103 protein-coding genes and 1 tRNA gene are annotated in these 115,343 nt (G+C 70.3%); 34 read left to right on the forward strand and 70 right to left on the reverse strand.

The window, feature by feature from the left end; translation table 11 throughout:
- Nucleotides 1-379: 379 nt before the first annotated feature.
- The 20 genes from tyrS to infC form a co-directional block, all read right to left on the reverse strand.
- Entirely contained in the window at nt 380-1,660 is a 1,281-nt protein-coding gene (gene tyrS, locus R4P08_RS10705; RefSeq protein ID WP_317813830.1) for a tyrosine--tRNA ligase, read from the reverse strand.
- A gap of 10 nt (nt 1,661-1,670) precedes the next feature.
- Nucleotides 1,671-2,351, reverse strand: a complete 681-nt coding sequence (locus tag R4P08_RS10710) for a DNA-3-methyladenine glycosylase (protein WP_411741192.1) — start codon at nt 2,349-2,351, stop codon at nt 1,671-1,673.
- The gene (locus R4P08_RS10715; RefSeq protein ID WP_317813831.1) at nt 2,348-2,569 is read right to left on the reverse strand and encodes a Trm112 family protein; all 222 of its coding nucleotides are present in this window, start codon (nt 2,567-2,569) and stop codon (nt 2,348-2,350) included. The genes R4P08_RS10710 and R4P08_RS10715 overlap by 4 nt, the downstream gene beginning before the upstream one ends.
- 5 nt (nt 2,570-2,574) lie before the next feature.
- On the reverse strand, nt 2,575-4,014 hold the full coding sequence (gene argH / locus R4P08_RS10720; RefSeq protein ID WP_317813832.1) for an argininosuccinate lyase: 1,440 nt from the start codon (nt 4,012-4,014) through the stop codon (nt 2,575-2,577).
- Entirely contained in the window at nt 4,011-5,210 is a 1,200-nt protein-coding gene (locus R4P08_RS10725; protein WP_317813833.1) for an argininosuccinate synthase, read from the reverse strand. Before R4P08_RS10725 ends, argH begins: the two co-directional genes overlap by 4 nt.
- A gap of 163 nt (nt 5,211-5,373) precedes the next feature.
- Nucleotides 5,374-5,871: an arginine repressor gene (locus R4P08_RS10730; RefSeq protein ID WP_317813834.1), complete on the reverse strand. Its 498-nt coding sequence runs from the start codon at nt 5,869-5,871 to the stop codon at nt 5,374-5,376.
- On the reverse strand, nt 5,868-6,821 hold the full coding sequence (argF, locus tag R4P08_RS10735) for an ornithine carbamoyltransferase (RefSeq protein WP_317813835.1): 954 nt from the start codon (nt 6,819-6,821) through the stop codon (nt 5,868-5,870). Before argF ends, R4P08_RS10730 begins: the two co-directional genes overlap by 4 nt.
- Nucleotides 6,818-8,032, reverse strand: coding sequence for an acetylornithine transaminase (locus R4P08_RS10740; RefSeq protein WP_317813836.1), 1,215 nt, complete (start codon nt 8,030-8,032; stop codon nt 6,818-6,820). Before R4P08_RS10740 ends, argF begins: the two co-directional genes overlap by 4 nt.
- Nucleotides 8,029-8,964: an acetylglutamate kinase gene (gene argB / locus R4P08_RS10745; protein ID WP_317813837.1), complete on the reverse strand. Its 936-nt coding sequence runs from the start codon at nt 8,962-8,964 to the stop codon at nt 8,029-8,031. Before argB ends, R4P08_RS10740 begins: the two co-directional genes overlap by 4 nt.
- A 1-nt stretch (nt 8,965) precedes the next feature.
- Nucleotides 8,966-9,478 carry a hypothetical protein gene (locus R4P08_RS10750; RefSeq protein ID WP_317813838.1) on the reverse strand — a complete coding sequence of 171 codons (513 nt, stop codon included), beginning with the start codon at nt 9,476-9,478 and terminating at the stop codon, nt 8,966-8,968.
- Nucleotides 9,475-10,512, reverse strand: a complete 1,038-nt coding sequence (argC, locus tag R4P08_RS10755; protein WP_317813839.1) for an N-acetyl-gamma-glutamyl-phosphate reductase — start codon at nt 10,510-10,512, stop codon at nt 9,475-9,477. Before argC ends, R4P08_RS10750 begins: the two co-directional genes overlap by 4 nt.
- A 58-nt stretch (nt 10,513-10,570) precedes the next feature.
- On the reverse strand, nt 10,571-11,305 hold the full coding sequence (locus R4P08_RS10760) for a DUF2786 domain-containing protein (RefSeq protein WP_317813840.1): 735 nt from the start codon (nt 11,303-11,305) through the stop codon (nt 10,571-10,573).
- A gap of 96 nt (nt 11,306-11,401) precedes the next feature.
- Nucleotides 11,402-12,232: a bifunctional hydroxymethylpyrimidine kinase/phosphomethylpyrimidine kinase gene (gene thiD, locus R4P08_RS10765; RefSeq protein ID WP_317813841.1), complete on the reverse strand. Its 831-nt coding sequence runs from the start codon at nt 12,230-12,232 to the stop codon at nt 11,402-11,404.
- Between the two features lie 28 nt (nt 12,233-12,260).
- The gene (gene pheT / locus R4P08_RS10770; protein WP_317813842.1) at nt 12,261-14,750 is read right to left on the reverse strand and encodes a phenylalanine--tRNA ligase subunit beta; all 2,490 of its coding nucleotides are present in this window, start codon (nt 14,748-14,750) and stop codon (nt 12,261-12,263) included.
- Between the two features lie 86 nt (nt 14,751-14,836).
- Nucleotides 14,837-15,943 carry a phenylalanine--tRNA ligase subunit alpha gene (gene pheS, locus R4P08_RS10775; protein WP_411741193.1) on the reverse strand — a complete coding sequence of 369 codons (1,107 nt, stop codon included), beginning with the start codon at nt 15,941-15,943 and terminating at the stop codon, nt 14,837-14,839.
- 80 nt (nt 15,944-16,023) lie between these two features.
- The gene (locus tag R4P08_RS10780) at nt 16,024-17,685 is read right to left on the reverse strand and encodes an ABC-F family ATP-binding cassette domain-containing protein (RefSeq protein ID WP_317813844.1); all 1,662 of its coding nucleotides are present in this window, start codon (nt 17,683-17,685) and stop codon (nt 16,024-16,026) included.
- Nucleotides 17,682-18,524, reverse strand: coding sequence for an RNA methyltransferase (locus R4P08_RS10785; RefSeq protein WP_317813845.1), 843 nt, complete (start codon nt 18,522-18,524; stop codon nt 17,682-17,684). Before R4P08_RS10785 ends, R4P08_RS10780 begins: the two co-directional genes overlap by 4 nt.
- An 11-nt stretch (nt 18,525-18,535) precedes the next feature.
- Entirely contained in the window at nt 18,536-18,916 is a 381-nt protein-coding gene (gene rplT, locus R4P08_RS10790) for a 50S ribosomal protein L20 (RefSeq protein ID WP_317813846.1), read from the reverse strand.
- Between the two features lie 68 nt (nt 18,917-18,984).
- Complete coding sequence (gene rpmI, locus R4P08_RS10795) at nt 18,985-19,179, reverse strand: 50S ribosomal protein L35 (RefSeq protein WP_317813847.1); 195 nt, start codon at nt 19,177-19,179, stop codon at nt 18,985-18,987.
- A 93-nt stretch (nt 19,180-19,272) separates the two neighbouring features.
- Nucleotides 19,273-19,857, reverse strand: a complete 585-nt coding sequence (gene infC, locus R4P08_RS10800; protein ID WP_317814079.1) for a translation initiation factor IF-3 — start codon at nt 19,855-19,857, stop codon at nt 19,273-19,275.
- Nucleotides 19,858-20,227: 370 nt separating this feature from the next.
- On the opposite strand from infC, the gene R4P08_RS10805 reads away from it, so the two are divergent.
- Nucleotides 20,228-20,638, forward strand: coding sequence for a DUF1844 domain-containing protein (locus R4P08_RS10805; protein WP_317813848.1), 411 nt, complete (start codon nt 20,228-20,230; stop codon nt 20,636-20,638).
- Nucleotides 20,639-20,682: 44 nt separating this feature from the next.
- Here R4P08_RS10805 and uvrA read toward each other — a convergent pair whose 3' ends face one another.
- Entirely contained in the window at nt 20,683-23,781 is a 3,099-nt protein-coding gene (gene uvrA, locus R4P08_RS10810; RefSeq protein WP_317813849.1) for an excinuclease ABC subunit UvrA, read from the reverse strand.
- A 139-nt stretch (nt 23,782-23,920) separates the two neighbouring features.
- Here uvrA and R4P08_RS10815 point away from each other — a divergent pair, with 139 nt between their 5' ends.
- The 4 genes from R4P08_RS10815 to R4P08_RS10830 all read left to right on the forward strand — a co-directional run bounded on the left by R4P08_RS10815 (nt 23,921) and on the right by R4P08_RS10830 (nt 28,722).
- Entirely contained in the window at nt 23,921-24,622 is a 702-nt protein-coding gene (locus tag R4P08_RS10815) for an MBL fold metallo-hydrolase (protein WP_317813850.1), read from the forward strand.
- A gap of 181 nt (nt 24,623-24,803) precedes the next feature.
- Nucleotides 24,804-25,754: a DoxX family protein gene (locus tag R4P08_RS10820; protein WP_317813851.1), complete on the forward strand. Its 951-nt coding sequence runs from the start codon at nt 24,804-24,806 to the stop codon at nt 25,752-25,754.
- A 149-nt stretch (nt 25,755-25,903) separates the two neighbouring features.
- Complete coding sequence (locus R4P08_RS10825; protein ID WP_317813853.1) at nt 25,904-28,273, forward strand: HelD family protein; 2,370 nt, start codon at nt 25,904-25,906, stop codon at nt 28,271-28,273.
- Nucleotides 28,270-28,722, forward strand: coding sequence for a DUF732 domain-containing protein (locus R4P08_RS10830; RefSeq protein WP_317813854.1), 453 nt, complete (start codon nt 28,270-28,272; stop codon nt 28,720-28,722). Before R4P08_RS10825 ends, R4P08_RS10830 begins: the two co-directional genes overlap by 4 nt.
- Before the next feature lie 19 nt (nt 28,723-28,741).
- Here the strand turns inward: R4P08_RS10830 and R4P08_RS10835 are convergent, their stop codons facing one another.
- The gene (locus R4P08_RS10835; RefSeq protein WP_317813855.1) at nt 28,742-29,191 is read right to left on the reverse strand and encodes a universal stress protein; all 450 of its coding nucleotides are present in this window, start codon (nt 29,189-29,191) and stop codon (nt 28,742-28,744) included.
- Nucleotides 29,192-29,293: 102 nt separating this feature from the next.
- The gene (uvrB, locus tag R4P08_RS10840) at nt 29,294-31,423 is read right to left on the reverse strand and encodes an excinuclease ABC subunit UvrB (RefSeq protein ID WP_317813856.1); all 2,130 of its coding nucleotides are present in this window, start codon (nt 31,421-31,423) and stop codon (nt 29,294-29,296) included.
- Between the two features lie 185 nt (nt 31,424-31,608).
- Here uvrB and R4P08_RS10845 point away from each other — a divergent pair, with 185 nt between their 5' ends.
- Nucleotides 31,609-33,042 carry a DUF4185 domain-containing protein gene (locus tag R4P08_RS10845; RefSeq protein WP_317813857.1) on the forward strand — a complete coding sequence of 478 codons (1,434 nt, stop codon included), beginning with the start codon at nt 31,609-31,611 and terminating at the stop codon, nt 33,040-33,042.
- A 49-nt stretch (nt 33,043-33,091) separates the two neighbouring features.
- The gene (locus R4P08_RS10850) at nt 33,092-34,552 is read left to right on the forward strand and encodes a DUF4185 domain-containing protein (protein ID WP_317813858.1); all 1,461 of its coding nucleotides are present in this window, start codon (nt 33,092-33,094) and stop codon (nt 34,550-34,552) included.
- A gap of 2 nt (nt 34,553-34,554) precedes the next feature.
- Here R4P08_RS10850 and coaE read toward each other — a convergent pair whose 3' ends face one another.
- From coaE to rpsA, 3 genes are all read right to left on the reverse strand, one after another.
- Complete coding sequence (gene coaE / locus R4P08_RS10855) at nt 34,555-35,640, reverse strand: dephospho-CoA kinase (protein ID WP_317813859.1); 1,086 nt, start codon at nt 35,638-35,640, stop codon at nt 34,555-34,557.
- Nucleotides 35,641-35,702: 62 nt separating this feature from the next.
- Nucleotides 35,703-36,992 (reverse strand): zinc metallochaperone AztD, encoded by a 1,290-nt coding sequence (aztD, locus tag R4P08_RS10860; RefSeq protein WP_317813860.1) that lies wholly within the window; start codon nt 36,990-36,992, stop codon nt 35,703-35,705.
- Nucleotides 36,993-37,247: 255 nt separating this feature from the next.
- The gene (gene rpsA, locus R4P08_RS10865; RefSeq protein ID WP_317813861.1) at nt 37,248-38,723 is read right to left on the reverse strand and encodes a 30S ribosomal protein S1; all 1,476 of its coding nucleotides are present in this window, start codon (nt 38,721-38,723) and stop codon (nt 37,248-37,250) included.
- Nucleotides 38,724-38,814: 91 nt separating this feature from the next.
- On the opposite strand from rpsA, the gene R4P08_RS10870 reads away from it, so the two are divergent.
- The gene (locus R4P08_RS10870) at nt 38,815-39,621 is read left to right on the forward strand and encodes a class I SAM-dependent methyltransferase (protein WP_411741194.1); all 807 of its coding nucleotides are present in this window, start codon (nt 38,815-38,817) and stop codon (nt 39,619-39,621) included.
- Between the two features lie 75 nt (nt 39,622-39,696).
- Here R4P08_RS10870 and R4P08_RS10875 read toward each other — a convergent pair whose 3' ends face one another.
- From R4P08_RS10875 to polA, 4 genes are all read right to left on the reverse strand, one after another.
- Nucleotides 39,697-40,458, reverse strand: a complete 762-nt coding sequence (locus tag R4P08_RS10875) for an amino acid ABC transporter ATP-binding protein (protein ID WP_317813862.1) — start codon at nt 40,456-40,458, stop codon at nt 39,697-39,699.
- Nucleotides 40,455-41,438 (reverse strand): amino acid ABC transporter permease, encoded by a 984-nt coding sequence (locus tag R4P08_RS10880; RefSeq protein WP_317813863.1) that lies wholly within the window; start codon nt 41,436-41,438, stop codon nt 40,455-40,457. The genes R4P08_RS10875 and R4P08_RS10880 overlap by 4 nt, the downstream gene beginning before the upstream one ends.
- Before the next feature lie 11 nt (nt 41,439-41,449).
- Nucleotides 41,450-42,352, reverse strand: a complete 903-nt coding sequence (locus R4P08_RS10885; protein WP_317813865.1) for an ABC transporter substrate-binding protein — start codon at nt 42,350-42,352, stop codon at nt 41,450-41,452.
- A gap of 124 nt (nt 42,353-42,476) precedes the next feature.
- The gene (polA, locus tag R4P08_RS10890; RefSeq protein ID WP_317813866.1) at nt 42,477-45,248 is read right to left on the reverse strand and encodes a DNA polymerase I; all 2,772 of its coding nucleotides are present in this window, start codon (nt 45,246-45,248) and stop codon (nt 42,477-42,479) included.
- Nucleotides 45,249-45,326: 78 nt separating this feature from the next.
- Between polA and R4P08_RS10895 the strand changes: the two genes are divergently transcribed.
- Nucleotides 45,327-45,403: transfer RNA gene (locus tag R4P08_RS10895), tRNA-Leu, on the forward strand.
- 523 nt (nt 45,404-45,926) lie between these two features.
- Here the strand turns inward: R4P08_RS10895 and R4P08_RS10900 are convergent.
- Nucleotides 45,927-46,412: a hypothetical protein gene (locus R4P08_RS10900; protein WP_317813867.1), complete on the reverse strand. Its 486-nt coding sequence runs from the start codon at nt 46,410-46,412 to the stop codon at nt 45,927-45,929.
- Between the two features lie 881 nt (nt 46,413-47,293).
- Here R4P08_RS10900 and R4P08_RS10905 point away from each other — a divergent pair.
- Nucleotides 47,294-47,764, forward strand: coding sequence for a MarR family winged helix-turn-helix transcriptional regulator (locus R4P08_RS10905; protein WP_317813868.1), 471 nt, complete (start codon nt 47,294-47,296; stop codon nt 47,762-47,764).
- Nucleotides 47,761-49,605 (forward strand): MDR family MFS transporter, encoded by a 1,845-nt coding sequence (locus tag R4P08_RS10910; protein WP_317813869.1) that lies wholly within the window; start codon nt 47,761-47,763, stop codon nt 49,603-49,605. The genes R4P08_RS10905 and R4P08_RS10910 overlap by 4 nt, the downstream gene beginning before the upstream one ends.
- A gap of 9 nt (nt 49,606-49,614) precedes the next feature.
- On the opposite strand, the gene R4P08_RS10915 is transcribed toward R4P08_RS10910, so the two are convergent.
- The 25 genes from R4P08_RS10915 to R4P08_RS11035 form a co-directional block, all read right to left on the reverse strand.
- Nucleotides 49,615-50,064, reverse strand: a complete 450-nt coding sequence (locus R4P08_RS10915; protein ID WP_317813870.1) for an SRPBCC family protein — start codon at nt 50,062-50,064, stop codon at nt 49,615-49,617.
- A gap of 77 nt (nt 50,065-50,141) precedes the next feature.
- Entirely contained in the window at nt 50,142-52,910 is a 2,769-nt protein-coding gene (locus R4P08_RS10920; protein ID WP_317813871.1) for a cation-translocating P-type ATPase, read from the reverse strand.
- 111 nt (nt 52,911-53,021) lie between these two features.
- Nucleotides 53,022-53,681, reverse strand: a complete 660-nt coding sequence (locus tag R4P08_RS10925; RefSeq protein ID WP_317813872.1) for an MBL fold metallo-hydrolase — start codon at nt 53,679-53,681, stop codon at nt 53,022-53,024.
- Nucleotides 53,678-54,763 (reverse strand): S-(hydroxymethyl)mycothiol dehydrogenase, encoded by a 1,086-nt coding sequence (locus tag R4P08_RS10930; protein ID WP_317813873.1) that lies wholly within the window; start codon nt 54,761-54,763, stop codon nt 53,678-53,680. The genes R4P08_RS10925 and R4P08_RS10930 overlap by 4 nt, the downstream gene beginning before the upstream one ends.
- Before the next feature lie 166 nt (nt 54,764-54,929).
- Nucleotides 54,930-55,652 (reverse strand): M23 family metallopeptidase, encoded by a 723-nt coding sequence (locus tag R4P08_RS10935; RefSeq protein ID WP_317813874.1) that lies wholly within the window; start codon nt 55,650-55,652, stop codon nt 54,930-54,932.
- A gap of 178 nt (nt 55,653-55,830) precedes the next feature.
- The gene (gene pyk / locus R4P08_RS10940) at nt 55,831-57,249 is read right to left on the reverse strand and encodes a pyruvate kinase (RefSeq protein WP_317813875.1); all 1,419 of its coding nucleotides are present in this window, start codon (nt 57,247-57,249) and stop codon (nt 55,831-55,833) included.
- 46 nt (nt 57,250-57,295) lie between these two features.
- Nucleotides 57,296-58,276 carry a prolipoprotein diacylglyceryl transferase gene (gene lgt, locus R4P08_RS10945; protein ID WP_317813876.1) on the reverse strand — a complete coding sequence of 327 codons (981 nt, stop codon included), beginning with the start codon at nt 58,274-58,276 and terminating at the stop codon, nt 57,296-57,298.
- Nucleotides 58,273-59,064 carry a tryptophan synthase subunit alpha gene (trpA, locus tag R4P08_RS10950; protein ID WP_317813877.1) on the reverse strand — a complete coding sequence of 264 codons (792 nt, stop codon included), beginning with the start codon at nt 59,062-59,064 and terminating at the stop codon, nt 58,273-58,275. Before trpA ends, lgt begins: the two co-directional genes overlap by 4 nt.
- Complete coding sequence (trpB, locus tag R4P08_RS10955; protein ID WP_317814083.1) at nt 59,061-60,356, reverse strand: tryptophan synthase subunit beta; 1,296 nt, start codon at nt 60,354-60,356, stop codon at nt 59,061-59,063. The genes trpA and trpB overlap by 4 nt, the downstream gene beginning before the upstream one ends.
- Before the next feature lie 67 nt (nt 60,357-60,423).
- Nucleotides 60,424-61,236 (reverse strand): indole-3-glycerol phosphate synthase TrpC, encoded by an 813-nt coding sequence (gene trpC, locus R4P08_RS10960; protein WP_317813878.1) that lies wholly within the window; start codon nt 61,234-61,236, stop codon nt 60,424-60,426.
- Between the two features lie 98 nt (nt 61,237-61,334).
- Complete coding sequence (locus tag R4P08_RS10965; RefSeq protein ID WP_317813879.1) at nt 61,335-62,006, reverse strand: TIGR02234 family membrane protein; 672 nt, start codon at nt 62,004-62,006, stop codon at nt 61,335-61,337.
- The gene (locus R4P08_RS10970) at nt 62,003-63,607 is read right to left on the reverse strand and encodes an anthranilate synthase component I (RefSeq protein WP_317813880.1); all 1,605 of its coding nucleotides are present in this window, start codon (nt 63,605-63,607) and stop codon (nt 62,003-62,005) included. The genes R4P08_RS10965 and R4P08_RS10970 overlap by 4 nt, the downstream gene beginning before the upstream one ends.
- The gene (locus R4P08_RS10975) at nt 63,604-63,783 is read right to left on the reverse strand and encodes a tautomerase family protein (RefSeq protein ID WP_317813881.1); all 180 of its coding nucleotides are present in this window, start codon (nt 63,781-63,783) and stop codon (nt 63,604-63,606) included. The genes R4P08_RS10970 and R4P08_RS10975 overlap by 4 nt, the downstream gene beginning before the upstream one ends.
- Before the next feature lie 4 nt (nt 63,784-63,787).
- Nucleotides 63,788-64,156 (reverse strand): phosphoribosyl-AMP cyclohydrolase, encoded by a 369-nt coding sequence (hisI, locus tag R4P08_RS10980; protein WP_317813882.1) that lies wholly within the window; start codon nt 64,154-64,156, stop codon nt 63,788-63,790.
- Entirely contained in the window at nt 64,153-64,926 is a 774-nt protein-coding gene (hisF, locus tag R4P08_RS10985; protein WP_317813883.1) for an imidazole glycerol phosphate synthase subunit HisF, read from the reverse strand. Before hisF ends, hisI begins: the two co-directional genes overlap by 4 nt.
- A gap of 7 nt (nt 64,927-64,933) precedes the next feature.
- Nucleotides 64,934-65,848, reverse strand: coding sequence for an inositol monophosphatase family protein (locus R4P08_RS10990; protein ID WP_317813884.1), 915 nt, complete (start codon nt 65,846-65,848; stop codon nt 64,934-64,936).
- Between the two features lie 98 nt (nt 65,849-65,946).
- A complete protein-coding gene (gene priA / locus R4P08_RS10995) occupies nt 65,947-66,696 on the reverse strand; it encodes a bifunctional 1-(5-phosphoribosyl)-5-((5-phosphoribosylamino)methylideneamino)imidazole-4-carboxamide isomerase/phosphoribosylanthranilate isomerase PriA (RefSeq protein ID WP_317813885.1) in 750 nt (249 codons plus the stop codon).
- Between the two features lie 5 nt (nt 66,697-66,701).
- A complete protein-coding gene (locus R4P08_RS11000; RefSeq protein ID WP_317813886.1) occupies nt 66,702-67,067 on the reverse strand; it encodes a hypothetical protein in 366 nt (121 codons plus the stop codon).
- Nucleotides 67,060-67,725, reverse strand: a complete 666-nt coding sequence (gene hisH / locus R4P08_RS11005) for an imidazole glycerol phosphate synthase subunit HisH (RefSeq protein WP_317813888.1) — start codon at nt 67,723-67,725, stop codon at nt 67,060-67,062. Before hisH ends, R4P08_RS11000 begins: the two co-directional genes overlap by 8 nt.
- A gap of 14 nt (nt 67,726-67,739) precedes the next feature.
- Complete coding sequence (locus tag R4P08_RS11010; protein WP_317813889.1) at nt 67,740-68,978, reverse strand: MFS transporter; 1,239 nt, start codon at nt 68,976-68,978, stop codon at nt 67,740-67,742.
- A gap of 7 nt (nt 68,979-68,985) precedes the next feature.
- Nucleotides 68,986-69,609, reverse strand: a complete 624-nt coding sequence (gene hisB / locus R4P08_RS11015; RefSeq protein ID WP_317813890.1) for an imidazoleglycerol-phosphate dehydratase HisB — start codon at nt 69,607-69,609, stop codon at nt 68,986-68,988.
- Complete coding sequence (locus tag R4P08_RS11020; protein ID WP_317813891.1) at nt 69,606-70,763, reverse strand: histidinol-phosphate transaminase; 1,158 nt, start codon at nt 70,761-70,763, stop codon at nt 69,606-69,608. The genes hisB and R4P08_RS11020 overlap by 4 nt, the downstream gene beginning before the upstream one ends.
- On the reverse strand, nt 70,760-72,100 hold the full coding sequence (hisD, locus tag R4P08_RS11025) for a histidinol dehydrogenase (RefSeq protein WP_317814084.1): 1,341 nt from the start codon (nt 72,098-72,100) through the stop codon (nt 70,760-70,762). The genes R4P08_RS11020 and hisD overlap by 4 nt, the downstream gene beginning before the upstream one ends.
- A gap of 156 nt (nt 72,101-72,256) precedes the next feature.
- Nucleotides 72,257-73,090, reverse strand: a complete 834-nt coding sequence (locus R4P08_RS11030; protein ID WP_317813893.1) for a hypothetical protein — start codon at nt 73,088-73,090, stop codon at nt 72,257-72,259.
- A gap of 140 nt (nt 73,091-73,230) precedes the next feature.
- Nucleotides 73,231-73,692: a serine/threonine protein kinase gene (locus R4P08_RS11035; RefSeq protein WP_317813894.1), complete on the reverse strand. Its 462-nt coding sequence runs from the start codon at nt 73,690-73,692 to the stop codon at nt 73,231-73,233.
- A gap of 262 nt (nt 73,693-73,954) precedes the next feature.
- Here R4P08_RS11035 and R4P08_RS11040 point away from each other — a divergent pair, with 262 nt between their 5' ends.
- The 3 genes from R4P08_RS11040 (at nt 73,955) to R4P08_RS11050 (ending at nt 76,921) form a co-directional block, all read left to right on the forward strand.
- Nucleotides 73,955-74,641, forward strand: coding sequence for a YceI family protein (locus R4P08_RS11040; RefSeq protein WP_317813895.1), 687 nt, complete (start codon nt 73,955-73,957; stop codon nt 74,639-74,641).
- 125 nt (nt 74,642-74,766) lie between these two features.
- The gene (locus R4P08_RS11045; RefSeq protein ID WP_317813896.1) at nt 74,767-76,329 is read left to right on the forward strand and encodes a lamin tail domain-containing protein; all 1,563 of its coding nucleotides are present in this window, start codon (nt 74,767-74,769) and stop codon (nt 76,327-76,329) included.
- Between the two features lie 124 nt (nt 76,330-76,453).
- A complete protein-coding gene (locus R4P08_RS11050) occupies nt 76,454-76,921 on the forward strand; it encodes an Hsp20/alpha crystallin family protein (protein WP_317813897.1) in 468 nt (155 codons plus the stop codon).
- Nucleotides 76,922-76,999: 78 nt separating this feature from the next.
- Here the strand turns inward: R4P08_RS11050 and R4P08_RS11055 are convergent, their stop codons facing one another.
- A complete protein-coding gene (locus tag R4P08_RS11055) occupies nt 77,000-78,610 on the reverse strand; it encodes an NERD domain-containing protein (protein WP_317813898.1) in 1,611 nt (536 codons plus the stop codon).
- 171 nt (nt 78,611-78,781) lie between these two features.
- On the opposite strand from R4P08_RS11055, the gene R4P08_RS11060 reads away from it, so the two are divergent.
- The 3 genes from R4P08_RS11060 to R4P08_RS11070 are packed head-to-tail and all read left to right on the forward strand — an operon-like array spanning nt 78,782 to nt 81,213.
- The gene (locus tag R4P08_RS11060; protein WP_317813899.1) at nt 78,782-79,909 is read left to right on the forward strand and encodes an ABC transporter permease; all 1,128 of its coding nucleotides are present in this window, start codon (nt 78,782-78,784) and stop codon (nt 79,907-79,909) included.
- Nucleotides 79,906-80,607 carry an ABC transporter ATP-binding protein gene (locus tag R4P08_RS11065; protein WP_317813900.1) on the forward strand — a complete coding sequence of 234 codons (702 nt, stop codon included), beginning with the start codon at nt 79,906-79,908 and terminating at the stop codon, nt 80,605-80,607. Before R4P08_RS11060 ends, R4P08_RS11065 begins: the two co-directional genes overlap by 4 nt.
- A gap of 60 nt (nt 80,608-80,667) precedes the next feature.
- Entirely contained in the window at nt 80,668-81,213 is a 546-nt protein-coding gene (locus tag R4P08_RS11070) for a TetR/AcrR family transcriptional regulator (RefSeq protein ID WP_317813901.1), read from the forward strand.
- Nucleotides 81,214-81,263: 50 nt separating this feature from the next.
- On the opposite strand, the gene R4P08_RS11075 is transcribed toward R4P08_RS11070, so the two are convergent.
- Nucleotides 81,264-82,541, reverse strand: a complete 1,278-nt coding sequence (locus R4P08_RS11075; protein ID WP_317813902.1) for a hypothetical protein — start codon at nt 82,539-82,541, stop codon at nt 81,264-81,266.
- Between the two features lie 176 nt (nt 82,542-82,717).
- Between R4P08_RS11075 and R4P08_RS11080 the strand changes: the two genes are divergently transcribed.
- From R4P08_RS11080 to R4P08_RS11095, 4 genes are all read left to right on the forward strand, one after another.
- Nucleotides 82,718-83,320, forward strand: coding sequence for a biotin transporter BioY (locus R4P08_RS11080; protein WP_317813904.1), 603 nt, complete (start codon nt 82,718-82,720; stop codon nt 83,318-83,320).
- An 86-nt stretch (nt 83,321-83,406) separates the two neighbouring features.
- Entirely contained in the window at nt 83,407-84,159 is a 753-nt protein-coding gene (locus tag R4P08_RS11085; protein WP_317813905.1) for an ABC transporter ATP-binding protein, read from the forward strand.
- Nucleotides 84,160-84,759 (forward strand): energy-coupling factor transporter transmembrane protein EcfT, encoded by a 600-nt coding sequence (locus R4P08_RS11090; protein ID WP_317813906.1) that lies wholly within the window; start codon nt 84,160-84,162, stop codon nt 84,757-84,759. It abuts the gene before it with no gap.
- Nucleotides 84,760-85,028: 269 nt separating this feature from the next.
- On the forward strand, nt 85,029-87,872 hold the full coding sequence (locus R4P08_RS11095; protein ID WP_317813907.1) for an aconitate hydratase: 2,844 nt from the start codon (nt 85,029-85,031) through the stop codon (nt 87,870-87,872).
- 18 nt (nt 87,873-87,890) lie between these two features.
- On the opposite strand, the gene R4P08_RS11100 is transcribed toward R4P08_RS11095, so the two are convergent.
- Nucleotides 87,891-88,937, reverse strand: coding sequence for an oxygenase MpaB family protein (locus R4P08_RS11100; RefSeq protein WP_317813908.1), 1,047 nt, complete (start codon nt 88,935-88,937; stop codon nt 87,891-87,893).
- A gap of 85 nt (nt 88,938-89,022) precedes the next feature.
- On the opposite strand from R4P08_RS11100, the gene R4P08_RS11105 reads away from it, so the two are divergent.
- On the forward strand, nt 89,023-89,814 hold the full coding sequence (locus R4P08_RS11105) for a phosphodiesterase (protein ID WP_317813910.1): 792 nt from the start codon (nt 89,023-89,025) through the stop codon (nt 89,812-89,814).
- A gap of 50 nt (nt 89,815-89,864) precedes the next feature.
- On the opposite strand, the gene R4P08_RS11110 is transcribed toward R4P08_RS11105, so the two are convergent.
- The 5 genes from R4P08_RS11110 to R4P08_RS11130 are packed head-to-tail and all read right to left on the reverse strand — an operon-like array spanning nt 89,865 to nt 94,982.
- Complete coding sequence (locus R4P08_RS11110) at nt 89,865-90,788, reverse strand: siderophore-interacting protein (protein ID WP_317813912.1); 924 nt, start codon at nt 90,786-90,788, stop codon at nt 89,865-89,867.
- Entirely contained in the window at nt 90,785-91,699 is a 915-nt protein-coding gene (locus R4P08_RS11115; RefSeq protein WP_317813913.1) for an ABC transporter ATP-binding protein, read from the reverse strand. Before R4P08_RS11115 ends, R4P08_RS11110 begins: the two co-directional genes overlap by 4 nt.
- Nucleotides 91,699-92,784 (reverse strand): iron ABC transporter permease, encoded by a 1,086-nt coding sequence (locus R4P08_RS11120; protein ID WP_317813914.1) that lies wholly within the window; start codon nt 92,782-92,784, stop codon nt 91,699-91,701. Before R4P08_RS11120 ends, R4P08_RS11115 begins: the two co-directional genes overlap by 1 nt.
- A complete protein-coding gene (locus R4P08_RS11125; RefSeq protein WP_317813915.1) occupies nt 92,781-93,869 on the reverse strand; it encodes an iron ABC transporter permease in 1,089 nt (362 codons plus the stop codon). The genes R4P08_RS11120 and R4P08_RS11125 overlap by 4 nt, the downstream gene beginning before the upstream one ends.
- A gap of 6 nt (nt 93,870-93,875) precedes the next feature.
- Complete coding sequence (locus R4P08_RS11130; RefSeq protein WP_317813916.1) at nt 93,876-94,982, reverse strand: iron-siderophore ABC transporter substrate-binding protein; 1,107 nt, start codon at nt 94,980-94,982, stop codon at nt 93,876-93,878.
- 213 nt (nt 94,983-95,195) lie between these two features.
- Here R4P08_RS11130 and R4P08_RS11135 point away from each other — a divergent pair, with 213 nt between their 5' ends.
- The 4 genes from R4P08_RS11135 to R4P08_RS11150 are packed head-to-tail and all read left to right on the forward strand — an operon-like array spanning nt 95,196 to nt 101,086.
- Entirely contained in the window at nt 95,196-96,719 is a 1,524-nt protein-coding gene (locus R4P08_RS11135; protein WP_317813917.1) for a pyridoxal phosphate-dependent decarboxylase family protein, read from the forward strand.
- Complete coding sequence (locus tag R4P08_RS11140; protein WP_317813918.1) at nt 96,716-98,137, forward strand: lysine N(6)-hydroxylase/L-ornithine N(5)-oxygenase family protein; 1,422 nt, start codon at nt 96,716-96,718, stop codon at nt 98,135-98,137. Before R4P08_RS11135 ends, R4P08_RS11140 begins: the two co-directional genes overlap by 4 nt.
- Nucleotides 98,134-100,689 carry a GNAT family N-acetyltransferase gene (locus R4P08_RS11145; RefSeq protein ID WP_317813919.1) on the forward strand — a complete coding sequence of 852 codons (2,556 nt, stop codon included), beginning with the start codon at nt 98,134-98,136 and terminating at the stop codon, nt 100,687-100,689. Before R4P08_RS11140 ends, R4P08_RS11145 begins: the two co-directional genes overlap by 4 nt.
- A 10-nt stretch (nt 100,690-100,699) precedes the next feature.
- Nucleotides 100,700-101,086, forward strand: a complete 387-nt coding sequence (locus tag R4P08_RS11150; protein ID WP_317813920.1) for an MmcQ/YjbR family DNA-binding protein — start codon at nt 100,700-100,702, stop codon at nt 101,084-101,086.
- A gap of 37 nt (nt 101,087-101,123) precedes the next feature.
- On the opposite strand, the gene R4P08_RS11155 is transcribed toward R4P08_RS11150, so the two are convergent.
- Nucleotides 101,124-101,687, reverse strand: coding sequence for a hypothetical protein (locus R4P08_RS11155; RefSeq protein ID WP_317813921.1), 564 nt, complete (start codon nt 101,685-101,687; stop codon nt 101,124-101,126).
- Between the two features lie 219 nt (nt 101,688-101,906).
- Between R4P08_RS11155 and R4P08_RS11160 the strand changes: the two genes are divergently transcribed.
- Together R4P08_RS11160 and R4P08_RS11165 are read left to right on the forward strand one after the other, a co-directional pair.
- A complete protein-coding gene (locus R4P08_RS11160; protein ID WP_317813922.1) occupies nt 101,907-103,739 on the forward strand; it encodes an HNH endonuclease signature motif containing protein in 1,833 nt (610 codons plus the stop codon).
- Nucleotides 103,740-103,842: 103 nt separating this feature from the next.
- Nucleotides 103,843-104,985: an alkaline phosphatase family protein gene (locus R4P08_RS11165; protein ID WP_317813923.1), complete on the forward strand. Its 1,143-nt coding sequence runs from the start codon at nt 103,843-103,845 to the stop codon at nt 104,983-104,985.
- Nucleotides 104,986-105,025: 40 nt separating this feature from the next.
- Here the strand turns inward: R4P08_RS11165 and R4P08_RS11170 are convergent, their stop codons facing one another.
- Nucleotides 105,026-106,498, reverse strand: a complete 1,473-nt coding sequence (locus tag R4P08_RS11170; RefSeq protein ID WP_317813924.1) for an NAD(P)/FAD-dependent oxidoreductase — start codon at nt 106,496-106,498, stop codon at nt 105,026-105,028.
- A 116-nt stretch (nt 106,499-106,614) separates the two neighbouring features.
- Here R4P08_RS11170 and R4P08_RS11175 point away from each other — a divergent pair, with 116 nt between their 5' ends.
- The 4 genes from R4P08_RS11175 (at nt 106,615) to R4P08_RS11190 (ending at nt 110,110) form a co-directional block, all read left to right on the forward strand.
- Nucleotides 106,615-107,796 (forward strand): zinc-dependent alcohol dehydrogenase, encoded by a 1,182-nt coding sequence (locus tag R4P08_RS11175; protein WP_317813925.1) that lies wholly within the window; start codon nt 106,615-106,617, stop codon nt 107,794-107,796.
- Between the two features lie 58 nt (nt 107,797-107,854).
- Nucleotides 107,855-108,607, forward strand: a complete 753-nt coding sequence (locus R4P08_RS11180; protein ID WP_317813926.1) for a histidine phosphatase family protein — start codon at nt 107,855-107,857, stop codon at nt 108,605-108,607.
- Entirely contained in the window at nt 108,604-109,485 is an 882-nt protein-coding gene (locus tag R4P08_RS11185) for an NAD(P)H-hydrate dehydratase (protein WP_317813927.1), read from the forward strand. The genes R4P08_RS11180 and R4P08_RS11185 overlap by 4 nt, the downstream gene beginning before the upstream one ends.
- A 112-nt stretch (nt 109,486-109,597) precedes the next feature.
- Entirely contained in the window at nt 109,598-110,110 is a 513-nt protein-coding gene (locus R4P08_RS11190) for a hypothetical protein (RefSeq protein WP_317813928.1), read from the forward strand.
- A gap of 10 nt (nt 110,111-110,120) precedes the next feature.
- On the opposite strand, the gene R4P08_RS11195 is transcribed toward R4P08_RS11190, so the two are convergent.
- From R4P08_RS11195 to nadA, 3 genes are all read right to left on the reverse strand, one after another.
- Nucleotides 110,121-110,666 (reverse strand): hypothetical protein, encoded by a 546-nt coding sequence (locus tag R4P08_RS11195; RefSeq protein ID WP_317813929.1) that lies wholly within the window; start codon nt 110,664-110,666, stop codon nt 110,121-110,123.
- Nucleotides 110,667-110,731: 65 nt separating this feature from the next.
- Complete coding sequence (nadC, locus tag R4P08_RS11200) at nt 110,732-111,583, reverse strand: carboxylating nicotinate-nucleotide diphosphorylase (protein ID WP_317814085.1); 852 nt, start codon at nt 111,581-111,583, stop codon at nt 110,732-110,734.
- Between the two features lie 74 nt (nt 111,584-111,657).
- Complete coding sequence (gene nadA, locus R4P08_RS11205) at nt 111,658-112,743, reverse strand: quinolinate synthase NadA (protein WP_317814086.1); 1,086 nt, start codon at nt 112,741-112,743, stop codon at nt 111,658-111,660.
- Between the two features lie 137 nt (nt 112,744-112,880).
- Here nadA and R4P08_RS11210 point away from each other — a divergent pair, with 137 nt between their 5' ends.
- Entirely contained in the window at nt 112,881-113,588 is a 708-nt protein-coding gene (locus R4P08_RS11210; RefSeq protein WP_317813930.1) for an NUDIX hydrolase, read from the forward strand.
- Between the two features lie 109 nt (nt 113,589-113,697).
- Entirely contained in the window at nt 113,698-114,753 is a 1,056-nt protein-coding gene (locus tag R4P08_RS11215) for a hypothetical protein (protein WP_317813931.1), read from the forward strand.
- Here R4P08_RS11215 and R4P08_RS11220 read toward each other — a convergent pair.
- Complete coding sequence (locus R4P08_RS11220) at nt 114,675-115,277, reverse strand: hypothetical protein (RefSeq protein ID WP_317813932.1); 603 nt, start codon at nt 115,275-115,277, stop codon at nt 114,675-114,677. The two genes, R4P08_RS11215 and R4P08_RS11220, sit on opposite strands and share 79 nt — an antisense overlap.
- Between the last annotated feature and the right edge of the window lie 66 nt (nt 115,278-115,343).

A 115,343-nucleotide genomic window follows, 5' to 3' on the forward strand; every position in this document is an offset into this window, starting at 1 on the left:
GGAGTGTGAAGGTCGCAAACCAAAAAAATTTGGCACTATCACAAACAAAACACACTGTTGAGTTCTCAAACAACACCTTCACATCGATCCCCGGAAAGTCTCCTGACCACCGGTTCTCGAGGAACAACCTCACTCCGCCGCCTCTTTCGGGGCAACTTCTCCAGCCTAGCGACTCTCCCCGTCCCGGTCAAACCGGCGGTTCCTGCCTCTTCGGTGGAGCCCGTCACTCCCCTCGGCTCGGGCCTCTCGGTCCGGGCCGCTGTCGGCGACTTCCAATAAGTTACGCAGACATGAACCGGAACGCAAATCGCCTGGTCAATACCTCAAAATGCGCGAAGGCGCCGGGGTTTCCGGCGCCTTCGTGTGATCCGACCGCGGGTCAGCGGACCCGGACCCCGGCGAAGCTCTTCTTCCCCCGCCGCAGCACCAGCCACGTCCCGTGCAGCAGATCGCCCGGCGCCGGCTGCCACTCCGGATCGGAGATGCGTTCGTTGTTGACGTACGCACCGCCCTCCCCGACTGCGCGGCGCGCTGCACCCTTGCTCTCGCTCAGTCCCGACGCGGCGAGCAGGTCGACGATCGTCCTGGGTGCATCGGGCTCCACGTCGACCGCGCCGGCGTCCTCGAGTGCGGCCGCGAGCGTCGCCTCGTCCAGGCCGCCAAGCTCTCCGCGGCCGAACAGTGCCAGCGACGCCGCCAGCACCGACTCGGTGGCGGCGACCCCGTGCACCATGGTCGTCATCTCCTCGGCGAGACGCTTCTGGGCGGCCCGCATGTGGGGCTTGTCCTGGGTGAGCTGCTCCAGCTCGTCGATCTCTTCTCGACCGAGGAAGGAGAACCACCGTAGGTAGCGGATCACGTCGGCGTCCGCGGTGTTGAGGAAGTACTGGTACCAGGTGTACGGGCTGGTCATCGCGGGATCGAGCCACAGGCTGCCGCCGCCGGTGGACTTGCCGAACTTCTTGCCGTCGGACGAGGTGACCAGGGGAACCGTCATGGCGTGCACGGATTCACCGTCCACCCGCCGGTTCAGGTCCACGCCCCCGATGATGTTGCCCCACTGGTCGGAACCACCGAGCTGCAGCGTGCACCCCATGCTCCGGCGCAGCTGGAGGAAGTCGTTGGCCTGGAGCAGCATGTAGGAGAACTCGGTGAACGAGATCCCCTCACCATCCAGCCGTCGCTTGACGGTCTCTCGCCCGAGCATGGTGTTGAGCGAGAAGTGCTTACCGACATCGCGGAGGAACGCGATGGCGGTGAGGTGCCCCGTCCACTGCATGTTGTTGACCACGCGGGCTCCCGCGGGTCCCTCGTTCAGGTCGACGAACCGCTCCAGCTGGCCCTCGATCCGTTCCGTCCATTCCGCGACCGTGTCCGGGGTGTGCATGGACCGCTCCCCCACCTCGCGGGGATCGCCGATCATCCCTGTGGCCCCACCGGCCAGCACGATCGGGCGGTGCCCGGCCAACTGGAACCGGCGCAGGGTGAGCAGCGGGATCAGGTGACCGGCGTGCAGGCTCGGACCGGTGGGGTCGAAACCGCAGTAGAGCGACACCGTCCCCTCGTCGAGATGGGCACGCAGCGCGTCAATGTCGGTCGACTGCGCGATGAGCCCCCGCCATTGCAGGTCATCGAGGATGTTGTGGGTCACGGCCGCCATTCTTCCCCATCTACGGCGCGGGCGGCCACGGGGCGGGGTGGGTGACGCGCGGCGCCCGGGGACTGCGGCGGTACGGCGAGACCTCTCGCGCCCCGGCCACCCAGAACCGCCAGGGACGGTCCGCGTCGCGGGAGACCCCCACGCGGGGACCGATCCGGATCTGGTCGTCGGGGAGCGGATCGGGACGGAAGGTGACCGACGACGACGAGTCGAGGACATCCGTGCCACGGAACGAGAGGTCGATACCCAGGGTCCGGCCGAGGTTGCCCGGGCCGCGGGCCAGGCGCTCGGCGGCGATTCCGGGCCGGCGGGTGTCCACGACCTCGTGGCCGCTCTCCACCCGGGCCGCCCGGAGCAGGATGCCGCCCCCCTCGCCCGGCGGTCGGCAGGTGATGTTGACGCACTGGTGGATGCCGTGGCTGAGGTAGACGTAGAGATGGCCCGCGTCGCCGAACATGATCTCGTTCCGCGGGGTCGGGCCGGGCCAGGTGTGGGCAGCGGAATCCGGGTGGGCCGAGTCGGCCGGGCCGCCGTAGGCCTCCACCTCCACCACCCGCACCGAGACCGGACCGTGGGTCAGGACGCCGCCGAGCACGGCGCGCGCGGCCTCAGCGGGTGAGGCCGCGCGCAGCAGAGCCCGGAACCCCTCCGGCTCGGAGAGAGTCCCGGGCGTCGAGTGGAGCCCCGTCACTCCTGCAGGTCGCCGCCCGACCGGGCGAGCAGCTCCGCGTGCTCGGTGTCGCTGACCTGCCGGGCTTCGTCGACCAGCAGGACGGGGATACCGTCGTCGATCCGGTAGGCGCGCCTGAGTCGGGGGTTGTAGAGCGTGTCCTCCCCCGCCAGCAGGAGCGGGCCCTTGTCCTCCGGGCAGGCGAGGATCTTGAGCAGACGGTCGTCGATGGCGGACATGGCGCTCACCCTACCCAGTCGGCGAGCGCGTCACGGATCTCTCCCAGACGACGGCGCTGCGCGGCCACGGCCGTACCGGCGGTGCCCCCGCGGGCGCTGCGGGACGCTATCGACCCCGTCACGGTGAGCACCTTCCGTACCTCCGGCGTGAGGGTGGGATCGACGGCGGCCAACTCGTCGTCGGTCAGCTCGTCCAGGCCGACACCGCGGCCCTCGGCCACGCGGACGCACTCCCCCGCCGCCTCGTGGGCGACGCGGAACGGCACACCCTGACGGACCATCCACTCCGCGATGTCGGTGGCCAGCGTGTAGCCGGCCGGGGCGAGCTCGGCGAGCCGTGCGGGATGGAACTCCAGGGTGGCGACCATGCCGGCCATCGCCGGGAGCAGCAGGTCGAGTTGGGCGACCGAATCGAAGACGGGCTCCTTGTCCTCCTGCAGGTCCCGGTTGTAGGCCAGGGGCAGGGCCTTGAGGGTGGAGAGCAGACCGGTCAGGTTGCCGATCAGACGACCCGTCTTCCCGCGCATGAGTTCGGCGACGTCCGGGTTCTTCTTCTGCGGCATGATCGAGCTCCCGGTGGACCACTCGTCGGCCAGCGTCACGTAACCGAACTCCGGGGTGGACCAGGCGATCACCTCTTCGGCGAGACGGGACAGATCCACCGCGATCTGCGCGAGGACATAGGCCGCCTCGGCGGCGAAGTCCCGCGAGCTGGTGGCGTCGATCGAGTTGTCCGCAGCCCGGTCGAAGCCGAGCTCCGCGGCGATCGCATCCGGGTCGAGCCCGAGCGACGAGCCGGCCAGGGCGCCCGAGCCGTACGGCGAGACCGCGAGCCGCCGATCCAGGTCCCGGATCCGGTCGATGTCCCGCAGGAGCGGCTGCGCGTGGGCCAGGAGCTGATGGGAGAGCAGGACCGGCTGGGCCGCCTGGAAGTGGGTCTTGCCCGGCATCGCCGTGTCGGTGTGCGCGTCGGCCTGGGCGACCAGCGCGTCGACCACGCCGATCACGCCCTCGGCCACGGCGCGAACCGCGTCGCGCAGCCACATGCGGAACAGCGTGGCCACCTGGTCGTTGCGGGACCTCCCGGCCCGCAGGCGTCCCCCGACCTCGACCCCGACGCGGTCGATCAGACCGCGTTCCAGGGCCCCGTGCACGTCCTCGTCCGACTCCGACGGGACGAACGCCCCGGAGTCGACGTCGGCAGCCAGACGGTCCAGCCCGTCGAGCATCGCATCGAGGTCCGCGCCGGAGAGCAGATCCGCGCGGTGCAGCACCCTCGCGTGGGCCTTGGACGCCCGGATGTCGTACGGCGCCAGCTCCCAGTCGAAGTGCGTGGACTTGCTCAGCGCGGCCATGGCCTCGGCGGGGCCACCGGCAAAGCGGCCTCCCCACAACGCACCGGCGTTGGTGCCGTGCCGGTCCTGCTGCCGTCCGGCGTCGGTCACAGTCCGAGGTCCCGCTTGGCGGCGATCTTGGAGCTCAGGCCGTGGAGGTTGACGAAGCCCTTGGCGTAGCTCTGGTCGAACGTGTCGCCCTCGTCGTAGGTCGCGAGGTTGAAGTCGTACAGCGACGAGTCGGAACGACGGCCGTTGACGACGATCGAGCCACCGTGCAGCGCCATCCGGATGTCGCCGGAGACGTGCTCCTGGGTGTTTTCGATGAAGGCGTCGAGGGCGTACTTGAGCGGCGAGAACCACAGGCCGTCGTAGACCGCGTTGGACCAGGTGTCCGACACGCCGGACTTGTAGCGGGCCAGCTCACGCTCGAGGGTGACGTCCTCGAGGGCCTTGTGCGCGGTGATGAGGATCATCGCGCCCGGCGCCTCGTAGACCTCACGGCTCTTGATGCCGACGAGCCGGTCCTCGACCATGTCGAGCCGGCCGACGCCCTGCGCGCCTCCGCGCCGGTTGAGCTCTTCGATCGCCTGGAGCACGGTGACCTTGCGGCCGTCGATCGCGACCGGGATCCCCTCGGAGAAGGTGACGGTGACCTCGTCCGGGGCGGCGAAGTTGAGGGTGGGGTCCTCGGTGTAGTCGTAGACGTCCTTGGTGGGGGCGTTCCACAGGTCCTCGAGGAAGCCGGTCTCCACCGCGCGGCCCCACACGTTCTGGTCGATCGAGAACGGCGACTTCTTGGTCACGTTGATCGGGATGCTGTTCTCTTCGGCGAACTCGATGGCCTTCTCCCGGGTCCAGGCGTAGTCGCGGACCGGGGCGATCACGTCGAGATCGGGGGCGAGGGCGCCGAAGCCCACCTCGAAGCGGACCTGATCGTTGCCCTTGCCGGTGCAGCCGTGGGCGACGGACGTGCCGCCGTGCATCTTGGCCGCGGTCACCAGGTGCTTGACGATCAGAGGCCGCGAGATCGCCGAGACCAGCGGGTACTCCCGCATGTACATGCCGTTGGCCTTGATGGTGGGGGCGCAGTACTCGTCGGCGAACTCGTCGCGGGCGTCCACGACCACCGATTCGACGGCGCCGCAGTCCAGGGCCCGCTGGCGGATGACATCCATGTCCTCCCCGCCCTGGCCCAGGTCGATGGCGACGGCGACGACCTCGGCGCCGGTCTCCTTGCCGATCCAGCTGATGGCGACGGAGGTGTCGAGGCCGCCGGAGTAGGCGAGGATGACGCGATCGGACATGGTGTGCTCCTTGATGGTTGAGATCAGTGTGCGGTGAGTCTGTGGTGCGGGGTGAGTCTGTGGTGCGGGGTGAGTCTGTGGTGCGGGGTGAGGCTGTGGTGTGGGGTGAGGCTGTGGCGTGCGGTCTGTAGGTCGTGCGTCGTGGGGTCCTGCGTCGCGGGTGTCAGAGCTGGCGTCGGGAGAGCGATGAGAGCCGGCTCGCGAGCTCGGCACCCCCGACCGATTCGCGGGCCATCACGAATATGGTGTCATCCCCGGCGATCGTGCCCACCACGTCGTCGAGGTTCGCGCGGTCCAGCGCGCTCGCCAGGAAATTCGCCGCTCCCGGCGGGGTACGCAGGACCGCGATGTTGCCGCTGTGGTCCGCCGACACCAGGAGGTCCCCGAGGAGCCTGCCGAGTCTGTCGGTGCCCCCGGGGACCCCGGGGACGTGGCTGCCGTCCTCCGGGATGACGTAGCGTCCCGCGCCGCCGTCGGCGCCGCGGAGTTTGACGGCGCCGAGCTCGTCGAGGTCCCGACTCAGGGTGGCCACCGCGACCGCGATGCCCTCCTGCGCCAGTGCGTCGGCGAGCTCGGTCTGGTTGCGGACCGGTCGCCGCAGGAGGATCTCGGCGATGCGGGCGTGCCTGGCGGTCCTGGTGACCGCTCCCGCCGTGGTCATGACCGCTCCAGAAGCCAGACGAGCAATGCCTTCTGGGCGTGGAGGCGGTTCTCGGCCTCGTCGAAGACCCGGCTGCGGGGGCCGTCGATGACCTCGGCGGTGATCTCCTTGCCGCGGTAGGCGGGAAGACAGTGCAGGACGATCACGTCGTCGGACGCCGTGTCGACCGCGCGCTGTCCCAACTGGTAGTCCGCCAGATCGCGGAGCCGGTCGGTGGCCGAGTCCTCCATCCCCATCGACACCCAGGTATCCGTGATGAGGACGTCCGCTCCGACGGCCGCGGAGTCGACGTCGGTGGTGATCGTCACCGACCCTCCGGTCTCCGCCGCCACCCGTTCGGCGTCGGCGACCACCTGCCCGGTCGGTTGGTAGCCCTCCGGTGCGGCGATGGTGATGTGCATGCCGGCGGTGGCGAACCCGAGCAGGTAGGAGTGCCCCATGTTGTTGGCGCCGTCGCCCAGATACACCGCGCGCAACCCCGCGGTCCGGCCGAAGTTCTCCCGGACCGTGAGCAGGTCCGCGAGGATCTGGCACGGGTGGAAGTCGTCGGTCAGCGCGTTGATCACGGGCACGTCCGAATGCGCGGCGAGCTCGGCCAGCCCGTCCTGCGAGTAGGTGCGCCAGACGATCGCCTCGACGTAGCGCGACATCACCCTGGCGGTATCCGAGAGGGTCTCGCCCTTGCCCATCTGGGTGGAGCCGGAGTCCACGACGATGGCGTTGCCTCCGAGCTGCGCGATCCCGGCGTCGAACGAGAACCGGGTCCGGGTGGAGGTCTTGTCAAAGATCACGGCGACCGAGCGCGGCCCCTCGAGAGGGCGCGACGAGAACGGGTCGGCCTTGAGCCGCATACCCAGATCGAGGACCTCGGCCTGTTCCGCGGGACTGAGGTCGTCGTCGCGCAGGAAATGCCGCACTGCGGGCTGCGCTCCGGACTGCGCTGCGGTCATGGGGTGGAGTCCTTCGGGGTCGCGGTGTCGAGGATCGCGGGCAGATCGGCGACGAACCGTGCAGCCTGCGCCTCGGTGAGGACGAGCGGAGGGGCGAGCCGGACGACGTCGGCGGTTGTGGCACCGACCAGGTAGCCGGCCGCCCGGGCGGCCTCCTCCACAGCCTTGGCGAGGGGGGCCGTGAGGACCACGCCGAGCAGCAGCCCGCTTCCACGGACATGGTCGACGAGTGGGTGGTCCAGGCACTCGATCTCCGCCGCGAGGAACTTGCCGAGGCGGTCGACGTGCGCGATCAGGTCGTCGGACTCGATCGTCTCGAGCACCGCCAGGGCGGCCGCACACGAGATCGGGTTCCCGCCGAACGTGGTGCCGTGTTGTCCGGCGGTGAGCAGCTCCCCGGCCGCGCCGATCCCCAGGCAGGCGCCGATCGGCAGTCCGCCCCCGAGGCCCTTGGCCAGGGTGATGACGTCGGGCACGACGCCGGCCCGGCGGGAGGCGAACATGGCCCCGGTCCGACCGATCCCGGTCTGGACCTCGTCGACGATCATGAGGATGCCGTGCTCGGTGCACAGCGCCCGCACGTCGGCGAGGAAACCCTCGGGCGGCTCCACGACCCCGCCCTCCCCCTGGAGCGGCTCGATGATGACGGCCGCCGTGTCGCCCGGGGCCTGCTCGACCAGCGCGGTGAGAGCCGCGATGTCGCCGTAGGGGAAGAACTCGACCCCCGCGGGCAGGGGCGCGAAGGGCTCACGCTTGGCGGGCTGACCCGTCATGGCGAGCGCCCCCATGGTCCGACCGTGGAAGCCGTTCTCGGCCGCGATGATCCGGGGGCGGCCGGTGCGGCGGGCGATCTTGAACGCGGCCTCGTTGGCCTCGGCTCCGGAGTTGCAGAAGAACGCGCGGACGGGCTCGTCCACGGCGAGGAGCGACTCCAGCCGCTCGGCAAGCTCCACCACCCTCGGGTGGACGTAGAGGTTGGACACGTGGCCCAGCTCGGCGACCTGCCGGCTCACCGCGTCCACCACCGCGGGGTGTGCGTGCCCGAGCGCGTTGACGGCGATCCCGCCGAGTAGATCCACGTACTCGCGGCCGTCGGCGGCGGTGACGGTCACGCCGCGGCCCGAGACGAGCTCGAGCGGCGGGGTGCCGTAGTTGCGCATGAGTGCGCCGTCCCACCGCGAAGTGAGGGTGGCGTGGTCCGGCGCGCTCATTTCCCGCCTCCTACGGAGATGCGGTTCTCGTGGTCGCCCTGGGTGACCATGGTGCCGATGCCGCCCTCCGTGAGGACCTCGAGCAGCACGGAGTGCTCGACGCGACCGTCGATGACGTGCGCTGCCTGCACTCCCCCCTGCACCGCTCTCAGGCACGCCTCCATCTTGGGGACCATCCCGCTCTCCAGGGACGGGAGCAGCCGCTCGAGCGGCTCGGTCCCGAGGTGGGTGACCAGCGAGGACCGGTCCGGCCAGTCGGTGTACAACCCCTCCACGTCGGTGAGGACGATGAGCTTCTCGGCGCCCAGGGCGACGGCCAGGGCGCCGGCGGCGGAGTCGGCGTTGATGTTGTGCACGGTGCCGTCGGCGTCGGGGGCGATGGTGGAGACGACGGGGATCCGCCCGGCCTCGATGAGGTCCAGAACGGCCCGGGGGTCGACGGACTCGACGTCGCCGACCAGGCCGATGTCAGTGGGCTCGCCGTCGACCATCGCCGTCCGCCGGACCGCGGTGAACAGGCCCGCGTCCTCTCCGGAGATCCCCACTGCGTACGGGCCGTGAGCGTTGATGAGCCCCACCAGTTCGCGGCCGACCTGGCCGAACAGCACCATGCGGACGATGTCCATGACCTCGGGGGTGGTCACCCGGAAGCCGCCGCGGAACTCACCCTCCATGCCCAGGCGGCCGAGCATCGACGTGATCTGCGGGCCGCCGCCGTGGACGACCACCGGCTTGAAACCGCAGGTCTGGAGGAACACCATGTCCGCCGCGAACGCCGCCTTGAGCCGGTCGTCGACCATGGCGTTGCCGCCGTACTTCACGACGATGATCTTGTCGTGGAACTTCTGTAGCCACGGCAGCGCCTCCGCGAGGACGTGCGCGCGGACGAACGGCGTCAACTGGGTGGACCCGTCGTTCATCTCGGTGGTCATCTCAGGCTTCTCCGGAGTTTGTGGGGACGTTCGGTGGGGGCGGAGTCGGTGCGGGCAGGGTCAGATTGAGGTGGACGTCGGCTCCGCCGCGGTGCGGGAACCGGAACTCGGCTCCGCCCGGTGTGTCCGTGGGCTCGGGCCAGGGGGCGGAGTCGGTGTCCGGCCGGAAGACCAGCACCTCGATCGGGCCGGCCTCCACGCCCGAGCGGGCGGTGACGAACCGGGCGACGTCCTCGGCGACACTGTGGGCGAATGTGAAGTCCTCGCCGGGGTCACCGAAACCGGGGCCGTCGAGCAGGACGACCGCGCGGGTCGACGGGACCGCTGCGCTCAGGGTGCTCCACTGCAGCTCCACCGCGTCGGTACCGTCACCGTTGCCGACGACATCGAGCACGGCGGTCGCTCCCGCGGGGGCGACCCAGAACATCGCGTGGGTCTCGTCCGGGTCCCACCACATATCGAGGCCGTGGGCGTGGCCGCCCGACGTCGCTCCGGGAAGGGGTTCCGCACTCACGGGGCCAGGCCGACCGTGCTGAGCCCAGCGGTCTCGGGCAGCCCGAGCGCGAGGTTCATGGACTGGATCGCCCCACCGGCGGTGCCCTTGGCGAGGTTGTCGATCGCCGCCGTGAACACCGCGCGACCGGCCCGCTCGTCCACCTCGATCCCGAGCTGGACGGCGTTGGACCCGAGAACCGAGGCGGTCATCGGCTGGACGCCCGCGGGGAGGACATGGACGAACGGCTCGCCTTCGAAGGCGTCGGCATACACCCGGCGCAGCTCTTCCGCACTCGCCGTGGTCGGGACGACGGCCGTGGTGAGGATGCCGCGCGCCATCGGCGCCAGCACGGGCGTGAAACTCACGGACACCTCCGAATCGGTGACCGTCCGGAGGTTCTGCGTGATCTCCGGGGTGTGCCGGTGGGTGGTGACGCCGTACGCCTTGGCCGAGCCCATGACCTCCGAGGCGAGCATCGGCACCTTGGCCGCTTTGCCGGCCCCCGAGGCCCCGGTGACCGAGACGATCGTGATGGCCGAGGCGTCGACCAGTCCCGCGGCCACGGCCGGGAAGAGCGCGAGCGTCGCCCCGGTGGGGAAACACCCCGGGACAGCGATCCGACGGGTGGATCGCAGCGCCTCACGTGCCCCGGGCAGCTCGGGCAGCCCGTACGGCCATGTGCCGGCGTGCGGGGAGCCGTAATAGGCCTCCCAGTCCGCCGAGTCGGTGAGCCGGAAGTCCGCGCCGAGGTCGACGACGAGGACGTCCGGTCCCAACTGCTCGGCGATGGCGGCGGAGTGCCCGTGCGGCAGGCCCAGGACCACGACGTCGTGCCCGGACAGCGTGTCCGCGCTGGTCTCGGCCAGGACGCGGTCAGCGAGCGGCAGCAGGTGCGGGTGATGCTCGGCAAGACGATGCCCTGCACTGGAGGCCGCCGCGAGGGTGCCGATCTCCATCTCCCCCGACACGTACGACGGGTGCCCGAGCAGGAGACGGAGGAACTCCCCGCCCGCGTATCCCGATGCACCTGCGACCGCTACCTTGATTGCCATACGCACAAGTATGCATCAGATTGCAATATATTGCACACGCCGCCCTGCCCGCGTCCGTTCAGGCCCCGATCTGCCGCCGGCCCCCGTCGAAGCGGCGCTGACCCAGGTCCACCGATCCGCCCACTCGACGCCCCTCCTCGATACCCGACGTGCCGACCCTTCGCCGCGAACCCGGGACCGCGGTCGGGAACCGATGGCGTAGCTCGGTGTCCGCGCGCTGCGCGTCCGACCGCAGGACGATCCCGGCCCCGGCGGCGTCCGTGCTCTCGGCGACGGCACCGCGTTCGGCCGCGGCCAGTCGACGGCCCACCTCGAAGGCGAACCCCGTCATGAACGACTTGCGGTGCGTCACCGGCGACACCCCCGGACCGGGCCGTTGGCGGGCTGCCGCCGCCAGCATGACCGCGGTGAGCGCCCCGGCCAGCATCCCGACCCGTTCGACGTGTCGACGCACGCCCACGATGTGGACGACCTTGGTGCCGTCTCCGCGGCCGGACGTGACGGCGCGACAGTGCATGGCACCGGCCAGCGACGCCACCAGACTCACCTGGTCGGGTTGATATTTCCCGGAGACCACGTAGTCGAGGACCGTCACTTCCGTGGGTCGCGCGTCGGGTCCCGACCTGGCCAGCGCCTCGTCGACCCCGTACTTGGCGAGCAGCGCGTAGGCGCGCTCAAGCAGCGCCTCCGCCTCCGGGGTGCCGGCGACGCTCTCGGCCTTGGCGAACAGCTTGCGGACGCGGTCGAGGGCCTTGGCGGACGACGACTCTGCGGAATTCTGCGAGGTGGTCATGTTTTACTCCTGATGATCTCGGCTGGTCTACGAGCCGAATATTCGCACAGGTGTACGACAACGGGAGGGGCGTCGCAGCTCAGGGGCCCGTGATACTCAACGGTGCAGGAACCAGGTGTGGTCGAGCGGACCGGAACCCTGTCCCACCTCGAGGGACAGTCCCCCCTGGAGTGCGCCGTCCAACCAGGGCCGCACCCGCCGGTAGGCCGCGCGCCAGTCCTCCGCGCCGACCCGGGCTGTGGCCAGGGCCGACGACAGGGAACAGCCGGTGCCGTGGGTGTGCGGGGTGTCGACGCGGAGATAAGGCAGACGGCGGGTGGTCCGCCACCCGCCCTCGGACTCCACGAGGACGTCCTCGGAGCTGCCGTCCTCGAGGTCCCCGGTCGTGGCGAGGACGGCCGACCCGGTCTGTTCGTGCACGAGTTCGGCCTGCCCCACGATCATCTCGAGGTGGGTCGCCGTGGGCTCCCCGCACAGCACGGCGAGCTCCGGGACGTTGGGCGTGACGAGGTCGACGAACGGGACCAGGTCACGCAGCATCCGGGACGCGTCCTCGGTGGCGAGCCTGCCGCCCGTGGTGGCGACCATGACCGGGTCCAGGACGATGTGCGGAGGCCGGCGACGCTGCAGCCAGTCCCCCACCGCCTCGACGAGCGAGGCCTCACCGAGCATGCCGATCTTGACCGCGTCGATCCGGACATCGTCGGCGACCGCGTCCAGCTGCGCCAGGACGGTGTCGACGGGAACAGCGTGTACGCCGGTGACGCCGCGGGTGTTCTGCACCGTGACCGCGGTGACGACGCCCATCGCGTAGCCGCCCATGGCCGCGACGGACTTGACGTCGGCGAGCAGGCCGGCGCCACCCGACGGGTCGGTGCCGGCGATGCAGAGCACCCGCGGAACGCGGACGTACTCGGATCCAGCCACTGGGTCGGCCACTGGGTCAGCCGCTGGGTCAGCCACGCAGGCTCGCCCCCACTTCCGCCTCCGCGGCGTCGACCGCCGCCGTTCGCCACCGGGTGGCCTCGTCCTCGGTGAGCGTCCGGTCCACGGCGCGGAAGGTCAGGGCGTAGGCGAGGGACTTGCGGCCCTCACCCAGCTGGGCGCCGGTATAGACGTCGAACAGCCGCACACCCTCGAGGAGGTCTCCGCCACCCGAGCGCAGCGCGGCCTCGACGGCCGAGGCGGGGACGCCCACGTCCACCACGAGCGCGACATCCTGGTTGACGGACGGGTAGGCCGAGATCGACGGCGCGGGCAGCACCTCGCGGGCGCCGATCGCGGTGAGGTCCAGCTCGGCGGCGCAGGACCGCGCCGGTAGCCCGAAGCGCTCGCACACCGCGGGATGCAGCTCTCCGGCGTGGCCGACCACCTCGCCGTCGACGAGGACCTCCACGCAGCGGCCCGGATGCCACGGCTCGTACTCCGCCGCACGGACCTCGACCTCGGCGCCGAGCGCGCGGGCGACGATCCGGGCCGCCTCGACCGCGTCGAGGGCGTCCGCCTCGCGGCCCGGCCCGGAGTGACCCGCCGGGACACGCCTACCGGTGTAGAGGCTGGCTACGTGGAGCGGCTGCTCGGGCAGTGACGCGCTCAGCTGCTCCCGCTCCTGCGGGGTCGGCTCGCGGTCGACGGGCAGCATCGCCACGGCCCCGGTGGTCGGGGTGCGGAAGGACACCTGCGCGACGGAGAACAGGGCCAGATCGCGCGTGCCGCGGGTGAGATTGCGTCGGGCGATCTCCACCAACGAGGGCAGGAGCGTGGTGGCGAGGTGCCCCTTCTCGCTCTCCAGGGGATTGACCACGGACATGGTGTCGCGCCGCTCGTCGTCGTCGACCAGACCCATGGCGTCGAACACCGACGGGTCGCAGAACGGGGACGTGAGCACCTCCACGTGCCCGGCCGCCGCCAGGGCGTGGCCCACCGCGCGGCGTCCGCGCTGGGTGGCGGTCAGGCCGCGGCCGGCGGGCGCCGTGGGCAGCACCGACGGGATGTTCTCCAACCCCTCCAGGCGCACGACCTCCTCGACCAGGTCCGCGGGCAGGGTCAGGTCGGGGCGCCACGTGGGCGGGGTGACCTCGAACCGGTCCGAATCGACCCCGGAGACCGTGCACCCGACCTGCTCGAGGCGGTGGCGCGCGGTGCCGGCCGGGTAGTCGACGCCGGCGACGCGGGCGGGCCGACCCTCGTCGAACGCGATGGTCGGCATGACGGGCGCGGAACCGACGTCGGTGAGCGAGTCCTCGACTGTGCCGCCGGTGATCTCCGCGAGCAGCGTCGCGGCCCGGTCCAGCGCGGCGATCGAGACGGCCGCGTCGACCCCACGCTCGTACCGCTTCCCGGCCTCGCTCGGCAGCTTGTGCCGGCGGATCGTGCGGAACACCGCGAGGGTGTCCCACACCGCGGCCTCCAGGAGCACGTCGGTGGTCTGGTCGGACACCTCGGTGTCCGCGCCGCCCATGACGCCGGCGAGCGAGATCGGGCCGCGGTCGTCGCAGATCACCACGTCCTCGGGGTCCAGGGTGCGCACGGCGTCGTCGAGGGTGGTGAGCTTCTCCCCCGCCCGCGCCCGGCGGACGGTGAGCCCGCCCCGCAGGGTCGCGGCGTCGAACGCGTGCATGGGATGGCCGAGCTCGAGCATGACGTAGTTGGTCACGTCGACCGCCGGTGAGATCGGTCGCACGCCCGACAGCAGCAGCCGCCGGACCATCCACCACGGGGTGCGGGCGGACGGGTCCACGCCGGTCACCCTCCGCAGCGCGAACCGCTGCGCGCCGGCCTCCTCGGCCACCTCCAGCGGCCAGGTCTCGCCACCGGCGGGCAGACCCAGTTCGACGGCCGGGTCGGCGAAGTCCAGGTCGAACCCGCACGCGAGCTCCCGGGCAAGGCCTCGCGCCGACAGGCAGTAGCCGCGGTCCGGGGTGACGTTGAGTTCGATGACGGTATCGGGACCCACCGCTCCGGCGTCCAGTACCGGGCCGGCGGGGGTTCCGGGCTCGGCGGTGCCGGGGGCCAGGACGATGATCCCGCTGTGGTCGGAACCGATCCCCAGCTCGGACGCCGAGCAGATCATGCCCTCGCTGGGCTTGCCGTAGGTCTCCCGCTTGCCGATCTCGAACCCGCCGGGCAGCACGGTCCCCGGCAGGGCCACCACCACCAGGTCCCCTGAAGCGAAGTTCCGGGCCCCGCACACGATCTGCTGCGGCTCAGCCGCGCCGACGTCGACCAGGCAGAAGCGGATCGGCTTCTTGAACCCCTCCAGCTCCTCGATACTGCTGACCCGCCCGATGGTGAGCGGGCCGGAGACCTGGGGAAGCTGCTCGGGCGCACCCTCGACCTCCAGGCCGACGCGCACGAACCCGGCGTCGAGCTCGGCCGGGGTCACCGACCAACCGGCGTTGGCCCGCTGCAGGATCTCGGTCAGCCAGGACTGGGCAATTCGCACTGTGGGGGTCCTTCGTCTTCTCGGGTGGAAGGTCGGGGGGAAGGGAGGCGGCGATCAGGCGTCGTGCTGATCAGGCGGGACGTGGATCAGGCGCGGATGCCGAAGGGCAGCGAGAACCGCACGTCACCCTCGACCATGTCCCGCATGTCGGACAGGCCGTTGCGGAACTGCAGGGTCCGCTCGAGACCCATGCCGAAGGCGAAGCCGGAGTACACCTCGGGGTCGATGCCGCAGGCCGTCAGGACGTTGGGGTGGACCATGCCGCAGCCGCCCCACTCCACCCAGCCGGCGCCCCCCTTCTTGCGGGGGAACCACACGTCGACCTCGGCGGAGGGCTCGGTGAAGGGGAAGTAGTTGGGCCGCATCCGGGTGCGGGTCTCCGGTCCGAAGAGCGCGCGGGCGAACGCGTCGAGCGCGCCCCGCAGGTGCGCCATGGTCAGCCCCTTGTCGATCGCCAGGCCCTCGACCTGGTGGAACACCGGGGTGTGGGTGGCGTCGAGCTCGTCGGTGCGGAAGGTCCGGCCGGGACAGGCCACGTAGATCGGCGGTTCCCGGTCCAGCATGGTCCGGATCTGGACCGGCGAGGTGTGCGTGCGCAGCACCTGGCGGCTGCCCTCGGGCGCGATGTGGAAGGTGTCCTGCAGCGTGCGCGCGGGATGGTCGGGCAGGAAGTTCAGGGCGTCGAAGTTGTAGTGCTCGGCCTCCACCTCCGGCCCCTCGGTGATCTCCCAACCCATGGCCACGAAGACGTCCGCCACCTGCTCGGTGATGATCGTGATGGGATGCTGCGCGCCGACGGGCGCGCGCCCCGACGGGACGGTCAGATCCAGGGTCTCGGCCACCAGGACTGCGGCGTCGCGCTCGGCCTGGAGCTCGGCGAGCCGGGCATCGTACGACCGCTGCACCCGGCCCCGGGCCACGTTGACGGTCTTGCCGGCGGAGGCCTTCTGCTCCTTGGGCAGTGACCCGAGGGTCCGGCGTCCCAACGCGATCGGGCTGCGGTCACCCAGGTGGGCGGTCTTCGCGGCGGCCAGGGCGTCCAGGTCCGCGGCGGCGGCAAACGCGCTCTCGGCCTCCGCGGCGTACCGCTCCAGCGACTCCTCGTCGATCCGTACCTCGACCGCGCTCGTGTCTTCGCTCACCTGTGCTACGTCCTCCCCGTCCGGCCGACAGCCGCTGACCACCGGCGGCATTCCGCAAACAGACTAGTCGATCTTCTGAAGGGGACCCCCTGGCCCACCTGCGCGCTGCCGGGCGACGGGACGCGCAACCGCTACCGCGGCTCCCGCACCGACCCGGCCTCCACGACCAGCTCACGGGTGGACCGGAAGGTCTCGCGCATCCGCCGATCGTGGGTGACGAGGAGCACCGTGCCGTCGAACGCCTCCACCGCCTGCTCGAGCTGCTCGATCGCCGGCAGGTCCAGATGGTTGGTGGGCTCGTCCAGTACCAGCAGGTTGACGCCGCGCTGCTGCAGGAGCGCCAGCGCCGCCCGGGTCCGCTCCCCCGGTGACAGGGACGCGCAGGACCGGGCGACGTGCTCCCCGCTCAGCCCGAACTTGGCCAGCAGGGTGCGACCCTCCGTGGGGTCGAGCCCCGCGGGATCGGCGGCCACGCAGAACGTGTCCAGGAGGGGCTCCGGGCCGCCGAACTCGGACCTGGCCTGGTCGACCCGACCGGGTTGGACGCCCGCGCCGGTGGTCGCGCGGCCGGCGTCCGGGAGGTGATCGCCCAGCAGCAGCGTGAGGAGGGTGGACTTGCCGGAACCGTTGGCCCCGCTCACCAGCACCCGGTCCCCCGCGTCGATCTGCAGGGTCACCGGACCGAGCACGAAGTCGCCGCGGCGGACCACGGCCTCGGACAGCACGGCCACGACCGAACCCGACCGGGGTGCGGCCGCGATCTCCATCTGCAGCTCCCACTCCTTGCGCGGCTCCTCGACCACATCGAGTCGTTCCATGGCGCGCTCGGTCTGCGAGATCTTGGCCGCCTGCTTCTCCGACCGCTGACCGGCGCGGTTACGGATGTGCTTGTCCTTCTCGACGTCCTTGCCGCCGGCCTTGCGCATGGAGTTGCGGACGCCCTTGTCCAGCCAGGTCTTCTGGGTCTGCATGCGGTCCTTCATCTGACCCACCCGCCCCGCGTACTCCTCGAACGCGTCGCGGGCCCGCTGCCGCGCCAGCACGCGTTCGGCCAGGTAGGACTCGTATCCACCGTCGAACACCGTGATCTGCCGCTGGGCCGAGTCGAGCTCGATGATCCCGGTCACGCACCGGGCCAGGAACTCCCGGTCGTGGCTCACCACCACCATCGGACGGCGTTCGGTCCGCATGAACTCCTCCAACACCGCGAGCCCGGCCAGGTCGAGGTCGTTGGTGGGCTCGTCGAGCAGCAGGACGTCGTACTGGCTGAGCAGCACCGCACTGAGGTTGACCCGGGCCGCCTGCCCGCCCGAGAGCGCGACCATCGGCAGGTCCAGCACGGCGTGGTCCAGTCCGAGGCGGGCGGCGGTCACCGGGATCCGCTCGTCCAGGTCGCCACCGCCCAGGGCCAGCCACAACTCCAGGGCGTCGCCGTAGGCGTCGGCGGCCGAGTCCGAGTCCGCCATCTGCTCCGCGAGCGCGTCCATGTGTTCCTGCGCGGCGGCGACGCCGGTCACGCGGTGCAGGAAGCCGCGGACCACCTCGTCGTCGTACCGGTCCACCTCCTGACGGAGGAAGCCGACCGTGGCGTGCGGGGGGCTCACGGTGACCGTCCCCGTCATCTCCGCGTCGGGCTCGCCGGACAGGGCGTGGAGGAGCGTCGACTTACCGGCGCCGTTGGGTCCGGTGAGACCCCAGACGTCCCCCTCGGCGACGACGAGGTCCAGCCCGTCGAACAGGGTCCGCGCCCCCCGGGAGGCGCCGAGGCCGCGGGCGGTGAGTGTGGCTGTCAAGAGACTCCGGTCTGAAGGCGTGCGCTGGTATGGAGGCAGATCGAGGCCGCGGTGACGATGTTCAGACTCTCGGCCCGACCACGGAGGGGGATGCGGACGCGGATGTCGGCCGCCCGGGCCAGCTGGTCGGGGACGCCGTGTGCCTCGTTGCCGAAGATCCACGCGGTGGGCTCGGCCAGCAGGTCGTCGGCGTGCTCGACGTCGATCTCCCCGTCGCCGGTGGCCACGGCCACCTGGAGCCCCTGCTGATGAGCCCGCTCGACCAGGTCGGCCTCGGCGATCCCGCGCACCACGGGAACGTGGAAGAGGCTGCCCGCGGAGGCGCGGACGGCCTTGGTGTTCTCCGGGTCGGCGGCACCCTCGGTGAGCCACACCGCGTCGGCGCCGAGCGCGTCAGCGACACGGATGAGCGTGCCGACGTTCCCCGGTTCGGCCAGGGCGTGGCCCACCGCGACGAGCCGCGGCACGCCGTCGGTCGCGGTCCCGGGTTCACGGACGACCGAGCGGCACAGCGCCACGATCCCCGTGGGCGAGACGGTGTCCGACAGCGTCCGGATCGCACGATCGGTCACTACCGAGACGGCGATGCCGGCAGCGGAGGCCGCGCTCACGAGTCCGGCGAACCGCTCGAGCGCGTCCTCGCTGCAGAACACCTCGACCGCCGCGCGGCTCGCGAGAGCCGCCTCGACAGAGTTGGCCCCCTCCGCCAGGAAGCGACCTGACTTGCGGCGGCCGGCCGCGCGGTGGAGCTTGGATGCGGAAACGACCCGCGGGGTCCGTTCAGTGAACGGATCCGCGGGTCGTCCCGTGCCCTCGTCGGGCAGTGAGCTGTGCGTCAATGTCGCAGGCGTCAGGCAGCCGGGGCGTTGACGTCGGCCGGCAGAGCCTTGCGCGCGACCTCGACCAGCGCCGTGAAGGCGGCCGGATCGGTGACGGCGAGGTCGGCGAGCACCTTGCGGTCCACCTCGACACCCGCGAGCTTGAGGCCCTGGACAAAACGGTTGTAGGTCATGTCGTTGGCGCGGGCCGCCGCGTTGATGCGGGTGATCCACAGCTTCCGGAAGTCGCCCTTACGTGCGCGACGGTCGCGGTAGCTGTAGGTCATCGAGTGGAGCATCTGCTCCTTGGCCTTGCGGTACAGCCGCGAGCGCTGTCCCCGGTAGCCCTTGGTCGACGCCAGTACAGTCCGACGCTTCTTCTGGGCGTTTACTGCCCTTTTTACGCGTGCCACTAGTCATTCCTCACTAAATTTTTGGTGATCGCCTCGCGGCGACCAAGGTTCTGCGTATGGAAGAGGGCTCAGAGCCCGAGAAGCCGCTTGATGCGGGGGACGTCAGCCTTGGCGACGTCGGTGCGGCCGTCGAGACGACGGGTGCGCTTGGTGGGCTTCTTCTCCATGATGTGGCGGCGGTTGGCCTGCTGGCGCACCAGCTTGCCGGTCCCGGTCTTCCGGAAGCGCTTGGCGGTGCCCTTGTGGGTCTTCATCTTCGGCATGATCGGTCTTCCTCACATGGTTCGTCCCGAAAGACCGGCGAGGTCTCGGGTGAGCGGACGACGTGCGTCCGGTGGTCTGTTAGGCGCTGGGGCCTACTCCGAGGCGGGATCCGTGACCTTGGACTCCTGCGCCTTGGCGCGGGTCTTGGCGCCCTTGTGGGGGGCCACGACCATGGTCATGTTGCGGCCGTCCTGCTTGGCACTGGTCTCGACATACCCGTAATCGGTGATGTCGTCCGCGAGACGCTGGAGCAACCGGAAACCCAGCTCGGGACGCGACTGCTCGCGACCGCGGAACATGATCGTGACCTTGACCTTCGAGTTCTTCTCCAGGAAACGGATGACGTTCCCCTTCTTGGTCTCGTAGTCATGGGTATCGATCTTCGGACGGAGCTTCTGCTCCTTGACCACGGTCTGCTGCTGGTTCTTCCGCGACTCGCGCTCTTTCTGCGCCGCCTCGTACTTGAACTTGCCGTAGTCCATGATCTTGCAGACCGGCGGGCGCGCCGTGGGCGCGACCTCGACGAGGTCGAGATCGGCCTCCAGGGCCAGTCGGAGTGCATCCTCAACTCGAACGATTCCGACCTGCTCGCCCGCGGGGCCGACGAGTCGGACTTCGGGGACACGGATTCGTTCGTTGATACGGGTTTCGGCGCTGATGGGCCCTCCTCGGTAGATGGTGCTCTGTCACGACCGCCGGCGCGGTCGCGCATCCGCCCTCGAGGGACCTCGGACCCACCGGCCGGGCCGGTGAAACCAAGAAGGCCCCACGGCAGGAAAACCGGGGGCCTCTCACTCCTCACCCGTCGACGACAAATGAACTGCGACACTCTCGCAGAACCCCTCGTCGAGGGTGGTGACCATCAAACTGCCCTGGGTTGCTGACAACTCCGAGCGTCGGATGGTGGGAGTTAAGGCTCCTCTTGGACGTCGGAACCCACCATATAGCGGATTCCCACAGTCGAGGCAGAACTCTACCAGCATGTGCGGGGACCCCCAAACCGGTCCGGGAGTCCGGCGATCGCGCGTCCATGGGACAGTGTTCGGCATGAACATCGACCAGCCCTCGTCCACTGATCCCTCCGCCGAACCGGCCGTGGAGAACCTGATCGGGGACCATGTCGACGCACGCGAGGTCGAGATCGTCGACCTCGCCGACGTGTCCGCCCAGGAGATCATCTTCCGTTCGATCGTCGTGCTCATGAGCGCGGCGGCGGAGAAGCTCGGGCTCTCCGACGACGAACCGACCGCGAGCCCGCACCTGGACCTCGACGAGTCCCGCAAGCTCATCAACGCGCTCGCCGGTCTGGTGACGGGGTCCGCCGAGTACCTCGGTCCGCAGGCCGGGGTGGTGCGCGATGGCCTCCAGGGCCTGCAGCGTGCGTTCCGCGAGGCGAGTGCGTACCCCGACGAGCCCGGAGACGGCCCCGGCGAGAAGTTCACCGGGCCCGTCTACTGAGCGGTCGCGGGCGAGCCCGCGCCCCGCTGGGCGTCTTCAGCTGATCAACGTAGGGCCCTGGCCTTGCGAGCCGCTTTGGTCGCCGTCGTCTTGGCGGCGGTCGTCTTGGTCGCGGTCGTCTTGGTCGCGGTCGTCTTGGTCGCGGTCGTCTTGGTCGCGGTCGACTTGGCGGGAGATTTCCGGGTAGCCGGCTTCTTGGTGGCCGCCTTCTTGGTGGCCGCAGCCTTGGTGGCCGTCGTCTTAGTGGCCGCCTCCGTAGCCGTCGTGTCCACGGACGCCGGTTCCGCCGCCTGCAGGACGTCCGCCAGGAACCGTCCGGTATGGCTCTCCGGAACAGCGGCGACGTCCTCCGGAGTGCCCTCGGCCACCACCGAACCGCCCCCGGCGCCACCCTCGGGCCCCATGTCGATCACCCAGTCGGCGCTCTTGATCACGTCGAGGTTGTGCTCGATCACGATGACGGTGTTGCCCTTGTCCACCAGACCCTGGATCACCAGGAGGAGTTTGGTGATGTCCTCGAAGTGCAGGCCCGTGGTGGGCTCGTCCAGGATGTAGACGGTTCGTCCGCTCGACCGCTTCTGCAGCTCGGCGGCGAGCTTGACCCGCTGGGCCTCACCGCCCGAGAGCGTGGGAGCCGACTGGCCCAGGCGCACGTATCCCAGGCCGACCTGTGTGAGGGTCTTGAGGTAGCGGTGGATCGAGGTGATCGGCTCGAAGAACTCGCACGCCTCCTCGATGGGCATGTCGAGCACCTCGGCGATGGTCTTGCCCTTGTAGTGCACCTCGAGCGTCTCGCGGTTGTACCGGGCGCCGTGGCACACCTCGCACGGCACGTAGACGTCCGGCAGGAAGTTCATCTCGATCTTGAGGGTGCCGTCGCCGTGACAGGCCTCGCACCGGCCGCCTTTGACGTTGAACGAGAACCGCCCCTGCTTGTACCCGCGGACCTTGGCCTCGGTGGTGGCCGCGAACAGGGTGCGGATCTTGTCGAACACACCGGTGTAGGTGGCCGGGTTGGACCGCGGGGTCCGGCCGATCGGCGACTGGTCGACCCGGACCAGTTTGTCGAACGACTCGACGCCGTCGACGCGGGAATGGCGGCCCGGTACCTGTCGTGCCCGGTTGAGTTTGTTGGCCAGCGTGGTCGCGAGGATGTCGTTGACCAGGGTGGATTTTCCCGAGCCGGACACCCCGGTGACCGCGCACAGCACGCCTCCCGGGAACACCACGTCGACGTTCTTCAGGTTGTTCTCGCGCGCTCCCCGGACATGGAGCTGTTTGTCCGGGTCCAACGCGCGACGCACGTCGGGGACCTTGATGGACCGCCGGCCGGAAAGGTAGGCGCCCGTGAGCGACTCCTCGCTCGCCAGGAGCCCGGCGTAGTCCCCCGAGTGGACCACGCGCCCGCCGTGCTCCCCCGCCAGTGGGCCGATGTCGACGATCCAGTCGGCCGAGCGGATGGTGTCCTCGTCGTGCTCCACCACCAGGAGGGTGTTGCCCAGGTCCCGCAGCCGGATCAGCGTGTCGATCAGGCGCCGGTTGTCTCGTTGGTGCAGACCGATCGACGGCTCGTCGAGCACGTAGAGAACGCCTGCGAGACCGGAGCCGATCTGGGTGGCCAGGCGGATGCGCTGCGCCTCGCCGCCGGACAGGCTGCCCGCCACGCGGTCCAGGGAGAGGTAGTCCAGCCCCACGTCGAGCAGGAAGCCCATGCGGGCCTGGATCTCCTTGAGGACCCGACCAGCGATCATCGCCTGGCGGGAATCCAGCTCGAGGCCGCCCAGGAATTCAGCGCAGTCCGCGACCGACATCCGACTGATGTCCGCGATCGACCTGTCCTGACCGCCGGGTCCGGTCATCGTGACGGCGAGGATCTCCGGCTTCAACCGGGTGCCGTCACACGCGGGGCACGGCACCTCGCGCATGTAGCCCTGGTAGCGCTCCTTCTGCGACTCCGACTCCGTCTGCTCCAGTCGGCGCTTGAGGAAGGACATGACGCCCTCGAACTCGGCGTCGTAGGTGCGGACCCGGCCGAAACGGTTGCGGTACTGCACGCGCACCTTGGTGGGTGCCCCGCCGAGCACCGCCTTGCGCACCTTGGCGGGTAGGTCCTGCCAGGGTGTCCGCAGATCGAAGTCCATGTCGTGCGCCAGGCCGGTGAGCAACTGCTGGAAGTAGTCCGCGCTCTGTCCGCCCGACCACGGGGCGATCGCGCCGTCCTTCAGCGAGCGCTCGGGGTCCGGGATCACCAGATCGGGGTCTACCTCGAGGTGCGCACCGAGTCCGTCACAGACCGGGCACGCGCCGTACGGGGAGTTGAACGAGAACGCGCGCGGTTCCAGGTTGTCCAACGCGATCGGGTGCCCGTTGGGGCACGCCATGTGCTCGGAGAACCTGCGGTTGCGCGCGGGATCCGACTCCTCCAGGTCCACATAGTCGATGATGATCACCCCGTCGGCCAGCCCCAGCGCGGTCTCCACGGAATCGGTGAGCCGCTGGCGCGACGACGATTTGGCCGCCAGCCGGTCCACGACCACCTCGATGTCGTGCTTCTCCTGCTTCTTGAGGGTGGGCGGCTCCGCCAGCGTGTGCAGCACCCCGTCCACCCGGACGCGGCTGAAGCCGTCGGCCGCGAGTTGGGCGAAGAGGTCGACGAACTCGCCCTTGCGGGTACGCACGACCGGCGCGAGCACCTGGAAGCGCACGCCCTCCTCCCCCTCGAGGATCTGGTCGACGATCTGCTGGGGGGTCTGCCGGGAGATCACCTCGCCGCAGGTGGGGCAGTGCGGGACGCCCGCACGGGCGTACAGCAGGCGGAGGTAGTCGTGCACCTCGGTGATCGTGCCGACGGTCGACCGGGGGTTGCGGTTGGTGGACTTCTGGTCGATCGACACCGCCGGCGAGAGCCCCTCGATGAAGTCGACGTCCGGCTTGTCCATCTGACCGAGGAACATCCGGGCGTACGAGGACAGGGATTCGACGTACCGGCGCTGCCCCTCGGCGAAGATCGTGTCGAAGGCCAGAGAGGACTTGCCCGACCCCGACAGGCCCGTGAAGACGATGAGTGACTCGCGGGGCACGTCGATGTCGACGCCCTTGAGGTTGTGCTCGCGCGCGCCGCGGACGACCAGACGGTCCACCATGGGTACTCCTTTTTCGAGGGGGGAGGTCGCCACCGTCACGCAGAGAGCGCGGAGCCGCCGGTTCCCGCAGTCGAAGGTACCAACGAACTCCGACACACTTCCCACCACGGACTGTCTTCGACGCCAGTAGCCTGCAGTTATGTCGAACCCCACCACGTCCCTACCCGACCACGTCACCCTCACCGAGGGTTACACCGGCCAGCTGGGCGGCCGACTGACCGGCGAGCGCTGGACCGTGGGTCCGGCGAGGTTGTCCAAGATCTCCGTGGGCGAGATGGACAACAACGTCTACGTGATCGAGTCCACCTCGACCGGCGACGCCCTGCTGGTCGACGCCGCGAACGACGCGCCCCAACTGGTCGCCCACCTGAAGCAGGAGGCACCGGGGGTGAAGGAGGTGCTGACCACGCACCTCCACGCGGACCACTGGATCGGGCTCGCGGAGACCGTGGACGCCCTCGGCCTCACGACCCTCGCATCCCCCGGTGACTCGGGCGGCATCGACATCCCCACGGATCGCGTCGTCTCGCACGGCGACGAGCTCGTCGTCGGCGACCTCCGACTCGAGGTGATCGGCCTGCGGGGCCACACCCCGGACGGCATCGCGCTGCTCCTGCGGACCGACGAGGGGACCCACCTGTTCCCCGGGGACTCGCTCTTCCCTGGCGGCCCCGGCAAGACGGCGACCCCGGAGCTGTTCGCCGCGCTCATGGACGACCTCGAAACCCGGGTGTTCGCACAGCTGGACGACGACGTGCTGGTCCACCCCGGGCACGGTGACGACACCACGCTCGGCGCGGAGCGCCCGAATCTCGGGCAGTGGCGCGAACGCGGCTGGTGACAGCGGGGACGGCCGAATGGCCCGCGAATCCCAATCGTTATCAAAGCCGCGCCGGGGGCGATCGTCGCAGCGCACCACCCCGGAACGACCCGGGAGTTCATCGGGGCGCAGCCCGGACCGGAGGCGCGCGGCCCGGGTTTTCACTAGGTTCGAGAGCGCATCCCAATTCCCAGGAGGAACGATGATCCGACGACTCGCACGACCCATGCTCGCCACGGTGTTCGTCATCGACGGCGTGGAGACGCTTCGCAATCCGCAGGCGCATGTCGCCCAGGCGGCGCCGCTCGTGGACAAGGCCGCGCCCCTCGTGGAGAAGGGCGAGCAGGCCGTGAACGAGCACGTCACCACGGCGGTCCCGCCGGTGACCAAGGACACCGAGACTCTGGTCAAGGCCCTCGCCGGGGTCAAGATCGGCGCAGGCGTCCTGTTCGCGCTCGGCAAGGCCCCCCGCCTGTCGGCCATCGCGCTCACCGCAGCGCACGTGCCCTCGGCGGTCGCTCGCAACGACTTCTGGGCGGAGTCCGACCCGGCCGCCAAGAGCCGCAAGACCACCGGTCTGGCCACTGACGTCGCCCTGGTCGGCGCGCTCCTGCTCGCCTCGGTAGACACGGCCGGTCAGCCCGGCCTGGCCTGGCGCGCCCGCAAGGCCGGCGATTCGGTCCAGGCCAAGCTCCCGGGGGCGAAGGCCGAGTCGGCCGCCGCCGGTGCGGCGATCGCCGGCGTGGCGCACACCGTCGCCGGGCAGGCCCGGGGCGTGGCCGACACGGTCAAGGACAGGGCTCCCGAGGTCGCCGAGGTCGTTCGCGAGAAGGCTCCCGAGGTAGCCGAGCAGGTCCGTGAGCAGGCGTCCGGTCTCGCCGACGCCGTGCGGGAGAAGGCCCCGGTCGTAGCCGCGGCGCTGCGCGAGCGCACCGCGGTCGCCATGGAGCAGGCCGCAGCCGCCAAGGAGCAGGCAGCGCCGATCGCCGCGCAGGTACGCGATCAGGCCGGCTCCGCCGCCCAGGTCGCCGCAGCCCGCGCCGGCCAGGTGGACACCAAGAAGATGCGCAAGGCCGCCGATGCCGCCGGCACCGCCGCCAAGAAGAAGAGCGACCGCGCCCGGGTGAAGGCTGCCCGCGTCATCCGTCCCTGACGGACCGCGCCACCGGGGGTCGGCGAACCGCCGACCCCGACCGACGACCCCGCCCACCGGCGGGGTCGTCGGCGTCGGTGGGCTTTGCGCCCGACCCGGTAGCCTGGACGTCCTGCCCTGAGCCGTCCACCTATCCGAGAGGAGCGCCGATGTCGGTAGCCGACCCCGTCGACGAGGAACAGCGCCATCTCGGTCGTCTTCTCGACCGTCTCGAGGAACTCCGGACCGACACCCGCGCCCGGCTGCACGCCGTGCTCCGCGGCTCCGGCGGCACGCCGCAGGCCCGGTCCGAGCGGGAGTCGTACGCCCGGCTGTACTCGTCGGAACTGGCCGCGTTCAACGCCGCCAACCTGGGCCTGTACTTCGGCCGCCTGGACATGGAGGACGGCGAGGTCCGCCGGATCGGCCGGGTGGGACTGCGGGACGACGACGAGGAACTCACCCCCCTCCTCCTCGACTGGCGCGCCGACCACAGCCGGCCGTTCTATCTGGCCACCACCGCCCGACCCGAGGGCGCACACCGCCGCCGCCACCTGCGCACCATCGGCCGGCGGGTCATCGGGGTCCACGACGAGTTCCTCACCGCGCCGGCCCACGGTGAGGTCCCCGACGACCACGACGACGTGGTGAGCGAGTCCGCGCTACTCGTCGCGCTGGACACCGCCCGTTCCGGACACATGACCGACATCGTCGCGACCATCCAGCGCGAACAGGACGAGATCATCCGCAATCCCCACGCCGGTGTCCTCGTGGTCCAGGGCGGCCCGGGGACGGGCAAGACCGCCGTTGCACTGCACCGCGCCGCCTACCTGCTCTACACGCATCGACGCCGGCTCGACCGCAGCGGCGTCCTCATCGTCGGACCCAACGCGCGGTTCCTCGACTACATCGCGCGGGTCCTGCCCTCCCTCGGAGAGTCGGGGGTCGTCCTGCGCACCCTCGCCGACCTCTACCCCGGGGTCCGGGCCACCGGCCCGGAGTCGCTCCGCGGCGAGGAGGTCAAGGGCTCCGGGGAGATGATCAGCATCCTCAAGGCCGCGGTCCGCGCGCGCCAGTTCGCCCCCGAGACCGACGTCGTGGTGCGGTGCGAGGGACGAGACCTCGCCCTCACTCCCGCGATGGTGCGCGCGGCCCGGGGCCGGGCGCGGATGACACGCCGCCCGCACAACCAGGCTCAGGCGGCGTTCGCCGAGAAGATCATCGACGCGCTCACCGAGCAGTACGTGGCCGTCCTGACCGAACCGGTGGTCCACGCGGAGGCCGCGGCGTGGTCCCCGGAGGGCGACGGCGTGGGCGACCTCGGCGACCCGACCCGGTCCCTGCTGGATGCCGGGGACCGCGCCGCGCTCCGCGCCGAGGTCGAGGGTGCCCCGCAGGTCGTGTCCGCGATCGAGGAGTGGTGGCCCATCCTGAGGCCCGAGCAGCTGCTCGCCGACCTGCTCTCCAGCCGGGAACGCATCGCCGTGGCGGCAGGCGACTACGTGGCCGAGGACCAGGAGGCCCTGTTCCGGGCTGACGGCCGGGCGTTCTCCGTCGCCGACGTCCCGCTTCTCGACGAGCTCGCCGAGCTGCTCGGCGAGGACCCCACCGTGGAGGGCAGCGAAGCCGACAACGTCTGGGCCGAGCAGGTCCGTCAGGCGGAGGAGGCGCTCGAGATCCTCACCGGATCGGCGGTCCAGGACATCGAGGACGACCTGGACCCGGAAGTCCTCATGGCCTACGACGTCGTGGACGCCGAGTCACTGGCCCGGCGGCACAGCGAGGACTCGGACCTCACCGTCGCGGACCGCGCAGGCTCGGACCGGACGTGGGCGTTCGGTCACGTGATCGTCGACGAGGCGCAGGAGCTGTCCACGATGGCCTGGCGCGTCATCATGCGCCGCTCCCCCAACCGCTGGATGACCCTCGTCGGAGACGTCGCGCAGACCTCCAGCCCGGCGGGCATCGACTCGTGGGGCGATGCGCTCTCGCCCTATGTGGACGACCGGTGGGTCCACTGCGAGCTCACCGTGAACTACCGGACCCCGGAGACCGTCTCGGACGTGGCGGAATTGCTGCTGGCGGAGATCGACCCCACCGCTACCGCACCGCGGCCGGTGCGTCCCGGTCGCCGTCCGGTCGCGTGGCTCGAGCCGGACGAGGGATCGGTGGGCCGGGTCGTGGCCGAGGAGGTGGCCTGCGTGCCGGCGGACCGGGCGGTCGCCGTCCTCGTCCCCGACGACTGGGCTGAGCGCGGGCGCGAAGAGGGGTTCGCGGGACTCCACGAGGCCGTCGCGTCGACCCGCCCGGACACCTCGATCCTCCCCCTGGCCCTGGCCAAGGGGCTCGAGTTCGACGTGGTGGTGGTGGTGGACCCCGAACACGTCCTCGATCGCTCGCCAATGGGCCTGCAGGACCTCTACGTGGGGGCCACGCGTGCCACCCAGGAGCTCATCCTCGTCCAGCCGAGGGGCTTCGGTCCGCTGCTCGCGGGCATCCGCGACACTGTCACCGCCGCAGGGCAGGAGCTCACCGCATGACCATCAGGCCCCGCCTCGCCGCGGCCTCCGCGATCGTCGCGCTCGGCCTGGCCGCGAGCACCGCGGGCTGCGGGGCGGTGGGCCCGGAAGTGGAGGCCACCGGAGCGTCGGTACCGGCCTCCGGTCAGGAGGCCTCGCCCACCGAGGGCGCGGTATCCGGCGCCGAAACTACCGCCGGCGGCATGACCGGCCCCGCGCGGACCGCGCCCGAGCAGGAGTACCTGGACCAACTGGCCGCGTTCGGAGTGCCCACCGACATGACCTCCGAGACCACCGTCGAGGTGGGTCTCGGGATCTGCCGGGGCATCGCCGACGGGGCGGACACCGAGACGATCCTCGACCGCATCCGCCCGCTCAGCAGCGCGATCGCCGCTCAGGACACCAGACGTGACACCGCCGAGGTGGGCCGGGCGATCATCGACGCGAGCCGGACCCACCTCTGCGGCTGACCACCCCGGCGGTCTTGACTCAGGTCGTGTGGACGATGAGCACGTCGCAGGTGGCGCGACGCGCGGCGTCGGCGGGGACCGATCCGAGCAACCGGCCGGTGAGCGAGCTGAGGCCCTTGTTGCCCACGACCAGCAGGTCGGCCTCCACCTCGTCGGCCAGCTTGATGAGCGACTCGACGGGCGCGCCCTTGACGGTGCGCGCCTCGACCTGCGTCGCGCCCGCGGCCCTGGCCCTGTCACGAGCGGTCCGGACGATGTCCTCGGCCGGGTTGTCGCCGCGGATCTGGTAGGCGTCGGCGCCCAACTGGTCGGCGGCCTGGCTGACCGAACGCGGATCCGCCGGAACGTACGCACAGGCGATCACGAGGGTCGCGGACGCATCCGCGGCGAGCTCTCCGGCACGGTCGACGGCCCGGTACGACGACTCAGAACCGTCCGTGCCCACGACCACCTTCTTGTAGGCGCTCATTCGTTTCCTCTCTTCGGGAACAAGTTCTACCCACAGTAGTGCGGGGACGTCCCGCATTACCCGGTTAGCGCCTGATGTCACAGCGCGAGGTGACGAGCCCGGTCAGCTGATACCGGCCTCGCGCATGCCCCGGAGTTCCTTCCGGAGCTCCGCGATCTCGTCCCGGAGTCGTCCTGCCAGCTCGAACCGCAGATCGGTGGCCGCGGACACCATCTGCTCGGTCATCTCCTCGATGAGCTTCTCGAGCTCCTTGCGGGGGCGCGCCGCCCCGCCGGCCGCCCGCGACCCCACGAGCTCGGGCCGATTCCGGGGATCGGAGGGGTGGCCGGGCTCGTCCGCGTCCCTGCCGAGGACGTCGGCGATCTTCCTCCGCAGCGGCTGCGGGTCGAGCCCGTGCTCGGTGTTGTACGCGACCTGCTTCTCCCGCCTGCGGTCGGTCTCCTCGATGGCCTGCTTCATCGCGTCGGTGACGGAGTCCGCGTACATGTGGACCTCACCGGAGACGTTGCGGGCCGCGCGGCCGATGGTCTGGATGAGCGAGGTGGCAGAGCGGAGGAAACCCTGCTTGTCGGCATCCAGGATCGCCACCAGCGAGACCTCGGGCAGGTCCAGTCCCTCCCGGAGGAGGTTGATGCCCACCAGGACGTCGTACTCCCCCCGGCGTAGGTCGCGGAGCAGCTCCACCCGCTGCAGGGTGTCGACCTCCGAGTGCAGGTAGCGCACCCGGATACCCCGTTCCAGCAGGTAGTCCGTGAGGTCCTCCGACATCTTCTTGGTGAGCGTGGTGATCAGCACTCGCTCGTCGCGGTCGGCCCGCGCACGGATCTCACCGATCAGATCGTCGATCTGACCCTTGGTGGGCTTGACCACGATCTTCGGGTCGACCAGTCCGGTCGGCCGGATCACCTGCTCGACGAACTCGCCGCCGGCGCGCCCCATCTCGTAGTTGCCCGGGGTGGCCGAGAGGTAGACGGTCTGCCCGACCCGGTCGGAGAACTCCTCCCACCGCAGCGGCCGGTTGTCGAGCGCGGAGGGGAGCCTGAAACCGAAGTCCACGAGGTTGCGCTTGCGTGAGGCATCGCCCTCGAACATGGCGCCGATCTGCGGGACGGTGACGTGGGACTCGTCGATGACCGTGAGGAAGTCCTCCGGGAAGTAGTCGATCAGGGTGGCCGGGGAGCTACCCGCCGCGCGGCCGTCGATGTGGCGTGAGTAGTTCTCGATGCCCGAGCAGAAGCCCACCTGCTGCATCATCTCGATGTCGTAGGAGGTCCGCATGCGGAGCCGTTGCGCCTCGAGGAGCTTTCCCTGGTTCTCCAGCTCCGCCAGCCGCCCCTCCAACTCCGCCTCGATCGAGGCGATCGCCTTGGCCATGCGCTCGGGTCCGGCGACGTAGTGGGTGGCGGGGAAGATCCGCACCTCCTCGACCTTGCGGACCACGTCCCCGGTCAGCGGGTGGATGTAGTAGAGCGCGTCGACCTCGTCGCCGAAGAACTCGATGCGGATCGCCAGTTCCTCGTAGGTGGGGATGATGTCGACCGTGTCGCCCTTGGCTCGGAACGTCCCGCGTGTCATCGCGACGTCGTTGCGCTCGTACTGCACGTCCACCAGCAGGCGCAGCAGCCGGTCGCGCTCGACCTCCTGCCCCACGGCCAGGGCCACGGACCTGTCCAGGTAGGACTGCGGGGTTCCCAGGCCGTAGATACACGAGACCGAACTGACGACGACGACGTCGCGTCTGGACAGGAGTGACGAGGTCGCGGAGTGCCGGAGCCTCTCCACGTCGTCGTTGACCGACGAGTCCTTCTCGATGAAGGTGTCCGTCTGGGCGATGTACGCCTCTGGTTGGTAGTAGTCGTAGTAGGAGACAAAGTATTCGACCGCGTTGTTGGGGAGCATCTCGCGGAGCTCGTTGGCCAGCTGCGCGGCCAGCGTCTTGTTGGGTGCCATGACCAGCGTCGGCCGCTGGACCTTCTCGATGAGCCAGGCCGTGGTGGCCGACTTGCCGGTACCGGTGGCGCCGAGCAGCACGATGTCGCGCTCCCCCCGCTCCAACCGCTCGGTGAGCTCGGCGATGGCGGTGGGCTGGTCGCCCGACGGGGTGAACTCGCTGACCACCTCGAAGCGGTTGTGGGTGCGCTCGACGTCTCCGATCGGACGGAACACCGAATAGGAGAGCACGGTGGAGTCGACGGGGGCCCCGTCGTCGGGGATCTCGGTCGCAAAAGCCATAGCCCCCAGCCTACGAGTCGACGTCGTTGCCCGCTCGGCGGCTGGGTTACGCTCATCACATCTCAGAGCCCGCTTAGTAACGCTGACAAACTTTCACCCCCTGATCCTGTGCCCTTTGCCGCTCGACCCTGTGCCCCTTGCCGCTCGACCCTGTGCCCTTAGCCGCTCGACCCAGTGGAGAACCCGTGGCCCGCAATCGCCGTCCCCTCACCCCCTCCGGCCGGACCGGCCCACTCGCAGCGGTCACCGCGGCAGCGCTGGCAGCCGGCGCGCTCACCCTCTGGACCCCGGTCGCAGCGGCGGCCCCGTGTGATCCGTGGCCGCCGAGCGGCGCGGTCGGTGCGAGCGGGGGGTCGGGATCGCTGTCCGGCTCCCTGGGCGGCGGAGCCACCGCTCCGGCCACCCCCTGGGCAGACGGTGGCTCGGGGTACATCCCGGTGCTCCAGGGCCGCACCACCACGGTCGAACTTCTCACCGGCCCGACCAGCCCCAACAAGACGGTCGACCGCTTTGGAATAAGCGGCACCGATCTGGGGATCCTTTGGGACAACGGGAACGCCGCGGTCCCGCAGGTGATGATGGCCCTCGGGGACACCATGGGCGACTGCAGCGAGCCCGGCACCCAGTGGCGCAGCAACATCCTCTTCCGGTCCGGGGACCGCGCCCTGTCCGACGGCATGCGGATCGATAGCGCCCCGATGGAGGCGCCCGGGATGGCCAAGTCGATCCTCCCCCGCACCGGCCACCCCGACGAGAAGACGGTGATCCCGACCGCCGGCGTCGAGGCTGGCGGGAACCAGTACCTGCGGTACATGTCCGTCGAGAAATGGGGTGAACCGGGCGAGTGGACCACCAACTACTCCGCGCTCGCCCGGTCTACGGACAACGGCGAGAACTGGGTTCCCGTTCCCGACACCGCACGTCGGGGAACCGCGCTGATGCCCCTGCCTGCCGACCTCGGACAGCAGTACACCCGGCACACCGACGGCCAGATGAGCGCCTTCGTCAAGCACGTCGATGGCGGAGTCGACTTCGTCTACGAGTACCTGACCCCTTCGGGCCGCAGCGGATCCGCTCGGCTCGCGCGCGTCCCGGAGGCCCAGATCGAGGACATGGGGGCTTACCGGTTCTGGGACGGCAGCGACTGGGTCTCCGACCACAGCAAGGCCGCACCGGTGCTCGGAGCCCCGAAGATCAACACCACGGTGAGCGAGCTCTCGGTGTCCTGGAGCGAGCACCTCGGACGATTCATCGCGATCTACAACAACCGCGACAACAACATCGTCATGAGCCAGGCCCTCAGTCCGGAGGGGCCGTGGTCAGGCGAGGACATTCTGCTGTCCAACCAGCACGTCCCCACGCTGTACGGCGCGTACGTGCACCCGTGGAGCCCCGCGGTCGAGACTGACGGCAAGGACCTGTACTTCACCATGTCCACCTGGGACGCCTACAACGTCTTCCTCATGAAGACCGACCTGACCAAGATCCCGCCGCGGACCCTCCCGGGCGCCAACGCACGGATGCGCACCATGGACGACAGCTGGACCCGCAACACCCCGGACCCGGCCGACACCGGTGAGACCGTGCTCGTCGACCGTCTGCCCATCCCGGAGGCCTGAGTTGAGCGGCTCGGCCCCGCGGATAGCTGCGTCCGGTCTGATCGCGGTAATGGCCTCGGTGGCCTCGGCCGGCGCGATCGCGATGACCGGAGCGGGCACCGCTTCGGCCGGGCCGTGCAGTGAGATGTTCGGCAACTTCGGTTCCCTACTCGAGAACCAGACCGGCGCGGGGATGGGAACCGGCTCGCTGGGCTCGCTCGGGTCGTCGACGACGGCCGGTTCGACCGGATCCGCCTCCCGTGCCCTGGGCTCCGCGGACCGCTCCGGTTGGCTGGTCCAGCAACTCGAGACCGGGTCCCTGGGCAACGGGCTGTCCGGCTCCCTGAACACGGTGACCGGATCCGTCTACGGGATGCCGCCGTGGGTCACCGGGGAGCAGGGCACCGTTCCTGTCCTCCGCGGACCCACCCGGTTCCTCCAGCTGGTCACCGGACCCACCAGCCCCACGGCGTCGATCAGCAGGTACGCAGTGGCCGGCACCGACCTGGGCATCATGTGGGACAACGGTGACGCCGAGGACCCGCAGGTGCTCATGGCGTTCGGCGACACCATGGGCGACTGCACGATCCCCGGCAACCAGTGGCGGTCCAACGTCCTGTTCCGCTCGGCGGACGCCGACCTGTCGGACGGGCTGAGCATCGACTCCGCGGCGACCGGCGCCGACGGGCTCGCCAAGTCGATCGTCCCCCGTTCCGGTCTGCCCGGTGAGGTGACGATCATCCCGACCGCCGGGATCTCCGTCGACGGAGTGCAGTACCTGCGCTTCATGTCGGTGGCCGCCTGGGGTCAACCGGGTTCGTGGACCACCAACTACTCGGGTTTGGCCCGCTCCACCGACAACGGGGAGAACTGGACCGTCGTGCCCGAGATGGCCCGGCCGATCACCTCCGCGGTCCCGGCCGGCCGGGGTGCACCGCCCGTGGACGCCGCCTGGCGCACCGCGCAGATGAGTTCTTTCCTCACCACGGATGACCACCTCTACGAGTACCTCACGCCGTCGGGGCGGCAGGGCCCCGCGATCCTCGCGCGCGTCCCCCTCGACGGTGTCCTGGACCCCGCTGCCTACGTGTACTGGGACGGCTCGGCCTGGGTCTCGGACGTCCGGGACGCCGAGACCGTGATGCCCGCGCCCACCAGCGAGATCTCCGTGATGTGGAACGACTACCTGGGCAAGTACACCGCGATGTACTCCGGAGGTTTCACCTCGGTGGCGATGCGTACCGCGGACCGACCCGAGGGACCGTGGAGCGCACCCGCCCCACTCGTGGACTACTCCATGCTCCCCGGTGTCTACGGCGGCTTCATGCACCCGTGGGCGCAGGGCGAGGACCTCTACTACCTCGTCACCACCTGGAACGCCTACAACGTCTTCCTGGTGCGCACCCGACTGTCCGAGCTCTTCCCCGCCCCCCTGGGCAGGTCGGCGGCCCCGGCACGGCCCGCGACCACCGAGGTCGTCCGGCAGATCCCGGTGTCAGACCTGGTGGGCGGGATGGTCCCCACGCAGTGAGATCAGCCGGTGCCGCGGACCACGGTCCGGGTGCGCTCCCACTCCCGGGTCTCCTCGCGGTCGGCGCGGCGGAGGATCTCCGAGTACTCCACCCGCGCGGTCGGGTCGGCGCCGATGACCTCGGCCATCAGCAGCGCGAACTCGTGTTCGGGATCGTCCTGGGCCAGGATCGACACCTCGAGGGGCCGCGCGGGATCGCACCAGTGCAGCAGCGGGCGTTCGCTGCTGCGGTCCCGCACGTAACCCGCGCCGGTCAGTAGCGCCAGCGCACGGTCCACGGCCGCCGCGTTCTGCACCGTCACCTGCAGATCGAGGATGTCCGGCGCATCGAGCCCCTCGACGGCAGTCGGGCCCACGTGGTCGACACGAGTCGCGACCTCCCCCAGGATGTGGCGCAACCTCGCCGTCGCCCTCGACGCCTCGGCCGCCCACTCGGGCCGGAACGGGACCACGGTCCGGTCACCCACGACGGGTGTCGCGGTCCGCAGATTGTGCTCGAAGGGGCGAAGCCGCAACTCGGCGAGGAGGCGGACGATCTCCAGGACCGGTTCGCGGTCACCGGAGTTGTCGATCAACACGTCGGCCTCGGCCCGTCGAGCCTCGTCGCTCGCCTGACGGGACATCCGGGCGCGCGCGTCCTCCTCCGGCATCCCGCGCTGCTCCACCAGGCGTCGGAGGCGGACCTCCGCCGGGGTGTCCACCACGATCACCAGGTGGTAGCCGGGCGTCAACCCGCCCTCGACCAGCAGTGGCATGTCGTGGACGACGATCGCATCAGCGGGCGCGGAACCGATCAGCTCGGCCGTCCGCTCCCCGATCAGCGGATGCGTGATGGCGTTGAGCGCGGCGGTGCGGTCCGCGTCCACGAAGGCACGGGCGGCGAGCGCAGCCCGGTCGAGCGCACCGTCGGGACCCACGATGTCCTCACCGAACTCCGCGACGAGCATCGCCAGCCCCGGCGTGCCGGGTTCCACGACCTCCCGCGCGATGCGGTCGGCGTCGACGATCACCGCACCGGCCTCCGCGAGCGTGGCCGTCACCGTCGACTTGCCGGCGCCGATTCCACCGGTCAGACCCACCATCAGCATGAGGCGGAGTCTAGGCGACAGCAGCGAGCGCCCAGTAGCGACCTCGCACATTTCGTCGGCCCTCAGGAATGACCTCCAGGGCTGTCGCCGCCGACCCCCGTCAGCTCATCGGGCGCGTGCGGCAGCGTCGCGTCCGCCACGATCGCACCGGTCGCGAGGTCGACGGACAGGACGCGGCGGGCCACGGGCTCGGTGATGTACGCCGTGCCACCACGGACGTACAGGGTCGGGCGCGGATCCTTCCACTCCACCGGTTCGGTCCACGGGTCGATGACGTCGATCGACCGGACGAGATCACCGGCGTCGGGATCGATCACGTGCAGCCTGCCGTCCGTTCCGAGAACGAGCGCTTCACCCTGGGGCCCCCGGCCGAGCGAGCGGAAGCTGTAGCTGGCGGGGAGGTCCACCAGGCGCAGGGTGAGCTCCTCGGTGTCCATGAGCGAGACACGTTCCGGGCGCTCCAGTTCCGCGTTCTCATCGGTCTTGTAGTCCCCCAACACCACAGCCGAGACGGGTGACCCCGCCTGGTTTCCGATCCGGCCGTACGCGTCCGGGGCCTCGAGCTTGCTGAACCGGCCCCCCGAGTAGACGACCGCGCCGTCCTCGCAGCCGAACACCAACGCGTCGCGTGCGGCGGCCTCTCCGTGGACGCCCGGGCACTTGTCGGTCCTGGTCACCTCCGCCCCGACGGAATCCCGGACGAGGAGCCCCGTCCGGGAGTCGGTGTCACCCAGCGTGCTCACCACGTGGCCGTCGTCGCCGCCCACGGCCACGCCGTGATGGGCATGAGCGGAGTCGAGAACCCTGGCATCGGCGTCGGGGGCCGAGGCCTTCCTGCTGTCGACCACGGTGATCCGGCCGGTGCCGTCGTCGAAGAACGCCGTGCGTCCGTCGTGAACGACCACGTGCCCGGGGATCTCCGCGTCCAGCGCCCCGCCGGTCAGGGTGGGCGGCGCCGTGTAGTGATGAGCGTGGTCACCGTGCTCGTCACCCCAGGTGCCGACGTCGAGGATCTGGAACCCACCCGTGGTCGACACCGCGAGGTGCCGGTCGTCCCCCACCGGGTTGAGCCGGTTGTACCCGTCCAGGGGGATGTCGGCGACCTGCTCGAGGCTCTCGGCGTCGAGGACCAGGAGGCCGCCGTCGTACGTGGTCACCAGTCGCGGCACGGGCCGACGCTGCTCGGTCGGTGTGGCCGCGTCGGCAGCAGCGTGGCCGCGGTGCGTGGCGTCGTCGGTAGGGGCAGCGGGCTGAGCGGGTGTCGCGTCCGGGCCGCACGCGGTGAGAACGGTGGCGGTCAGGGTCAGGGCGGCCGCGCCGCGCAGGCGGCGGAGTATGGGGTCAGTTGGCATAACGACAATCATTGTCATTAGTGCGCCCCGGGACAAGGCGTCGTATGCGCATAGCTGAACGGAACGATCACCGTCCGCCCTCACCCTCGGGGCAGTACCGCGATCACGCCCACGAGAGAGACGGCGCCCGAGGACCACGACGACCAGACCAGGGCAAATAGAACTCGGCCCCGGACGGCGCCCCACCGTGGTGGGACGACCGTCCGAGGCCGTGATCGTGCTGTCAGGCGCTCTCGGCGCCCTCAGGCTGCGACGTCACTCGCCGCCGGCGAGCTTCGCACGCAGCGCAGCGAGCTGCTCGTCCGAGGCCAGCGAACCGCCGGTGGACTCGGCCGGACCGGTCTCCGCAGCGGCGGGACGGGTCGACGGAGCGGACTCCGACGAGTAGTTGGTCGGCGCGGCCACAGCGGCCTCCGCGGCAGCGGCGCGACCCTTCTCGATCTGACCGGTGTGCATCTTGTGACGACGCTCGGCCTCCGCGTAGCGGTTCTCCCACTCCTCGCGCAGCTTCTCGAAGCCCTCGAGCCATTCGTTGGTCTCGGGATCGAAGCCCTCGGGGAAGATGTAGTTGCCGGCCTCGTCGTAGCTGTCGGCCATGCCGTACTTCGACGGGTCGAACTCCTCCGAGAAGTCCTCGTCCGCCTGCTTGAGCGAGAGCGAGATACGACGACGATCGAGATCGATGTCGATGACCTTGACCATGGCGTCGTCGTTGACCGTCACGACCTGATCCGGGACCTCGACGTGGCGCTCGGCCAGCTCGGAGATGTGGACGAGGCCCTCGATGCCCTCGTCGACGCGCACGAATGCACCGAACGGAACCAGCTTGGTGACCTTGCCCGGGACGATCTGTCCGATCGCGTGGGTCCGGGCGAAGTGCCGCCACGGATCCTCCTGCGTCGCCTTGAGCGACAGGGAGACGCGCTCGCGGTCCAGGTCGACGTCGAGGACCTCGACGGTGACTTCCTGGCCCACCTCGACGACCTCGGACGGGTGGTCGATGTGCTTCCAGGACAGCTCGGAGACGTGGACGAGGCCGTCGACCCCGCCGAGGTCCACGAACGCACCGAAGTTGACGATCGAGGACACGACGCCCTTGCGGACCTGGCCCTTCTGCAGCTGGTGCAGGAACTCGGAGCGGACCGCGGACTGGGTCTGCTCGAGCCATGCACGGCGCGAGAGCACGACGTTGTTGCGGTTCTTGTCCAGCTCGATGATCTTGGCCTCGAGCTCCTGACCCACGTAGGGCAGGAGGTCGCGGACGCGGCGCATCTCCACCAGCGAGGCGGGGAGGAAGCCACGGAGACCGATGTCGAGGATGAGGCCGCCCTTGACGACCTCGATGACGGTGCCCTTGACGGCCTCGTCCTTCTCCTTGAGCTCCTCGATCGTGCCCCATGCGCGCTCGTACTGTGCGCGCTTCTTGGACAGGATCAGGCGGCCGTCCTTGTCCTCCTTGGTGAGGACCAGTGCCTCGACCTCGTCGCCCACCTTGACGACCTCGCCCGGGTCGACATCGTGCTTGATGGAGAGCTCACGCGAGGGGATGACACCCTCGGTCTTGTAGCCGATGTCGAGCAGGACCTCATCACGGTCGACCTTGACGATCGTGCCCTCGACGATGTCGCCATCGTTGAAGTACTTGATCGTGGCGTCGATAGCGGCGAGGAAATCCTCCGCGGAGCCAATGTCATTGATGGCTACCTGCGGCGAGGTGGTTTTGGTGGTCATAGGTTGGGGTGCTCCGGAGTGGATAGGAATCGTGGGTGGACAAAGATTCGCGAGCGTGAACGCACGCGACGGTTAACTGTACGCTGCGAGCGTGACGCCCACAAACCCCCCCGACCATGGTGAGTCCGTCCGCGCGTCCCGCACGTGGTGGGACGCGGAAGCCGGCGACTACCACGACGAACACGGGGACTTCCTCGGCGCGCAGTCCCCCGACGGCGGGTTCGTGTGGGGACCGGAGGGCCTGCACGAGGGTGACTGGAACCTGCTCGGCGAGGTGGCCGGGCTCGACGTGCTGGAGATCGGCTGCGGCTCCGCGCCGTGCGCGCGGTGGATCGCCGGCCGGGGGGCACGCGCCGTCGCCGTCGACCTCTCCGTCGGGATGCTCCGCGTGGGCGCCGAGGCCGCGAGCCGTTCCACGGGCCCGGCGGCGTCGGTACCGCTGATCCAGGCCGACGCCGGCCGCCTGCCCTTTGCGGACAACAGCTTCGATGTCGCGTTCTCCGCGTTCGGGGCCATCCCCTTTGTCGCGGACACGGCGGGCGTCATGGCGGAGACCGCGCGCGTGCTCCGCCCCGGCGGCCGGTTTGTCTTCTCCGTCAACCACCCGATGCGGTGGATCTTCCGCGACGACCCGGGCCCGGAGGGACTCCAGGCCGCGTTCCCGTACTTCGACCGGACGCCGTACACCGAGTACGACGAAGAGGGCCGTCTCACCTACGTGGAACACCACCGCACGGTCGGCGACCGGATCCGCGAACTGGTCGGGGCCGGCTTCGTCGTGCGGGATCTGATCGAACCCGAATGGCCGGAGTGGCTGGACCAGGAGTGGGGGCAGTGGAGCCCGCTGCGCGGGAGCATCTTTCCCGGCACCGCGATCTTCGTCGCCACCCTCCCCTGATCCGCGGTCCTGCTCCGGTCGTTGGGCCCGGCCGTTGGGCCCGGCCGTTGGGCCCGGCCGTTGGGCCCGGCCGGCCTACAGGATCTTGGAGAGGAAGTCCTTGGTGCGCTGATGGGTGGGCGCACTGAGCACCTCGGACGGGCGCCCGGACTCCACCACGACGCCGTCGTCCATGAACGCGATCGTGTCGGCGACCTCCCGCGCGAAGCCCATCTCGTGGGTCACCACGACCATGGTCATGCCGGCGCCGGCCAGGTCCCGCATGACGCCCAGCACCTCACCGACCAGCTCCGGGTCGAGAGCCGAGGTGGGCTCGTCGAACAGCATGAGCTTGGGCTCCATGGCCAGCGCGCGGGCGATCGCCACGCGCTGCTGCTGTCCACCGGAGAGCTGAGCCGGATACGCGTCCGCCTTGGCCGAGAGCCCGACCCTGTCCAGCAGAGCGCGGGCGCGCTCGGCGGCCTCGGCCCGGGACTCGCCCTTGACCAGCATCGGCGCCTCGATGACGTTCTCCAGCGCGGTGCGGTGCAGGAACAGGTTGAAGTGCTGGAACACCATCCCGATGTCCCGGCGCTGTCGTGCGGCGTGTCGGGGCGAGATCTCGAAGAGCTTGTCACCCTTCTCCCGGTAGCCCACCAGGTCGCCGTCGACATACAACCGGCCGGCGTCGACCCGCTCGAGGTGGTTGATGCACCGGAGGAAGGTGGACTTGCCGGAGCCCGACGGGCCGACCAGGCACAGGACCTCGCCCGCGGCCACCTCGAGCTCGATGCCCTTGAGCACCTGGACCGAGCCGAAGCTCTTGCAGACCTGTTCGGCCCTGACCATCGGCGTCATGCTGTCCCTCCGGAAGGGTCGGCGGCCCTGGCCGCGGCGAGCGAGGAGGGGGTCATCCCGTCGGCTGCCGCCAACGCACGCAGCTGCTTGCCCGTCAGTTGGCGGGTGGCGCCACGCGAGAACTTCTTCTCCACGAAGTGCTGACCCACCATCAGGACACTGGTGATGACCAGGTACCAGGTGGCCGCGACCAGCAGCAGCGGGATGGGCTGGAAGTTGACGCCCGAGATGTCGCGCGCCTGACCGTAGAGCTCCCCGGAGAACGGGATGGCCACGACGAGCGAGGTGGTCTTGAGCATCGAGATCAGCTCGTTGCCGGTCGGCGGGATGATCACGCGCATCGCCTGGGGCAGGATCGTGCGGCGCATGGTCTGCCCCCACGACATACCGAGCGCGGTGGACGCCTCCGCCTGACCCTCCGGCACCGAGGAGATCCCCGCCCGCACGATCTCGGCCATGTACGCGGCCTCGTTCATGGCCAGGCCGATCACGGCCAGCCAGAACGCCGAGTACAGCACCATCGTGTCGTCAAAGCGGACGATCTGGAAGTCGGTGAAGGGGATGCCGAACTGGACCTGCCGGTACAGCGTGAAGATCAGGCCCCAGAACAGCAGCTGCACGTAGATCGGGGTCCCGCGGAAGACCCACAGGTACACCCAGGCCACGGCCTTGAGCACGGGGTTGCTGCTCATCCGCATCACCGAGAGGATGACGCCCAGGATTACGGCGAGGATCATTGACAGCAGCGTCAGGGCGATCGTGTAGAACACCGCCATGCCGAACCGGGTGTCGAACAGGTACCGGCCGTAGGTGCCCCAGCCGTACGCGGGGTTGGTCGCGGCGCCCCAGACAAACAGGAACACGAGGACCAGGACGACCGTCGCCGACACCCACCGCCACGGGTGCCGCAGCGACACCGCCTCGATGGGGTCCGGGGCGTCCGCCCGGGGGGCAGCGGCCCCGTTCTGTTCGGTGCTCACCTACTGGTCACTCAACCCTTCCGGGTCTCGGCGTCGTCGATCAGCCCGTTCTCGAGGCCCCAGTTCTGGGAGATCTTCTCGAAATCGCCGGTCTCGATGAGCTTGTCCGCTGCGGCTTCCAGGGCCGCGGCCAGCGCGGAGCCCTTGCGGACGGGCCAGCCATAGGGGGCGGAGTCGAAGACGTCGCCGGCCAGCTGCATCTTGCCCTCGGACTGCTTCACGGCGTACGCCGAGATGGGCGAGTCGGCCGACATGGCGTCGACCTTGCCCAGCGCGACGGCCGTGGAGGCCTCGTCCTGGGAGTCGAACTGGACCTTCTCGATCGCCGGCTTGCCGGCGTCGGTGCAGGCCTTGCTGCGGGCGGGCACGTCTTCCTGATCGGAGACGGTGGTGCGCTGGACGGCCACGCTCAGGCCGCAGGCGTTGTCCGGGTCCACGTCGGTTCCGGCCGCGGACGTCCACTGGATGCCGGCCTCGAAATACGTGACAAAGTCGACGGTCTTGAGCCGCTCGTCGTTGACGGTGAACGAGGAGGCGCCCATGTCCATGGTGCCGCCCTCGATGGCCGGGATGATCTTCTCGAAGTCCGACTCACGGAACTCCGCGCGGAGTCCCATGAGCTGGGCAGCGGCGGTCACCACGTCGATGTCGAACCCGACGATCTCGCCCTGCTCGTTCTTGAACTCGTTGGGCGCGTACGGCGGGTTGGTGCCGACCACGATGACGCCCTTGTCTCGGATCTCGGCCGGCACGAGGGTAGCGATCTCCTCGTCGGTCTCGAGCGCGACCTCCTGCCGCGGCTCCCCGGAATCCTCGGGGCCCTCGGTGTTGGTGGTGCAACCGGTGAGCGCGAGGGCTGCGGTGGCGGTCAGTGCCAGTGCGGCGCGCAGGCTGCGCCGAGAAGTGAGGGTCATATGAGTGCCCTTTCAGGCGTCGTGGAGCCGAATCTGCAATGAACCTATGGCATACGGGGACGGCCACAAAACACATCGCCGCAATCGGCGTCAGTGGTTACTCAGTGGTTACCTCAGTATTTGCTCAGTGGGCGGCGGAATCCCAGTCGGGCCCCGTTCCCGTGGAGACGTCCAGCGGCACGTCCAGCTCGATGGCCGAGTACATGCGGTCCACCACCAGACCGCGGACCTCGTCGAGCTCACCCTTCGCCACCTCGAGCACGAGTTCGTCATGGACCTGGAGGAGCAAGCGGCTCCGCAGCCCGCGCTCGGTCAGGTCGGCGTCGACCTTGAGCATCGCCGCCTTGATGATGTCCGCCGCGGAGCCCTGGATGGGCGCGTTGAGGGCGGCCCGCTCGGCGTTCTCGCGCTTGAGCCGGTTGTCGGAGTTGAGCTCGGGCAGGTAGCGGCGGCGCCCGAAGAGGGTCTCGGTGTAGCCGTCACGACGGGCCTGGTCCACCACGGTGTGCAGGTAGTCGCGCACTCCCCCGAAGCGCGAGAAGTAGGCGTCCATCTGCTCGCGGGCCTCGTTCTGCCCGATGCCCAGCTGCGCGGCCAGCCCGAAGGCGCTGAGCCCGTAGGCCAGGCCGTAACTCATGGCCTTGACCCGACGGCGCAGCTCCGGGGTCACCTGGTCGATCGGCACCCCGAACGCCCGCGAGCCCACGAACGAATGAAGATCCTCGCCCGTGCGGAACGCCTCGATGAGCCCCGCGTCTTTGGACAGGTGCGCCATGACGCGCATCTCGATCTGGCTGTAGTCGGCGGTGAGGAGGCAGTCGTAGCCCTCGCCCACGACAAATGACTTGCGGATCCGCCGGCCGTCCTCGGTGCGGACCGGGATGTTCTGCAGATTCGGGTCGGTTGAGGACAGTCGGCCGGTGGCGGCGACCGTCTGGTTGAAGGTGGTGTGGATGCGCCCGTCGTCGCCGATGGTCTTGATCAGTCCCTCGACCGTGGTGCGCATCTTGGTGGCCTCGCGGTGCAGGAGCAACGCCTCCAGGAAAGCTCGGCCCGGGGTGTCCGCGGTCTCCTTGGCCAGCAGTTCCTCGAGGGCCTTGGCGTCAGTGGTGTAGCCGGTCTTGGTCTTCTTGGTCTTGGGCATGCCCAAGGTCTCGAACAACACCACCTGGAGCTGCTTGGGCGAACCCAGGTTGATCTGCTCGCCCCCGATCGCCGCGTAGGCCGCGTCAGCCGCGTCCCGCCCGCGGTCGGTGAACCCGTCGCGCAAGTCGTCCAGCGCGGCGGAGTCGACCGCGATGCCGATCGATTCCATCCGCGCGAGCGCCGGCACGAGCGGAAGCTCCATCTCGGCGAGCAGTCGGGCACCGTGCACCTGCTCCAGTTCCACGTCGAGGCGCTCGGCGATGTCCAGGACCGCCCGGGCCCGCGTCGCCGCCGAGTTGGCGGCCTGCTGCTCCACCTCGGCCTCGTCGACCTCGTCCAGTAGCGAGAGCTGCTTCTCCCCCGCCTCGGCCTCGGGCAACTCGCGTTGCAGGTGTCGCTGGAACAGCTCTGCCAGGCCGTAGCTGCGCTGGCCGGGGCGCACGAGGTACGCGGCGAGCGCCACGTCGATGCTCACCCCGCCCAGCGCGAGGTCCCGGCCCATGAGGGCGTGGGTCGCGGCCTTGGAATCGTGCACGGCCTTGGCCACGGCGTCGTCGGCCAGCCACGCCCGTAGAGCCTGCTCGTCGGACGGGTCGATGCGGGCGAGGTCGATGTGCCCGGAGGCGCCGCCTGCCGCGGCCACGGTGACCGCCTGCGCGTCCCCCGCACCGGGACGGGAGGGACCGACGACGACGAGGCCGTGCCGCTTCCCGGCCGGCGCGTGGGCGGCCAGCCAATCGGAGACCTCGCCAGCGTGCAATACCGAGGCCTGCTCGAGCTCGACCTCCGCCACCGGCTCGGTTGCGCCCTCGGGCAGGAACGCCGTGAGGAACCGGTCGCGGGCCAGGGGGCCGAATTCCAGCCGGTCGAACAGCGCGTTGACGTCCGCCCGCTCGGGGTCGTGACGAGCGAGGTCGTCGAGCTCCACGCCCAGGTCCAGATCGCGGGTGAGTTGGGTGATGCGGCGGTTGAGCTGCACCTGCGGGAGGTGCTCGCGGAAGCTCTCCCCCACCTTGCCCTTGACCTCGTCGGCGTGCGCGATGAGGTCGGACAGGCTCCCGTACTGGACTATCCACTTGGCGGCGGTCTTGTCCCCGACCTTGGGCACCCCCGGGAGGTTGTCGGACGTGTCGCCGCGCAGCGCTGCCACATCCGGATATTGAGCCGGGGTGACGCCGTACTTCGCCTCGACCGCCTCCGGGGTGTAGCGGGCGAGCTCCGAGACGCCCTTGACCGGGTAGAGGACCGTCACCGAGTCGGAGACCAGCTGGAACGCGTCGCGGTCGCCGGTGCAGATGAGCGTGTCGGTTCCGGCGGCCTGCGTGGCCAGGGTCGCGATGAGGTCGTCGGCTTCGTGCCCCTCCAGGGACAGCGTCCGGACCCCGAGCGCGGACAGCGCCTCCTGGATCAGATCGACCTGACCCTTGAACTCCTCCGGCACCGCCGACCGGGTGGACTTGTACTCCGGGTACTCCGCCGTCCGGTGCAGGGTCGCGCGCGAGACGTCGAAGGCCGCCGCCAGGTGGGTGGGCTTCTCGGTGGTGATGAGGTTGGCGACCATGGAGAGGAAGCCGTAGACCGCATTGGTGTGCTGACCGGAGGCGGTGGAGAAGTTCTCGGCCGGCAGGGCGTAGAAGGCCCGGAACGCCAGCGAGTGGCCGTCGAGGAGCAGTAGGCGCGCGGGCCCGTCTCCTCCAGCAGCGGCGGCGGAGGTGGTACTGGAATCGACGGTCTGGCTCGTGGTGCTCACACGGCCACTCTAGGGGCGTCGTCTGACAGGCGCGCAGGGGTCTCCGTTAGACTGCTGGACCAGCGGCTCGCCGCGATCGCCCCCGTAGCCCAATTGGCAGAGGCAACGGATTCAAAACCCGTCCAGTGTCGGTTCGAGTCCGACTGGGGGCACCACTGAATACAAGGCTCTCCCAGGGAGAACCTCTCGGCTCGGAGATACGGGGCTGGCGTCGACATCTTTCGGCCGATAGCCCTTCACTGAGCGCCGATGGCCTGCTGTGGCAACGGTTCGAGTACACGTGGCCCCGGCGCGCGTCGCTGTAGAGGTCACTTACGGCTTCTACCAGCGGTTCATCACCGGCTACGAGGCCTTCTGGCGGGCAAGATCGCGATGTACTCGCTCCTCGAATCCGCTCCGCCGTACCCAAAGGACTGCCCGAGCTCGCCCAGCTGGGCCGGTCACTGCGAGGCGGCACCGCGAGATCCTCGGGAACTTCGATGCCGGCGCTTCCGCGGACAGGTCGCTCATCCATTCTGGCCAGATCCAGGCCACCGATCAACGCAATCTAGATCCGGAAGCGCGTCGTAGCGCCGTCGCTGAACTCGTCAACGCGGTCAATGTCGTCGTGGTGCAGGAACACCTCGAACGACTCCCAGACCTCTGAGCACAATTAATGTACTTTCATCGGGTCGATAATTAGCCATGGTTTGCAGCAAAGAATTCGTCTAATACTTGCCTTCTGGCTCTCGCTTTTTCAGCTGGCGACAGACGACCATTATTGGATATTTCATCCAACTGTTTGTTAAGCACTTCCAGCCAACCCGGAGACGGAGGAGACGTAGGCAGCGGGGCGGTCTTCGGGGAAAACACATACCACCGGCCGTTCCTCGGGTACCAGATTACTCGACTGTTCAATGCCCGGAGCGAGGCGCCTAATGTAAGCACGTCGCGTAGCATCTCGACTTCAGAGAAGTAATTGTTTCCAATCTCAATTTTCGGAGCACCGAAGTCAGCAAACGAAAACTTCTCAGAGGCATAGGTTTCCCAGCGCGTATCGACCGGGTCCCAGAAGACATCCGTTAGTTTCTGCCGCTTAACAAAAGAGTCCCACCCAGCTTTGAATCGTTTGCCTGCCTCACTACTCTGGAGGGCAATGACATCGTTCCACCCAGCTTTTGCCATAGAAGGAGTGTAGGGTGATTTGCGTTTTGCTGAGGCGGAAAGTAGCGAAACAGGTCAGTCTTACCACGCGAAACACACGCCGGTCGGTTTCAAGGTGTGGAGGATCCCGACACCCAGGAGTCGCACAACAAATTGCGGTCTGTTGCAGGATCACGTGACGAGTTGAAGAACGCAGCCCGAGTGGCTAGGGCGGCCGTGACGGTGTCGTACTCGTCAAAGACCGATCTGCCGAGGGCATCCTCTCGACGGCGCCGGTGGTGGGCTGACTTGCTCAAGGTCAGAATCGCGATCCGTCGCTCTTCACGGGTCGCCCATCAGCGCCGGTCAGACCGGAACTGACTAACCCGGTCGCTGTAGACGGTTCAACTGACGACCTTGCTGCCAGTTTGGCCCAAACTGATGTCCGGCGACTCCAGCGCAGCGACACCGCGGTCGGGACGTCAACCGCTTTCTGTTCCGAGGGCTCATCACCCGGTTGGAGAAGGCGTCGTCAATCAGGCAAAGGTAGCTTGCCCTCGCCGGTGCGGTGCACTGTTCTGTCGGCCAGCCACGACGCTTTGGTCTCCTGCGCAGGGAAGCTCTGCTCGACTAGGTCGTCGTGGACCGGCAGCCCGGACAGAGGCTCTTGCCGCGAGCGTGTCGACGACGGCAGCCACAAGTTGACACAGTTGCCGTTCGGCTCCCCGGCGCCAGCAACCGCCGTATCGATCCGGTTGCGCAGTCGGTCGGCGAATCCGAGTGCGAGAGCCCCGGACAGCTCCTCACTCGTGGGAACTGCTGGTCGACATACGGATCACGGGCCCCTACCGAACTTGCTGACCATCACGCGCGCGGCTTATATTTGCTTGCTGCAAGCAACTTCAACCGCCAGGAAGGCAGACATGGCCATAGACGCCGAACTGAGCGGCCAGCTCGTCGTGGATCTCTCCCGCGTGGTCAAACTGCTGCGCGCGGTTAACATCGCGGTCCCCCGTTTTCACGAGTCGCTGGAACCGTCCGCCCATCCCCTGCTCTTTGCCATCCACGACGAGCCCACGCGTGTCACCGACCTGGCCGACCGGGTCCACACCGACGTCTCCGTGGTGAGCCGGCAGGTCCGTCACCTCGCGACGCTCGGCCTGGTGACTAAGGTCCCCGACCCGGACGACGGGCGCGCGAGCCTGGTCATCCTCACCACGGAGGGCTCCGAACTGGTGTCGCGGGTCTTCGACGGCCGAGGCCAGTGGATGGCCGAGGTCCTGTCCGATTGGACGCCAGAGCAGGCGGCTTCTCTCAACGACCACCTGATCCACCTCGCGGAGTCCCTCCGTACCGAACTCAACGCCCTCACATCCGTCAAGGAGAACTCATGACCGCCCCCAAGACCGCCTCGGCGCGCGCCGGCGAGGACGGTGAGCTCACGCACCGCCAGATCCTCGTGATCCTCGCCGGGCTGATGTCCGCGATGTTCCTCGCCAGCCTGGACCAGACCATCGTCTCCACCGCGATCCGGACCATCGCCGACGACCTCCAGGGCCTCGACGCCCAGGCGTGGGTCACCACCGCCTACCTCATGACCTCGACCATCTCGACGCCGCTGTACGGCAAGCTCTCCGACATCTACGGACGCAAGCCGTTCTTCATCATCGGCATCGTCATCTTTGTCTTCGGCTCGCTGCTGTGCACGCTCGCCGACTCGATGTACACCCTCGCGGTGTACCGCGGCATCCAGGGACTGGGCGCCGGCGCGTTGATGTCACTGGCGCTGGCGATCATCGGCGACATCATCCCGCCGCGGGACCGCGCCAAGTACCAGGGCTACATGCTGGCCGTGTTCGCCTCGTCCTCGGTCATCGGCCCGGTGGTAGGCGGCTTCTTCGCCGGCGTGGACTCGATTCTCGGCATCGACGGCTGGCGCTGGATCTTCCTCCTCAACGTCCCCATCGGCGCCCTCGCGCTGACGATGGTGGTGCTCACCCTCAACGTCAAGAACGTGCGCGTGGACCACCGCGTGGACTGGGCGGGCGCGGCCACGATCGTCGTCGGGCTCGTCCCGCTCCTGCTGGTGGCCGAACAGGGCCGCACCTGGGGCTGGGGCTCCCCCGCCGCGCTCGCGTGCTACTTCATCGGCCTGGCTGGCATCGGCCTGTTCCTCATCGTCGAGGCCCGCGCGGGCGACGAGGCCCTCATCCCACTGCGGCTGTTCCGCGACCGCACCTTCGCGATCGTCACCGCCGGCGGCGTGATCGTGGGCATGGCCATGTTCGGCGGCATGATGACGCTGCCGCTGTACATGCAGATCGTCCACGGCGCCGATCCCATGGAGTCCGGCCTCATGATGCTCCCGCTGGTCGCGGGCATGATGGGCGCCTCGATCGTCACGGGCCAGCTCATCTCCAGAACCGGCCGGATCCGCGAGTTCCCGATCATCGGCACCGCCATCACCGCCCTCGGCCTGTTCCTGCTGTGGACCATCGACGCCGACACGTCCCTGGCGCTGGTGATGTTCTTCATGTTGATCATGGGCATCGGCCTGGGCAACTGCATGCAGCCGCTCACCCTGATCGTGCAGAACGCGGTGAGTCCGCGCGAGATCGGCGTGGCCACCGCATCCGCCACCTTCTTCCGCCAGCTCGGCGGCACCATCGGCGTGGCGGTGTTCCTGTCGATCCTGTTCAGCCGCGTCGGCGGCTCGATCACCGAGGAGCTGGGGAAGGCCACGGCCGACGGCAGCCTCGCCCGCGGCATCCAGGACGGCCTGTCCGATCCGGCGCTGCGGCAGGACCCGCAGGCCTTCGGGATCGTCGAGGCGTTGGCCGACCCGGCCACCGGGGCGGGGGCGCTCGAGTCCATCACCAAGGACTCCTCGGTCATCAACCGGCTGCCCGCGCTCATCGCCCACCCCTTCGAGCAGGGCTTCGCGCTGAGCATGTCGGAGATCTACCTGGTGGCCGGCCTCATCGCCGTCGTCGCCACGGTGGTCCTGGCCTTCCTCCCGCCGATCGTGCTCCGTACCGGCTCCGCGCAGGCCGAGGCCGCCCGTGAAGCCGCCGCGGCGGCGGCCCCGACGGGGACCGACGTCGAGGCGGCGGAAGCCGCCACCACGCACGACCACACCGACGGGGCGGACGTCTCCACCACCGTCACCGGGGAGCCCGGGCAGGAAGACCCGGCGACGACGACGAGGGCGACCTCAGCAGAGACGGGCCGCTGAGCGCCGGGCTCAGCCCTCGAGCTCGGCCTTGAGGTTGGCCAGCAGCGCGTGCTGGATCCGCTTGAGCCCGCCCGGCGCGAAGGTGCGCTCGAAGAAGCCGCCCACTCCCCCGGCGCCGTCCCACGAGGTGGTCATCTCCACCAGTGCGCCGCCGGTGGCCTCGCGGACGGTGTACGTGGTGGCCATGGACGAGTTGGCGTCCTCCTCCACCAGCGACCAGTGCGCGGCCGCGTCGTCGACGGTCACCGTGGCCTTGACGTCGCGGCTGCGCTTCTTGGTGGCCTGGAGGTTCCACGCGGCCACGGTGCCGCTGCCCTGCCCGCCCTCGATCAGCCGGTAGGCACTGAACTGCTCGGGCTGGATGCGGGGCCGGACCTGGGCGTAGTCCGCGATCGCCGTGGTGACGGCCTCGACGGGTGCCTCGATGACGATGGTGTTGCTGGCGGTGACCCTACCCATGGTGAATTCCTCCTCGATGGCCTGACCATGTCGCGCTACCCGTGTGTCGCGGCGGCGGCGCCCTCGAGGAGAGCGCGTCAGACCTCCACCATCCTGCCCGACCCGTGGTCCCGCCGAGAACGCCACCGCACCCCGATCTTGCGGAGCTCTTCGAGCCAGAGGATCGACGAGGCCACCGCGAGAGCCAGCAGCCACTCGTCGGCGTGCAGCGAGGTGGTGTCGAAGATCCCCTGGAGGAAGGGCACCTCCACCACGGCCACCAGTAGTAGCGGGACCGCGGCCAGGGCCACCCAGATCGGCACGTTGTGCGCCATGTCGCGGGAGAACACCGAGCCGTTGGTGGACCGGACGTTCATCAGGTTGAACACCTGGTAGAAGACGAAGGTCGCATAGGCCAAGGTGGTGGCGAACAACGGCACGCCCGCGCGCTCGGGGAACGCGGTGCCGGCGAACGCCAGGACCGCCAGGGTCCCGGAGGCCATCACCACACCGAGCCACAGGATGCGCGCCACGCGTACCGGGGTGAGGATCTGTTCGTCGGCCGGCCGGGGACGCCGCTGCATCGCGTCCTTCTCCACCGGCTCCACGCCGAGGGCCATCGCCGGCGGCCCGTCCATGACGATGTTGACCAGGAGGACCTGCAGGGCGGTGAACGGCACGGCCGCCAACCCGAACAACCCGCTGGCCAGGAACACCAACACGAACGCCCACGCGGTGGTGAGCTGGAACTTCACGAACTTGATGATGTTGTCGTAGATTCCGCGACCCTGCTCGACGGCCGAGACGATGGTCGCGAAGTTGTCGTCGGTCAGTACCATGTTGGCGGCGCCCTTGGACACGTCCGTGCCGGTGATCCCCATCGCGATGCCGATGTCGGCCTGACTGAGCGCGGGGGCGTCGTTGACGCCGTCGCCGGTCATCGCCACCACGTCCCCGCCGGACTGCAGGGCCCGGACCATCCGGATCTTGTGCTCCGGCGACACGCGTGCCATCACCCCGAGCCCACGGGCTCGATCGAGCAACTCGTCGTCGTCCATGTCATCGAGCTCCGCCCCGCTCACGGCCTGACCCTCGATCCCGAGGTCGCGGGCGATGGAGGAGGCCGTGACGAGGTGGTCGCCCGTGATCATGTGGACCGAGATGCCCGCCTCGCGCGCGACCCGGATGGCCTCGGCGGCCTCCTTGCGCGGTGGGTCGACGATGCCGACCACCGCGAACACGGTAAGGCCGCGGACGGCGTCCAGGAGCATGTCTTCGTCGACAGCCGCCTCGTCGACCCCGCCTTCTTCAACCTCGGCCCCGACCGGACGCCCCGCCACCAGCAGGGTCCGCAGTCCCCGCGCCGCGAGCTCGTCGGTCGCCCGCCGGATCCCCTCGCGCGACTCGTCGGTGAGCTCCACGGCCTTCGCGCCGTCCCACACATGGGTCGAGCGCGGCAGCAGCGCACCGGTGGCGCCCTTGGCGCTGAGCGCGAGCTCCCCGCCCGGGGAGCGGTTGACGGTGGCCATGAACTTGTAGTCGGTGTCGAAGGGCACCTGGGCCAGCCGGGGCCGCGCGGCGCGCAGACCCTCGACGTCCAGACCGCACTTGGTGGCCGCCACGAGGAGGGCGCCCTCGGTGGGGTCCCCGACGAGCTCGCCGCCTGACACGATCGCGTCGTTGCACAGTGCCATGGCCACCGCGGCCCGCCGGAGGTCCGGCTGGGCGTCCGGGTCGGAGGACAGGACGGTCCCCGACGCGCCGTAACCGGTACCGGTGACCGAGTAGACCGACCCGCCTGCGACGATCCGCGTCACGGTCATCTGGTTGAGGGTGAGGGTGCCCGTCTTGTCGGTGGCGATGTGGCTCGTCGACCCGAGGGTCTCCACCGCCGCGAGGTTCTTGATGATCGCCCCCTGCCGGGCGAGCCGGGACGCGCCCATGGCGAGGGTGAACGCCACGACGGCGGTGAGACCCTCCGGGATGGTCGCCACGGCGAGCGAGACCGCGGACAGGAGCATGTCCTCCCACGACTGTCCGCGCAGCAGACCGATCCCCATGACCAGCGCCACCACGGCCAACGCGATCGCCGTGAGGACGCGGGCCAGGACGCCGATCCGGCGCTGCAGCGGGGTCTGCTCGACCCCCGCGCCGCCGAGGAGGTCGGCGATCGCACCCATCTCGGTGCGCTCGCCGGTGCCGGTGACCACCACCCGCGCCCGACCGCGGGTGACCTCGGTGTTCATGAACACCATCCCGGTTCTGTCCCCCAGCGGGGCGTCCGCGGCGGCCACCGCGCCGGCCGTCTTGTCCACGGGGAGCGACTCGCCGGTCAGCGCCGACTCCGCCACCTGGAACCGGGAGGCCTCGAGCACCCGGCCGTCGGCAGGGACCCGGTCGCCGGACTCCACCACCACCACGTCACCCGGCACGAGGTCGGCGCTGTCCACCTCGACCTCGGACCCGTCGCGCACCACCCGGCTGTGCGGTACCGACATGTCGCGCAGCGCGGCCAGGCTCTCCTCGGCGCGGGACTCCTGGACATAGTTGAGGACCGTGTTGAGCGCCACCACCAGGAGGATGACCACAGGGGTCTCCCACTCCCGGGAGACCCCCGCGCTCACCACAGCCGCCACCGCCAGCACGAGGATCATCGGATCGGCCAACAGCCGCAGGATCCGCCGCCAGGCCGGCACCCGCTCCGCCTCGGGCAGCGTGTTCGGCCCGTGCTCGGACAGCCGCTGCGACGCCTCGGAGCGGGTCAGCCCCGCGGGCCCCGCTCCGAGGCGGGAGAGCACCTCGTCGGTGGCGAGGGTGTGCCACGGGGTGTTGCCGGGGTCCGCGGTTGCCGGCCTCGTCGTCGTCATCTCCACCCCCCTCGCTCCGTCAGCACTCTCCCTGCCAGTGACCCGACTGCCACGGTCCGACTCCGCGGTCAAACTCCCGCGGTCCAACTCCCGCGCTCCAACTCCCGCGGTCTAGCTCCCGCGTTTGATCCACTCCTCCAGGTGCGGCGACTCCTCGCCGACCTTCGTGCCGTCGCCGTGCCCGGTGTGCACCAGGGTCTCCGCGGGCAGCGTGAGGATGCGCTCGCGGATCGAGGTGATGATGGTCGGGAAATCCGAGTAGGAGCGGCCCGTGGCTCCCGGCCCCCCGGAGAACAGCGTGTCGCCGGAGAACAGCACTCCCGCCTCCGGGACATGGAAGACGCACGACCCGGGTGAATGGCCGGGGGTGTTCATCACGTCGATGCGGGTGCCGGCGATCTCCAGGCGCTGCCCGTCGGAGAGGTCGCCGTGCGAGACCTCCGGGTGGGTCTCGTCCCAGAGCATCTGGTCGCCGGGGTGGACGAGGATCGGCGCGTCGAGCTTCTCCGACAGCTCCGGCGCCACCGTGATGTGGTCGTTGTGCGCGTGGGAGCAGAGGATGCCGCGGACCTTCCGGCCGGCCACCGCGTCGATGATCGGCTGCGCCGTGTGGGCCGCGTCGATGACGAACACCTCGGAGTCGTCCCCGAGGATCCAGATGTTGTTGTCCACCTCCCACTCGCCGCCGTCGAGAGCGAAGATGCCGCTCGTCACCACTTTCTCGATGCGCAGGCCCCCGGCGTAGCCGGCACTGGTGAAGATCTCGCTCACAACGTCACCACCGATCGGAGGACGGAACCGGACTTCATCGCGCCGAAGGCCGCCTCGACGCCGTCGATGCCGATGCGCTCGGAGACGAACTTCTCCAGCGGGAGTCGACCCTGCAGGTGCAGGTCCACGAGCATCGGGAAGTCCCGCTCGGGCAGGCAGTCGCCGTACCAGGAGGACTTGAGCGAACCGCCGCGGCCGAAGAAGTCCAACAGCGGCAGCTCCAGCCGCATCTCCGGGGTCGGGACGCCCACCAGGACCACGGTGCCGGCCAGGTCGCGGGCGTAGAAGGCCTGCTCGTAGGTCTCGGGCCGGCCCACCGCGTCGATCACGACGTCGGCGCCGAAGCCACCGGTGAGCTCCTGGATGCCTGCGACCGGGTCCGCGCTGGTCGAGTTGATCGTGTGGGTGGCTCCGAAGTCCTTGGCCCACTCGAGCTTGGTGTCGTCGATGTCCACCGCGATGATCGGGGAGGCGCCGGCCAGACGGGCGCCCACGACGGCGGCCACACCGACGCCGCCGCACCCGATCACGGCGACGGACTTGCCGCGGGTGACCCCGCCGGTGTTGACGGCCGCACCGATGCCGGCCATGACGCCGCAGCCGAGCAGCCCGGCCACGGCCGGGTCGGCGGATCCGTCGACCTTGGTGCACTGGCCCTCGTGGACCAGGGTCTTGTCGATGAACGCGCCGATCCCCAGGGCGGGGGTGAGCTCGGTGCCGTCGGCGAGCGTCATCTTCTTCGACGCGTTGTGGGTAGCGAAGCAGTACTGCTGCTGCCCACGCTTGCAGGCGCGGCACTCCCCGCACACCGCGCGCCAGTTGAGGACGACGAAGTCGCCCTCGGCCACGTGGGTGACCCGGTCGCCGACGGTTTCAACGATGCCCGCGGCCTCGTGACCGAGGAGGAAGGGGTACTCGTCGTTGATCCCGCCGTCGCGGTACGCGAGGTCGGTGTGGCAGACGCCGCACGCCTGCACGCGGACGATGACGTCGTTGGGGCCCGGATCGGGGACCACGACGTCGACGAGCTCGACCTCGGCACCCTTGCTGCGGGCGATGACGCCCTTGACGGTCTGCGACATTGACGACTCTTCCTATCGAAGTGGACTACTCGCGTCCACTCTGTCAGAGAAGCCGATTGGGCGGCCCGCCAACGCACTGCCCACCAACGAACAGCCCTGCCAACGAACAGCGCCCCGCCTCCCTATGGGAGACGGGGCGCGATCGAGCGTCAGTCGCGGTGAGAGATCAGACGGCGACGCCGTTGGCACGCAGCCACGGCACGGGATCGATCCACTGGCCGCCCGCGTTGCGGACGCCGAAGTGCAGGTGCGGGCCGGTCGAGTAGCCGCGGTTGCCCACGGTGCCGATGACCTGGCCGGCGTTGACGCGCTGGCCCACGGAGACGTAGTTCGCGTCGTTGTGGCCGTACTCGAGCAGGTAGCCGTCGTCGGTCTGGATGCGGATCCACAGGCCGTAGCCGGAGGCCGGTCCGGCGGCGACGACCTTGCCGGACTTGACCGCGTACATCGGGGTACCGATGGGGGCGCCGAAGTCGGTGCCGTTGTGGAAGGTGCCCCAGCGCGGGCCGAAGGGCGAGGTGATCGCCCCGTTGGTCGGCGCGTGCGAGCCACCGGGCGCCGGCAACCCGACCGAACCGAGGGCGAGGGCTGGGTCGAGGGCGTAGTCGCGGATCTGCGCCTCGCTCAGGCCGATGCCCTGCGCGAAGTCCTGGGCCATCTGGCCGAGCTGCTCCGGGCTGGGCATCTCGGCCGACTGTGCGGAGGCTGCGGGGGCGGCGGCCATCGCGACGCCACCGGAGAGCGCGGCACCGGCGACGGCACCGGCGACAATGCGTCCCATGCCGTGGCCGGAGCGGGCGGCGCGGTGGCGGCCTGCGGTCGCTGCCGGACCGGCTGCACCGAGTCGGTCGGCGAGCTCGGTGAAGGAGATGCGAGTGGCGTCGGACATCAGGGAAACCTCGGGATTCAATGCGTTGGTGAAGCTGTGTGCCGACCGGCTTCCCCGGCGACCTCCAGAAAGGTAACAGAAGTGTCTCGGCCTTGTCACGCCGAAAGCACAATTACATACAGAAGCGCCGGTGAGCGGGGGTGCTCACCGGCGCTGCCGGACTGTTACCTAACGGTGATCAGTGATCTGCTTCGCCCATCCGGTGCACGAGGATGAAGTTGGTCGACCCCTCGACGCCGGGGACGTTGCCCGCGACGATCACTATGAGGTCGTCCTCGTTGTACCCCTCGAGCGGGAGCAGCAGCTCGTCGGTGACCTTGACGAGCTCTGCCGTCTCGTTCACGCGATCGGTCAGGAACGTCTCGGTCCCCCACGTGAGGGACAGTTGGCTGCGGATCCGGGGATCGCCGGTGATCGCGATGAGCGGCAGGTGGCTGTGCAGGCGGGCCAGCCGCCGCACCGTGTCTCCGGTCGAGGTGACCGCGACGAGCGCCTTGGCCCCCAGCCGCTCCCCGATCTCCCGAGCCGAGTACGAGATGACCCCACGTTTGGTCCGCGGGATGTGGACCAGGGCCGGGGCGGCGGTCGAGTCGGCCTCGACCGCGAGCGCGATGGAGGACATGGTCCGCACCGCCTCGAACGGGTATTTGCCCACGGACGTCTCACCCGAGAGCATGACGGCGTCGGCACCGTCGAGGACGGCGTTGGCGACGTCCGAGGCCTCCGCCCGGGTGGGCCGGGAGTTGGTGATCATGGACTCGAGCATCTGGGTGGCCACGATGACCGGCTTGGCGTTCTCCCGCGCGATCTGGATGGCGCGCTTCTGGACCAGCGGCACGTCCTGCAGGGGCAGTTCCACGCCCAGGTCGCCGCGGGCCACCATGATGGCGTCGAAGGCCAGGACGATGGACTCCAGGTTCTTGACCGCTTCGGGTTTCTCGAGCTTGGCGATCACCGGGACGTGCACCCCGACCTCGTCCATGATCTCGTGCACCCGGTCCACGTCCGCCGGCGAGCGGACGAAGGACAGGGCGATGAAGTCCACGCCCAGCGCCAGCGCGAACCGCAGATCCGCGATGTCCTTCTCGCTCAGCGCCGGCACCGAGACGTTCATCCCCGGCAGGGACACGCCCTTGTTGTTGGAGACCGTGCCGCCCTCGGTGACGACGCAGTGGACGTCCTCGCCCTCGACCCGCTCGACGGTGAGGCCGATGTTGCCGTCGTCCACGAGCAGTCGGTCGCCGGGCCGGGCGTCGGCAGCCAACCCCTTGTAGGTGGTGGAGACGCGTTCCCTGGTCCCCTCCACCTCCGCGACGGTGATGGCGACCTTGTCGCCCTCCGCCCATTCGTGTTTGCCCTCGATGAAGCGGCCGAGGCGGATCTTGGGGCCCTGGAGGTCGGCGAGCACGCCGACGGCGTGCCCCGACTCATCCGAGGCCTTGCGGACCCAGCGGTAGTTGGCCTCATGGTCGGAGTGATCTCCGTGACTGAAGTTCAACCGGGCGACATTCATCCCCGCGTCGACGAGTTCACGGATTCCAGCCTCGGAGGCGACGGCGGGACCCAGGGTGCAGACGATCTTGGTACGACGATTCACTCGTCCCAATCTAGTCCCCTCATCGAGACGGCCGGTTAACCCCAGGTCAATGGCCGGTCAACGGGGGTATGTCCTCCTGGGACTCCCCAGTCGGGACGCCCGCGGTGCCGTTCGGAGCAGTGTTGTTCTCCGCCTTGCCGTCTGGGGCCGTGACGGCCGGGTTCGTCCCGTCCGCCGCGGTGTCGGCCGGGGCGCGGAGCTCCGACGCATCCTCGCGGCCACGCCGGGCGCGCCACACGTAGATCAGAGCGACCACCATGACGACGACCGAGACGATGGTGTTGATGCGCAACCCGAGGACCTCGGTGGCGGAGTCCGCGCGGAGCAGCTCCACCCAGAACCGGCCGAAGCAGTAGAAGGCCACGTAGAGGGCGAAGAGTCGGCCGTGGCCCATCCGGAACCGCCGGTCGATCAGCACCAGCAGGATCGCCACCAGGACGTTCCACAGCAGTTCGTAGAGGAAGGTCGGGTGGACGGTGGCGAGCACCTGGCCGGTGGAACGCCCAATGGCCTCGGAGTACCCGTACGCCTCGTCGTAACGTTGGTAGATCTCCAGCGCCCACGGCACGTCGGTCTCGCGGCCGTACAGCTCCTGGTTGAAGTAGTTCCCCAGGCGCCCGATGCCCTGCGCGAGCACGATCCCCGGGGCCACCGAGTCACCGAACGCGCCGATCGCCCGGATGCCCTGCTGCCGCAGACCGATGTATGCACCGACCGCACCGAGGGCGACAGCTCCCCAGATCCCCAGGCCGCCGTCCCAGATCTTGAGCGCGTCGACGGGGTTCTTCCCCTCGCCGAAGTAGCGGTACCAGTCGGTGGCCACGTGGTACAGGCGCCCGCCGACCAGGCCGAAGGGGATGGCCCACAGTGCGGTGTCGAGAACGACGCCCTCGCGCCCGCCGCGGGCGACCCAGCGCTTCTCGCCCCACCAGATGGCCACGACGATGCCGAGGATGATGCACAGCGCGTAGGCACGCAGTGGGAAGGGTCCGATCTCCCAGACCCCCTGCGGAGGACTCGGGATCACGATCCGGCCCCGGGGCGCCGCACGCCCTCTGCCAACTCGGCGGTCAGCCTGGCGAGCGCGTCGCCGCCCTCGGTGGCCGCGGTGATGAGGGCGGAGCCCACGATCACGCCGTCAGCGTAGGAGGCGATCTCCGCGGCCTGCTCACCGTTGCGGACGCCCAGCCCGACGCCACAGGCCAGGCCCGAGAGTTCCCGGACCCGGGCCGTGAGGGTGCGGGGCGCGTCCGAGACCACGTCGCGCGCGCCGGTGACCCCCATGACCGCCTGGACGTAGACGAAGCCACCCGTGTGGGACAGCGTCATGGCGAGCCGCTCGGGCGTCGACGACGGGGCCACGAGGAACACCCGGTCGATCCCGTGCGCGTCCGACGCCGCGATCCAGTCCTCGGCCTCGTCGGGGATGAGGTCAGGGGTGATGACGCCGGTGCCCCCGGCGGCCGCGAGCTCCGCCGCGAACCGGTCCACGCCGTACTGCAGGATCGGGTTCCAGTAGCTCATCACCACGGGGACCGCGCCGGCCTCCGCCACCGCCCGCACCACCGCGAAGGTGTCGCGGACCCGGAAGCCGGCCTCCAGCGCCACGTCGGCGGCGGCCTGAATGGTGGGTCCGTCCATCATGGGATCCGAATACGGGATGCCCACCTCGACGACGTCGCAACCGTTCTCGACCAGCGTCCGGACGGCGTCGATCGACCCGTCCAGAGTGGGATATCCCGCCGGGTAGTACCCGATGAGGGCGGCCCGGTTCTCGCTCCGGCACCGCTCGAACACGTCACTGAGAACGCTCATCCCTCGACTCCCCCGTCTGCGTACGCACCCTCGCCGTCGTCGGGGCCCTGACTCGAATCCACCCCGGCTTCGGGCGGGGTCCCCCCGCCCAACAGTCCGAACCACCGGGCGGCGGTGTCGACGTCCTTGTCACCGCGGCCCGACACGTTGACCAGGATCAGGTCCACGCCCTCGGCGGCGAGCTGGGCGGCTCCGGCGATCGCGTGCGCGGACTCGATCGCGGGGATGATCCCCTCGGTCCGGCACAGCTGCGCGAAGGCGTCCATCGCCTGGGTGTCGGTCACCGGGCGGTACTCGGCCCGACCGATCTGGGCCAGATGGGAGTGCTCGGGGCCGACCCCGGGGTAGTCCAACCCGGCCGAGATCGAGTGCGAGTCGATGGTCTGACCGTCCTCGTCCTGCATGAGGTGGGCGTAGGAGCCCTGGAAGACACCCGGCCGACCGGCGTTGACGGTCGCGGCGGTCCGCCCGGACTCGACGCCGTCACCACCCGCTTCGCAGCCCACGAGACGGACGGCCTCGTCGTCGATGAAGGGGTGGAAGAGACCGATGGCGTTGGACCCACCGCCCACGCACGCGACGGCCGCGTCGGGCAACCGACCGGCCTGGTCGAGGATCTGCGCCCGGGCCTCGGTGCCGACGATCCGCTGGAAGTCGCGGACCATCAGCGGGAACGGGTGCGGACCGGCAGCGGTTCCGAACGCGTAGTACGTGTCGTCCGCGTGCGCCACCCAGTCGCGCATGGCCTCGTTGATGGCGTCCTTGAGCGTGGCGGAGCCGATCTCCACGGCCTCTACCTCGGCGCCGAGCAGCCGCATCCGGGCCACGTTGAGCGCCTGTCGGCGGACGTCCACCGCGCCCATGTAGACCTTGCACTCCAGGCCCAGCAACGCGCACGCGGTCGCGGTGGCCACGCCGTGCTGGCCGGCCCCCGTCTCGGCGATCACCCGCTTCTTGCCCATGCGATCGGCGAGCAGCGCCTGACCCAGCACGTTGTTGATCTTGTGCGACCCGGTGTGGTTGAGGTCCTCGCGCTTGAGGAACACGCGGGCACCGATCTCCGCCCCGAAGCGCTTGGCCTCGTACAGCGGGGACGGCCGACCCGAGTAGTGGCGCTGGAGGTTGTCCAGCTCGTCGAGGTAGGCGTCGTCGGCGCGGGCCTTGGCGTAGGCATCGGCGACCTCGTCGACGACCGCCATCAGCGCCTCGGGCACGTAGCGCCCGCCGAACGATCCCCAATGGCCTCGCTGGTCGGGCTCGTGTCCGGTGGTGGTCCGGAGCACGTCTCCCATCGAGGGCAGCGGTGTCAGCTCGTTAGAATTCACGGCTCCCAGTCTGCCGGAAGCACGCGGCAGGGGCTTAGCGGGGTCCCCGCGGGCAGGACGGGTGCGCACCCGCGGTGGCCAGGGCGTTGCACGCGGCGCGCGGGTCGCCGTGGGTCACCAGTCCCTCGCCCACGAGCACCGCGTCGGCCCCCACGCTGGCGTACGCGAGGAGGTCGGCGGCGTCCCGGACGCCCGATTCGGCGATCTTGACGACGTCGGACGGCAACCCCGGCGCGATGCGGGAGAACACGTCGCGGTCGACCTCGAGGGTCTTGAGGTTGCGGGCGTTGACGCCGATGACGGTGGCGCCGGCCTCCAGGGCCCGGTCGGCCTCCTCCTCGGTGTGGATCTCCACCAGGGCGGTCATGCCGAGCGACTCGGTGCGGTCGAGGAGGGACGCCAGCGCGTCCTGCTCGAGCGCGGCGACGATGAGGAGGACCAGGTCCGCCCCGTGTGCCCGGGCCTCGTGGATCTGGTACGGCCCCACCACGAAGTCCTTGCGGAGTACCGGGATGTCGACCGCGCGGCGGACCGCGTCGAGGTCGGCCAGACTGCCGTTGAAGCGACGCTCCTCGGTGAGGCAGGAGATGACGCGCGCGCCGCCCTCCTCGTACATCCGGGCCAGCACCGCCGGATCGGGGATCTCGGCGAGCACTCCCTTGGACGGGCTGGCGCGCTTGACCTCCGCGATGACCCCGACGCCGGGGCTCCTGAGCGCCTTGAGCGCATCCCGCGGGCCCGGGGCCGACTTGGCGGCCTGCTTGACGGCAGCGAGGTCCATGACGGACTCGCGGGCTGCGACGTCCTCACGGACCCCGTCGAGAATCGAGTCGAGCACGGTGGCCACCGCGACCTCCCTCAGCTGAGATGGGGCAAGAAGTGTGATCGATATCAACAATAGAGGTCACACCCGCAGTTCCCGAATCGGGTACCCGACGCCGCCGTTCAGCTGGTGGGATCGCGGCCGTCGTCGAGCTCCCGCCACAGGTCGCGGCCGGTATCGGCGGTGTCGGCGCGACCGGTGTTGGCGGTGTCGGCACCGGAGGCCTCCGACTCCCCGCGGCGGGCTGCGGGGGTCTCGTAGCGGCTGTCGCTCTGCACTTTTCGTGCGGGCCGGGCGATCGGGAACGCCCCGGCAGCGATGAGCGCCAGCGCCCCTGCGCCGGTGAGGGCCGGTCCGGCGGCCCGGGTGGAGACCTCGGTGATCTCCGACCATTCCGGCACCGTCTGCGCCGCCGTGGTCCCGGGCCCGGCGTTGGTGCGGCCGAGATCCTGCTCGCCCGTCACCGCCGAATGGACCCGGTCACGATCGACGTCACCGACTGTCGACAGCAGGAGGGCTCCGGTGGCCAGGCCCAGGAGCACGATGACCGCCCCGACCGCCCGTGCCCCGGTGCCCCGGACCAGGGTCACCGCCGCCACCGCGGCCAGCGCGCCCAGTGCCAGTGGGACCAGCGCGGGCTGCCAGTCCGCGCCCACCAGGCTGCGGCGCGCCTCACCCGACTGGTCGTTGAACGCCACGACGTCCAGCCACACCATCCGGGAGGCGATCCACACCAGGGCGGCGCCGACGAGCAGGAGCCCGACGGGGGCGAGGAGCCGGGCGCGCTGGGTCACCGGGTCTCCCCCGCGGTTGGTGCGGGACCGGCTGCGGGTGCCGGTCCTGCAGTGGGTGCGGGACCGGCCGCGCCGGCGTCCCGCAGCGTGTCCGCGGCGGCGACCGCGCGCAGGACGGCCATGGCCTTGTTGCGGCACTCCTCGTCCTCCGAGGCGGCCACCGAGTCGGCCACGATCCCCGCGCCGGCCTGCACGTACGCGGTCCCGTCCTTGATGATCGCGGACCGGATGGCGATGGCCTGGTCGGCGTTTCCCGCGAAGTCGACGTAGCCGACCACTCCCCCGTACACCCCGCGCCGGGTGTCCTCGAGGTCCTCGATGATCTGCAGCGCGCGGGGCTTGGGCGAGCCCGACAGGGTGCCGGCCGGGAAGCACGCGGTCACCGCGTCGATGCCGGTGCGCCCCTCCGACAGGCGGCCCACGACGGTCGACACCAGGTGCATGACGTGGCTGTACCGCTCCACCTGACGGAACTCGGTCACCACTACCGTGCCCGGTTCGCAGACCCGGCCGAGGTCGTTGCGGCCGAGGTCGACCAACATGAGGTGTTCGGCGTTCTCCTTGGCGTCCTCCACGAGGTCCTTGGCCAGCAGGATGTCGCGCTCGTCGTCGTCCCCCCTCGGCCTGGTCCCGGCGATCGGATGGGTGGTGGCCTGCCCGTCCTGCACGGTGACCAGCGCCTCGGGGCTCGACCCGACGATCGTGAACGCGGTACCGCCGAAACCGTCCTCGCCCGTGCCGTCCGGGATCGTCATCAGGAACATGTAGGGGCTCGGGTTGGTGGTGCGCAGGATCCGGTACACGTCGCGGGGCGAGGCGGACGTGTCCATCTCGAAGCGCTGGCTGAGCACCACCTGGAAGGCCTCGCCGGAGTAGATCTGCTCGATGATCTCCGCCACCCGGGAGTGATAGGTCGCCTCGTCGGTGCGGCGGCGCACCTGCGGGACCGGGGTGTCGAACACGCTCACCCCGCCGGCGCCGGGGGCCGCCAGCCTCGCCGTCATCGACTCCACCCGCGCCACCGCCTCGGCGTAGGCCTCCTCGACCCTGTCGTCGCTGCCGTCCCAGTTGACGGCGTTGGCGATGAGGTGGATTCGGCCCTCGTGGTGGTCGAACGCCGCCAGGTCTCCCGCCAGCAGCTGCACGAGCTCCGGGACGTGGAGGTCGTCGACCGTGTCCGGGGTGATCCGCTCGAGCCGCCGCACGATGTCGTAGCCGAGGTACCCGACCATCCCGGACGTCAGCGGCGGCAGTCCGGCGATCTGGTCGGTCCGCAGCAGGTCCAGGGTCCGGCGCAGTGCGTCGAGGGGGTCGCCTCCGGTCGGCGCGCCGGCCGGGACGTGTCCCCACCACATGGCCTCGCCGGCCTCGTCGACGGTCAGCGCGGCCGCCGCACCGCAGCCGATGAACGACCACCGTGACCACGACCGACCGTGTTCGGCCGACTCCAGCAGGAAGGTGCCCGGACGGTCCGCGGCCAGCTTGTCGTAGGCGGAGAGCGGCGTCTCCGAGTCGGCGAGCACCGTGCGCACCACGGGCACGACCCGGTGTCCCGCGGCGAGCGCCCGGAACTGCTCGAAGGTGGTGGTCGTGGTGCTCATCCGAAGACCCGGCCGCCGATCCCGAACGAGTCGTGCGGCATGTCGTTGACGTGCACCCACACCTTGGCCGGGTCCTTCCCCGACGCCTCGGCGTAGGCGGAGGTGACGGCCTCGATCACCCGCGCCTTGGACTCGGAGTCCATTCCGTCGAGCTGGTTGATCTGGATGAAGGGCACGGGGTCATTCCTCCGCTAGGGGTGCGTCGGCCAGCAGTGTCTGGGTGTCGAAGCAGCTGGTGGTGCCGTTGTGGCAGGCGGCCCCGGTCTGGTCGACGCGGAGCAGGACGGTGTCACCGTCGCAGTCGATCTCCACACCGCGCACGTGCTGCACGTGGCCGGAGGACTCCCCCTTGACCCAGCGCTGCCCGCGGGACCGCGAGAAGTACACCCCGCGCCGGGTGGCGAGTGTCGCGGCGAGCGCCGCGTCGTCCATCCACGCCATCATGAGCACGCGGCCCGACGTGGCGTCCTGCACGACCGCCGCGATCAGACCGTCGGCGTTGCGGGTGAGCCGGTCGGCAATGGCCGGGTCGAGGGTGTGATCGCTCATCGGACCGCGATCCCGTCTGCCGCCAACGCCTTCTTGACGTCGCCGATCGTCATCTCGCCGAAGTGGAAGACGCTGGCGGCGAGCACCGCGTCGGCGCCGGCGTGAACCGCGGGCGCGAAGTGCTCGACCGCGCCCGCGCCGCCCGAGGCGATGATCGGGATGGTGACGGCCTCGCGGACCGCCCGCACCATCGCCAGGTCGAAGCCGGCCTTGGTGCCGTCGGCGTCCATGGAGTTGAGCAGGATCTCCCCCACGCCCAGGTCCTGACCCCGGCGAGCCCACTCGATGGCGTCGATCCCCGTACCGCGACGGCCGCCGTGGGTGGTGACCTCCCAGCCGGAGGGTGTGGGGGCGTCGCCCTCGGGGACCGTCCGGGCGTCGACGGACAGGACGATGCACTGCGAACCGAAGCGTCGGCTGAGTTCGGCCAGGAGCTCCGGGCGGACGATGGCGGCGGTGTTGACGCTCACCTTGTCCGCGCCGGCGCGGAGCAGTTCGTCGACATCCGCGACCGCGCGCACCCCGCCGCCGACGGTGAGGGGGATGAAGATCTGCTCTGCGGTGCGTCTGACCACGTCGATCATGGTGCCGCGGCCCGACGACGACGCGGTCACGTCGAGGAAGGTGAGCTCGTCCGCTCCCTGTGCGTCATAGGCGGCGGCCAACTCGACCGGGTCGCCGGCGTCCCGCAGGTCGAGGAAGTTGACTCCCTTGACCACGCGGCCGGCGTCCACGTCGAGGCACGGGATGACCCGGGTAGCGAGTGTCATGGCCGGATCACCGCTCCCCGTCGAGCCCGGGGCGGTTGCCCTCGGGTTCGGGGGTCGGCCGGCGGCGGCCGGCCTCGAAGAAGTTGCCGGGGTCGCCGAGTTGGCGGATGGTGCTGAGCACCTCGCCGTGGGCCCGCGGGCCGGCCGCGAGGATCGACTGGGAGTCAGTCGACCACTGCTCGCCGGTCAGATCCGTGACCACTCCTCCCGCGGCGCGGATGTGCGAGGCACCCGCCGCGTTGTCCCACGCGTAGTTGCCGAAGCTCACCGCGGCCGACAACCGGCTCGAGGCCACGAACGACAGGTCGACGCCCGTCGAGCCGAACTTCCTGGTCCGGGCCGCGTCGAGCGTGAGCTGCTCGAACACCTCGCGACGGTAGGCCGGGGGGTAGGTGGTCCGGGCGCCGGTGTTGAGCGAACCCAGTCCCAACGCGACGTCCCGGATCGAGGCATCGGCGATCTGCGGGACCACCTGGTCGTTCTCCTTGAGCGGACCCCCGGCGAGGGAGGTGAACCGCAGGCCGAGCAGCGGGAGCCAGGTCAGCCCGAGCACCGGCTGCCGCTCGTGGATGAGGGAGACGAGGATGCCGGTGGTGGGGATGCCGAGGGAGTAGTTGGCCGTGCCGTCGATGGGGTCGACCACCCAGAGGGTGCCCTCGTTGACGGGCGGCCCGCCGAACTCCTCGCCGTGCACCTCGAGCCCGGTGCCCTCCCGGAGCGCGTCGGTGATCCGACGCTCCAGCTCGAGGTCGAGCTCGGTGGCGAAGTCGTTGCGCGAACCCTTGTTGCGGGTGCCCTCGGCGCCCAGTCCCTCGATGAAGCGGGGCGAGACGTCCTCGAGGACGCGGACCGCCAGTGCGAGCGCCTCCGCCGGGTCGATGGACAAGTCCGACGGCAGGGTGTTTCCGGTCTGATCGGTCATCTCGGGCCTCCTGCTCGGGATCATGCGGGCGAGGTCGTGCGGTGTGGAGCTACCAACTGGTCGCGGCGGACACAGTGGACTCGGTGAACTCGGTGGTTTCAGCGGACGCTGACGGCGGCGAGCGCCTCGGGAAGGGTGAAGCGGCCGGCGTAGAGGGCCTTGCCCACGATGGCGCCCTCGACCCCCTCGGGCACGAGGGTGGCGATGGCCACGAGGTCGGCGACCGTGGACACCCCGCCGGAGGCCACCACGGGCGCCTCGGTGACCGCGCAGACCTGGGAGAGCATCTCGAGGTTCGGGCCGCTCAGCATCCCGTCCTTGGAGACGTCGGTGACGACGTAACGTGCGCAACCGTCCTTGTCCAGACGCTCGAGCACCTCCCAGAGGTTGCCACCGTCGGACACCCAGCCGCGCCCGCGGAGCCGGGGCTCCCCGTCGACCACGCGGACGTCCAACCCCACCGCGATGCGGTCGCCGTGCCGGGCGATGGCCGAGGCGCACCACTCGGGGTCCTCCAGCGCAGCGGTGCCGAGGTTGACGCGGGCGCAGCCGGTGGCGAGGGCGGCCTCGAGCGAGTCGTCATCGCGGATCCCGCCGGACATCTCGACCTTGACGTCGAGCTCGCCGACGACCTGGGCGAGGAGCTCTCGGTTGGACCCGCGCCCGAACGCGGCGTCGAGGTCCACCAGGTGGACCCACTCGGCCCCGTCGCGCTGCCACTGCAGTGCGGCTTCCAGCGGCGATCCGTACGAGGTCTCGGTCCCGGCCTCCCCCTGAACCAGTCGGACGGCTTGGCCGTCAGCGACGTCGACGGCGGGCAGGAGCTCGAGATAGGAAGCGTTGGTCACGACGGTCAGCCTAGTCCGTCAGCACGGCGGGGCTGATCATCGCCCTCTGCCGGTCCCGACGCCTCCGCGGGGTGCTCGTCCGGCCCCTCGTCCGGCCGCTCGTCCGGCCCCTCGTGGGGGTCGTCGCCGTACTCAGCGCGGATGGCCCTGGCCGTGATGCGATTGGACGCCACACCCATGGCCGTGATGGTCAGGACCACACCGACCAGCGCGACGACGGCCTTGCCCACGGGCGGGAGCGGGAGCAGGGCGACCGCGAGAGTCGTCAGCCCCAGGAACAGCACGCCCGCGCCGGCGACACCCAGCGCGAGGGTCGCGAACGAGATCGGCGCCGGACCGTCACCGCGCTTGTCCACACCGCGGTCAGCCAACAGACTTGATCCAGTTCTCCAGCAGGTGCAGACCGGCGTCACCGGACTTCTCCGGGTGGAACTGTGTGGCCGCCAGCGGGCCGTTCTCCACCGCGGCGATGAACCGCGTGCCGTGCTCCGCCCAGGTGACATCCGGCGGCCTCAGGTGGTCCGACGGTTCCATCTCCCACCGCTGCACTCCGTAGGAGTGGACGAAGTAGAAGCGCTCGTCGGCGGGCATGCCCGCGAAGAGGACACTCTCCTCGGCGGCCTCGACGGTGTTCCAGCCCATGTGCGGCAGCACCGGGGCCTCGAGTCGCTCGACCACTCCGGGCCACTCCCCGCAGCCCGGGGCACCGGCCGAGCCCTCGTGCTCACCGTCCGCGAACTCCGTGCCCCGCTCGAACATGACCTGCATACCCACGCAGATCCCCAGCACCGGACGGGCTCCAGCCAGGCGCTCGCCGATGATCCGCGGTCCCTGGACCCCGTTGAGCCCCTGCATGCACGCTGCGAACGCACCGACTCCGGGCACGACGAGCGCCTGGGCCTCGGTGGCCACCCTGGGATCCGACGTGAGTTCGACGTGCGCGCCGACCCGCTCGAGCGCGCGGTGAGCCGAGCGGAGGTTGCCGGAGCCGTAGTCGAGGAGCGCCACTCGCGTGGCCGGTGAGGTCATGCGCCCAGTTTACGTCAGGGTCCGACACTGGCAGATCCGGACAGATCCCGCTTCGGTCGGGTGCGCCGGGCACCCACCGCAGCAGGGCCGCCCACCACCAGCACGACGCCGGCAGCGATGGTGAACAGGACCACATAACCGAATCCGGCGAACCCGCCCATGACCACCGAACCGAGACCGGTTCCGGCGTCGAAGGAGATGTTCCACGACGCGGACGCGGTTCCGAGGCGGGAGCGCGGCATCCGCTCGAACGAGCCGACGAGGGCCTCGTTCTGCACGGCGCCGAACCCGAGGCCGAACACCACCGCCGGCGCGATGAACAACCACGGGTTCGCGGACACCGAGAGCAGGCCGGCGATGCCGACCATGCCGAGCGCGGAGACCACCAGTCCGGGCCAGACCAGCGCGCCGGGTCCGCGGCGGTCGGAGATGAGCCCGGCGAAGGTACGGCCCACGATCACGCCGACGCCCAGCAGTCCGAGTCCCACGCCCGCGACCACGGCGCCGCTGCCGGAGACGATCGAGTCCAGTGCCGGGGAGAGGAACGACGCCGCCGCACCGTACGGCAGGGACACCGCGACCATGACCAGGAAGGGTCCGGCGAGCAGGACGAGCACGGCCTTACGACTGAGCGCGGCCGGGTCGGACTCCTGGGCCGGGGCCGGGTGCACGTCGGGCAGTCGCGCCGCCGCGACCAGACCGACGACACCGAACGCCGTCGCCCCCCAGGCCACCGTCGCCAGGCCGAACGCCTCGAGGAGCCACAGTCCGACCGGCAGGAAGATCGCCTCGGAGATCCCCACCGCGAGCCCGATCAGCGAGGTGGCGCGGCCGAGCATCCCCGGTGGCGCGAGCTCCGCGACGAGCGCGGACCCGGCGACCGTCATCAGGCCGAAGCCTGCGCCGCGGACACCGCTGACGGCCAGGACCGCGAACGGCCCGTCGGACAGCGCCAGCACCCCCGACGGCAAGCCGAGCAGCGCGCTGCCGATGGCCAGTACCCAGCGGTAGCCGAGCGCAGTGGTCAGCCTGGGGGTGAGCAACTGGACCAGGACCGTGACCGTCATGAACACGCCGGTGGTCGCGCCGGCGACCAGCTCGCTGCCACCGCCCCGCACCACCGCAAGCGGGACGACGGGCAGGAGCAGGGAGAAGCCACCGAAGGCGAGCAGCACCAGGACGAACGCCGCCGGCACGCCGGGCGTGCGGGCCAGCTGTGCGAACGCTCCCGGTTTCTTGACCGCGGGGGTCACGCCGGCATCACAGCGCGCCCTTGGTGGAGGGGATCCCGGTGATCCGCGGGTCCGCTTCCACGGCAGCGCGCAGCGCCCGGGCCACTGCCTTGTACTCGGCCTCGGTGATGTGGTGCGGGTCGCGCCCGTAGTGCACGCGGACGTGCAGCGCGATGCGGGCGTGCGAGGCCAGGGTCTCGAACACGTGCCGGTTGAGCACGGTGCCGTACGGCGCGCTGTCATGACCCACGATGAGGTAGCCGATCATCATGTCGGGCTCGCCCGTGTGGACGCAGTACGGCCGCCCGGAGACGTCGACGATCGCCTCGGCGAGGGTCTCGTCCATCGGGATCGAACTCTGGCCGAACCGGCGGATGCCGCGCTTGTCCCCGAGCGCCTGCCCGAGCGCCTGGCCCAGGACGATGGCGGTGTCCTCGACGGTGTGGTGCGCCTCGATCTCGATGTCGCCCGTCGCCCGGACCGTCAGGTCGAAGGCGCCGTGCTGGCCGAACGCGGTGAGCATGTGGTCGAAGAACGGCACCCCGGTCGCGATGTCGGTCTGTCCGGTGCCGTCGAGGTCGATCTCCACGACGATCGACGACTCCCGGGTCGTCCGCTCGACGCGGCCCCGCCGTGCGGTCTGCTCACTCATCGCTGCTCCTCGGTTCGGGTCTCAGTCGTGCCTGCGGTCCCGATCTCCTCGGCCGCCAGTTCGGCGCTCACCTGCAGCAGCCGGTCGTTCTCGGTACTCAGACCGATGGTCGCACGAAGTCGACCCGGGATGCCCACGTCGCGGATGAGGACCCCTGCGTCGAGGTAGCGGCGCCACGCCCGCGGAGCGTCGGTGAACGGTCCGTAGAGGACGAAGTTGGCCTCGCTGGGCAGCACGTCGTACCCCTGCTCCTGGAGCCCGGCGGTGACGCGTTTGCGCTCCTCGGCGAGCAGCGCGACGGAGGCCAGGGTCTCGTCGGCGTGCCGCAGCGCGGCGCCCGCAGCGGCCTGCGCGATCACGGACAGGTGGTACGGCAACCGCACCAGCAGGACCGCCTCGACGAACGAGGGGTCGGCCGCGAAGTAGCCGAGCCGGCCGCCGGCAAAGGCGAACGCCTTGCTCATCGTCCGCGAGACCACGAGCTTCGCCGGGTACTCGGCCAGCAGCGTGCACGCGCTGGGCGAGGGCGAGAACTCCGCGTACGCCTCGTCCACCACGACCAGACCCGGCGCCGCGTCGAGGATGAGGCGCAGGTCCTCGAGCTCGACCGCGTGTCCGGTCGGGTTGTTGGGGGTGGTGACGAAGATGACGTCGGGGCGGCGCTCGGCGATGGCCGCCAGCGCGGTCTCCACGTTGATGGCCAGGTCCGCTCCGCGGTCGACGGGAATCCACTCGGTGTCCGTCCCCGCCGCGAGGATCGGGTGCATGGAGTAGCTGGGCACGAAGCCCATGGCGCTGCGCCCCGGCCCGCCGAAGGCCTGCAGCAGCTGCTGGAGGATCTCGTTGGAGCCGTTGGCCGCCCACACCATGTCCACGTCCACCTCGACGCCGGTCTGGCGGGTGAGGTAGGCCGCGAGGTCGGTGCGCAGCTCGACGGCGTCGCGGTCCGGGTAGCGGTTGAGGTCGGTCGCGGCCTCGGACACGGCCGCCGCGATGTCCGCGACGAGCGCCGGGCTGGGCGGGTGCGGGTTCTCGTTGGTGTTGAGCTGCACGGGCACCTCGAGCTGCGGGGCGCCGTACGCGCTCTGGCCGCGCAGGTTCTCACGCAGCGGCAGCGCGTCCAGGCCGATACCGGGACGGGGCACGGAAGTCACTTCTCCTCCTCCTGGGCGGCGAGGTCCTCGAAGCGCGCACGGACGGCCTCGCCGTGGGCGGGGAGTCCTTCGGCGTCGGCGAGGGCGACGACGGTCGGGGCGATCTCCTTGAGAGCCGCCTGGTCGTAGTCGATGACGTGGATGCCCCGGAGGAAGGTCTGCACGCTGAGCCCCGAGGAGTGCCGCGCGGTTCCCGAGGTGGGCAGCACGTGGTTGGAGCCGGCCGCGTAGTCGCCCAGTGGCACCGGCGAGTACGCACCGACGAAGATCGCGCCGGCGTTGCGCACGCGCGCGGCGTGGGCGGCGGAGTTGCGGGTCTGCACCTCGAGGTGCTCGGCCGCGTACGCGTCGACCACCCGAAGGCCGGCGTCGATGGAGTCCACCAGGACGATGCCCGACTGTGGGCCCTCGAGCGCCTCGCGGACCCTGTCGGCGTTGAGCGTGACGGTGTAGCGGGCCTCGACCTCGCGGGCGACGGCGTCGGCGAGCTGCTCGGAGTCGGTGACCAGCACGCTCGCCGCGTTGGGGTCGTGCTCGGCCTGACTGATGAGGTCGTAGGCGATGTGGACGGGGTCGGCCGTGTCGTCGGCCAGCACGGCGATCTCGGTGGGTCCGGCTTCGGAGTCGATACCCACGACGCTGCGGCACAGTCGCTTGGCCGCGGTGACGTAGACGTTGCCGGGGCCGGTGACCATGTGGACGGGCTCGAGCTCGCGGCCGTCGGTGTCCTCACCGCCGTAGGCGAGCAGCGCGACGGCCTGGCCGCCACCGACGGCCCAGACCTCCTCGACGCCGAGGAGGGCGCACGCGCCGAGGATGGTGGGGTGCGGCCAGCCGCCGAAGTCCGCCTGGGGCGGCGAGGCGACGACGAGTGAGCCGACGCCGGCGACCTGCGCGGGCACGACGTTCATGATGACGCTCGACGGGTACACGGCCTTTCCGCCGGGGACGTAGAGCCCCACCCGCTCGATCGGCACCCACTTCTCGGTGACGAAGCCGCCGGCGGCGACCTCGGTGACCGTGTCCGAGCGCCGCTGGGCGGAGTGGACGATGCGGGCGCGGCGGATGGCCTCGATGAGCGCCGCGCGCACGTCCGGGTCGAGGGTCTCGCCGGCCTCGGCGATGACCTCGGCGGGCACGCGGACCGAGGCGGGCCGCACGCCGTCGAACTTCCGGCCGTAGTCGAGGGCTGCGGAGGCCCCGTGCTCCCGGACCGACTCCACCACCGGGCGCACGGTGTCGACGACGGAGTCGACATCGGCGGCGCCTCGCGGGAGTGTGCGTCGCAGCTCGGCGGTGCCGAGGGTGCGACCGCGCAGGTCGATGCGGGAGAGCATGGTGTGGCCTTTCCGTTTGATCACGGGCCGCCGAGTAAACGGCCGGCGACCCCGACCCATTCTAGGTGCGCTCGTCTGCGCCTCACGCACAGCAGGCGACTCCCGTGGATTCGGTGTCGGCGGTCACTCCGGCGACCGACGTCTGCGCGCCGGGGATCAGCAATTCCCCCCGGGGATGGACGCCAGTCGTGGGGCGAGGGCGTCGGCCATCGTCGAGAGTGCTGCGGTCCCGGCCTCAAAGGTCGGGGCCTCGATCGCGATCGCGACCGTCACGTCGCCTCCGGCGCCCGGCACGAGTCCGAACTGTCGGACCAGGTACCCGCCGCTCTCACCGGGCCCCCACCCGCCCTTGAAGCGGGCTCCGGCGATCCGGCCGAGTCCCCACCGCTGATCGGACGAGACCTGCCCCATCAGATCCACCACGCGCGCTGACGAGCCGAGGCACGGTAGTCGACTGCCGAACCGCGCCTGATCAATTAGCGCCCACCGGGTCTGGCCGAAGACGGAGAAACCGTCTCGGGTACGCACTGATGGGACCTGCGACGTGGCGTCACCACCCTCAGTCAGAACTGCCCCGACCGCCGCTGCCGCCGCGTCCCCGCCGCCGAGCGCGTTCCACAGGATCTCCGCGGACCGGTTATCCGAGACCGTGATCGCCGCGGTGGCGCCCTCGAGCGCCTGCGGGTCGATCCGCGCGACAGCTACCGCCAGCGGGACCTTGATCGTCGACCACGCGACACCGGTCTGCCAGGTCCCCGCCGACCGGACCTCGCCTGCGCCGCCGACCGGCGCCACCGCGATTCCGGCCGTTCCGGAGACCGACCCCACCACGGCCTCGAGATCCGCTCCGGCACCTCCGCTGCCCGGGGCGACGGGCGGGGTGACGGGCGGGGGTTGGGGAACGACGATCGAACCGGCGTCAGGGAGCGCCACCCCACCCTGCTCGGGTGCCGGACCGCTCACCGTGGACACGATCTCGGTGACGACCACCGTCTCCTGCCCCGCTGCCGGGACTCCGAGGGCAGAGCAACCACTCACGGTGACCGCGACGGCCAGCACACCCGCCGTCGCGCGGAGCCGCCCACGGCGACCACTGCTCCCACTGTGCCCGTGCCCACTGCCCGGCGCCATCAGTAGATGAAGACCACGGCGTTGTTACCGCCGCTGCAGGTCACCACCGCGCCGCCCGAGCACGACATGGCGTAGGTCCTACCCGTCACGGGTCTATAGGCGTCGATGACCATGGACCCCCCGCTGCCTCCCGCGCCCACGTACTGCGACCGCACCGACGCGGCGAACTCACAGGAGGTCTGTGGGGACCCCGCCGCGGCCGACGAGAACTGACCGCTTCCCGCGTCCACGCACTCATACGCCCCGGACGGGGCGACCCCCTGCGCCGGCCGCGCGGGCTGGGCGGGTTGCGTCGCCGTGGCCGGGGCCACCGACGCGGTGACGGTAGCGGAGACCGTCGAGGTGACCGGCGCGGCCGAGCTCCCGGTGAATCTGGGCACTGCAAGGAACGCCACCAGCCCGATGAGTCCGATCAGGAGCATCACCACCACGGTCAGCGCCACGATCAGCACAGGGGACATCCCCGGTTTCTGCGGTGGGGCGCTGTAGCCGAACCCGGGCTGATGCACCGGTCTGAACTCCGACGTCGAGGGACCGTCCCATCCGGGAGTGGGATTCTGGGTCATGTCGTGCCTCCCGGTAGCCGGACCCGGTAAAGGCGGGGCCCTGATGATGTAACTATTAACTTATGGCACCGAGGCTCCTCTAGCCCGACAGGGTGGCGGAGAGATTTGCCAGCAGACCCTTATCCACCACCCGGATTTTCTTCTTATGCTCGATCCCATGCGCAGACTCCTCTGGATCATCGGCGGCCTCGTCGTCGTCGTCGCCCTGGTCGTCGCGGCGCCGTTCATCTACAAGGCCGCGCGTGGCGGCGACGACGCGCCCGCGGCGGCTGTGTCCACCGAGGGCGCCGAGGCCGCGGCCGGGGAGCTGGACGGGAGGTGGGTGGTGGTCCCGGGCGCCGAACCCAACCTCACGGCTGCCGGATACACCGTGAAGGAGGTCCTGCGCGGCGAGCCGGTGACAGTGGTCGGCACCACAAACAAGGTCACCGGGGAGGCGGTCATCTCCGACACCTCGCTCGAATCGGCCGATTTCCAGGTCGAGGTGGCCGGAGTGGGCACCGATATCCGCCAACGCGATGACCAGGCGCACTCCCCTTCCATCCTCGACGCCGCCGCCTATCCGCTCGCGACGCTCGCCCTGGCCCGACCGGTGGACATGGCCGATCTTCCCGCTGATGGCACACCCGCGACGGTCCCGATGCAGGTCGATCTGACGGTCAAGGGCACCACCGTCTCCAAGACCGTCGAGGTGACGGTACTGCGGTCCGGCGAGCAGGTGATCGCCTCAGGTTCGGTGCCCATGACCTGGGCCGAAGTGGGGGTCGAGCCCCCGAGTCTGGGCTTCGTCACCGTTGAACCGACCGGCACCATCGACTTTCTGGTGAGCCTCGCCAGAGCCTGAGTAACAGCTACCCGAAGAGCAGTACCAACTGTTCAGCTCCTCGTCATATCTCGGACAGGGTCCCGGCACCCGCCCCTCGTACGGTCACCTGGTCATCCTCAGTTGTTGCCCAGGAAAGGCCCCCGATGCATCTGCGTCCCGTCACCTCCGGTGTCCTCACGGTCGCCCTCGCCGTCGGCGCGGCGACCGGCATCGCCGCCACGGTGTCCCCTGCGACCGTGTCCGCCGCGCCCGCCACCGATGTCGTGATCAACGAGGTCGAATCCAACGGCGACGCCGTGGGCGACTGGGTGGAGCTGGCCAACCTCGACACCGAGCAGGCCGTGGACATCTCCGGCTGGACGCTGGTCGACGGCGACGCAGAGCACGATCCGATCGTCATCCCCGAGGGCACCACCATCGAGTCCGGCGGCTACTGGTCGATCTACACCGACGTGGACCCGGACTACTTCGGGCTCGGCGGCAACGACTCGGTGGTCCTCCGGGACGCCGGCGGCGAGCTCGCCGACTCCACCACCTGGTCGGGCCACTCGCCCACCACCTGGGGCCGCGTCCCCGACATGACGGGCGGGTTCGCCGTGACCGGTGAGTCCACCCGGAACGCGCGCAATGTCGCCGCGGTCGAGGAGAACCCGGTCGCGGCGTCGCCGTGGCCCTTCGACCCGCTGACCATCGCCCCCGTCGCGCTCGACGGCGACTCGGCTGGCAACGTGGCCGGCGACTTCGCCGGCGACGACATGTCGGGCGTCGACATCGCCGCCGACGGCGCCGCCCACGTGGTGAACAACGGCACGGGCACCCTCTACGTCCTGGATTACGACCGGGCCGCGAACACCTACTCGGTCGCCCAGTCCTTTGTCCTCAAGTACCCGGACGGCTCCGGGCTGCCCGACTCCGAGGGCGTGACCGTGGGGCCGAACGGCGCCCTCTTCGTGGCCACCGAGCGCAACAACGACGCCAGCAGCACCAGCCGCCCGTCGGTCCTGCGCTTCGCCCTGCCCACCGACCGCGACTCCGGCACGCTCGTCGCCACCGACGAGTACTCCCTGTCCTCCCTCACCGGCCAGATCGGCGCCAACGCCGGTCTCGAGGCCATCGAGTACCTCCCCGAGGCCTTTGGCGGCGCCTTTGCCGTGGGTGTCGAGGGGACCGGGAAGGTCCACTTTGTCCAGCTGGGCGCGGGTGGCGCGGTCACCGAGGTGCAGACCTACACCTCGCCGTTCACCGGCGTCATGGCGCTCGACTACGACGAGGTGGCCGGCGTCCTGCGGGTGCTGTGTGACGAGGTGTGCGAGGGACGATCGCTCGAGATGGCCTTCGACGGGACCGAGTTCGTCACCGACGGCACGCTCTACGCCCGTCCGGCCGGCATGGCCAACCTCGCCAACGAGGGCTTTGCCGCCCATCGCGAGACCGTCGAGTGCACCCTGGGCGGCGCCACCGGCACCGCCGAGCGGGCCCGATTCCTGTGGGCCGACGACGCGGCCGCCGACGGTGCGGGCCTGCGGGGGGCCGTCACCGAGCCCGGTGAGTGCACCGTTGGCGACGACAACGACACCGACGACGACGAGGTCGGCGGCTCGCTCGGTGACCTGGGCCCGGTCCTCGGTTCGCTCGGCGGCTTCGGAATCGGAGTCGGTTCGGTCGCTGAACTCCTTCCTTCGCTGCCCGTGAAAGCCCTGGGTTGAGTCCGAGAGGCTCAAGCGAAAAAATCTGACCTGAGTCGGGAATACTCAAGCTTCGTCGGTGAGTTGAACCGTGTGCGACCCCGGAAAACCGGGCGCACCCGACCAGCCCCGAAGGAGAGCTGCCATGGCTACCATCACCCGCTTCGACCCGTTCCGTGAGCTCGACCGCCTCCTGGGCGACGGGCTGCGCAACGTGACCTCCTCGCCCGCCCTGCCGATGGACCTCTACAAGGACGGGGACCGCTTCGTCGGACTCATCGATCTGCCTGGCGTGGATCCGGCCAGCATCGACATCGACGTAGAGGACCGCACCCTCACCGTCCGCGCCGAGCGCACCGCGCCCGCCGGCGGTGACGCCCAGTGGCTCATGCACGAGCGGCAGTCGGGCACGTTCGCCCGCCAGCTCGCCATGGGCAAGGGCCTGGCCACCGACAAGATCGAGGCCGAGTACACCGACGGCGTCCTGCGCCTGGTGATCCCGGTCGCCGAGGAGGCCCAGCCCCGCAAGATCGCCGTCTCGCACAACGGTCACAATGGCCAGGACGGCCACCAGGGCCAGCTGGTCGAGGGCTCGACCGACCTGGGCAGCTGATCGCGCTCGATCAACCGACCGACCACCGCCCCGGCCTCGGATGAGGTCGGGGCGGTGGTGGTGTCACGTCACGTCACGTCATCGACTGTGCTCCCCCACCACCACCAGCACATCGGTCGCCCGCGAGAGCCCCACGTAGACCCGCTCGCGAACCCGGTCCATGCCCTCGTAGTGGTTGCACACCAGCACCACCGAGCGCCGCTCGAGGCCCTTGAAACCGAGGACGTGCCCGTAGAAGATGTCCTCCCCGTTCCAGAAGGTCTCCCAGTAGGCGTCGTTCCCGTCGTCCTGCAACTCGACCTGCATGGGGTGTCGCGACCCGGTGGTCAGGAGTGCGACGTCGCCCGGTTCCCAGCCCTCGTCGAGAAGGCGCATCGCCTCGTCGTCACCAAGCGCCACGGGGTCCGCACCCTCCGGTACCTGGACGTACCGTACGTCCGGCCCGGACCCGCCGCGCAGCTCCATCCGCTGGCCCACCAGGGGCAGGAAAGAGCTGGCGATCTGGCGGGTGTTGCGCAGGTTGTGGTCCAGCACCAGGGGGACCAGGTCGACGGGCGGGCGGCCGGTTCGCTGGAACACGCTCTGCCCGACGTCGCCCACGATCATCGGCCGGCCGTTCTCGCGGTCGCGCAGCGCGCCGATCACCGGACGCCACCAGCCGTCCGCGAAGTCCTGGGCCTCGTCCACGATCACGGCGTCGAACTTCTTGCCGTCGGAAAGTCCGTCGGCGAGATCGGCCATGTGCCGCGGCAGGTCGTCCTCCCACCACCGCACCGTCTCCTCCGACCGCACCCGCTCGTCCGGGCCCACGGGAGCGCCCCAGTCGACGCCGAGGGCATGGAACTCCCCCACGTACGCCGGCTGCTCGCGCCGCTTCCACCCGCTCGTGACCCGCTTGAGGTAGCTGGCCAGCCCGTGTGAATAGCAGATCAACGCGACACGCTGCCCCGACCTCGACAGCCGTCGTGCCTGCTCCAGGGCCAGGTAGGTCTTGCCGCTGCCCGCGCCACCGCGGATCTCGACCCGGGGCAGGGCGTCGACGGCGCGGAGAAGGACCGATTGCTCGCGGGTGAGGGCGTCGGCGATGTCGGCGTTCTCCGCGGCACGGGCCATCACGTCGCGCTGCGGTAGACCCCGTCCGCCCAGCACGTCCGCGAGCCGGTTGATGGTGTCGACGGCGAGGTACGGACGGTCCTGCGGGCCGGATTCCTGCGCCAGGCGATACGCGATCGCGGCGAGCTGCGGGAGCTGGTCGCGATCCACGATGCGACTGCGCGGGACATCCGGCAGCGCGAAGTCCTCAAGGATCGAGGCGTGTGGAAAGACGAGCATGTGGGTCCAACGCTGGAGCTGACTGGGCCATCGTGGGTCCGCGCTCACGTAACCACGCAGGGCGTACAGCGCGTCCCGACACTGGTTGACCGGATCGATCGTGTGCTGCTTGGTGCCGCTGCCCTGTATCCACCGGCCGTCCTCGATGGCGATCTGCCCGGCCTTGACCTCGATGGCCACGATCCCCGCGCCTGGCAACGCCGCGAGGATGTCCACCTCGTGTTCCTTCTCGTCGGTGGAGACCCGCTGGCCCACCACGATCAAGCTGTCCTCGGAGAGCTGGTCGCGGAGCAGGTCCACGACCTTCTCCTCGGAGGGGTGGCCAAAGACAGGGTTGGCTGGCAGGACGAGGGGCATGTACTAGAAGTACCTGCAGGACTGGCTGGCCGGGCCGGATCCGGCCCGCCGACTCCGACTCCTGAAAACCCCACGGTGATCATCGCCACCACTTGGCAACACAATGTCAGGATCTTGTCGACACGTTGTTATCATCATTGTCGACCCGTTCGACAACGCCGAAAGGCCTCCATGTTCCTCGCTTGGCGCGAACTCATCCACGCGCGATCCCGCTTCGCCCTCATGGGCTCGGTTGTAGCCCTCATCAGTGTCCTGATGGTCCTCCTCGCCGGTCTGTCCTCGGGCCTGGTCAACGACGGGGTCTCCGGACTGCAGCGCATGCCCGTCCAGGCCGTCGCCTTTGCCCCCGAGACCCGCGCCGACTCGGCGTTCACCCGTTCCGTGGTGGGCCCCGACCAGGTGGCGGCGTGGGCGGAGCGCCCTGACGTCGCCGTCGCGACCCCCATGGGCCTGTCCATCATCAATGCAAAGACTTCGGCCGGGACCCCGGTCGACCTCACCCTGATCGGTGCGGACCAGGACGGGCCGCTCGTCCCCGAGGTCGCCGAGGGCCGCGCGCCCCGGACCGACGGCGAGATCCTGGTCAGTTCGACCGCGGCCGAAGACCTCGCGATCGGCGACACCGTGACCGTGGACCGGCTCGAGATCCCGCTGACGGTCGTGGGCATCGCCGGTGACCAGCACACCTTCGGCCACGTCGACATGGCCTTCACCACCCTGGCCACGTGGCAGGACGTCCACGCGGGAACCCGGTTCGGCGAGGAGCCGCGCGCCGGGGCAGACGAGGAGTACAGCGTTGTGGCCCTGATGGGCGTGGACGGCGCCGTGCCGGATCTGGAGGCCGGCGACGCCGCCGCCGACACCTCCACCCGGACCATGAAGGAGGCCTACAACTCCTCCCCCGGTTACGAGGCCGAGACCATGACGATGTCCATGATCACGTGGTTCCTGTACGCCATCTCGGCGCTGGTGGTGGGTGCGTTCTTCGCGATCCTCACCGTCCAGCGCTCGCGTGAAATCGCGGTGCTGCGGGCCATGGGCGCCTCGACCGCCAAGCTGCTGATCGACGCCATCGGCCAGGCGCTGATCCTGCTCGTGGCCGCCATCGGCGTCGGCGTCGCGATCGGAGTGGGCGTGGGCTCACTCCTGGTGGGCACCGGCATGCCGTTCGCCCTCGAGGCCGGGCCGATCGCACTCGGCGCCGCGCTCCTGCTGGTGCTGGGACTCATCGGCGCCACCCTCGCCACAGTCCGCATCAGCTCCGTCGACCCGCACAGCGCACTGGGAGAAAACCGATGACCACCTCCGCACCCACCCACGACACCACCCCGGGCCTGCGCCTCAGCGGCGTCGACCTGACGTTCAAGGACGGCGACCAGACCCTCTACGCGTTGGACTGCATCGACCTCGAGGTCGCCCGCGGCGAGGTCCTGGCCGTGGTCGGCCCCTCCGGGGCCGGCAAGTCGAGCCTCCTGGCCGTGGCCGGCGGACTGCTCCCGCCGACCTCCGGCACCGTCGAGGTGGGCGGCCGGGACCTCTCCGGGCTCAGCCGAAGGGACCTCACCAGGTTCCGGCGCGACCACGTCGGCTTTGTGTTCCAGTCGGGCAACCTGGTGCCCGCCCTCACCGCCCGCGACCAGCTCCGGCTGGTGGGCACGCTCGGCGGCGACCGCTCCCGGCTGCGCGACCCCGACCAGCTCCTCGAGGCTGTCGGGCTGACCCACCGCGCCGGACGCCGCCCGTCCACCCTGTCCGGTGGCGAGCGGCAGCGGGTGGGCATCGCCCGTGCGCTGATGTCGTCCCCCGACCTACTGCTGGTCGACGAGCCCACCGCCGCGCTGGACCGGAAGAACAGCCACGACGTGGTGCGCCTGCTCGCCGAGGAGACCCACCAGAACGGTGTGGCCACCGTGCTGGTGACCCACGACCACGAGATTCTCGAACACTGTGACAGGGTGCTGGAGATGACCGACGGGCGCCTGCACGCCCACGTATGATCAGCGATCCCCCCAGCCGGTGAACAGGAGACGCACATCCCCCGTATCGATGCCCCCACCGTGGGCGAACACCGCGACGCGCGGCGCCGGGCACTGCTCGACGCCGCGCGTGCGTTGCTGTCCGAAGACCCCGGTACGGCGCCTGACATCAACGAACTGACCGCCCGCGCAGGCATGACGCGATCGAACTTCTACACGTACTTCTCCTCTCGTGCGGAGCTGATCGTCGCCGTGGCGGAAGACCTGATGCCGAGGTGGATCGACACCGTCACCGGGGCTGTACGCGACGCGGGCGGCGGTCACCGGGGAGTCGTGGCCTACGTGCACACGACGCTGGACCTGGTGGCCGCCGGAGAGCACGCGATCCTCACCGCACTGGCAGCCCACCTCCCCGAGGGGCCCGCCCGGGAGCGACTCGGGCACATGCACGCCGCCATGACGGCTCCGCTGCGCCGGTCACTCTCCGAGGCATCCCAGTCCGACCCCGACCTGACCGCGGAGCTGGTGATGGCGGTGGTCTTCAAGGGGTCCGAACTCGTCGAGGGCGGGCGGCCGCTGGACGAGGTACTGCGCGCGGTCGACGCACTGATCGACCCGGCAGGCTGAACGAACGGGCGAGGGCCGGGCGCGGAACACGGGCCCGCCCGCAGCACGCCTCAGCCCGGCCCCACCACCCACCCCGTCGTCATCTGCCCCAGAAACACCGGCAGCCGCACGAGGATCCGGTTCTGCTCGGCGCGCGGACGGAAGCCCACGTCCAGGTGTCGCGGCGCCTCGGCGGGCCAGTCGCGCACCAGCGAGCGGAACGCCGGGACCAGGTCCTGCTCGATGTACTCCCACCGGGGCCCGCGATCGGCCCAGTTGAATCCCGGTAGCGGGGTACGAAGCACGGTCGGCTGACCGCCCACGTCCGCGCGGACCGAGAGCGGCCGGAACTGACCGAGCGGCGAGGCCCCGGGGATGTCCGGCGCGCCGCCCACCGTGGTGATGTAGGTCAGCACCCGTCCGAGATCGCCGCGGCCCGCCGCCACGGCGTCCCACTGGTCGGCGATGATCTGGTTCTGCTCGCGCGAGGCCATCCGGAGCAACGCCTCTGACCTGCCGTCCAGGCTGCCCTCGTCGAGCATCCGCCAGGCGTCGACCACGTAGTCGTCGTACGCCCCGCTCGCCGCGAGCTCCTCGACGGCGGGTAGCCCCTCCGCCGCGTAGGCCTCGTGCATCGGCACCATGTCCATGAAGATGTGGCGCTGCATGACCAGCAGGCGGTGCAGGTACCAGTCCACATCTGGTTGCCGGAGCGTCGGCCCCGCGGTGGCCAGCAGGCGCACATCCCGGGGCGTGCTGTCGGCCAGCTCCCACGGCAGCCCTGCCAGCGCGCCGGCGACCCCGGTCCCCAGCTCGTGCACCCCGGGCACGGTGAGCAGCCCGCCCACCTCGTCGAGGTCCCAGAACCCGGCGGCGAACGACATCCCCGCCAGCCCGGCCATCCCAGTCCACCAGAACCCGTCGTGGGAGTTGTAGAGCCGCAGATAGTTGACGTACACCTTGTCGACCGTGGCGAGGTTGGCCTCGAGCCCCCGCGCCGGCTCCCACTGCGCCAGGTCGATTCCGGCGTTGTCCGCCCCCACGGCCAGCCAGTACTGCCGTGCCAGGGTCCCGTAACGCTCCGGCGCGACGCCCGCCGCCCGGACGCCGTCGAGGGCCGCCCTGAGCTCGACCGGGTCGGTGGGGAGCGTCGTCGAGAAGCCACCGGCCAGCTCGGCGTCGGGATTGTCGGCGACGACGTCCAGATACCGCGCGTATGAATTCGGCGCGTACGAATACGGCGCGGTCGGCGTCACGTAGGCCGAGGCCGGCGCATGAGCCAGCGGGAGGAAGACCGCGAGGACGACGGCGACGAGCCCGCCCAGGACGTTGCGGACCCGATTCTGCACAGTTCCCCCGAACCGCCGGAAGTGATGCGGGTCACTCTAGCGCCGACATCGGCTGCCCGAGCCGGTTCAGGAGGCGCCTCCCGGGCCGCGGACCCGGTTACCGATTCGGACGTGACAGGCGCAACAATGGACGCCGACGCTGTCGCGTGACAGCCCTTCCTGCGCCAAGGAGACCAGTGAGCATCCCCGTCGACCGGGCCCCGGCCCGTAGCGCCACCCGAGACCTCGCCCAGATCGCGGTATTCGCCGCCCTCATCGTCGTCCTCGGTCTCCCCGGCCAGATCACCCTCGGTTCCGCGGGCGTGCCCATCACGTTGCAGACACTGGGCGTCATGCTCGCCGGCGCGCTGCTCGGCTGGCGCAAGGGCGCCCTGTCGGTGCTCGCGGTGATCGTCATCGGTCTGGCACTGCCCGTCTTCCCCACCGGCCGCACCACCCTGACCTCGCTGGCCGGCCCCACCGCGGGCTTCCTCATCGGGTGGATCCCCGCGGTGATCGTGATCGGCCTGCTCACCGCGCTGATCATGCCGCGCTACCGGGTGATCCCGGGGCTATTGATCACCATCTTCGGCGGGATCGTCGTGATCTACACCTTCGGCGTGGCCGGCATGCTGCTGCGGACGGATCTCACCCTGACCGCCGCCATCGCGGCCAACGGCGTCTTTGTCCCCGGCGACCTGGTCAAGGCGGTCGTCACGGCGGTCGTCGCGGCGCAGGTCCACAAGGCACGGCCTGGCCTGATCGCCCCGCTGCGCAGGCAGAGCTCGACCCAGGCGTGATCGAACCCGGCGTGATTGAACCCGGTGGGATCGAACCCGGTGGGACCGACCCCCGTAGCGCCGATCCCCGCGTGCCCGATCCCCGCGTGCCTGATCCCCACGGCGCGGAACCCCGCGGCGCCGAGATCCGGTTCGACGGCGTCGGCCATACCTATGGCGAGCGGACCGTCCTCGTGGACATCGACCTGACGCTGTCCGAACGCCGCATCGGGATCGTCGGAGTCAACGGCGGTGGCAAGTCCACGCTCGCCCGGATGATCAACGGGCTCGTCGTCCCCACCGCCGGCACGGTCACCGTCGACGGCCTCGACACCCGCCGCAAGGGCGCCCAGATCAGACGCAGGGTGGGATTCTGCTTCACCGATCCGGACACCCAGATCGTCATGCCCACCGTCGCGGAGGACGTGGACTTCTCTCTGCGCCGGTCGGGGCTGAACAAGGAGGATCGACGACGACGAGTTGACCAGGTGCTCGAGAGGTACGGTCTGGCCGACCACGCCGACCACCCCTGCCACCTGCTCTCCGGCGGTCAGAAGCAACTGCTCGCGCTGGCCGCGGTACTGGTGATCGACCCCTCCGTGATCGTGGCCGACGAGCCCACCACCCTGCTCGACTTGCGCAATCGTGCGCTGGTGGCCGAGATCTTCGCCGAGCTCCCCCAACAGCTGGTGGTGGTGACGCACGACCTCGACCTGGTCTCCGACTTCGACCGCGTGCTGGTGGTCGACGGCGGGCGCGTGGTGATCGACGACGCCCCCGCGGCCGCGCTGGCCGGGTACCGCCGGATCGCGCTGCGGTCGGGTCCGGGCTCGGGTTCGGCTCCCGGTTCGGGGGCGTAGGTGTTCGCCACCTATCAACCGGGAAGCTCTCTCCTGCACCGCCTGCCGGCAGGGCTGAAGATCCTGCTGGTCTGCGCGCTGATCCTCGCGGTGTCGTTGACGGTCCGCCAGGCCTGGCACGTGCTGCCCGCGCTCGGGCTCGCCGCAGTGCTCTACGTGATCGGGCGGATCCGGCCCCGCGCGGCCTGGGACCAGGTTCGCCCGGTGCTGCCTATGCTCATCGCGATCCTGGTACTGCAGTGGATCGTCGCCGACCTCGACACCGCGCTGCGCGTGAGCGGGTCGCTGCTAGTGGCGATCGCGGTGGCGGGCCTGGTCGCGCTGACCACCCGCATGTCGGACCTGCTCGATGCGGTCACGCGTGCCGCCCAGCCGCTACGCCATGTCGGCGTCTCGCCGGACCGGGTCGCGTTGGTCCTGGTGCTGACCATCCGCGCGATCCCACTGCTCGCCCGGCAGCTCCGGCAGGTCACCGAGGCCCGGAAGGCCCGCGGGCTGGGCATGTCCATCCGCGCGCTGGTGGTGCCGACCGTGCTCGGGGCGCTCACCACCGCCGACCAGCTGGGCGACGCCCTCGCGGCCCGCGGCGTGGACGACTGAACAAAGACCACAGCCCAGCTCCGCCAGACGGCGATGCGCTCGCGCCGCGAGCCATTCACATGCGGTACTGGAACCCTGAGACTCCTTGCTCCCACACCTCGCCACCGCGGTCGACGGTCATGTATGTGAAGGCAGGCCCGGAACGGCCGGGCGAGCGCCGAGCCCACGCCGCCCACCGCCAAACCCTGAGCGGTGTCTTTAACCGCTCGTCAGGCCTACGGTGGGATGTGACCGCGCTCACAATTATCGACTAGAAGGTGGGACGTGCGATGTCACAGGATCAGTCGTCACAGAATGCCGCGAACGCGGCCCCGGACAGCTTCGGAGCCCGCGACCAGCTCGAGATCGGCGGGAGGTCCTACGAGATCTACCGCCTCGACCGGATCGAGGGCTCGGGGCGACTCCCCTATTCACTGAAGGTCCTGCTCGAGAACGTCCTGCGAAACGAGGACGGCCGGGTGGTCACCGCCGCACAGGTGGAGGCGATCCGCGACTGGAACGCGGAGTCCGAGCACAACCCGGAGATCCAGTTCACCCCGGCGCGCGTGCTCATGCAGGACTTCACCGGCGTGCCATGTGTGGTCGACCTGGTCGCCATGCGCGACGCCATGATCGACCTCGGCGGGGACCCGGCCACCATCAACCCGCAGATCCCGGCCGAACTGGTCATCGACCATTCCGTGATCGCCGATTCCTTCGGCAGCCCGGACTCCTTCGGCATCAACGCCCAGCTCGAGTTCGAGCGCAACCAGGAGCGCTACCAGCTGCTGCGCTGGGGGCAGCAGTCCTTCGCCGACTTCCTCGTGGTCCCGCCCGACACGGGCATCTGCCACCAGGTCAACCTCGAGCACCTGTCCCGGGTTGTCTTCACCCGGAAGACAGCTGAACTGACCCGGGCCTATCCCGACACGCTCGTCGGCACCGACTCGCACACTCCGATGGTCAACGGGATCGGCGTGCTGGGGTGGGGCGTGGGCGGCATCGAGGCCGAGGCCGCGATGCTCGGACAGCCGATGAGCATGCTGATCCCCCAGGTCATCGGCATCCGGTTGAGCGGTGAGCTCCCGGAAGGCACCACGGCGACCGACCTCGTACTCACCGTCGCCGAGTTGCTGCGCAGCATCGGCGTCGTCGGTAAGTTCGTAGAGTTCTTCGGCCCCGGCGTCGCCAACGTTCCGCTCGCCACCCGCGCCACCATCGGCAACATGAGCCCGGAGTACGGCTCCACCGCCACGATGTTCCCCATCGACGCCGAGACCCTCGACTACATGCGCCTGACCGGCCGCGAAGCTGACCAGATCGCCCTGGTCGAGGCGTACGCGCGTGAACAGGGCCTGTGGCACGACCCCGATCACGTACCCGAATTCACCCGTGTGGTCGACCTCGATCTGTCGACGGTCGAACCGTCCATCTCCGGTCCGCGCCGCCCCCAGGACCGGATCGCCCTCGGCGACGCCCCCCGCACCGTGCTCGGCCTGCTCGCCGGGGAGTACGACAAGCCCGCCTCCGGCGATGGCGGAGTCGACGACGCATCGGCCGACTCGTTCCCTGCCTCCGACCCCGTCTCCCTCGACGCCGACGCGTCGAACGACCCGCCGCCTCGCCACATGTCGGAGGAAGAACTCACCGCCAACGCCAAGCTCGGCTGGCCCAGCGATCCGACCGAGGTGCTCATCGGCGGGAAGAAGGCGATAGTCGACCACGGAGACGTGGTGATCGCCGCCATCACCTCGTGCACCAACACCTCCAACCCGTCGGTCATGCTCGGCGCGGCGCTACTGGCCAAGAAGGCCGCCGATCGCGGCCTGCGGACCCGGCCGTGGGTCAAGACCACCCTCGCTCCCGGTTCCCGCGTCGTCACCGACTATCTCGATCGTTCCGGCCTCACGCCGTACCTCGAACAGCTCGGGTTCCACCTGGTCGGCTACGGCTGCACCACCTGCATCGGCAACTCGGGTCCGCTGATCCCCGAAGTCAGCGCCGCCGTCACCGGCAAGGACCTCAACGTCTCCTCGGTGCTCTCGGGCAACCGCAACTTCGAGGGCCGCATCCACCCCGAGGTCAAAATGAATTTCCTCGCCTCTCCGCCGCTGGTCATCGCGTACGCACTCGCGGGGAGCCTGCACACCGACCTGCTCACCGAGCCCCTGGGCAAGAACGACGCCGGCGAGGACGTGTACCTCCGCGAGATCTGGCCCAGCAGTGCCGAGGTCAAGGAGGTCGTCGACGCCAACGTCGGGGCGAAGATGTTCACCGAGGGCTACTCGGACCTCTACGCCGGGGACGCCAACTGGCGCGGCATGGACATCCGCGAGGGTGACGTCTACGACTGGGACTCCGATTCCACGTACATCCAGCGCCCGCCGTACTTCGACGGGATGCAGGCCGAGCCCGAGCCGATCCGCGACATCTCGGGCGCGCGGGTGCTGGCCAAGCTCGGGGACTCCGTGACCACCGACCACATCTCGCCCGCCGGGGCGATCAAGCGGGACAGCCCCGCGGGCCGGTACCTCACCGACAAGGGCGTCGATCCGAGGGACTTCAACTCCTACGGTTCGCGTCGCGGCAACCACCACGTGATGATCCGCGGCACTTTTGCCAACGTCCGGCTCCGCAACGAGCTCGTGCCGGGCGTCGAGGGCGGGGTGACCAAGCACTGGACCAGCGGCGAGCAGCTGAGCATCTTCGACGCCGCGACGTCATACCAGGAGGAGGGCGTCCCGCTCGTGGTCATCGCCGGCGCCGATTACGGGTCCGGTTCCTCGCGCGACTGGGCCGCCAAGGGCACGATGCTGCTCGGCGTCCGGGCCGTCCTGGCGGTCTCGTTCGAGCGCATCCACCGCTCCAACCTCATCGGGATGGGCGTACTGCCCCTGCAGTTCCCACGCGGCGAGGACGCGGAGACGCTCGGGCTGACGGGCGACGAGGTGTTCTCCGTGACCGGCCTGGAGGGCTCGACCAGCATCCCGGACGAGGTCACGGTCACCGTCGAGAAGGACGGCACGTCCCGTGAGTTCACGGCCACCGTCCGGATCGACACCCCGGCGGAGGCGGCCTACTACCAGAACGGTGGCATCCTGCCCTACGTCCTGCGTCAGCTGTTGCGCGCCTGAGCTGCGTGGACAGAACAACTAACCCACCCGCGCCGCCGGCGCGGCGAACTCCAGCGGGGCCTCGCGGTGCTTGTGCTCATACGGCTTCGCCGTCGCCCCGTCGCGGCGGACGGCCAGTTGGTCCGCGTACTGCTCGAGCGGGGTCCGGGGGTCGCCGAACTTCTTCCGCGCCTGCTCAGGTGAGTAGACACTCGAGGTCTCCGCCGGGATGCCGCGGAGGTGGTCGGTAAGCACCGGGCCACCGCGAGGGGCGACGCGCTCGAGAAACCACAGTTGTGCCCGGGGGCTGCGGGCGAGCGCGGCCATCCCGGGTCGGAGCACCGCCACCACCGCCGAGTCGGTCACCCGGGACTGGCGCACGCCCATGAGCGCCCGCATCCATCGCGGGTAGGTGGCGATCACCCCGGCCCGGATGACCGGCCCCATGACTGCGCGCATCGGCGCCGGCAGCGCGGTGAAGATCGTCCGCATCCCCGCGAGGATGAACTCGATGTTGTGCACCGCGGCCTCGGACGAGGCGAGTCGGTCGCGCCAGTCGTCAAAGTACTTCTGCACCTCGCCGCGGGTGCGCGGGACGTCGTGCACGTGGATCGGCTGGCACTCGGCGGCCACAGCGCATTCGCGCCAGTACTCGTTCTCGTCCGTCCGGCTGAGCTTCCCGGGCCCGTACATCTCATAGACGTAGAGGATCGAGTGCCAGGCGGTCATGTGGATCCAGAGTTGCGAGGCCGGGTCGTTGGAGTCGTACTCGCCACCGGTGACGGGGTTGGGTCCGTACGCACGGGAGTGCACCTTCATCAGCACGTCGGAGGACTTGATCACCGACGCCGCGTCACCGAACAGCACGGTCGCGAAGTACTGGACGGTCCGGTCGTAGCGCAGCGCGGGCCGTTGCACCACCTGGCCGCTGTGCGCGACCGCCGCCGTCAGGTCCGGGTCGAGGTGCTCGATGGTCACCGCACGGATGAAGCCCAGAAGAGCCGACGTGGGATAGGACCACACCCGGCGCGCGACGGAATCGGGCACGAACAAGCCCTCATCCTGACGGATGAATGAACTCGCCATGGTGGACATCTCCCTAGGTTTTGTCTAGCAGTCAGCTGACGGTAACACTCAGGTGTGAGGCGCGCCACTGCGTATCGTGGTCACCATGTCCCGCATCGCCCGGAGATCACCCCGCCTGTCCGCCGACTCCGCGCGCGCTCACTCCGCGCGTACCCACCCCACGCGTGCCAACCCGGCGCCCAGCAACCCTGCGACCACCAACCCGGCGCCCGCAGACCGGCGGCCCGAACGGTCCGCCGAACTGGCGGTTCGCTCCGCCCCGCTGGCGGGTCTGTTCGGCTCGGCCTTCGGCGCAGCGGCGGCCCTCACGCGAATGGTCCGACCGAAGGCGCTGCACCCCAAGGGCGTCGTGGCCCGCGCGACGCTGAGCGTGACCGGTGTCGGGCGCACCGGTTCCCAACTCCTCGACATCACGGGCCGGTGGCCGGCCACGATCCGCCTGTCCCGCGCCATCGGACTACCGGACGCGGTCCCGGACATCGGGGGGATGGCCATCCGAATCCACGCCGACCAACCCGTGGACATCCTGCTCGCCAGCACCGGGCTGGGCCCGCTGTCCCGCTACGTCCTGACCACCGGCTGGCGGGCCACCGGCCGCACCATGACCTCGATGTTCCCCGTCCGGGTCGCGGGCCGTCCGCTGCTCCTCGCGGCGATCCCCACCGGGGACGGCGGCACCTGGACCCTGCAGCACGCGACCCCCCTGGGCAAGTGGACGACCCTGGGCCGCCTGACCGTGGACTCCTGGGAGGACGACGACGAGGACCTGCACTTCGATCCCATCGGCAACAGACTCCCCGGGTCGCGGTACCCGCGTCTGCTCCGGGCCCTCAGGGATCCGTCCTACCCGGCTCCCGATGAGGGCCCGACCCCGTAGCGGCGGGAGCACCCGGACAGCGACCGGCCGATCCGGTCGCGGGCCGCGGCTCAGTTCTCGGCTGCTCCACAGCGCCAGTAGCCCATGAACGCCACCGCCTGCTTGGGCACACCGGCGGCATCAACCGCGAGCCGGCGCATGGCGCGGACCAGTGCGGCCTCTCCGGCCAGGAAGAGATAGGGGTCCCCGGCGGACACGGCGGTGGCCGCCTGCCATTCCCGTTCGGTGGGTCGACGTCCGTCCAGGACGGTGTCCACACAGACCTGGTCCAGGCCCAGAACCCCCGCCAGGTGGTGGACGAGCGCGCTACCGCGATCCCCGGACCGCGGCAACAGGGTGACGAAGTCCGGCGCCCCGGCCGCCAGCGCCCGGGCATCAGCCGGGGTCGGCACCTCGATCAGGATCTGCACCTGCCGCGACTGCCGCGGTTCCGCCGCGATCTCCTCGGCGATCGCCAGCAGCGCGGGGGCGGCGGTCTCGTCCCCCGCGCACACCACCCGACCGGCCTCACCCGGTGCCCACGCGGCCCACGGGGCGTGCCCGCGACCGGGGCCGATGAGGCGGACGCCGTCCCCCGGTCGCACCGATCGCGCCCACAGGGAACCTGGACCCTCGTCGTGGCCGGGGTGGACCACCGTGTCCACGGTCAGGGCGGGGACCAGCTCGCCGTCGAGCTCCACGGTGTCGGCCCGGCGCACGGTGTAGGTCCGCATGGAACCCCGCTCGGCCTCCGGCAGGGCCAACCACTCCCTGATCGCGGCCGGATCCGGGGCGATCCCCCGCTCACCGGGCGGCGGGACGATCAGTTTGATGTAGGCATCGCGCACGGTGCCCGGGTCCACCACGTCCGCGGACCACCTGAGCAGATCCGGTCCGGCGAGTACGAGTCGGACGTACGAGTCCCCCAGCGCCCGGGCCTCGAGGACCCGGGTCTCAGCGAGCAGGATCGGTGCCTCTACGACTATTGCGGTCATGTCGTCCCCTTCCGTCGTCCCCGCGGCAGGACCACGGGATGGCCAGTGAGCGGGTCACTGATGATGTCGGCTTCCAGGTCGAAGACCCGGCGCAAGGTCTCGGCGTTGATCACCTGATCGGGCGGCCCCGCCGCCACCACCCCGCCCTCGGCCACGGCCACCAGGTGGTCGGCCACCCGGGCTGCCAGGGTGAGTTCGTGCAGCACCGCCACCACGGTCCGGCGGCCGGACCCCTCTCCCTGCGGGTCCGGGTGGTGCCCGGCGGGCAGGGGCAGGTCGCTGACCAGGTCCAGCACGTCGAGCTGGTGGGCGAGGTCGAGGAACGAGCACGGCTCGTCGAGCAGCAGCGTGGCCGTGGCCTGCGCCAGCACCAGCGCCACCCACACGCGCTGCCGCTGCCCACCGGAGAGTTCGTCGACCCGGCGGTGGGCGAAATCGGCGGTGCCGGTCAGTGCCAGCGCCTCGGCGACGGCCGACTCGTCGTCGTCGCCCGCTCCCCACCACCGTCGGTGGGGATGCCGACCGCGGGCCACCAACTCGGCCACCGTGAGCCCCTCCGGGACGAGCGGCGACTGGGGCAGGAACGCCACCGACCTGGCGTGGGCCCGGGGCTTGATGGTCGCCAGGTCGCGTCCGCCCACCTCGATCGAACCGGCCAGCGGCGAGAGCTGACGGCCGAGGGCCCGCAGGATCGTGGACTTCCCGCAGCCGTTGGCGCCGATCAGCACGGTGGTCTTACCGCTCGGGATGTCCAGGTCGAGGTCCCTGATCACCGGTTCGGCGCCGTAGCCCAGGGTCAGCCCGCGGAGGCGGAAGGCGGGTTCCGGGACGAGGCCGGCGTCCAGCGGCAGGGCGGGCTCGGGTCCGGCGAACGCAGGTCGGGAAGTCTGGATGGGGACGGGGACGGGCATCAGGCGACCTTTCGGGAGCGCAGCAGGATCCACAGCATGGCGGGGGCGCCGAGGGCACCGGTCACCACGCCGGTGGGCAGGTCGACGGTGCTCAGCGCCTCGGAGGCCACGACGTCGGCGGCCACCACGATCACCGCGCCGGTCAGCGCGGCGGCGAGGATGCGGGGTCGGCCGCGGCCGAGCGCGGTAGCGATCGGCGTGGACAGCAGGGCGACGAACGCCAGCGGACCGGCGACCGCGGTGGCGGCGGCGGCGAGCACGGTGCCCACGCCCAGCGCGGCGGCGCGGGTGGGGACGGGACGGGAGCCCAGGCCGACGGCGAGCTCGGGCCCCAGCTCGGCGGGCCGGAGCGCGGCGTGCAGCCACATCCCCAGCGGGAGGAGGACGGCCAGGGCTGCGGCCAGCCACCCGATGCGCTCGGCCGACGCCGCGGAGAGCGAGCCGACCGTCCACACCGCCGCCTCCTGCGCGCCCATGAGCGGGAGCCGGGCCACGTACTGGGTCACCACGGCGCTGCCGAGCGCGGCCACGGCGACCCCGCCGAGCAGGAACCGCGGGCCCACGATCCCCGAGCGCCGACCGGCCGACGCGACCAGCACGATCGCCAGCGCGACCGCGGATCCGGCGAGCGCGGCGGGGATGATGCCCACCCCGCGCAGGCCCCATGTCGCCATCCCCACGACGGCCCCGGCGGACGCGCCGTGCGAGATGCCGAGGATGTCCGGGCTGGCCAGCGGGTTGCCGAGCACGCGGCGGAACAGGGCGCCGGAGGCCCCGAACGCCAGGCCCGCGAGCGCGCCGAGGACGGCGCGGGGCAGCTTGTCGTCCAGCACCACGAACGTGGCACCGGGGATGGCGGCGCCGCCGAGGATGGCGAGGAAGTCGGGCACCGTCACCGTGTACCGGCCCAGCAGCACGCGGACGGCCATCACCGCCAGCAGGGCGACGGACAGTCCGACGACGACGAGGACCGCGTGACGCCGCCGGCGGGCGGCGAGTTCGGCCACCCGCTTCTCCGTCCGCGCCAGGTCCGGGGCGTCGGGACCGGCCGGGCGGTCGATGACGGTCGTGGTCGTGGCGCTCATGTCTCCCCCATCCCCCGGCCGGAGCGCAGCAGCACGATGAGGAACGGCACGCCCATCGCCACGGTCATCACGCCCACGGCGATCTCGCCGGGCGGGGCGATCACCCGGCCCACGGTGTCGGCGAGCAGCAGGACGGCGGGTCCGACGATCACGGACAGGCCCAGGACCACCCGGTTGCCCGCCCCGACCAGTCGCCGCAGCAGGTGCGGCACGAGCAGTCCGAGGAACGCGATCGGGCCGGCCAGCGCCGTCGCTACGCCGGAGAGGATGATCACGCCCCCGAGGACCACGGCCCGGCCGGCGACGGGCCCCACGCCCAGTCCGCGGGCCAGGTCGTCGCCGAGGGCGAGCGCGTCGAGGGTGGCCGCCCCGGCCAACACCAGGGCCAGGCCGATCAGCAGGAACGGCAGCGCGGCCCCGATCTCCGCGGCGCCGGACCGGGCCACCGAGCCCAGACCCCAGAAGCGGAAGCGGTCGAGCACACCGGGCAGCGCCACCACCAGCGAGGAGGTGACCGCCGTGCACCCGGCGGTCACGGCCGCGCCGGCCAGGATCAGCCCGGTGCCGGAGTCCGCGCCCAGCCGCCCGGCACCCACGACCACCAAGCCGGCGGCGAGCGACCCGACCACGGCGAAGCCGGCGACCGCGCTGGGTCCGGCGCTCGGCGCGAGCGCCAGACCCAGCACCACGCCGAGGGCGGCGCCGGCGGTGAGGCCCAGGAGGCCGGGATCGCCGAGCGGGTTGCGGGTGGCGCCCTGCAACCCGGCGCCGGCCACGGCCAGGGCGGCGCCCACGAGAACAGCGGTGATGGTCCGGGGCACGCGTGCGGTCACCACCACCTCGTCCATCCCGGCGCCCGACCCCGGTGCCAGGGCCGCGGCGAGATCGCCCGAAGTCAGCGCCGACGGGAGCCCGCCGAGCACCGACAAGACCACGCCGGGATCCACCGACCGGGCGCCGACGAACAGCGACGCGGCCACCGCCAGCACGAGCAGAGCGAGCGAGGCGGCCGTACCCAGGACGACTCGATCGGCGCCCGGCGGTTTCTGCCGCCCGGTCGCTGGTGCCCGGCTCGTCGTCGTCATAAGGGGTTAGTTCCGCTCCGCCACGGTGATGATCTCGGGGACGACGTTCTCCAGCGCCCACGGCAGGCTGAGCGGCGAGGCCGCGGACAGGGCCAGCACCTCCTGCTCGTCGGTCTGCACCACCATGCGGCCGCCGGCGACCGCGGGGATGCGGCCGAGCAATGCGTCGGATTCGATCGCCGCGCGCACGTCCGGGGAGGCGGCGTAGGTGACCAGGATGTCGGAGACCAGCTGGTCGGCCCGCTCGGGCGACCAGGTCACAAAGAACTCGTCGGGCGCCCCGGTCGACGCCTCGGCGACGGCGGGCGACTGCACCATGCCGAGCTGCTCGAGGAAGCGCGGCCGGTTGTCCACTCCCGTGTAGGCGTAGATCTTCTCGGCGGCGTCCGGGTCGACGGTGCCGAAGATGAAGGAGGTGCCGCGGATCCCGGGGTGGGCGGTGGCGACCTGGTCGATCTGCCCCTCGACGTCGGTGATGAGCTCCTCGGCCCGCTCCGCCCGGCCCAGCGCCTCGCCGATCAGCCGGGTCGAGTCCTGCCAGGCGGTCCCGAAGGGGGCGTCACCCTCGGGCATCGCGACGGTGGGCGCGATCTTGGACAGCGTCTCGTACTCCTCGGCGGTCATGCCCGAGTAGACGCCCAGGATGAGGTCGGGCTCGAGCGCGGCGATCGCCTGCGTGTTGATGCCGTCGGTCTCGGAGTACATCTCCGGAGCCTGGCCCCCGGCCTCCGCCAGCGCGGCGTCGAACCAGTCCGTCGACCCGGCCGCGTTCCCGCCGAACGCGTTCCGGGGCATACCCACCGGAACCACTCCGAGCGCGAGCGAGACGTCGGCGTTGACCCAGGAGATGGTGGCCACGCGCTGTGGCGCCGCCGGGATCTCGGTCTCACCGTAGGTGTGGGTGACGGTGCGCGGGAAATCTCCCTCGCGCTCGACCCCGGTTACCGAACCGGGCTCGTCGGTGCCGCCCACCGCACCTGTAGAGCAGCCGGCGAGGAGGGCGAGGATCGCGATGCCGGCGGCAAGGAGCAACAGGACGGCTCGATTGCGGGAGCGGGACGAGGTGGGAGCGTCCGCGAATCCGAACCGGGACCGTGCGGCGGGCGAGGTCATGAGATCTCCGTCTGACGAGAAGTGACTTAGGCATGGCTTACCTATGGTGTGCGCAACACTAGGGGCGTTGAGGGGTCTCACGCAAGGTCAACATTTCCCCTCGTCACTTCAGTTGCCCCACAGTGTGATTCATCTCACCCAACTGTTGCTTAGGCAAGCCTACCCTCATAGCGTCGCCCCTGCCGCACGTTCCCCGAGTAGGTCGGAGTACCCGTGAAAGATCCGTTGCTGAGCCGCGAGAGTGGGGAGGACCACGCCGCCGCGCTGGCCGCCGCGACCGCGGAGGTGGGCCGATATCTCGACGGCAGAACCACCCCGCGCTCGTCCGCCTCGCCCTCACACCTCGCGGCCCAGACCGCGGCGGTGGACCTGTCCACTCCCCTGGGGACCCTGGAGGAGGCCCTCGTGGAGGTGCGCGGCCTCTATCTCGATCACGCGGTGGGTTACCACCATCCGCGATACCTCGCGCACCTCAACTGCCCAGTCACCATCCCTGCGCTAGCCGCCGAGACGCTGGCCACCTCCGTCAACACGGCCGTAGAGACCTGGGACCAGGGCACCTCGGCCTGCCTCATCGAGCAGAAGCTCATCGACTGGACCACCGGCCTCATCGGCTTCGACCGAGCAGAGCCGACCCGACCCCAGCAGATCCGCCCGGACGGGGTGTTCACCACCGGCGGCACACAGTCCAACCTGCAGGCGCTGTTCACCGCCCGCGAGAACCGGCTCGCCCGGCCCGCCCCGGCCACCGGGGACGCCGCTGTTCCCGGCACCCCCGCCGACCGCTGCGCGCGGATGTCCCGCCTGCGGATAGTGACCGGTGAGCACGCCCACCTCAGCGTGGTGATGGCCGCCCGACTGCTCGGCCTGGCCCCGGACGCCGTCATCGTCCTGCCCGGGAACGGGGACCAGTTGGATCCGGCGACCCTCGACCGCGCGCTCGCCTCGGTCGTCGACGCGGGGAACGAGGTCGCAGCCGTCGTCGCGCTGGCCGGGACCACCGACCACGGCGTGATCGACCCGATGCGGTCGATCGGACGAGTGTGTCGCCGCCACGACGTGTGGCTGCACGTGGACGCGGCCTACGGCGGCGGGTTGCTGGTCTCCCCCACCCGCCGCGACCTGCTCGACGGGATCGAGCTGGCCGACTCGGTGACCGTGGACTTCCACAAGACCTTCTTCCTCCCGGTGGCCGCCTCCGCCCTCCTGCTGCGCGACGGCTCCCACTTCCGCCACTCCACCGTGAGCGCCGACTACCTGAACCCCGCCGACGGCGACACCCACGCCGTGGACAAGTCCCTGCAGACCACCCGGCGCTTCGACGCGCTCAAGCTGTGGATGACGCTGCGGGTGATCGGTGCGGACGGCATCGGCCGGTTGCTGGACTCCGCGATCGACGTGGCCGAACGGACCGCCCGGACCGTCGAGGCCGACCCCCTGCTCGAACTGGTCCGACGCCCGGAGCTGTCGACCGTACTGTTCCGTCCCCGGCCGCCGGGAGCCGACGACGACGAGGCGGACTCCCTCGTCCGGCCCGTGCGGGACGCCCTGTTCGCCGAGGGGCGCTCCGTGGTCGCCGCGACCGTGATCGACGGCAGGCCCTGTCTCAAGCTCACCGTGCTGGACCCGAACCTGTCCGAGGAGGACGTGGCGGCGGTGCTCGCAGACGTCCGCGAGGCCGCGCTCTACCTGGCCGTCGGGTTCCGACAGGCCACCACCGCGGGGGTACTGACATGACCGGGAAGATCTACGACCTGCTCGGGGTGGGCATCGGCCCGTTCAATCTGGGGCTGGCCTGCCTGGCCGAACCGCTCGACCTGGACGCGGTGTTCCTCGACGCCCGCGACGGCTTTGCCTGGCACCACGGACTCATGCTCGACGAGGCCACCATCCAGGTGCCCTTCCTGGCGGACCTGGTCACCCTGGCCGACCCCACCTCGCCGTACTCGTTCCTGGCCTACCTCAAGCAGGTCGGCCGCCTCTACCCCTTCTATATCCGGGAGAACTTCCAGCCACTGCGCTCGGAGTACGACGCGTACTGCCGCTGGGCCTCCGAGCGCGTGGCGGGCCTGAGATGGGGCCGCGAGGTGGTCGACGTCCAGCGCGAGAGCGGACCGGAAACCGGGAACAACCCTGGCGACGACGACGAGGGTCCCGTCTACCGGGTCACCGCCATCACCCGCGAGGGCACCGAGACCTATCGCACCCGGCACCTCGTGCTGGGAATCGGGACCACCCCGTGGTCGCCGGTGGATCTGGAGGCGCTGGACGGCCGCGGCGGCAGTGCCACCACGGTCGCGCTCCACGCCGCCGACTACCTCCCTCGTCGCGCGGAACTCCTCGACCTGGGATCGGTGACCGTGGTGGGCAGCGGCCAGTCGGCGGCGGAGATCTACCACGACCTGCTCTCGGCCTCCGGCGGCGACGGCCCGCGCGTCGACTGGGTGACCCGCTCGCCGCGGTTCTTCCCCATGGAGTACACCAAGCTCACCCTGGAGATGACCTCGCCCGAGTACATCGATCACTTCCACGGGCTCCCCGCGGACCAGCGGGACAGGATGCTGCGCGAGCAGCGCTCGCTCTACAAGGGCATCGACGCCGACCTGATCAACCAGATCCACGACCTGCTCTACCGACGGTCGGCGCAGGGGCTCGGCAACGGCCTGCTCGTGGCCGCGACCGCCCTCGACGGAGCCTGCGTGACCGGCGAACCCGCGGGAATCCATCTGGACCTGCGCTGCAACGACACCGGCCGGCCGTGGACCCATCACACCGACGGACTGGTGATGGCCACCGGTTACTCGCCCACCCCGCCGCGGTTCCTCGACGGCATCGCAGGCGAGATCGACACGGAAGAGATCGACACGGACCACGGCAACGGCCGGTCCCGTCGCTACCGCGTGGCCCGCGACCACACCGTCGACCGTGCCCACTCCCGCATCCACGTGCAGAACGCCGAGGAACACACCCACGGGCTCAGCGCCCCCGACCTGGGCATGGGAGCGATGCGCAACAGCATCATCCTGCGCAGCATCACCGGCCGCGAGGTCTACCCGGTCGAGACCGCCATCGCCTTCCAACAGTTCGGCGTCCCCGGCGCCCACACCGCGCCCGCCATCGCGCCCACCACCTCGCAGACCCAGGAGAGCCGATGACCCACACCGCATCGCCGATCGCAGCTCGCACCTCACCCACCCGCACCTCACCCGCTCACACCTCACCCGCCCACACCCTCGCCGCCCACACCCCGGCCGGGCTCGTCACCCTCGAGCCGTTGGCCCTGGATGCCGCGACCGTCCGCACACTGCACGCCTGGCTCGCCCACCCCGGCTCCGCCTACTGGGGGATGCGTGGTCTGACCCCCGAGCAGGTGGAGGAGGTGTTCTCCGACTGGCAGGGCTGCCCGCACCGGCAGGTCCACCTGGTGCGGATCGACGGTCTGCGGGTGGGGCTGGCGGTGTTCTACGACCCGGCGGAGGTCGAACTCGACGGGCGGTACCCGCACCAACCGGGCGACCTCGGCATGCACCTGCTCGTGGCGCCCACCCGGACCCCGGTCCCCGGCACGACATCGGCCGTGATCGGCGTTATCTGCCAGACCGCCCTCGAATCTCTGGGCGCCCGGCGGGTGGTGGTGGAACCCGATGCGGGGAACACCGCGGTTCACCGACTCAACGCCCGGGCCGGCTTCGTCGTGGACGGGCCACTGGAGCTCCCGGACAAGACCGCCCTCCTCTCCTTCTGTAGTGCCGAGGGCTTCCGGGCCTCGGAGATCGGCCGGGAGACGAGGACCGTTTCGTCGTCGTCCCTCCACTCCCCCGACCAACGTCACGCCACCGCCACCGGCACCGGCACCGGCACCGGCACCGGCACCGGCCACGCTCCCACCCACGCCCACCTCACCGGACACGCCATGCGCCGGGCCCACCGCCACCTGTGCGCGAAGGCCCTGGCCGAGTTCTCCCACGAACGGCTCCTGGCCCCGGAACCGGGCGCCGACCCCGGTTGGTACGAGGTCCGCGCCGGGCGCGAGTCCTGGTCGTTCCGCGCGCGGGTGCTGCCGCTGGAACACTGGATGATCGACGAGGCGACGCTGCGCCGCGAGGTCGACGGCGCCCCGGCCGAGCCCGACGCGCAGGAGTTGATCACCGCACTGGCGCCCGTGCTGGGCATCCCCGACACTCTCATGGGGACGTACCTCGAGGAGATCGCGGCCACGCTCGGCTCGGCCGCGTTCTGCCTGCACCACCGCGACCGGCCCGCGCAGGAGCTCGCCGAGGCCGGCCTGCAGGAGGTCGAGGCCGCGATGACCGAGGGCCACCCCGGGTTCGTCGCCAACAACGCCCGCATCGGGCTCGGCCTGACCGACCGGCATCGCGTCACCCCGGAGGCCCGGGCCACCGTGCGCCTGGTGTGGCTCGCCGCGCGGCGGGACCTGAGCCACCTGGCCACCGTGAGCGGACTGGACGAGGACGAGCTCTACCTGCGCGAATTCGGTCGCGAGGCGCTCGACCGCTGCGCCGACCAGCTCGTCGCACTCGGCCTGGACCCGGCCGACCACCGCGTCCTGCCGGTGCACCCCTGGCAGTGGGAGCACAAAATCGCCGTGGCATTCGGCCCCGATCTCGCGCGCCGCGACCTGGTCTACCTGGGCGAGTCCGACCACGAGTACCGCCCGCAGCAGTCCGTCCGCACCTTCTTCGACGTCACCCGCCCCGACCGCGGCTACGTCAAGACCGCGCTGGCCGTGCAGAACATGGGGTTCACCCGTGGGCTCTCGCCCAGGTACATGCGCGACACTCCGGCCGTCAACGACTGGGTGGCCGAGCTGGTGGCCGCCGATCCGGTGCTGACCGCGTTGGACTTCGGGATCCTGCGCGAGGTCGCCGCCGTCGGCTACACGGGCGACGCCTACCACCGGGCCGCCGCCGCCGGGGCCTCCGACGAGGGCCCGCACACCAAGATGATCGCCGCGCTGTGGCGCGAGAGCCCGGTTCCGCGGCTGGCGGCCGACGAGAGGGCGTTCACGCTGGCCTCGCTCCTGCACGTGGACCCGCACGGGCGCCCCCTCGTCGTCGAACATCTGGAGCGCTCCGGAGTGGACGCCCGCACGTGGCTCCGTGCACTCCTCGACGCCTACCTGGCGCCGGTCGCGCGCTGCCTCCTGGCGCACGGGCTGGTATTCATGCCGCACGGCGAGAACGTGATCGTGGTGATCGGCCCGGACCACGTGCCGCGTCGCGTGCTGTTCAAGGACATCGGCGAGGAGGTGGCCGTGGTGCGCGACCGTCCGCTGCCGGCGGGGATCGAGCGGATCCGGCACCTCGTGGACGCCGAGACCGCCGCGCTGGCCGTCCACACCGACGTCATGGACGGGGTGCTGCGCCACCTGGCCGGGATACTCGACGGCGCTGGCGTCCTGGGGGTCGAGGACTTCTGGGAAGAGGCGCGGGCGTGCCTGAAGACGTTGGCCGGGGAAGACGGCGACGGCGACGACGGCGAGGTGCACCGTCCCACCTGGGAGGCGCTGTTCGCCCCGCGGTTCAAGCACTCATGCCTCAACCGGCTCCAGCTGCGCAACACCCGCCAGATGGTGGACCTGACGGACCAGGCGGGGTCGCTGCAGTTCGCCGGCACGCTGGACAACCCGCTCGCGCGAACCCGCCCGCGCCCCGCCGTGCGCCCCGCTGCGGAGGGCGTGTCGTAACGTCAGCGGGATGAACGGGCGGGAACTCCAGAAGTGTGCGGCTCGGCGGGCGCGTGAGCTGCCGGCGTCGACCCTGGAGTTCCCGTTCGGGCCGGACTACGACGTCTACAAGGTCCGCGGCAAGATGTTCATGCTCCACGTGGAGGTCGCCGGGGAGCGTCAAGTGGTGCTCAAGGCCCTGCCCTCGGACAGCATGGCGCTGCGCGAGGCGCACGAGGACATAACAACCGGCTACCACATGAACAAGCGCCACTGGATCTCGTTGCATCCCGGCGGGACCCTCACCCCGGGCATGGTCGAGGAGCTGGTCACCGAGTCCTACCGGCTCGTGGTGGCGGGGCTGCCAAAGGCGCAACAGCCGGTTGAACCCCACCAGTTCGGGCGCGGGCAGCGCTGAACGATCCGCCCAGCGCCCAGCGGCCGCCGCCCAGCGGTCAGCCCTGCGGGATCAAGTCTGCGGGATCAGCCTGCGGGGACAGGGAGCTCTCGGTGAGCGAACCGAGCTGCTCCTCCCCGAGCGAACCGTTCACAGCCTCGGTGGCGGACGCGGTGTCGACCTGGCCCCCGAGCGACTCGCCCACGAGCGGGACTCCGCCGACCACTGCAGCGACTGAACCCTCCACGTCGCCCTTCAGCAGGGAGTCGCCGGACTCGGCGACGGGGTTGACCACCATGCAGACGACGCCGACCGGAATCGGCAGGGGCACGCCCGTCAGGCCGGCGGCGGCACCGGCGACGGTGCCCACGTTGCACGCCAGCGTGGCGGCGGAACCGAGGGGCCCCGAGGCGTAACCGGGCAGCGAGCCGGTCACCGAACCCGGGAGAAGCTCACCCGCGGAACCGAGGTAGTCGCCCTCGACGTCGGACGACCCGGAGATCGACGACGAATCGAGGCCGTCAGAGGAGAGCCCGTCCGCGCTCTGGGCTGCGGCGGTTCCGGCAGAGGCGACGAGCAGGGCCGCCACCAATGCCCCGGTGAATGCGATGGACTTGGACATGGGCGGCCTCCGAGCAGCACGTGAGGAGCGGTCGCCCCTGCAGATCAACGAATCATGAGTCCACCACATATCCCGGCCGAGCGGGTATCCGTTACTCCTGAGCCATGCAAGAGCCCGATTCTGATGTTCCTCAGCCCTTGTGCGTTCGAATGTGTATGCGTATCATAGAACACAGGTTCGATACGATTTGAATGCGGTGCAACACCGGGGGGTGGGGGCATGAGCGATACGGCAGGCGGTTGCGGGGCGGGCGATGCGAGCGGCAGAAGCGGCCCTGGCGGCCCCGATGACGGGTCTGCCCTGCGCGCCCTGACCGAGGCCGCTCGTGCCACCTGGGCGGCGGAGAACCGGGCCGCCGCAGCCCGGTTCACCGCCTGCTACCAACTGTTTCGCGAGTGCGTCCGCCGAGATGAAGCCGGCGTCGGGGACGGCCTCGTCCCCGGGTACGCGGTGATCGACCCGTTCGCGGAGTGCGCCGGCCAGGTGGTCGCGGCGATGCCCATCTCCTGCCTGCGGGCCGAGTCCATGATCAGCTTCGCGGTCGACCTGACCGAGCGCTACCCGGCCATCCTCGCCGCCCTGGCCTCCGGCCGGATGGAGCAACGCGCCGCGGAGCTGCTCGCCCGCCAGATGTCCACCGTCGACCCCGCCGTGCTCGAGCAGGTCCAGCGGGAGGTGGTCGAGGACTACCTCGCCGCCCTGGAGGGCGGCGAACGTCTCGGCGACCGCACCGTCCGCGAAGCCGCCGATGCGATCATCCGCCGCTACGACGCCAACGGGATCCGCGAACGCAAAGCCGACGCCGCCCGCGACCGCGGAGTGCACTTCCGCAAAGGCGCCGACGGGATGGCCAACCTCTGGGCCACCCTGGCCGCCGATGAAGCCGCCGTCCTGGCCGAACGCATCGACCAACGCGCCAACGAATTCACCAACCCCGACCCCGACACCACCAGCTCCGCGGCCGGTGGCACTGCTACTGCCGGCTCTTCTGGCGCGCCGTCCGACACCTTGAAGTCCGACTCCGGGTCCAATTCCGACTCAGACTCAGGCGCTGACGCTGACGCTGACGCTGATGCCGAGGTGGCGGACATGTCGTACTACCCGCTGCCCCAGCGCCGCGCCGATGCGCTGATGTCCCTGGTCTGCGGGGACCGCGGCTACGCCCGCGCCACCGGGCTGGACCCGGACGAACCGCCGGCACCGCTGCGACCCAAGGTCACCGTCTTCGCCCCCGGGAATGGCGCAGACCCGCAGGTCGAGTTCCCCCGCACCGGCGAATCCGCCATCAACGCCCTGCTGGCCATGCTCGCCACCAGCAGCGGCGCCACCCTCGAGCGGATCGACCCCGCCCCGGGCGCCGCCGACGATGCCCGCCGAGCCCTGAACTACCGGCCCAGCACCGCCCTGGCCCGCCGCGTCCGCCTACGCGACGGAACCTGCCGGCACCCCGGGTGCACCGTGCCAGCCGAGAACTGCGACCTCGACCACGCCCGCCCCTTCGACCACGACGACCCCAGCAGCGGCGGGCACACCGAGGAATGCAACCTGATGTGCCTGTGCCGCCGACATCACCGGTTCAAAACCTTCTCCGGCTGGCTGTACGACCTCTCCCCCGACGGCACCCTCGTGGTCATCACCCCGGACGGCGCGACCATGCTCACCCGACCGTCCGGGCCCCTGGCGGCATTCCGCCGCGAACAAGCCCGCGCCGAGCAACAGGCCTGGGCTAAGCAACAAACCCGCACCCCCAACCCCACCACCACCTCCACCACCGACGCCGGCGGCGGCGACCCGAACACCGAACCCACCTACTGGCACCGCCGGGCAGCCCGCCTCCGCGCCGAACGCGCCAAAGCCGAACAACGCCGCGCCCAACGCGAAACCACCCGCAACCCCAGCACCGGCGCTGTTCCTGGCAACGGTGCTGGCCCCGGCCGCACCACACCCTCCACCCGCAGCCGCTGGTGGGACCGCAACAAACCCATCGTCAGCCAAGTCGAACGCCAAATCCAACAACTCATCGACGAACTCCTCGACCCACCACCCTTCTAACCGGATCGAGCGTCACCGGGAATGACACCGGTCAGCCGCCCCCGTAGCGCAGAGCTCGGCTGACTTGCACCCGCCGCCGGCCTGATTCGGGGATGGTGAGGTCATGACCGGGATCCCCACCACTGCGTCTGACCATTCCCTCGCGGACGTCATGCCGTCGATCGCCGCCGCTCTCGGGGTGGACATCCGCAATCCGCTGGCGCTGGAACCGAGCCGGGACGTGGTGTTGGTTCTTGTCGACGGCCTCGGCGCCGAGCTCATAAGGCAGCACGCCGGCGAGGCCCCCACCCTCGCCGCGATGGCGACCCGCATGATCAGCGCGGGCTTTCCCGCCACCACGGCCACGAGTCTGACCAGTCTGGCGGTCGGGGCGCCATGTTCCCAGCACGGGATCGTGGGGTACAGCTTCCGGATCTCTGACGCCGACGGCCCCGCGACCACGTTCAACCCCCTGCGGTGGACGCTCGAATCCGCCGACGGTCCGTCGGCCATGGACGAGTTCCCGCCGCGAGAGGTCCAGCAGCAGCCCAGCCTGCTGGACCTGCTCGCCGACGAGGGCATCGACGTCACCTACGTCATGCGCGAGGACTTCCGCGAGTCCGGCTTGACCCGAGCCGCGTTCCGGGCCGACGGAGACTTCCGGCCGGCGAAATCGCTCGACGAGATTCGGCACGGCGTTCTGGACGCGGTTAGTCGGTCGTCGCGGACTCGGCGATTCGTCTACGCCTACTTCGGCCACCTGGACCTGATCGGGCACATCCATGGGCCCGGCTCGCCGGAATGGGTTCGGTCGCTTCGAGAGGTGGACGCGTTTGTCGCTGATCTTCTCGCGGACCTGCCCCCCGACTGCGCGCTCGTGGTGACGGCAGACCACGGAATGGTCACCGCGGAGAACATCATCGACATCGACACCAGCCCCGCCCTTCTAGCCGACGTCGCAGCCGTCGCCGGCGAGGCCCGGGTACGGCACGCCTACGCGCGGGCCGGGTCGGAGCAGGCCGTCCTGGCCGCATGGCGATCGGAACTGGCCGGCCACGCTCGGGTACTCAGCCGCGAGCAGGCCCTCGACGAGCAGCTGTTCGGCCCCGGCCGTGATTACGCGGACCGGCTGGGCGACGTGATCGCGATCGCCACCGGGGGCGTCATCCTCGCCAGAACCCAGCACGAGAAGATGGAGTCGTCGCTGCTCGGCCACCACGGCGCCAACACCGCCGCCGAGCAGCACATCCCTTTGATCCTGCGGTGAACCTCGGGCCGGCTGGGATCAGCAGGTGACCAGCTGGTCCCTAGGACCACAGCGTGACTGTCTCGAAGTCCCGGTCATCGGGTTCGGTGAGCATCCGTTCCATCGTCCGTCGGTCGAAGGGCCACAGATCGATCGCGCCGCGGTCGGTCCGGTACCAGGACGTGCACCCCGTGTTCCACACGGTCGGACCCATCGCCTCGACGACGTCGCGGTTGAAATCGTCCGTCGCCCCAGAGGTCACCTCGACTGCGTCGACGCTGCCCTGCTGCCAGCGTTCGATCCATTGGGCGATGTACCGCGAGGAGAGCTCTGCCGAGAACTGGAGGGAGATCGACCCGGTCGGTGAGTTGGGCCCGAGAACGGTGAACAGGTTGGGGAAACCCGGGATTGCCGTCATCCGGTACGCGCGCGGGCCGTCTCCCCAGGCATCGTCGAGGCTCAGCCCACCGCGGCCGATGATCCGCATCGGGCGCATGTAGTCGTGGGCACGGAAACCGGTGGCCAGCACGATCGAATCCACCTCGTGGTGCTGGCCGTCGGCGGTCCGGATACCCGTCGGAGTCACCTCCGAGATGGCCTCGGTCACGAGCTCGGCGTTCGGCGCGGTGATGGCTCGGTAATAGCTGCCGGAGAGCACCTGCCGCTTGCACAGCGGTTGGTAGTCCGGGTTCAGCTTCTCACGGAGCCGGCGATCGCGGACCTGCCCGCGCAGGCTCAACCGGGCGTAGGCCTGTACCGCCCGACGCCGCCAGGTGGGCTTGAGCATGATGTCCGCCACGAGCCCCGACGCCCACAACGCGGCCCGGTAGACCCCGTCCTGGAGGCGCGGCGATCGACGCAGGAGCCACGTCAGTAGCGCTGACTGGCGCAAGCCCATCGGCGCCCACAGGGTCCACTGCGGCGATCGGGCGAAGTGGAGGAGCCGCGACGCCTCCGGCTGGAGCGCCGACACGATCTGTACGCCTGTGGAGCCGGAGCCGATCACCCCGACCCTGGTACCGCCGGTGTCCAGGTCGGGATCCCAACGGGCGCTGTGCACCACGGGCCCGGCGAAGCTGTCCAGGCCCTCGATGTCCGGCGTGTACGGGTGGTGCAGCACCCCGGTCGCGCACACCACGAAGTCGGCGTGAAGTGTCGCCCCCGCGGCTGTGGACAGGGTCCAGGTGGCGGACTCGTCGTCGTAGACCGCCTCGGTGACCTCGGTACCGAGCCGTAACCACCTGTCCAGATCGAAGCGGTCCACAACGGACCGGTGATATGTCCGGATCTCCTCGCCTGTCGCCCAGATCCGCGACCAGTCCGCTTTGGGGGCGAAGCCGAACTGGTAGATCTGCGACGGGACGTCGCACGTGAGCCCCGGGTAGCGGTTCCAGTGCCAGACGCCGCCGACGTCGGTTCCCTTCTCGCAGATGGTCACGTCCGTGAACCCGGACTGCTGGAACACGTAGGCCGCGGTGATCCCGGCGACCCCCGCGCCGATGATCACGATGCGTGGATGACGGGTGTCGGGCATGAGACCGGTCTACCGAAGATCCGCGTGCCGCGGGACCGGATGCACTCAGGTGTCGCCGGGTTTACGGTCACTGGCATGCGTGAGCACGCATGGCACGACCAGAGAGGAGCCCGCACATGAAGGCAGTCACCTGGCACGGCAAGCGCGACGTCCGCGTCGATGAGGTTCCCGATCCCAAGATCGAGGAGCCCACCGACGCGATCGTCAAGATCACCAGTACCAATATCTGCGGCTCCGATCTTCACCTCTACGAGGTCCTGGGCCCCTTCATGAACGAGGGCGACATCCTCGGGCACGAGCCGATGGGGATCGTGGAGGAGGTCGGGTCCGGGGTCACCGACCTCAAGCCCGGCGACCGGGTGGTGATGCCGTTCCAGATCTCCTGCGGCCACTGCCACATGTGCGATCGGGGCCTGAACACCCAGTGCGAGACCACCCAGGTCCGCGAGCAGGGCATGGGCGCGGCCCTCTTCGGGTACTCCGAGCTGTACGGCAGCGTCGCCGGCGGGCAGGCCGAGTACCTCCGCGTCCCGCAGGCGCAGAACACCCACATCAAGGTCCCTCACGAGCACGCCGACGACCGCTACCTCTACCTCTCCGACGTCCTGCCCACGGCCTGGCAGGCCGTGGAGTACGCGCAGATCCCCGACGGCGGGACGGTTGTCGTCCTGGGGCTGGGACCGATCGGCGACATGTCCGCGAGGATCGCCGCCCACCGCGGTCACCGGGTAATCGGTGTCGAGCCCGTCGCCGAGCGCCGGGCCCGGTTGGCGCAGCGGGGAGTCGAGGTCATCGACCCCACCGACGTACAAGGCGAGTTGGGCGACGCGATCCGCGAGATGACCGGCGGCCGCGGGCCGGACTCGGTGATCGACGCGGTGGGCATGGAGGCGCACGGCTCGCCCGTCGCCAGCCTCGCCCACGCCGCCGTGGGGCTGATGCCCAAATTCCTGGGCAAGAAGATGATGGAGAACGCGGGCGTGGACCGGCTCGCCGCCTTCTACTCGGCCATCGACATCGTGAGCCGAGGCGGGACCATCTCGCTCTCGGGTGTCTACGGCGGTAGTGCCGACCCGCTCCCCATGCTGACCATGTTCGACAAGCAGCTGACGCTCAAGATGGGGCAGGCCAACGTCAAGCGTTGGGCGCCGGAGATCCTCCCGCTGCTCACCGACGACGACCCGCTAGGCGTCGACGACTTCGCAACCCACCGCCTCCCGCTCGCGGACGCACCCCGCGCCTACGAGATGTTCCAGAAGAAGCAGGACGGCGCCGTCAAGATCATCCTCACGCCGTGATCGCCGTGATCGCCGCGGGGGGCTCGGTAGGTTCGGAAGGCTGGGTAGGTTCGGGTACATGACCGAACTCTCCCGACTCATGCTCATCCGACACGGACAGAGCGTGGGGAACGTCGCCGACGACCGCGCCCGCGCCGCCGGCGCCCACCGCCTCGACCTGGACTACCGAGATGCCGACACCCCGCTCTCGGACACCGGTCACCACCAGGCCGCGGCGGTGGGCGCGTGGCTGGGCGGGCTCCCCGACGAGCACCGCCCCACGGTCTGGTTGACCTCGCCGTACCGGCGCGCGGCCGACACCGCCGCCGCCGCGATCGAGGCCGCGCGCGCCGCCTCGCGAACTGCGGACGTCGTCCTCCTCACCGACGAGCGGCTGCGCGAGCGGGACCTGGGGATCCTCGACGGCTTCACCGGCGCCGGGATCCGCGAGCGCTTCCCCGAGGAGGCCGAGCGCCGCGATCGGATCGGCAAGTTCTACTACCGCCCACCCGGCGGGGAGAGCTGGACCGATGTGCTGCTCCGAGTGCGGTACCTGCTCACCGACCTGCGTCAGCAGTACGCGGGCGAGCGGGTGTGCGTGTTCAGCCACCAGGCGGTGATCATGAGCTTCCGCGTGGCGCTGGAGCAGATGGCCGAGGACGACGTCCTGCACGTGGACCGCGAGGACCCGTTGCCCAACTGCTCGGTCACCACCTACCGGCACACCGGTGAAGCGCTGGAGCTCCAGGACTACGCCGACACCACGGGCGTCGAGTCCAGCGCCGCCCCGACCACGCGCGAGGAGACCGCCGCGGACGAGGAGCAGACGTGACTCGGGAACAGATCGTCCTCACCCCGCACCGTCTGCGCGCGTGGCCGCTTCCCACCCCGGGCGGCGGCAAGGAGGGCCGCGGGCGCGTGCTGGTGGTGGGCGGCAGCCGCAGTACCCCGGGCGGGGTCCTGCTCGCGGCCGAGGCGGCCCTGCGCGCGGGGGCCGGCAAGCTGCAGATCGCCACCGTGGAGTCCGTCGCGCCGGGGCTGGCGCTGCGCATCCCGGAATCGATGACGGTCGGGCTGCCCGAGACCGACGCCGGAGAGCTCTCCGCCGCCGGCGTGGACGCCCTCCGCGACCTGGCGTCGGGGTGCGACACCGTGGTGATCGGTCCCGGCATCGGCGACACGGCGGTCGCCGACGACCTGCTCGCGCAGGTCATCCCGGACCTGCAGGCCACCCTGGTGCTGGACGCGCTCGGCCTGGCCTACGTCACGCGGAACCCGGACGGCCTGGCGCACCTCGACGGCCGTGCGGTCCTGAGCCCCAACCCCATGGAGCTCTCCCGCACCCTGGACATCCCGCAGGAGGAGGTCGAGGACAACATCCCGGGCCACGTGATCGAGCTCGCCCGGCGGGCCGGAGCCGTGGTGGTCTCGGGGACCGAGACGTCGTGGATCGCCACGCCGGACGGCCGCATCTGGCGCGACGAGTCCGGCGCACTCGCGTTGGGCGTGTCCGGCTCCGGCGACGTCAAGGCCGGGGTGATCGCGGGTCTGCTCGCCCGCGGGGCCGACCCCGCGCAGGCCGCCGCCTGGGCGACCTACAGTCACGGTCGGGCCGGCGAGCGACTCGCCGCGGAAGTGGGGGTCGACGGGTTCCTCGCCCGCGAACTCCTGGCCGAGGTGCCCCGCGTACTCGTCGAACTCTCGTCCTAGGGTCGTCATGGTCCGGATGAACCCCCAGCTGCATGAACCCCCGGCTGCACCGACCCCCGGCTGCACGAACCCCCCGGCTGCACGCCGACCCGGGTAGTGGCAGGCTCGGGGCATGACTTCTGACGCTGACATCCGATCCGCCATCGACGCCGCCACCGTCCCCGAGGAGGGCGTGCTCGAGCGCGCCCGCATGATCGTCGTGGACAAGCTCGGCGAGTGGGACAGCCTCGGGCTCGATGAGATCGTCGAATCGGTCTGCGAGGCCTACGAGGCGCCCTCAGGCGAGCGCCTGCGGGTGTCCGACGTGGACCCGGCCGATCCCACCACCGACTCCCCCGCGCTTCGCAGCCTGCGCTACTCCCGGGCGGCACGCACCGCGGTGATCGACCTCCAGCGCGAGGGGACGATCGTCGCGGTGGACGAGCAGCCGGGAGACGCCGAGGCCGTCGGGGAAACCGCCGGCGGCACGGGTGGCGGCACGGGCGAAAACCGGGACGACGACGACGAGGCCACCACCACCAAGGAGACCACCGGCCCGGCAGCCGAGAAGGCCGGTACCGACGAGGTCCTCCTCAGCACCGGACCCCAGCCTCGAGGTCGGCGATTCGCGCTCGCGGCTGAGTAGTCTGCCCGGGTCAGAACGCCTCCGTGACCTCCGGGTGGTCCGTCTCCTTGAGCGGCTTCAGCGCTCCGCCCGAGAGCGTGGTCTCCCCCAGCCGCGCCTCGCGGTACCGGTCGGCCTGGGCCTGGGTGATCGCTTCGCGCGCTCCGTCCTTGGCGTAGCAGACCGGAAGCCACGCACCCTGGGAATCCAGACGCGCCACGATCCGCTGGCGGAGCCGGAACGGCTGGATGGAATCCGACCAGGCGACCAGCAGGTCGAGATTCTTACCCTTGGCGTCCGGGATCGAATCGGTGGAGCAGAAGTGCTGCACGCTGCGCCACACCGCGAACTGGGCGCCGGAGAAGGACAGCGGATCGACGGTGGCGGATTTGCTGGTCCGGGTGGCGCGGCTGCCCGCGGTCTTGCCGGCCGTCTTGGTCGCCTTCGCGGGCTTCGCGCGAGTGGGCGGAGGCGAGGTGTTCTCCCCCGATTCCACGCGGCGGCGAGCCTCCTCCATCCGCTGCTGCCGTCGTTCCGACGGCGTGATGTTCTCGCCCGAATCCCAGAAGCCCGTCATGACAACCGACTTTACGCGGACGGGGGGCGGCTACACCTCACCCGATCCACCGCGTGCGGCACAGCTCACATATCCAGTCCCAGATCCAGAACGGCGACCGAGTGGGTGAGCCCGCCCACGGCCAGGAAGTTGACACCGCACCGCGCGTAGTCGGCGGCGCTGTCCAGGGTGAGGCCGCCGCTCGATTCCAGGCGGGTGCCGGGGGCGACCTTGTCCCGGCGCTGAACGGCGATCTGCGTCTGCCACACCGGGAAGTTGTCCAGCAGGACCAGGTCGACCCCTGCGTCCAGCATCTGGTCGAGCTGCTCGAGCGAGTCCACCTCGACCTCGCAGGGCAGCTCGGGGAAACGATCACGGACCGCGGCCAGGGCCGGCAGCACGCCACCGGCGGCCACCACGTGGTTGTCCTTGACCAGGACCGCGTCGCCGAGGCCCAGTCGGTGGTTGACCCCGCCGCCGCAGCGGACGGCGTACTTCTGCAGCAGTCGCATCCCCGGCATCGTCTTGCGGGTATCGCGGACCACGCAGCCGGTGCCCTCGAGTTCATCCGCCCATTCGCGGGTCGCGCTGGCCACCCCGGACAGGTGGCAGACCAGGTTGAGCATGGTGCGTTCCACGGTCAACAACCCGCGTGTGGGCGCGGAGATCTCCGCGACCACGTCTCCGGCCTCGACGCGGTCCCCGTCGGAGGCGAGCAGACGCACGGAGAAGTCGTCGCCCAGCACCTCGGCCAGCACCATCGGGATGAGCGGGAGTCCCGCCACCACGCCGTCGGCGCGGGACGCCAGACGGGCGGTGGCGCGGGCGTCGGCGGGGACGGTCGCCAGCGAGGTGGCATCGGGGCCATATCGCAGGTCCTCCTCGAGGGCACGCCTGATCGCGATCAGGGCGTCGGCGCGGGTGTCGGGGTCGAACACGTCGTCGTCGTACCGCGTGGCGCCTGACGCCTCGTCGTCGTGCCGGTGGCCGCTCCCGGTCCCGGGCGCCCCGCTCACTCCCCCGACCCCGGGTTCCCGATGGCGATCATCCGCTCCACCGACCCGCGCGCGGCCTCGGCGGTGGCGGGATCCACGTGGACCTCGTCGGCCCCCTCGACCAGGGCGCGCAGCAGGGCGGCCGGGGTGATCATCTTCATGTAGGGGCAGCTGGCGTTCTCGTTGACAGCCAGGAAGTCGATCTCCGGCGCCGCCTTGCGCAGCTGGTGGATCATCCCGATCTCCGTGGCCACCAGCACCTCGCGCGCACCCGACGCACGGGCGGCGTCGACCATGCCGCCGGTGGACAGGATCTTGACCATGTCGGCGGGCACCGCGCCCTCGGTGGCGAGGTGCAGCGCGCTGGTGGCGCAGCCGCACTCGGGGTGCACGAACAGCTCGGCGCCGGGGTGTTGCGCGGACTTGGCGGTGAGCTGATCGCCGTTGATCGCGGCGTGGACGTGGCACTCGCCGGCCCAGACCAGGACGTTGTCGCGTCCGGTCTTGCGGCGCACGTGCGCGCCCAGGAACTGGTCGGGCAGGAAGAGCACCTCCCGCGACGGGTCGATGGACTCCACCACTTCGACCGCGTTGGAGCTGGTGCAGCAGATGTCGGTGAGTTCCTTGACCGCGGCGGTGGTGTTGACGTAGGACACGACCACGGCGTCGGGGTGCTCGGACTTCCACTCGGCCAACTGCTCGGCGGTGATGGAGTCGGCCAGCGAGCAGCCGGCGGCCTCGTCGGGAATGAGGACGGTCTTGTCCGGGGCGAGGATCTTGGCGGTCTCCGCCATGAAGTGGACGCCGCAGAAGATGATGGTCGACTGTTCGGCGCCGGCCGCGATGCGCGAGAGGGCGAGCGAATCCCCCACGTGGTGGGCGATGTCCTGGATCTCGGGGATCTGGTAGTTGTGCGCCAGGATCACCGCATCCCGCTCGGCGGCGAGCCGGTGGATCTCGGCGGCCCACTCGGCCGTGGCCTCGACGCCCGTGTAGCGCCCCTGCTCGGTGCGGCGGATGCGTGACGCCAGCGGCGACTCGAGCCGTCCGATGGCCGTGCCCGGCCGCGGCGCGGTCGTGGTGCCCAGTGTCGTGGTGCTCAGTGTCGTGGTGCTCAGGGTCGTGGTGCCCAGTCCAGCGGCAGTGCTCAGTCCAGTGGCAGTGCTCATCGCTGCCCCTCCCGGGTTGGTTCGGCGAGCCGATACGACACCGGCCCCGTTTTCGACTTACAATCGAAAACATGGCAAAGTGTAACACCGGTCACGAGGTCCTCGTAGTGGTGGGCCAGGTCCGCCCCTCTGCCCACGCGGCCGCTCCCGTGCTCCACGTGGTGCTGTGGAAGCACGCGCTCGGCCCGGCGGCAGGCAGGTGGGCGCTACCCGGCGGCGAGGTCAGGGATGACGAGGATCTGGCCGGATCCGCCACGAGGCAGCTCGCCGAGAAGGTGGACGTGCGCTCGCTGAGCCACCTGGAATCCGTGGCGGAGTTCTCCGACCCGGCCCGCGTGCCCGGCCGCCGGGTGTTCGCCTCCGGGTTCCTCGGAATCCTCCCTGCCGACGCCGATCCCGACATCCCGGGCGACACCGCGTGGTTCCGGGTGGACGCCCTGCCCGACACGGTCTTCGACCACGCCGAGATCGTCGCCCGGGCCCGCGCCCGCCTGGCCGCCAAACTCTCCTACTCCACGCTGGGCTTCGCGCTGGCGCCGGAGGAGTTCACGCTCTCCGAGCTGGCCCAGCTGTACGCGGCCGCGCTCGGCCACCCGGTGGATCCGACCAACCTGCAGCGGATCCTCACCCGACGCGGTGAGCTCGTGCGCTGCGGGCGGAGCGCGCCGCCGGGGCCCTCCGGGGGCCGACCCGCGGCGCTCTACCGGTTCGCTGAGCGCCGGTTGCGGATCACCGATCAGTTCGCGACGCTGCGGCCGCCGGCGGACAGCGGTCGGTGACCGGGGTGCGTTCCGACACCTCAACCCGCTGTACCGGATAGACGCATCCGCTCTCGATCGTCGGATCGACTGGTTAATGTGCGCTCGACAACCCCTCCCAGGAGCCACGATGACCGAAGAACCACGGCACGCGCACGTCCAACCCCTCGACCAGGCGGTCGCGGTCACGTTGAGAGCGCTCAAGCGTTCCGCCCCGGTCCGCGGCCTCCTCGACCTCCCTCCCTTCGATCAGAGCTTCGGAGACCTGTCGATCGATGCCCGGCGGGAAATCGTCCTTCAACAACTTCCCGTGCCGATCCCGCTACCCCAGCAACCGGCGGCCGCGCCCACTGCTGTTCCACGATCCAGACCGCGCCGGGTGCGGGGGGTCGCCCTCTGGAGCCTGTTCGCTCTCGTGGTCGCCACCTCTCCGGTCCCCGCCGCATCTCTGGCTCTCGGCGTGCTCTGGTTGATCGTCCTGCTGTGGCCCTCGCGGACCGCCGTCGAGGATCTCTCGAGTCCCACCTCGGCCCGCGCCGACTCTGCAGGGCTGGCCAACGCACTAGAACTACGAATCGTCTGGATGGCCCGATGGCAGGTGGCCGCGATACTCCAGGGCAGGGCGTGGCGCTCGGACGAGCTGCACCACGACGTCACGCGGATCGGTCTCGCCGAGGTCCTGGACTGCCTGACCGAGCGTGCCCTGAACGTCTACGGATTCTCCTCTACCGCACTTCCCGAACCGCCCGGGTCGCAGTCGGAACTACGTCTCCAGTGGCTCAGAGAAGCGGAACGGGTCCACCTCGCGCAGACGGATCTGATCGAACAACTCGCGGCACTCATGGTCTACCGCAAGCAACTCGACCACATTTCGGTGCTCCTCGATCAGCGAGACCAGATGGCGATCTACTCGGCTCGAGCGGCCGCCTTCGACGACATCCTCTCGCCCCCGTCGGATACTCCGTCGCTGCTCGACGCGACGGTCGCGCAGCACGACCTCCAGAGCAATCTCGCCGCCCAGATCCGATTCCTCGGGCAGATCGCCGACGGGTCGGGAACCGCGGCTCCCCTGCACGACGCGCTCTACGGTCCGCGCCAACCGCCCGGTCAGACCGGCTCGTCCGCCGGGAGCGCTGCTCCGGCGGATGAGGGATCATCCCGCAGGTCGGACGACATGCTGAAGTAAGCGAGCGCGGCCACCGTGAACGCCGCCACCGTCGCCCCGAACACCAGCCACCCGGCCCCGGGCGGGAACCAGTCCCACGACGGCCCCGTGGTCCCGTAGATCATCCGATCGAAGAACAGCGCCCCCACCACCGGCTCCTGGGCCACCACCTCCCCGTACGGCGCGTCCGTCGGAGGCGAGGCCAGCAGGCCCGAGAGCGGCGTGGCAGCCGCGGCAGCGACCGCGCACAGCGACCCCGGCAGCAGCATCAGCGCGGGGACCCCGACCGGACGACGAAGGCCCGGGTGCCGGTGCCACAGCACCAGCACAGCGCACACCGCGGCAGCACCCAGCAGGATGATCAACATCAGGAGCTGGCTCCCGCCGTCCGCGCCCGAATCGGTGAGCCTCAGACCCCGCCCGTCACCCACCGACATCAGCTCCTGGCGGGGCGCCGCGGCGATCCAGACCAGCAGCGCGGAGACCGCCGGGCCGCCCACCCCCAGCAGCGTGCCCATGGCGCGGGACCACGACGAGCTGAGCATGCGCCGGACTGTACCAACGCGGGCGCTACCGAGCGTTTGTGGTGTAATCGGACCCGGCTCCGCCGC

The sequence above is a fragment of the Rhodococcus sp. IEGM 1408 genome (genome assembly GCF_033142235.1).
Lineage (GTDB): Bacteria > Actinomycetota > Actinomycetes > Mycobacteriales > Mycobacteriaceae > Dietzia.

Excerpts from the sequence above, each read along its gene's own strand:
- tyrS (WP_317813830.1), bottom strand. The coding sequence starts at position 1,660 with ATGGCGGCCGTGACCCACAACATCCTCGATGACCTGCAATGGCGGGGG.
- R4P08_RS10715 (WP_317813831.1), bottom strand. The coding sequence starts at position 2,569 with ATGTCCGCCATCGACGACCGTCTGCTCAAGATCCTCGCCTGCCCGGAG.
- R4P08_RS10725 (WP_317813833.1), bottom strand. The coding sequence starts at position 5,210 with ATGTCCGATCGCGTCATCCTCGCCTACTCCGGCGGCCTCGACACCTCC.
- R4P08_RS10730 (WP_317813834.1), bottom strand. The coding sequence starts at position 5,871 with ATGACCACGGCGGGAGCGGTCACCAGGACCGCCAGGCACGCCCGCATC.
- argF (WP_317813835.1), bottom strand. The coding sequence starts at position 6,821 with ATGACCGCAGCGCAGTCCGGAGCGCAGCCCGCAGTGCGGCATTTCCTG.
- R4P08_RS10740 (WP_317813836.1), bottom strand. The coding sequence starts at position 8,032 with ATGAGCGCGCCGGACCACGCCACCCTCACTTCGCGGTGGGACGGCGCA.
- argB (WP_317813837.1), bottom strand. The coding sequence starts at position 8,964 with ATGACCACCGAGATGAACGACGGGTCCACCCAGTTGACGCCGTTCGTC.
- argC (WP_317813839.1), bottom strand. The coding sequence starts at position 10,512 with ATGGCAATCAAGGTAGCGGTCGCAGGTGCATCGGGATACGCGGGCGGG.
- R4P08_RS10760 (WP_317813840.1), bottom strand. The coding sequence starts at position 11,305 with ATGACCACCTCGCAGAATTCCGCAGAGTCGTCGTCCGCCAAGGCCCTC.
- pheS (WP_411741193.1), bottom strand. The coding sequence starts at position 15,943 with ATGCCGCCGGTGGTCAGCGGCTGTCGGCCGGACGGGGAGGACGTAGCA.
- rpmI (WP_317813847.1), bottom strand. The coding sequence starts at position 19,179 with ATGCCGAAGATGAAGACCCACAAGGGCACCGCCAAGCGCTTCCGGAAG.
- R4P08_RS10805 (WP_317813848.1), top strand. The coding sequence starts at position 20,228 with ATGAACATCGACCAGCCCTCGTCCACTGATCCCTCCGCCGAACCGGCC.
- uvrA (WP_317813849.1), bottom strand. The coding sequence starts at position 23,781 with ATGGTGGACCGTCTGGTCGTCCGCGGCGCGCGCGAGCACAACCTCAAG.
- R4P08_RS10815 (WP_317813850.1), top strand. The coding sequence starts at position 23,921 with ATGTCGAACCCCACCACGTCCCTACCCGACCACGTCACCCTCACCGAG.
- R4P08_RS10820 (WP_317813851.1), top strand. The coding sequence starts at position 24,804 with ATGATCCGACGACTCGCACGACCCATGCTCGCCACGGTGTTCGTCATC.
- R4P08_RS10825 (WP_317813853.1), top strand. The coding sequence starts at position 25,904 with ATGTCGGTAGCCGACCCCGTCGACGAGGAACAGCGCCATCTCGGTCGT.
- R4P08_RS10830 (WP_317813854.1), top strand. The coding sequence starts at position 28,270 with ATGACCATCAGGCCCCGCCTCGCCGCGGCCTCCGCGATCGTCGCGCTC.
- R4P08_RS10835 (WP_317813855.1), bottom strand. The coding sequence starts at position 29,191 with ATGAGCGCCTACAAGAAGGTGGTCGTGGGCACGGACGGTTCTGAGTCG.
- uvrB (WP_317813856.1), bottom strand. The coding sequence starts at position 31,423 with ATGGCTTTTGCGACCGAGATCCCCGACGACGGGGCCCCCGTCGACTCC.
- R4P08_RS10850 (WP_317813858.1), top strand. The coding sequence starts at position 33,092 with ATGGCCTCGGTGGCCTCGGCCGGCGCGATCGCGATGACCGGAGCGGGC.
- coaE (WP_317813859.1), bottom strand. The coding sequence starts at position 35,640 with ATGCTGATGGTGGGTCTGACCGGTGGAATCGGCGCCGGCAAGTCGACG.
- aztD (WP_317813860.1), bottom strand. The coding sequence starts at position 36,992 with ATGCCAACTGACCCCATACTCCGCCGCCTGCGCGGCGCGGCCGCCCTG.
- rpsA (WP_317813861.1), bottom strand. The coding sequence starts at position 38,723 with ATGACCACCAAAACCACCTCGCCGCAGGTAGCCATCAATGACATTGGC.
- R4P08_RS10875 (WP_317813862.1), bottom strand. The coding sequence starts at position 40,458 with ATGACGCCGATGGTCAGGGCCGAACAGGTCTGCAAGAGCTTCGGCTCG.
- R4P08_RS10885 (WP_317813865.1), bottom strand. The coding sequence starts at position 42,352 with ATGACCCTCACTTCTCGGCGCAGCCTGCGCGCCGCACTGGCACTGACC.
- R4P08_RS10900 (WP_317813867.1), bottom strand. The coding sequence starts at position 46,412 with ATGGCAAAAGCTGGGTGGAACGATGTCATTGCCCTCCAGAGTAGTGAG.
- R4P08_RS10905 (WP_317813868.1), top strand. The coding sequence starts at position 47,294 with ATGGCCATAGACGCCGAACTGAGCGGCCAGCTCGTCGTGGATCTCTCC.
- R4P08_RS10910 (WP_317813869.1), top strand. The coding sequence starts at position 47,761 with ATGACCGCCCCCAAGACCGCCTCGGCGCGCGCCGGCGAGGACGGTGAG.
- R4P08_RS10915 (WP_317813870.1), bottom strand. The coding sequence starts at position 50,064 with ATGGGTAGGGTCACCGCCAGCAACACCATCGTCATCGAGGCACCCGTC.
- R4P08_RS10920 (WP_317813871.1), bottom strand. The coding sequence starts at position 52,910 with ATGACGACGACGAGGCCGGCAACCGCGGACCCCGGCAACACCCCGTGG.
- R4P08_RS10930 (WP_317813873.1), bottom strand. The coding sequence starts at position 54,763 with ATGTCGCAGACCGTCAAGGGCGTCATCGCCCGCAGCAAGGGTGCCGAG.
- R4P08_RS10935 (WP_317813874.1), bottom strand. The coding sequence starts at position 55,652 with ATGTCCGACGCCACTCGCATCTCCTTCACCGAGCTCGCCGACCGACTC.
- trpA (WP_317813877.1), bottom strand. The coding sequence starts at position 59,064 with ATGAGCGTTCTCAGTGACGTGTTCGAGCGGTGCCGGAGCGAGAACCGG.
- trpB (WP_317814083.1), bottom strand. The coding sequence starts at position 60,356 with ATGGGAGACGTGCTCCGGACCACCACCGGACACGAGCCCGACCAGCGA.
- R4P08_RS10970 (WP_317813880.1), bottom strand. The coding sequence starts at position 63,607 with ATGAGCACCACGACCACCACCTTCGAGCAGTTCCGGGCGCTCGCCGCG.
- hisI (WP_317813882.1), bottom strand. The coding sequence starts at position 64,156 with ATGAGCGATCACACCCTCGACCCGGCCATTGCCGACCGGCTCACCCGC.
- hisF (WP_317813883.1), bottom strand. The coding sequence starts at position 64,926 with ATGACACTCGCTACCCGGGTCATCCCGTGCCTCGACGTGGACGCCGGC.
- R4P08_RS10990 (WP_317813884.1), bottom strand. The coding sequence starts at position 65,848 with ATGACCGATCAGACCGGAAACACCCTGCCGTCGGACTTGTCCATCGAC.
- hisH (WP_317813888.1), bottom strand. The coding sequence starts at position 67,725 with ATGACCTCACCGGCCACGCGAGTGGCGCTCCTCGACTACGGCTCCGGC.
- hisB (WP_317813890.1), bottom strand. The coding sequence starts at position 69,609 with ATGAGTGAGCAGACCGCACGGCGGGGCCGCGTCGAGCGGACGACCCGG.
- hisD (WP_317814084.1), bottom strand. The coding sequence starts at position 72,100 with ATGCTCTCCCGCATCGACCTGCGCGGTCGCACCCTCGGCACCGCCGAG.
- R4P08_RS11035 (WP_317813894.1), bottom strand. The coding sequence starts at position 73,692 with ATGTCCCCTGTGCTGATCGTGGCGCTGACCGTGGTGGTGATGCTCCTG.
- R4P08_RS11040 (WP_317813895.1), top strand. The coding sequence starts at position 73,955 with ATGCGCAGACTCCTCTGGATCATCGGCGGCCTCGTCGTCGTCGTCGCC.
- R4P08_RS11045 (WP_317813896.1), top strand. The coding sequence starts at position 74,767 with ATGCATCTGCGTCCCGTCACCTCCGGTGTCCTCACGGTCGCCCTCGCC.
- R4P08_RS11050 (WP_317813897.1), top strand. The coding sequence starts at position 76,454 with ATGGCTACCATCACCCGCTTCGACCCGTTCCGTGAGCTCGACCGCCTC.
- R4P08_RS11055 (WP_317813898.1), bottom strand. The coding sequence starts at position 78,610 with ATGCCCCTCGTCCTGCCAGCCAACCCTGTCTTTGGCCACCCCTCCGAG.
- R4P08_RS11060 (WP_317813899.1), top strand. The coding sequence starts at position 78,782 with ATGTTCCTCGCTTGGCGCGAACTCATCCACGCGCGATCCCGCTTCGCC.
- R4P08_RS11065 (WP_317813900.1), top strand. The coding sequence starts at position 79,906 with ATGACCACCTCCGCACCCACCCACGACACCACCCCGGGCCTGCGCCTC.
- R4P08_RS11095 (WP_317813907.1), top strand. The coding sequence starts at position 85,029 with ATGTCACAGGATCAGTCGTCACAGAATGCCGCGAACGCGGCCCCGGAC.
- R4P08_RS11100 (WP_317813908.1), bottom strand. The coding sequence starts at position 88,937 with ATGGCGAGTTCATTCATCCGTCAGGATGAGGGCTTGTTCGTGCCCGAT.
- R4P08_RS11105 (WP_317813910.1), top strand. The coding sequence starts at position 89,023 with ATGTCCCGCATCGCCCGGAGATCACCCCGCCTGTCCGCCGACTCCGCG.
- R4P08_RS11110 (WP_317813912.1), bottom strand. The coding sequence starts at position 90,788 with ATGACCGCAATAGTCGTAGAGGCACCGATCCTGCTCGCTGAGACCCGG.
- R4P08_RS11115 (WP_317813913.1), bottom strand. The coding sequence starts at position 91,699 with ATGCCCGTCCCCGTCCCCATCCAGACTTCCCGACCTGCGTTCGCCGGA.
- R4P08_RS11120 (WP_317813914.1), bottom strand. The coding sequence starts at position 92,784 with ATGAGCGCCACGACCACGACCGTCATCGACCGCCCGGCCGGTCCCGAC.
- R4P08_RS11125 (WP_317813915.1), bottom strand. The coding sequence starts at position 93,869 with ATGACGACGACGAGCCGGGCACCAGCGACCGGGCGGCAGAAACCGCCG.
- R4P08_RS11130 (WP_317813916.1), bottom strand. The coding sequence starts at position 94,982 with ATGACCTCGCCCGCCGCACGGTCCCGGTTCGGATTCGCGGACGCTCCC.
- R4P08_RS11140 (WP_317813918.1), top strand. The coding sequence starts at position 96,716 with ATGACCGGGAAGATCTACGACCTGCTCGGGGTGGGCATCGGCCCGTTC.
- R4P08_RS11145 (WP_317813919.1), top strand. The coding sequence starts at position 98,134 with ATGACCCACACCGCATCGCCGATCGCAGCTCGCACCTCACCCACCCGC.
- R4P08_RS11150 (WP_317813920.1), top strand. The coding sequence starts at position 100,700 with ATGAACGGGCGGGAACTCCAGAAGTGTGCGGCTCGGCGGGCGCGTGAG.
- R4P08_RS11155 (WP_317813921.1), bottom strand. The coding sequence starts at position 101,687 with ATGTCCAAGTCCATCGCATTCACCGGGGCATTGGTGGCGGCCCTGCTC.
- R4P08_RS11160 (WP_317813922.1), top strand. The coding sequence starts at position 101,907 with ATGAGCGATACGGCAGGCGGTTGCGGGGCGGGCGATGCGAGCGGCAGA.
- R4P08_RS11165 (WP_317813923.1), top strand. The coding sequence starts at position 103,843 with ATGACCGGGATCCCCACCACTGCGTCTGACCATTCCCTCGCGGACGTC.
- R4P08_RS11170 (WP_317813924.1), bottom strand. The coding sequence starts at position 106,498 with ATGCCCGACACCCGTCATCCACGCATCGTGATCATCGGCGCGGGGGTC.
- R4P08_RS11175 (WP_317813925.1), top strand. The coding sequence starts at position 106,615 with ATGAAGGCAGTCACCTGGCACGGCAAGCGCGACGTCCGCGTCGATGAG.
- R4P08_RS11180 (WP_317813926.1), top strand. The coding sequence starts at position 107,855 with ATGACCGAACTCTCCCGACTCATGCTCATCCGACACGGACAGAGCGTG.
- R4P08_RS11190 (WP_317813928.1), top strand. The coding sequence starts at position 109,598 with ATGACTTCTGACGCTGACATCCGATCCGCCATCGACGCCGCCACCGTC.
- R4P08_RS11195 (WP_317813929.1), bottom strand. The coding sequence starts at position 110,666 with ATGACGGGCTTCTGGGATTCGGGCGAGAACATCACGCCGTCGGAACGA.
- R4P08_RS11210 (WP_317813930.1), top strand. The coding sequence starts at position 112,881 with ATGGCAAAGTGTAACACCGGTCACGAGGTCCTCGTAGTGGTGGGCCAG.
- R4P08_RS11215 (WP_317813931.1), top strand. The coding sequence starts at position 113,698 with ATGACCGAAGAACCACGGCACGCGCACGTCCAACCCCTCGACCAGGCG.
- R4P08_RS11220 (WP_317813932.1), bottom strand. The coding sequence starts at position 115,277 with ATGCTCAGCTCGTCGTGGTCCCGCGCCATGGGCACGCTGCTGGGGGTG.